This window comes from Porphyromonas sp. COT-108 OH1349 (assembly GCF_000768755.1).
GTDB classification, from domain to species: Bacteria; Bacteroidota; Bacteroidia; order Bacteroidales; family Porphyromonadaceae; genus Porphyromonas_A; species Porphyromonas_A canoris.
Genome location: NZ_JRAH01000034.1, coordinates 57,672 through 173,014 on the forward strand (window position 1 = coordinate 57,672; position 115,343 = coordinate 173,014).

94 protein-coding genes, 3 pseudogenes and 1 CRISPR repeat array (2 of these 98 cut by a window edge) are annotated in these 115,343 nt (G+C 43.0%); of the genes and pseudogenes, 61 read left to right on the forward strand and 36 right to left on the reverse strand.

Translation table 11 applies throughout. The features are described 5' to 3' along the window. Both JT26_RS08085 and hemE read right to left on the reverse strand, forming a co-directional pair. Window positions 1–441, reverse strand: partial view of a ferritin gene (locus JT26_RS08085; RefSeq protein WP_036788711.1) — the 5' portion only. The gene continues 45 nt to the left of window position 1, outside the view; 441 of the gene's 486 nt are visible here — the first part of the coding sequence; it begins with the start codon at window positions 439–441; the stop codon falls past the left edge of the window. Between the two features lie 51 nt (window positions 442–492). Next, window positions 493–1,563 carry a uroporphyrinogen decarboxylase gene (hemE, locus tag JT26_RS08090; RefSeq protein WP_036848681.1) on the reverse strand — a complete coding sequence of 357 codons (1,071 nt, stop codon included), beginning with the start codon at window positions 1,561–1,563 and terminating at the stop codon, window positions 493–495. A 173-nt stretch (window positions 1,564–1,736) separates the two neighbouring features. On the opposite strand from hemE, the gene JT26_RS08095 reads away from it, so the two are divergent. The 4 genes from JT26_RS08095 (at window position 1,737) to JT26_RS08110 (ending at window position 5,420) form a co-directional block, all read left to right on the forward strand. Next, the gene (locus JT26_RS08095) at window positions 1,737–2,327 is read left to right on the forward strand and encodes an L-threonylcarbamoyladenylate synthase (RefSeq protein ID WP_036788715.1); all 591 of its coding nucleotides are present in this window, start codon (window positions 1,737–1,739) and stop codon (window positions 2,325–2,327) included. Then, on the forward strand, window positions 2,328–4,121 hold the full coding sequence (locus tag JT26_RS08100) for a chloride channel protein (RefSeq protein WP_036848685.1): 1,794 nt from the start codon (window positions 2,328–2,330) through the stop codon (window positions 4,119–4,121). Between the two features lie 4 nt (window positions 4,122–4,125). Next, complete coding sequence (gene fmt, locus JT26_RS08105) at window positions 4,126–5,106, forward strand: methionyl-tRNA formyltransferase (RefSeq protein WP_036848688.1); 981 nt, start codon at window positions 4,126–4,128, stop codon at window positions 5,104–5,106. Between the two features lie 128 nt (window positions 5,107–5,234). Beyond that, on the forward strand, window positions 5,235–5,420 hold the full coding sequence (locus JT26_RS08110) for a hypothetical protein (protein WP_036788723.1): 186 nt from the start codon (window positions 5,235–5,237) through the stop codon (window positions 5,418–5,420). A gap of 115 nt (window positions 5,421–5,535) precedes the next feature. Here the strand turns inward: JT26_RS08110 and JT26_RS08115 are convergent, their stop codons facing one another. From JT26_RS08115 to JT26_RS08135, 5 genes are all read right to left on the reverse strand, one after another. Next, on the reverse strand, window positions 5,536–6,234 hold the full coding sequence (locus JT26_RS08115; protein ID WP_052110472.1) for a metal ABC transporter ATP-binding protein: 699 nt from the start codon (window positions 6,232–6,234) through the stop codon (window positions 5,536–5,538). After that, window positions 6,234–7,130 carry a metal ABC transporter solute-binding protein, Zn/Mn family gene (locus JT26_RS08120; RefSeq protein ID WP_036848691.1) on the reverse strand — a complete coding sequence of 299 codons (897 nt, stop codon included), beginning with the start codon at window positions 7,128–7,130 and terminating at the stop codon, window positions 6,234–6,236. Before JT26_RS08120 ends, JT26_RS08115 begins: the two co-directional genes overlap by 1 nt. Continuing rightward, window positions 7,108–7,980, reverse strand: a complete 873-nt coding sequence (locus tag JT26_RS08125) for a hypothetical protein (protein WP_036848694.1) — start codon at window positions 7,978–7,980, stop codon at window positions 7,108–7,110. Before JT26_RS08125 ends, JT26_RS08120 begins: the two co-directional genes overlap by 23 nt. 9 nt (window positions 7,981–7,989) lie before the next feature. Next, window positions 7,990–8,781: a GIN domain-containing protein gene (locus JT26_RS08130; protein ID WP_036848697.1), complete on the reverse strand. Its 792-nt coding sequence runs from the start codon at window positions 8,779–8,781 to the stop codon at window positions 7,990–7,992. 193 nt (window positions 8,782–8,974) lie between these two features. Continuing rightward, window positions 8,975–9,196 carry a DUF2795 domain-containing protein gene (locus JT26_RS08135; RefSeq protein WP_036788734.1) on the reverse strand — a complete coding sequence of 74 codons (222 nt, stop codon included), beginning with the start codon at window positions 9,194–9,196 and terminating at the stop codon, window positions 8,975–8,977. A gap of 305 nt (window positions 9,197–9,501) precedes the next feature. Here JT26_RS08135 and leuS point away from each other — a divergent pair, with 305 nt between their 5' ends. Genes leuS through JT26_RS08155 form a run of 4 tightly spaced genes read left to right on the forward strand, consistent with a single transcriptional unit; the run spans window position 9,502 to window position 14,480 of the window. After that, window positions 9,502–12,264, forward strand: a complete 2,763-nt coding sequence (gene leuS / locus JT26_RS08140; protein ID WP_036848701.1) for a leucine--tRNA ligase — start codon at window positions 9,502–9,504, stop codon at window positions 12,262–12,264. Window positions 12,265–12,302: 38 nt separating this feature from the next. Continuing rightward, window positions 12,303–13,193: a YitT family protein gene (locus JT26_RS08145; RefSeq protein WP_036788739.1), complete on the forward strand. Its 891-nt coding sequence runs from the start codon at window positions 12,303–12,305 to the stop codon at window positions 13,191–13,193. A gap of 38 nt (window positions 13,194–13,231) precedes the next feature. Then, window positions 13,232–13,843 carry an RdgB/HAM1 family non-canonical purine NTP pyrophosphatase gene (rdgB, locus tag JT26_RS08150; protein WP_036848704.1) on the forward strand — a complete coding sequence of 204 codons (612 nt, stop codon included), beginning with the start codon at window positions 13,232–13,234 and terminating at the stop codon, window positions 13,841–13,843. Further along, complete coding sequence (locus JT26_RS08155) at window positions 13,830–14,480, forward strand: DsbA family protein (protein WP_036848707.1); 651 nt, start codon at window positions 13,830–13,832, stop codon at window positions 14,478–14,480. The genes rdgB and JT26_RS08155 overlap by 14 nt, the downstream gene beginning before the upstream one ends. A gap of 197 nt (window positions 14,481–14,677) precedes the next feature. Here the strand turns inward: JT26_RS08155 and JT26_RS08160 are convergent, their stop codons facing one another. From JT26_RS08160 to JT26_RS08170, 3 genes are all read right to left on the reverse strand, one after another. Further along, window positions 14,678–16,522, reverse strand: a complete 1,845-nt coding sequence (locus tag JT26_RS08160; RefSeq protein ID WP_160217648.1) for a U32 family peptidase — start codon at window positions 16,520–16,522, stop codon at window positions 14,678–14,680. Then, window positions 16,509–17,177: a uracil phosphoribosyltransferase gene (gene upp, locus JT26_RS08165; RefSeq protein WP_036788748.1), complete on the reverse strand. Its 669-nt coding sequence runs from the start codon at window positions 17,175–17,177 to the stop codon at window positions 16,509–16,511. The genes JT26_RS08160 and upp overlap by 14 nt, the downstream gene beginning before the upstream one ends. 69 nt (window positions 17,178–17,246) lie before the next feature. Further along, window positions 17,247–18,713, reverse strand: a complete 1,467-nt coding sequence (locus JT26_RS08170; RefSeq protein WP_052110474.1) for a transglycosylase SLT domain-containing protein — start codon at window positions 18,711–18,713, stop codon at window positions 17,247–17,249. 996 nt (window positions 18,714–19,709) lie between these two features. Between JT26_RS08170 and glmS the strand changes: the two genes are divergently transcribed. The 8 genes from glmS (at window position 19,710) to JT26_RS08210 (ending at window position 28,513) form a co-directional block, all read left to right on the forward strand. Further along, entirely contained in the window at window positions 19,710–20,126 is a 417-nt protein-coding gene (glmS, locus tag JT26_RS08175) for a methylaspartate mutase subunit S (RefSeq protein WP_036788752.1), read from the forward strand. A gap of 4 nt (window positions 20,127–20,130) precedes the next feature. Beyond that, window positions 20,131–21,513 carry a methylaspartate mutase accessory protein GlmL gene (gene glmL, locus JT26_RS08180; RefSeq protein ID WP_036848711.1) on the forward strand — a complete coding sequence of 461 codons (1,383 nt, stop codon included), beginning with the start codon at window positions 20,131–20,133 and terminating at the stop codon, window positions 21,511–21,513. Between the two features lie 125 nt (window positions 21,514–21,638). Continuing rightward, window positions 21,639–23,093, forward strand: a complete 1,455-nt coding sequence (locus tag JT26_RS08185) for a methylaspartate mutase subunit E (RefSeq protein WP_036848714.1) — start codon at window positions 21,639–21,641, stop codon at window positions 23,091–23,093. 88 nt (window positions 23,094–23,181) lie between these two features. Further along, window positions 23,182–24,426, forward strand: coding sequence for a methylaspartate ammonia-lyase (locus JT26_RS08190; protein WP_036788755.1), 1,245 nt, complete (start codon window positions 23,182–23,184; stop codon window positions 24,424–24,426). 17 nt (window positions 24,427–24,443) lie between these two features. Beyond that, entirely contained in the window at window positions 24,444–25,823 is a 1,380-nt protein-coding gene (locus JT26_RS08195) for an acyclic terpene utilization AtuA family protein (RefSeq protein ID WP_036848717.1), read from the forward strand. Between the two features lie 3 nt (window positions 25,824–25,826). After that, the gene (locus tag JT26_RS08200) at window positions 25,827–26,147 is read left to right on the forward strand and encodes a DUF4387 domain-containing protein (protein ID WP_036788759.1); all 321 of its coding nucleotides are present in this window, start codon (window positions 25,827–25,829) and stop codon (window positions 26,145–26,147) included. 557 nt (window positions 26,148–26,704) lie between these two features. Beyond that, the gene (locus JT26_RS08205; protein ID WP_036788761.1) at window positions 26,705–27,655 is read left to right on the forward strand and encodes a hypothetical protein; all 951 of its coding nucleotides are present in this window, start codon (window positions 26,705–26,707) and stop codon (window positions 27,653–27,655) included. Between the two features lie 15 nt (window positions 27,656–27,670). Continuing rightward, on the forward strand, window positions 27,671–28,513 hold the full coding sequence (locus JT26_RS08210) for a fumarate hydratase (RefSeq protein WP_036848720.1): 843 nt from the start codon (window positions 27,671–27,673) through the stop codon (window positions 28,511–28,513). Window positions 28,514–28,757: 244 nt separating this feature from the next. Here JT26_RS08210 and JT26_RS08215 read toward each other — a convergent pair whose 3' ends face one another. The 8 genes from JT26_RS08215 to typA form a co-directional block, all read right to left on the reverse strand. Then, window positions 28,758–29,276, reverse strand: a complete 519-nt coding sequence (locus JT26_RS08215) for a hypothetical protein (RefSeq protein WP_152565463.1) — start codon at window positions 29,274–29,276, stop codon at window positions 28,758–28,760. Window positions 29,277–29,295: 19 nt separating this feature from the next. Further along, entirely contained in the window at window positions 29,296–29,682 is a 387-nt protein-coding gene (locus JT26_RS10270; protein WP_052110475.1) for a hypothetical protein, read from the reverse strand. A gap of 65 nt (window positions 29,683–29,747) precedes the next feature. Beyond that, complete coding sequence (locus JT26_RS08225; RefSeq protein WP_036848726.1) at window positions 29,748–30,320, reverse strand: RNA polymerase sigma factor; 573 nt, start codon at window positions 30,318–30,320, stop codon at window positions 29,748–29,750. Beyond that, window positions 30,307–32,361 carry an HD family phosphohydrolase gene (locus tag JT26_RS08230; RefSeq protein ID WP_036848729.1) on the reverse strand — a complete coding sequence of 685 codons (2,055 nt, stop codon included), beginning with the start codon at window positions 32,359–32,361 and terminating at the stop codon, window positions 30,307–30,309. The genes JT26_RS08225 and JT26_RS08230 overlap by 14 nt, the downstream gene beginning before the upstream one ends. Window positions 32,362–32,487: 126 nt before the next feature. After that, complete coding sequence (folD, locus tag JT26_RS08235) at window positions 32,488–33,396, reverse strand: bifunctional methylenetetrahydrofolate dehydrogenase/methenyltetrahydrofolate cyclohydrolase FolD (protein WP_036848731.1); 909 nt, start codon at window positions 33,394–33,396, stop codon at window positions 32,488–32,490. 57 nt (window positions 33,397–33,453) lie between these two features. Beyond that, window positions 33,454–34,791, reverse strand: coding sequence for a signal recognition particle protein (gene ffh / locus JT26_RS08240; protein ID WP_036848734.1), 1,338 nt, complete (start codon window positions 34,789–34,791; stop codon window positions 33,454–33,456). Window positions 34,792–34,841: 50 nt separating this feature from the next. Next, window positions 34,842–36,671, reverse strand: a complete 1,830-nt coding sequence (locus JT26_RS10485) for a glycosyltransferase (RefSeq protein ID WP_160217649.1) — start codon at window positions 36,669–36,671, stop codon at window positions 34,842–34,844. Then, a complete protein-coding gene (gene typA / locus JT26_RS08250; protein ID WP_036848737.1) occupies window positions 36,658–38,466 on the reverse strand; it encodes a translational GTPase TypA in 1,809 nt (602 codons plus the stop codon). Before typA ends, JT26_RS10485 begins: the two co-directional genes overlap by 14 nt. 409 nt (window positions 38,467–38,875) lie before the next feature. Between typA and glgP the strand changes: the two genes are divergently transcribed. From glgP to JT26_RS10490, 18 genes and pseudogenes are all read left to right on the forward strand, one after another. Then, window positions 38,876–41,458: an alpha-glucan family phosphorylase gene (gene glgP, locus JT26_RS08255; protein WP_036848740.1), complete on the forward strand. Its 2,583-nt coding sequence runs from the start codon at window positions 38,876–38,878 to the stop codon at window positions 41,456–41,458. A gap of 37 nt (window positions 41,459–41,495) precedes the next feature. Continuing rightward, window positions 41,496–43,484, forward strand: a complete 1,989-nt coding sequence (locus JT26_RS08260; protein ID WP_036848744.1) for a glucosamine-6-phosphate deaminase — start codon at window positions 41,496–41,498, stop codon at window positions 43,482–43,484. A 221-nt stretch (window positions 43,485–43,705) separates the two neighbouring features. Then, entirely contained in the window at window positions 43,706–45,040 is a 1,335-nt protein-coding gene (gene gdhA, locus JT26_RS08265) for an NADP-specific glutamate dehydrogenase (RefSeq protein ID WP_036788781.1), read from the forward strand. 523 nt (window positions 45,041–45,563) lie between these two features. Further along, complete coding sequence (locus JT26_RS10275; RefSeq protein ID WP_160217650.1) at window positions 45,564–47,075, forward strand: Ig-like domain-containing protein; 1,512 nt, start codon at window positions 45,564–45,566, stop codon at window positions 47,073–47,075. Between the two features lie 22 nt (window positions 47,076–47,097). Then, window positions 47,098–47,283 (forward strand): hypothetical protein, encoded by a 186-nt coding sequence (locus tag JT26_RS08275; RefSeq protein ID WP_036788783.1) that lies wholly within the window; start codon window positions 47,098–47,100, stop codon window positions 47,281–47,283. Window positions 47,284–48,453: 1,170 nt separating this feature from the next. After that, complete coding sequence (locus JT26_RS08290; protein ID WP_036848753.1) at window positions 48,454–49,350, forward strand: bile acid:sodium symporter family protein; 897 nt, start codon at window positions 48,454–48,456, stop codon at window positions 49,348–49,350. A gap of 78 nt (window positions 49,351–49,428) precedes the next feature. Then, window positions 49,429–50,448, forward strand: coding sequence for a phenylalanine--tRNA ligase subunit alpha (gene pheS, locus JT26_RS08295; protein ID WP_036791990.1), 1,020 nt, complete (start codon window positions 49,429–49,431; stop codon window positions 50,446–50,448). Between the two features lie 6 nt (window positions 50,449–50,454). Then, window positions 50,455–51,120: an endonuclease III gene (gene nth, locus JT26_RS08300; RefSeq protein ID WP_036791993.1), complete on the forward strand. Its 666-nt coding sequence runs from the start codon at window positions 50,455–50,457 to the stop codon at window positions 51,118–51,120. A 31-nt stretch (window positions 51,121–51,151) separates the two neighbouring features. Continuing rightward, on the forward strand, window positions 51,152–52,402 hold the full coding sequence (gene hemA, locus JT26_RS08305) for a glutamyl-tRNA reductase (RefSeq protein ID WP_036848756.1): 1,251 nt from the start codon (window positions 51,152–51,154) through the stop codon (window positions 52,400–52,402). Beyond that, complete coding sequence (hemC, locus tag JT26_RS08310; RefSeq protein ID WP_052110477.1) at window positions 52,399–53,307, forward strand: hydroxymethylbilane synthase; 909 nt, start codon at window positions 52,399–52,401, stop codon at window positions 53,305–53,307. Before hemA ends, hemC begins: the two co-directional genes overlap by 4 nt. Then, window positions 53,304–54,029: a uroporphyrinogen-III synthase gene (locus tag JT26_RS08315; protein WP_036848759.1), complete on the forward strand. Its 726-nt coding sequence runs from the start codon at window positions 53,304–53,306 to the stop codon at window positions 54,027–54,029. The genes hemC and JT26_RS08315 overlap by 4 nt, the downstream gene beginning before the upstream one ends. A gap of 14 nt (window positions 54,030–54,043) precedes the next feature. Further along, on the forward strand, window positions 54,044–55,021 hold the full coding sequence (gene hemB, locus JT26_RS08320) for a porphobilinogen synthase (protein WP_036792003.1): 978 nt from the start codon (window positions 54,044–54,046) through the stop codon (window positions 55,019–55,021). A gap of 12 nt (window positions 55,022–55,033) precedes the next feature. Beyond that, window positions 55,034–56,323, forward strand: coding sequence for a glutamate-1-semialdehyde 2,1-aminomutase (gene hemL, locus JT26_RS08325; RefSeq protein ID WP_036848762.1), 1,290 nt, complete (start codon window positions 55,034–55,036; stop codon window positions 56,321–56,323). 8 nt (window positions 56,324–56,331) lie between these two features. Continuing rightward, window positions 56,332–58,026: an energy-dependent translational throttle protein EttA gene (gene ettA / locus JT26_RS08330; protein WP_036848764.1), complete on the forward strand. Its 1,695-nt coding sequence runs from the start codon at window positions 56,332–56,334 to the stop codon at window positions 58,024–58,026. A 404-nt stretch (window positions 58,027–58,430) separates the two neighbouring features. Continuing rightward, window positions 58,431–58,682: a type B 50S ribosomal protein L31 gene (locus tag JT26_RS08335; protein ID WP_036792009.1), complete on the forward strand. Its 252-nt coding sequence runs from the start codon at window positions 58,431–58,433 to the stop codon at window positions 58,680–58,682. Between the two features lie 115 nt (window positions 58,683–58,797). Beyond that, window positions 58,798–60,204 (forward strand): tRNA uridine-5-carboxymethylaminomethyl(34) synthesis GTPase MnmE, encoded by a 1,407-nt coding sequence (mnmE, locus tag JT26_RS08340; RefSeq protein WP_036848767.1) that lies wholly within the window; start codon window positions 58,798–58,800, stop codon window positions 60,202–60,204. Window positions 60,205–60,449: 245 nt separating this feature from the next. Continuing rightward, window positions 60,450–61,353 (forward strand): annotated as a pseudogene (locus tag JT26_RS08345) (helix-turn-helix domain-containing protein). Window positions 61,354–61,441: 88 nt separating this feature from the next. Next, window positions 61,442–62,179, forward strand: a pseudogene (locus tag JT26_RS10490) (phage integrase SAM-like domain-containing protein); the annotation flags it as partial. On the opposite strand, the gene JT26_RS08355 reads toward JT26_RS10490, so the two are convergent. Then, window positions 62,132–62,605 carry an HU family DNA-binding protein gene (locus tag JT26_RS08355; protein ID WP_052110478.1) on the reverse strand — a complete coding sequence of 158 codons (474 nt, stop codon included), beginning with the start codon at window positions 62,603–62,605 and terminating at the stop codon, window positions 62,132–62,134. The pseudogene JT26_RS10490 and the gene JT26_RS08355 overlap by 48 nt on opposite strands. Window positions 62,606–62,877: 272 nt before the next feature. On the opposite strand from JT26_RS08355, the gene JT26_RS11030 reads away from it, so the two are divergent. The 5 genes from JT26_RS11030 to JT26_RS08370 all read left to right on the forward strand — a co-directional run bounded on the left by JT26_RS11030 (window position 62,878) and on the right by JT26_RS08370 (window position 64,889). Then, window positions 62,878–63,333: a DUF6371 domain-containing protein gene (locus JT26_RS11030; protein WP_235300055.1), complete on the forward strand. Its 456-nt coding sequence runs from the start codon at window positions 62,878–62,880 to the stop codon at window positions 63,331–63,333. Window positions 63,334–63,395: 62 nt separating this feature from the next. After that, window positions 63,396–63,647 (forward strand): hypothetical protein, encoded by a 252-nt coding sequence (locus JT26_RS11035; protein WP_235300056.1) that lies wholly within the window; start codon window positions 63,396–63,398, stop codon window positions 63,645–63,647. A gap of 135 nt (window positions 63,648–63,782) precedes the next feature. Beyond that, window positions 63,783–63,905: a plasmid mobilization relaxosome protein MobC gene (gene mobC / locus JT26_RS08365; RefSeq protein WP_235300065.1), complete on the forward strand. Its 123-nt coding sequence runs from the start codon at window positions 63,783–63,785 to the stop codon at window positions 63,903–63,905. Continuing rightward, the gene (locus JT26_RS10850; protein WP_160217651.1) at window positions 63,902–64,066 is read left to right on the forward strand and encodes a hypothetical protein; all 165 of its coding nucleotides are present in this window, start codon (window positions 63,902–63,904) and stop codon (window positions 64,064–64,066) included. Before mobC ends, JT26_RS10850 begins: the two co-directional genes overlap by 4 nt. A 127-nt stretch (window positions 64,067–64,193) precedes the next feature. Further along, on the forward strand, window positions 64,194–64,889 hold the full coding sequence (locus JT26_RS08370; RefSeq protein WP_036848773.1) for a hypothetical protein: 696 nt from the start codon (window positions 64,194–64,196) through the stop codon (window positions 64,887–64,889). A 327-nt stretch (window positions 64,890–65,216) separates the two neighbouring features. Here JT26_RS08370 and JT26_RS08375 read toward each other — a convergent pair whose 3' ends face one another. Both JT26_RS08375 and xerC read right to left on the reverse strand, forming a co-directional pair. After that, window positions 65,217–66,050 (reverse strand): hypothetical protein, encoded by an 834-nt coding sequence (locus tag JT26_RS08375; protein ID WP_036848776.1) that lies wholly within the window; start codon window positions 66,048–66,050, stop codon window positions 65,217–65,219. 85 nt (window positions 66,051–66,135) lie between these two features. Beyond that, window positions 66,136–67,068 (reverse strand): tyrosine recombinase XerC, encoded by a 933-nt coding sequence (gene xerC / locus JT26_RS08380; protein WP_036848779.1) that lies wholly within the window; start codon window positions 67,066–67,068, stop codon window positions 66,136–66,138. A 101-nt stretch (window positions 67,069–67,169) separates the two neighbouring features. Between xerC and JT26_RS10495 the strand changes: the two genes are divergently transcribed. Together JT26_RS10495 and JT26_RS11040 are read left to right on the forward strand one after the other, a co-directional pair. Next, window positions 67,170–68,309 carry a restriction endonuclease subunit S gene (locus tag JT26_RS10495; protein ID WP_081966424.1) on the forward strand — a complete coding sequence of 380 codons (1,140 nt, stop codon included), beginning with the start codon at window positions 67,170–67,172 and terminating at the stop codon, window positions 68,307–68,309. A 44-nt stretch (window positions 68,310–68,353) separates the two neighbouring features. Next, window positions 68,354–68,770: a DUF6078 family protein gene (locus JT26_RS11040; protein ID WP_235300066.1), complete on the forward strand. Its 417-nt coding sequence runs from the start codon at window positions 68,354–68,356 to the stop codon at window positions 68,768–68,770. Between the two features lie 145 nt (window positions 68,771–68,915). On the opposite strand, the gene JT26_RS08395 is transcribed toward JT26_RS11040, so the two are convergent. From JT26_RS08395 to JT26_RS08450, 11 genes and pseudogenes are all read right to left on the reverse strand, one after another. Beyond that, a complete protein-coding gene (locus JT26_RS08395) occupies window positions 68,916–70,124 on the reverse strand; it encodes a restriction endonuclease subunit S (RefSeq protein ID WP_036848785.1) in 1,209 nt (402 codons plus the stop codon). A 3-nt stretch (window positions 70,125–70,127) separates the two neighbouring features. Beyond that, complete coding sequence (fic, locus tag JT26_RS08400) at window positions 70,128–70,679, reverse strand: protein adenylyltransferase Fic (protein ID WP_036848788.1); 552 nt, start codon at window positions 70,677–70,679, stop codon at window positions 70,128–70,130. A 6-nt stretch (window positions 70,680–70,685) separates the two neighbouring features. After that, on the reverse strand, window positions 70,686–72,233 hold the full coding sequence (locus tag JT26_RS08405) for a type I restriction-modification system subunit M (RefSeq protein ID WP_036792041.1): 1,548 nt from the start codon (window positions 72,231–72,233) through the stop codon (window positions 70,686–70,688). Between the two features lie 15 nt (window positions 72,234–72,248). Then, window positions 72,249–75,020, reverse strand: coding sequence for a type I restriction endonuclease subunit R (locus JT26_RS08410; protein WP_036848790.1), 2,772 nt, complete (start codon window positions 75,018–75,020; stop codon window positions 72,249–72,251). Between the two features lie 79 nt (window positions 75,021–75,099). Continuing rightward, window positions 75,100–76,038, reverse strand: a complete 939-nt coding sequence (locus JT26_RS08415) for a HipA domain-containing protein (protein WP_036848791.1) — start codon at window positions 76,036–76,038, stop codon at window positions 75,100–75,102. Continuing rightward, entirely contained in the window at window positions 76,028–76,363 is a 336-nt protein-coding gene (locus tag JT26_RS08420; RefSeq protein WP_036848792.1) for a HipA N-terminal domain-containing protein, read from the reverse strand. Before JT26_RS08420 ends, JT26_RS08415 begins: the two co-directional genes overlap by 11 nt. Then, the gene (locus tag JT26_RS08425) at window positions 76,360–76,584 is read right to left on the reverse strand and encodes a helix-turn-helix transcriptional regulator (RefSeq protein WP_036792834.1); all 225 of its coding nucleotides are present in this window, start codon (window positions 76,582–76,584) and stop codon (window positions 76,360–76,362) included. Before JT26_RS08425 ends, JT26_RS08420 begins: the two co-directional genes overlap by 4 nt. A gap of 150 nt (window positions 76,585–76,734) precedes the next feature. Next, window positions 76,735–77,895, reverse strand: coding sequence for a Fic family protein (locus tag JT26_RS08430; RefSeq protein WP_036848794.1), 1,161 nt, complete (start codon window positions 77,893–77,895; stop codon window positions 76,735–76,737). Window positions 77,896–78,343: 448 nt separating this feature from the next. Then, complete coding sequence (locus JT26_RS08435; protein ID WP_152567015.1) at window positions 78,344–78,865, reverse strand: hypothetical protein; 522 nt, start codon at window positions 78,863–78,865, stop codon at window positions 78,344–78,346. Window positions 78,866–78,969: 104 nt separating this feature from the next. Further along, window positions 78,970–79,533, reverse strand: a pseudogene (locus JT26_RS11110) (ADP-ribosylglycohydrolase family protein). A gap of 335 nt (window positions 79,534–79,868) precedes the next feature. Continuing rightward, a complete protein-coding gene (locus JT26_RS08450; protein WP_036848802.1) occupies window positions 79,869–82,070 on the reverse strand; it encodes a P-loop NTPase fold protein in 2,202 nt (733 codons plus the stop codon). A 225-nt stretch (window positions 82,071–82,295) separates the two neighbouring features. Here JT26_RS08450 and JT26_RS08455 point away from each other — a divergent pair, with 225 nt between their 5' ends. From JT26_RS08455 to JT26_RS10855, 20 genes are all read left to right on the forward strand, one after another. Next, entirely contained in the window at window positions 82,296–83,408 is a 1,113-nt protein-coding gene (locus JT26_RS08455) for a TlpA disulfide reductase family protein (protein ID WP_036848805.1), read from the forward strand. Between the two features lie 1,134 nt (window positions 83,409–84,542). After that, the gene (locus tag JT26_RS08460) at window positions 84,543–87,299 is read left to right on the forward strand and encodes a carboxypeptidase-like regulatory domain-containing protein (RefSeq protein ID WP_081966425.1); all 2,757 of its coding nucleotides are present in this window, start codon (window positions 84,543–84,545) and stop codon (window positions 87,297–87,299) included. Between the two features lie 43 nt (window positions 87,300–87,342). Then, window positions 87,343–88,791 carry a DUF4876 domain-containing protein gene (locus tag JT26_RS08465; RefSeq protein WP_036848811.1) on the forward strand — a complete coding sequence of 483 codons (1,449 nt, stop codon included), beginning with the start codon at window positions 87,343–87,345 and terminating at the stop codon, window positions 88,789–88,791. An 88-nt stretch (window positions 88,792–88,879) separates the two neighbouring features. Further along, window positions 88,880–90,469, forward strand: a complete 1,590-nt coding sequence (locus tag JT26_RS08470) for a DUF6850 family outer membrane beta-barrel protein (RefSeq protein ID WP_036848814.1) — start codon at window positions 88,880–88,882, stop codon at window positions 90,467–90,469. Between the two features lie 69 nt (window positions 90,470–90,538). Continuing rightward, window positions 90,539–91,429: an ABC transporter ATP-binding protein gene (locus JT26_RS08475; protein ID WP_036848817.1), complete on the forward strand. Its 891-nt coding sequence runs from the start codon at window positions 90,539–90,541 to the stop codon at window positions 91,427–91,429. Between the two features lie 11 nt (window positions 91,430–91,440). Next, window positions 91,441–92,121, forward strand: coding sequence for a hypothetical protein (locus JT26_RS08480; protein WP_036848820.1), 681 nt, complete (start codon window positions 91,441–91,443; stop codon window positions 92,119–92,121). Between the two features lie 36 nt (window positions 92,122–92,157). After that, window positions 92,158–93,384, forward strand: a complete 1,227-nt coding sequence (locus tag JT26_RS08485; RefSeq protein WP_036848823.1) for a DUF4857 domain-containing protein — start codon at window positions 92,158–92,160, stop codon at window positions 93,382–93,384. A 795-nt stretch (window positions 93,385–94,179) separates the two neighbouring features. Beyond that, a complete protein-coding gene (locus JT26_RS08490; protein WP_036848826.1) occupies window positions 94,180–95,520 on the forward strand; it encodes a hypothetical protein in 1,341 nt (446 codons plus the stop codon). Next, on the forward strand, window positions 95,510–96,055 hold the full coding sequence (locus JT26_RS08495) for a hypothetical protein (protein WP_036848829.1): 546 nt from the start codon (window positions 95,510–95,512) through the stop codon (window positions 96,053–96,055). Before JT26_RS08490 ends, JT26_RS08495 begins: the two co-directional genes overlap by 11 nt. An 8-nt stretch (window positions 96,056–96,063) precedes the next feature. Next, window positions 96,064–97,194 (forward strand): hypothetical protein, encoded by a 1,131-nt coding sequence (locus tag JT26_RS08500; protein ID WP_036848832.1) that lies wholly within the window; start codon window positions 96,064–96,066, stop codon window positions 97,192–97,194. After that, window positions 97,191–98,663, forward strand: a complete 1,473-nt coding sequence (gene cas10 / locus JT26_RS08505) for a type III-B CRISPR-associated protein Cas10/Cmr2 (RefSeq protein ID WP_036848835.1) — start codon at window positions 97,191–97,193, stop codon at window positions 98,661–98,663. The genes JT26_RS08500 and cas10 overlap by 4 nt, the downstream gene beginning before the upstream one ends. A gap of 1 nt (window position 98,664) precedes the next feature. Continuing rightward, complete coding sequence (gene cmr3 / locus JT26_RS08510; protein ID WP_036848838.1) at window positions 98,665–99,780, forward strand: type III-B CRISPR module-associated protein Cmr3; 1,116 nt, start codon at window positions 98,665–98,667, stop codon at window positions 99,778–99,780. 16 nt (window positions 99,781–99,796) lie between these two features. Next, a complete protein-coding gene (locus tag JT26_RS08515; protein WP_036848841.1) occupies window positions 99,797–100,489 on the forward strand; it encodes an RAMP superfamily CRISPR-associated protein in 693 nt (230 codons plus the stop codon). Then, window positions 100,476–100,931, forward strand: coding sequence for a type III-B CRISPR module-associated protein Cmr5 (cmr5, locus tag JT26_RS08520; RefSeq protein ID WP_036848844.1), 456 nt, complete (start codon window positions 100,476–100,478; stop codon window positions 100,929–100,931). Before JT26_RS08515 ends, cmr5 begins: the two co-directional genes overlap by 14 nt. After that, complete coding sequence (gene cmr6 / locus JT26_RS08525) at window positions 100,928–101,719, forward strand: type III-B CRISPR module RAMP protein Cmr6 (RefSeq protein ID WP_235300059.1); 792 nt, start codon at window positions 100,928–100,930, stop codon at window positions 101,717–101,719. The genes cmr5 and cmr6 overlap by 4 nt, the downstream gene beginning before the upstream one ends. Beyond that, window positions 101,697–102,917 (forward strand): CRISPR system precrRNA processing endoribonuclease RAMP protein Cas6, encoded by a 1,221-nt coding sequence (gene cas6 / locus JT26_RS08530; RefSeq protein ID WP_052110479.1) that lies wholly within the window; start codon window positions 101,697–101,699, stop codon window positions 102,915–102,917. Before cmr6 ends, cas6 begins: the two co-directional genes overlap by 23 nt. 173 nt (window positions 102,918–103,090) lie before the next feature. Next, window positions 103,091–104,451: direct repeats of the CRISPR family, unit length 37 nt; unit sequence GTATCTATACATATTCAGTCAGTAAGACTATCAAGAC. Window positions 104,452–104,836: 385 nt separating this feature from the next. After that, complete coding sequence (hisS, locus tag JT26_RS08535; protein ID WP_036792093.1) at window positions 104,837–106,195, forward strand: histidine--tRNA ligase; 1,359 nt, start codon at window positions 104,837–104,839, stop codon at window positions 106,193–106,195. Window positions 106,196–106,314: 119 nt separating this feature from the next. Further along, window positions 106,315–106,881: an alkyl hydroperoxide reductase subunit C gene (gene ahpC, locus JT26_RS08540; protein WP_036792096.1), complete on the forward strand. Its 567-nt coding sequence runs from the start codon at window positions 106,315–106,317 to the stop codon at window positions 106,879–106,881. Between the two features lie 130 nt (window positions 106,882–107,011). Then, a complete protein-coding gene (ahpF, locus tag JT26_RS08545) occupies window positions 107,012–108,562 on the forward strand; it encodes an alkyl hydroperoxide reductase subunit F (RefSeq protein WP_036848848.1) in 1,551 nt (516 codons plus the stop codon). 611 nt (window positions 108,563–109,173) lie between these two features. After that, window positions 109,174–109,335 (forward strand): hypothetical protein, encoded by a 162-nt coding sequence (locus JT26_RS10855; RefSeq protein ID WP_160217652.1) that lies wholly within the window; start codon window positions 109,174–109,176, stop codon window positions 109,333–109,335. A gap of 249 nt (window positions 109,336–109,584) precedes the next feature. On the opposite strand, the gene JT26_RS08550 is transcribed toward JT26_RS10855, so the two are convergent. From JT26_RS08550 to ftsH, 4 genes are all read right to left on the reverse strand, one after another. Next, window positions 109,585–111,450 (reverse strand): biotin/lipoyl-binding protein, encoded by a 1,866-nt coding sequence (locus JT26_RS08550; RefSeq protein WP_036792102.1) that lies wholly within the window; start codon window positions 111,448–111,450, stop codon window positions 109,585–109,587. An 87-nt stretch (window positions 111,451–111,537) separates the two neighbouring features. Next, a complete protein-coding gene (locus JT26_RS08555) occupies window positions 111,538–112,872 on the reverse strand; it encodes a PhoH family protein (RefSeq protein WP_036848851.1) in 1,335 nt (444 codons plus the stop codon). 135 nt (window positions 112,873–113,007) lie between these two features. After that, the gene (gene guaA, locus JT26_RS08560) at window positions 113,008–114,528 is read right to left on the reverse strand and encodes a glutamine-hydrolyzing GMP synthase (RefSeq protein ID WP_036848854.1); all 1,521 of its coding nucleotides are present in this window, start codon (window positions 114,526–114,528) and stop codon (window positions 113,008–113,010) included. Window positions 114,529–114,586: 58 nt separating this feature from the next. Next, window positions 114,587–115,343 carry the 3' end of an ATP-dependent zinc metalloprotease FtsH gene (ftsH, locus tag JT26_RS08565; protein WP_052110480.1) on the reverse strand. 1,289 nt of this gene lie beyond the right edge of the window, so 757 of the gene's 2,046 nt are visible here — the last part of the coding sequence; its start codon lies off the right edge, out of view; its stop codon occupies window positions 114,587–114,589.

Sequence of the window (115,343 nt, forward strand, 5' to 3'; positions counted from 1 at the left end):
ATTCTTATCTATCAGCTTGAGCTTGTTTATAATATCCGCAACAGTCTCTTCCTCCTCTACTTGTTCGTCCACAAACGTGCGGAAGAAGTTTTCTGTGGCATAGTCCGTCTCCTTGATGGCAATGGTTACGATGTTGTTGATCGCTTTGGAAACGTTACATTCGTGCTCGTAGCTCTTCTCAAATGTGTGTAGGACGGACTTGAAGTCGGACTCCGGAGCTTCCACTCCTGCAAGGATGGGCATCTCTCCGCGCGAAAGGACGTATCTGATCATCGTAATGGCGTGCTGATACTCTTCATCGGCTTGCTTTGCAAACCATTTTGCAAAACCGGACCATCCCTCATTGGAAAGGTAGATGGACATGGAAAGATAGATATGGGAAGCATTAAGCTCCAGCTTGATCTGTTCGTCAATAGCTTGTTTAAGTGTCTTTGGAATCATAGTGTAACGATTTGTTTTAGTGTGAAAAACTATATAGTGATAAATACAAAATTATTGCTGTTTCTTTCCAGAAGAGTAGCGGCGAACTTCATCCACTAATGTCGCCACGTGTTCTACCGGCGTCTCTCGGTCTATGCCGTGCCCTAAGTTGAAGATGTGAGGCGTATCGGCAGGAACCTGATCCAATATCTCTCGCGCTCTCGCCCTTATGGCTTCCGGATCACCAAGCAAAAGGAATGGATCCGAATTGCCCTGCAATGGCATCCGAGGCAAAGCCTCCGCAACGGAAGAGAGCTCGTGGCGCCAATCCACTCCTATAACGGATGCACCCGACTCCTTATAGAGCTTATACCACGCAAGAGGAGCATCTTTCGTGAAGCAGATAATGGGGGGAGCGGACTCTCCCAATGCTTTTCGGACTCCTTCCATGACCTCCTGTGTGTATGCCAGGCTGAAAGTCTTGAACGACGGAGTGGAAAGTATCCCTCCCCATGTGTCGAAGATCTGTACAACATTTGCTCCGGCACGCACCTGCCCAACAAGATAGGAGATAAGGGCTTGAGAGAGTACGCTCAATAGTCTGTGCAAAAGATCCAGACGGCTGTACATCATCCGTCTGGTCTGTATGAACCGTTTGCTTCCACTGCCCTCTATCATGTAGCAAGCAAGCGTAAAAGGACTGCCGCAAAAGCCTATCAGCGGTACTGCACCCTCGAGCCTTTTCTTTGTCTCCTTGATAGCTTCCATGACATAGGACAACTTCTCCATGGACAATGGACTATCAAACTCCAGCTGTTTGATATCTCTTTCCGTTCGGATAGGATGCTTGAACAGAGGACCTTGATTCTCCTCGAAGTAGAGACCGAGTCCCATGGCATCGGGAACGGTAAGAATATCGGAAAAGATAATAACGGCATCCAACGGAAAACGCCTTAACGGCTGAAGAGTAATCTCCGCAGCAATGTCGGGGCGTGTACACATGCCCATGAAAGAGCCTACTTCCTCCCGTATCTTCATGTACTCCGGAAGATAGCGTCCGGCTTGTCTCATCATCCATATCGGTGTATGAGTGATGGGGCAGCCCTGAATAGCATCTATGAGCGTATTATTGTGTGCTTTCATCTTTTGTGTTATAGTTTTGGAGAGTCTTTCTTTTATAGATTTTTACCGTGAAAGAAATCTTTCCGTGTCTTAAACACAAAGATAGGAAAATATTTTAACGAGTCAGACCATGCAATTGCTTGGAAATACCTATATTCGCTATCCATAATTAAAGAATAATAAAAATGTAATCAATGGACAGATCTGTAGAACAACGTTATGACGCCCAAGATCTGGAAAAAGCTGTAAAGACGGTACTCGAAGGAGGTTTGATCCTCTATCCGACAGATACAATTTGGGGAATAGGCTGTGATGCGACAAATGATATAGCGGTATCTAAGGTTTTTGAACTAAAGAGGCGAGCAGACTCTAAGGCGCTCATTACACTTATGGAACACAGCGGATGGCTTGAAAGATATATGCTAGAGGTGCCCGAAATAGCGTATGATCTGGTAGAATTGGCGACAGAACCTCTTACCATTATCTATCCGAATGTTACGGGAGTAAGTGCTCTCTTGAAGGCTGAGGATGGAAGTGCCGGCATACGTATCCCTGATGATGCTTTCTGCAAAGCATTGTGCAACAAAATTAAACGCCCTCTTGTGTCTACTTCTGCAAATATCAGCGGAGAGAGTGCTCCTCGAAACTTTGAGGAGATAAGCGAGGAAATAAAGTCCGGAGTGGATTACGTGGTTAGCTTCAGGCAACAAGATCGCAATCCTGCTATGGCTTCCAAGATAATTAAACTTGATGTCGAAGGTTCTATAAAGATCATAAGAGGATAGATGAAACTGATAAAAGATATAGATTCGTTCTTTCTGAAGGTCTTACTTTGGCGGGAAAAGTATATCAAAGAAGGGCTGTTTATTCTTATTGTAGCATTCTTGATAGGTATTTGCAGCTCATTTGCTGCAGGTCTTCTTAAGACTATCATTCACGAGATTCAGGATTTTGTCATTTATACTACCGCCACTCAACGGCTCAACTTTTCTTATCTCATCTTTCCCGTTCTGGGAATATTGCTTTCCGGAATTTTTGTAAGGTACATTCTGAAGGATGATATAAGCCATGGCGTTACCAAGATTCTCTACGCTTTGAGTCAGAAGAAAAGTAGGATAAAACCGCACAATATGTGGTCTTCTCTTGTTGCTTCAAGTATGACAATTGGATTTGGAGGATCTGTCGGAGCCGAATCTCCAATCGTTCTGACAGGAGCCGCGATCGGTAGTAATATTGGTAGAGCTTTCCGGTTGGAGCAGCGAAATCTGATGTTGCTCGTCGGTTGTGGTGTTGCCGGAGCTGTTGCGGGTATTTTTAAGGCTCCTATCACCGGTTTGGTATTTGTGATAGAGGTTCTCATGTTGGATCTTACACTATCATCCGTACTGCCATTGCTTATCTCCTCTGTTACTGCAGCAACGCTCTCTTACGTAGCCTTCGGAACAGAACCTATGTTTGGGTTTTCTCACTCGGAGATGTTTACACTTGAGCGTATTCCGTTTGTGATATGTTTGGGGGTGATGTGTGGTTTGGTCTCTCTTTACTTTACGAAGATTTCTTTTTCTCTTGAGACACGTTTAAAAAAGATACCAAGCTATTGGGTACGCTATGCTTTGTGTGCTTCCATATTGAGTGCTCTTATCTTTCTTATACCAACACTGTATGGAGAAGGATACCTCACTATCAATGCTCTTATTAATGGTCATCCGAATTCTATATTGAAGAATACCATCTTTGCTAATATGGATAATCTCTTTTGGGTGTTACCGATATTTGTTGTTCTGAGTATTTTGATGAAAGTATTCGCAACTGTAACTACCAATTCCGGAGGTGGGTGTGGGGGAGTATTTGCACCAAGTCTTTTCTTAGGATGCTTGACAGGATTCCTTTTTGCATACTTACTCAACTACGCTCCATTTGCTCCATATCTTCCGACAAAAAACTTTGCTCTTATGGGCATGGCAGGGGTGATGGCTGGTATAATGCATGCACCTCTGACAGGAGTATTCCTTATTGCCGAACTTACCGGCGGGTATGATCTGTTTCTACCTCTGATGGTGGTCTCTATAAGTTCGTATGCTACCAATAAGATATTCCTTCCACATAATATCTACTCTCTTCGTTTAGCAGAGAAAGGTAAACTACTGACTCACAGGAAAGATCAAGCTATCCTTACACTTCTACATGTGGAGAACGTAATAGAAACGGATTTTAGTGAGCTTAGGCCGGATATGACCTTAGGCGAGATGGTACAAGTCTTTGGAGAGAGTAAAAGAAACCTTTTTCCGGTACTTACAGAGGACAGAAAGTTGGTTGGGATAGTATTGCTGGATAATATTAGGAACATCATGTTTCGCCCAGAACTATACGACAGATTTCTGGTGCAGAAGTTTATGGTATCACCTCCGGCGAGGGTAAATGTTAGCTTGACTATGGAAGAGGTGATGCACCAATTTGATGACACAGGGGCTTGGAACTTGCCTGTATTGGATGAAAAAGATTGTTATTTGGGATTTGTCTCCAAGTCTAAAATATTTAATAGTTACAGAGATCTTCTAATAACCAATTTTGACGGATAATAAAATGTCTGAAAACAATAAACAAAGATTGATAGTATTCTTTGGAACACCGGAGTTTGCTGCTCATATTTTAGACTATCTTGTATCTGAGAAATACAACATAGCCGGAGTGGTAACTGTTCCTGATAGACCTGCCGGAAGAGGACACAAGATGCAACCATCAGCTGTGAAAGTTGTGGCAGAGTCTAATAATCTCCCCCTGTTGCAACCGGAAAGCCTTAAAGATTTGAAGTTTGTATCTTCTTTGCAGGCATGGAGAGCAGAGATATTTGTCGTAGTAGCATTCAGGATGCTTCCTAAGATTGTTTGGAATATGCCAGCCCTGGGGACTTTTAATCTTCATGCAAGCTTATTACCTGCGTACAGAGGAGCAGCACCGATCAATAGAGCTATCCAGAATGGAGAAACACGTACCGGAATTACCACATTTTTATTAGATGAAGAAATAGATACCGGACGAATATTGTTGCAAGAAGAGGTGAATATAGAGCCTGTAGATAATGCAGGTTCTCTACACGACAAACTGATGAATAGGGGGAAATTTTTGGTAGCAAAAACCATAGATGGGCTATTTGATGGTACCATTTCAGATGGTATTCCACAAGATCCGATAGCTGCAGCACAAGCTCCATCCGCTCCGAAGATTTTTAAGGAAGATCAGCTCCTCTCGTTTACACAATCTAATGCAGAATCCCTCTTGCTTACTATAAGGGCCATGTCTCCCTATCCTGCTGCTTTAGCTGAGTGTGAAGATGAAGAAGGGAACTCTTTACAGTTTAAGGTGTATGATGCGAAAATTGGAGATCATGTCTCTAATTCTGCTCCAGGAATATGTGAGACAGATGGAAAGAGTTTTTTGAGAGTAATTGCTGCGGACGGAAAGTCTGTGGAACTTCTTGAACTTCAACCTCCAAGTAAGAAAAGAATGACGATTCAAGCGTTTTTGAATGGGTCAAGAAAGAATCTTCTTTTGAAATTTAGATAATGGCATTTTTCCCTTAATCTTTTTTGTAGAATCAATAAAAATGGCTTTATTTGCAGTGATATCGCCTTTATAGAGCGAGACGAATTTAGAGAAAGAATAATAAACATACTATATAAAGTAACAGCATTATGGGCATACTGAAATACTTAGGCATCATTATTGAACTTATCGGTGCCGCAATTTTGATCTTTGTTGGTCTTAGAGGAAATATCCAAAGCAATACTCTTTTGGTTGTGGGGTTAATTGCTGTGGTAGGTGGGTTCCTTTTCCACATCATTGCTAATAAGTATCTTGTTCCAATGAGAGAAAAATAAGAGACTTTGTACCTTCTTGTTATAAAAAGAATAGAAGCTGTCCAGATGATCATTTGGACAGTTTTTCTTTTATAGAACAATCCCAACGGATAATAACCTTGAAAAAGAACAGATATTATACAATAGTATGGTCCGTCGGATTGCTTGCTAAGGATTGAACATCGTGGTGGATATGAAGATCTCTATCCACACAGAAAATCGTTCGCACTAATTTTTGAACACTTCCAACATCGTGAGAGATCACTATAATGGCGGTCTCTTTGTTTATTTCGGGAAGAAGAGAGTAGAGATGACCCTCAAAACGTTTATCTACATACGTATTAGGTTCATCTAATATAAGCAGAGCTGGAGAAGACACCAATGCGCGAGCGAGAAGTATGCGTTGGAGTTGTCCTCCGGATAGTTTCCCTATGTGAGCATCTTTGTAGTCAATCATGTGTACTCTTTTGAGCATATCTTCCACTTTCTGCCGAATATTATAGATGTCTTTTATACCTTTTTTCCAGCTTTTTACCAATCCACTACTCACTACATCATAAACAGATATGGGAAACTGTTTGTCTATGCTACTTTGTTGCGGAAGATAACCAATTCCAAATGTCGGAAATAGGGAGCCCTCTTCTCCATAAAGAACTTTTCCGGAGAAAGGCTTTATCATTCCTAATAGTACTTTTATCAAAGTTGTCTTTCCCCCACCATTGGGGCCAATAATACCTATAAAATCGTTAGAAGAGATTTCAAACGATACTCTTGGAAGAATGATATCCCCATCATATCCGGCTACAATATCTATAGCTTTTATTAATAAAGGCATTAGTTGAATATCGCTTTTGCTGTAGCTAATAGCTCCTTATCCCATTCTTCGGATAGCGGATTTATGGTGTGAGTAGGAAGAGATAAAGACTTGGCAATAGCTTCCACGGAGCTGCTTGAAAACTCTTTTTGAAGCAATACAACTCTTGCATCTTGGTCTTTTGCCTCCTTTAATATCTTCTCTATATGCTTGGGAGTCGGCTCTTTGCCTTCGTGTTCCACTGCTATTTGAGAGAGTCCCCATTCTCCCGAAAAGAAAGAGAGAGAGGGGTGAAAGATTACAAATGAGCGAGTTGAAGAGTTCGATTTTAGTAGTTCTATCTCTTTTTCCAATAAATCCATTTCATGGATAAGCTGATCATAGTTCTTTTCCAATAAATCTTTATGCTTAGGAAAAATAGCTTGGAATGTCTCAAACATCCCTTTTGCTATCGCACGTCCTCCAAGAATAGAAGACCAATAATGAGGATCTCCCATGCTTGAGTGGACATGCCCCGGATGAGAACAAATATGATCTGACCCATATGCTTCCATAATTTCTTTAGGAACATAGTTTGAAAGATCTACACTCTTTATTCCATTCTCATTGATGGTATTGACCAAAGTTTTCTCCATAAGCAAACTTCCCATGTAAAAGAATACCTTACATGATGATAAGGAGAGAAGGGTATTGGGTGTAGGATCAAAGGACTCAGGGTTTGCTCCAGGAGGAACCAATACTCTTACGTTGGCGACGTCTCCTAACAGTTTTTCTGCAAAGAATCTCTGTGGAGAAATACTTACCACAATTTCTGGCTTAGAATCTGTCTTATCATTAGATGTACAAGAGAGACAAGATAAGATCAGAATGACCCCAATAGTGTGCTGAAAGATCTTAGAGACGATAAGTTTTTGCATTAACATCTACGGAGTCTGTCCTTGTAGGAGTTTTGGAACTTTTATTTTCTTCCGGAGAAGAGATAATAAGTTTTGAAGAATTGTCTATGTCGTTCTTATTAACCTTATCAGAGCTTAATAATGCTTCGGATGAGTTTAGCAGCTTTAGGTCTATGCTGTCTGTTTTAAACGTACCTGCAAGTAGTTCGGAGGCTCTTAGTACTGACGCTTTAAGATATTTGGAACTCCCTTCTAAGGTTGCCTCAGATGCATCTGCCAATTTAAGATGGAAAATATTTACATCTCCTGAAAAGAGCAGAGTTGATGCATCTTGAGTTACTACTGTAAGGGTATCAATATTACCCTGCAATGAGAAACTTCCGGCTTTATTGATTTCTGCATTAAGTTTGGAAAGCCACTTTTCACCAATTGAAAATTTTGCCGATGCAGCTTTGTCTAAACTAATGTCCGTGAAGTTCATCTTTCGGGATTTTATTTTTATATAGATTTGTTCATTGTCAGAATCATGTCTATAGTCCACAATCCTTAAAACTTTTCTGTTGTCTTGTTTAGAGATCTTGAATAAAATATCTTCTTCCGAGAGGTCTTGATCTACTATTTCATATATGGTGTGCTTAACCTCCTTATCATAGATAAAGTCTAATAGAATATTTCCTTCAATTTCTACTGCATCAAAGTCCTCTAATTCTCCTTCCTCTGGAATCTCTTTTTTGTTCCTGTCCTCCGAAGTATGTACAACAATCCTGTCATTGTAAGATGCACTACGCTTAAACGTGCATTTGGCAATCATTAATGCTACGGCACAGCACAGAAGTGCCAATATCGTTGTCAATCTCTTGCTTTCTCGCATATTCGGAAATTATTTCTGATTAAACTTTGAAAATCCACTTGTTTCTCCACGTCGAATTTCCGGAACTTTTTCACTTGCATTAGTTAACAAAGAACTACCATAGACACCATAATAGAGTTCGGTGTTGACATTGGTTGTGGCTGAGCTTGCTCCTGAAACTTCAACCTTACCTACTTTAGTAAGCAGTTTTTTTAAGTTTGCAGACGAAGCTCCTGATATTTCTAGATCTAACAAGCGTGTGTGCCCGGACATATCAATATTAGAAGCTCCGGATAGTTCACAGTCAACTTTGTCAAAGTTCCCGGATATCCTTGCTGTTGATGCCCCAGAAAGCTCAACGTCCAATTCCCGAATGTCCGCAGAACAACCAAAAGATGATGCTCCGGAAAGTTCTATTGCAAGTTTGTCTATGTTTGTGGATTGACTTGAATTGACAAGGATTGTAGATGCTCCTTGTAGAGAAAAGCCTCGTAGAACAGATAGGTCTGTTACATGTAGTATAAATTCTATTCTGCTATTCTTTGTAAAAGGAATTTTCTTAGGCCCAACAACTTTTACTTTCCCATTATCTACTTGTATTTCCGTGCCTTTTGCGTATTTGGAATCGGAAATAAGTTCTAAATAGTTTCTATTGGACTGCTTAACAGTTATCTTAACGACTCTTTCTGCTTCTACAAATTTAGGAGATTCAGGTAGGTCATATTGTCTATTTTCATTCTTGTTGAAGTCTTGTGCATAGGCGAATCCGGCCAAGAGAGTCGCAAGTATTACTACAAAAGAAAAGAAGCTTTTACTGTTCATTATGCTAAGATATTTTATGGTTTGTATTTTGTTCGTTCAAATGTAATTTGAGGACAGCCATATACAGGTGCTAATTTAGCAATTTCTATTGTAATGGAAGTCGTTCAGACGAATCATCTGTCATAAAACAAAAGCAATATCGCTATGGTTGAGCGGTATTGCTTTTGTTTTCTTTCGCTGTCCGGACAGAAGATCAATACTCTTCCTCGTTAAAGAAAAAATCTTCTTTACTGGGATAGTCTGCCCAAATATCTTCAATAGAGTCATATATCTCACCTTCTTCTTCTATTTCTTGTAAGTTTTCTATGACTTCCATAGGTGCTCCGGATCGCTGAGCATAGTCTATAAGTTCATCCTTGCTTGCAGGCCATGGCGCATCTTCCAATTTTGATGCAAGTTCTAGTGTCCAGTACATAGTGATTTAGTTGTCGTTATAGGTTCTTTTAATTATTCTTTCTCCGAAGAAAACACAATCCGTCTTCCGGAGTACAAACTTGGCGCAAAGTAAAACATTTTTTCTCAAAAACCAATTCTTGTGTGTGTTTTCTTCTGTTTTGTATAGGGAAAGGCTTCTTTTGATTCTTTTCTTGCGCTTTCAAAGGAGTTTAATAATTCACTTCAGAGTGTCTGATTTTATCGTAAAATAGAAGCTGTTAGCTGATTTATCTCTACATCGTTTTTGTTATCTTTGCACAATATTTAAGTAGTAAAAATCAGAGTATGGAATATAACTTTTCGACCATAGAAAAAAAGTGGCAAGACTACTGGTCAAAAAACTCAACGTATAAGATTGTTGAAGACACATCTCGTCCGAAATTTTACATATTGGATATGTTTCCATATCCCTCCGGAGCCGGGTTACATGTGGGGCACCCATTAGGATATATTGCATCAGATATATATGCAAGATACAAGACACATAAAGGATTTAATGTTTTGCATCCTATGGGCTTCGATGCGTATGGCTTACCGGCAGAGCAGTATGCCATTCAAACAGGCCAGCACCCTGAAGTAACGACCTATAAAAATATTGATCGATACAAAGAACAGCTTGCCAAGATCGGTTTCGGTTATGATTGGGATAGAGAGATTCGCACTTCTGAGCCGGGTTATTATAAGTGGACTCAATGGGCATTTTTAAGGATGTTTGGCTCTTATTACGACAACATACAGAATAAAGCTCTTCCCATAGAACAACTAGTGTCTCACTTTGAGCATAAAGGAACAGAGGGACTTGATGTTGCTTGCTCCGATGAAATTTATTTTACCGCAGAGGAATGGAAGGGGAAAAGTGAGAAAGAGCAGCAAGAGATCTTGATGAACTATCGGATAGCATACCTTGGAGAAACAATGGTAAACTGGTGTGCTGCTTTAGGTACGGTTCTTGCCAACGATGAAGTCAGCGAAGGTCTCTCTGTTCGCGGAGGACATCCGGTAGAACAACGCAAGATGAAGCAGTGGTGCCTGCGTATTTCTGCTTATGCAGACAGGCTTTTAAGCGGCTTGGAAGGTTTGAACTGGACAGAATCGCTTAAAGAAACACAGCGCAACTGGATTGGTAAAAGTGAAGGGGCAGAGATAAAGTTTCATATAGCAGATTCCGATGCTGTTATCACTGTGTTTACCACAAGAGCAGATACTTTGTTTGGAGTCTCCTTCATGGTACTGGCTCCCGAAAGCGAATATGTGAGTGTCATCACTTCCTCCGAGTATAGGGAAGAAGTGAAAGCTTATCTGGATGCGACGAAAAAGAAAACTGAGCGTGAGCGTATTTCTGATCGTCGAGTGACCGGTGTATTTACGGGAGGTTATGCCATCCATCCTATTACAAAGCAGCCAATTCCCATCTGGATTAGCGATTATGTCCTTTCCGGATATGGAACCGGTGCAATCATGGCTGTTCCTGCTCATGATAGTAGAGACTTTGCCTTTGCTCACCACTTTGGCTTGCCTATACTTCCGGTTGTAAAACCTCTGGACGGAGAACTTTTGCCGGTAGAGGAGTGGAAAGATAGCTTGGACAGTAAAGAGGGAGTCATGATAAACTCTGATTTTCTTAATGGACTGTCGGTAAGAGATGCTATTGCCGAGATGAAGAATTATATCCACGACCATGACTTGGGACGAGTTAAAACCAATTTCCGTCTTCGTGATGCCATATTCAGTCGTCAGAGATATTGGGGAGAGCCTTTTCCTATCTATTACAAAGAGGGAATGCCTTATCCTCTACCGGAAGAGCAACTTCCACTTGAATTGCCGGAGGTAGATAAGTTTCTTCCAACAGAATCAGGAGAGCCTCCTCTCGGTCGAGCAAAGGACTGGAAGACCCAAGACGGCTATCCCTTAGAGCTCTCAACGATGCCCGGATTTGCCGGATCTTCTGCGTACTATTTGAGGTATATGGATCCTCATAATCCGGAGGCTTTGGTTGACAAGCAAAAGAACGAATATTGGAAGAATGTAGATCTCTATATCGGAGGGACGGAACATGCCACCGGACACCTTATATATAGTCGTTTTTGGAATAAGTTCTTGTTTGATTTAGGCATCATTTGTGAAGATGAACCCTTCAAGAAACTTATTAACCAAGGAATGATACAAGGACGATCCAATTTTGTTTATAGAATCAAGGAGACCAATACGTTTGTCTCTCTTGGTTTGAAAGATCAGTATGATACTACTGCAATACATGTCGATGTAAATATTGTTCATAACGATCGTTTAGACTTGGATGCATTCAAAAGATGGATGCCGGAGTTTGCAACAGCAGAGTTTATCCTCGAAGATGGAGAGTATATCTGTGGTTACGCAGTAGAAAAGATGAGTAAGAGTCTCTTCAATGTAGTCAATCCTGATGATATTGTTGCACAATATGGAGCGGATACGCTCAGACTATACGAAATGTTTTTAGGTCCGTTGGAGCAATCTAAGCCTTGGGATACTAAGGGTATAGATGGTGTTCATCGTTTCTTGAGAAAGTTCGTCGGACTATACGATAATATCACGGATGAAAAACCTTCTTCGGAAGAGTATAAAATCTTGCACACTCTTATCAAGAAGTTAGGGCAGGGAATCGAGTCTTTCTCTTTTAATACCTGCGTCAGTGCCTTTATGATCTGCGTTAATGAGTTGCAAGCCGGTCGTTGCAGTAAGAGACAGATTTTAGAGCCTCTTACGATTTTACTTTCTCCTTTTGCCCCACACTTGGCAGAAGAGTTGTGGCAGTATCTCGGACATGAAAAGACTATTACTCAAGAGCCTTTCCCGGCGTTGGAAGAGCAATACCTGGTTGAAGCCGAGATAAATTATCCTGTGTCTTTCAATGGCAAGGTGCGTTTCCAACTCCCTCTCCCAGCAGATATGGGTAAGAATGAAGTGGAGAAAGTTGCTTTATCACATCCGGACACAGCCAAATGGCTTGTGGGAGCCACACCTAAAAAAGTGATAGTTGTTCCCGGAAAGATTATAAACATAGTACATTAAATACAAAAACATAACCATTCTCTAATAGTTTAGAAATCATGGGAAAGATCTCAAAAAAACTCTACGCAATCTCCGACTATGTTGTCATTTTCATCGGGCTTTTAGTTTACTCTTTTGGTTGGACGGCATTCATCCTCTCGCATGACATCACATCCGGAGGTCTTGCGGGTATTGCAACGCTTATAGGGCGTACATTGGATATCGCTGTAGCTTGGCCATATAATATTATCAACGGTATTCTTATAGTAATAGCTCTTGTTGTTTTAGGATGGCAGTTTTCTCTAAAGACACTCTTTAGTGTTGTTGCATTGTTCTTTATAATCCCTCCTTTTGAAAGCTTTTTCAAAACACCGCTACTTGCCGATCAGCCTTTTATGGCAGTGGTTATAGGATCTATTCTTTGCGGTATCGGTTTGGGAATAGTGTTCACCGTAAATGGCTCTACCGGAGGTACAGACATTATAGCAGCAATCATCAATAAATATAAGCCAATGTCCATCGGAACCGGACTTATGATCATTGACGTATTTATTATTGGTGCTTCTTATTTTGTCTTCAGAAACCCCGACCTCTTAGTGTTCTCTGTTGTAGAAGTGATGTTGGTCAACTTTACTTTGGACTTCGTGCTGAATGGTTACAGACAGAGCATGCAGTTTTTCATTTTCTCCGAGAAGACCAAAGAGATTAGTGAAGCCATCATGGAGGAGACCGGACGCGGAGGAACATATCTTTATGGCGAAGGAGCTTATTCCGGTAACGAAGCAAGGGTTTTGATGGTTGTGGCAAGACGTAGCGAAAGTTCCACAATCTTTAGGATTGTAAAGGAGCGAGACCAGAAAGCGTTTATCACTCAAAGCCTTGTCAAGGGTGTTTACGGAGAGGGATTTGATCCGATCAAAACTTCTTCCAAGAAAAAAAAAATGGCATAAAGTCGTAGAAAACCTTATTTTCTGGGGATAATAACCTTATGGAGGCAATATTTGCAACGCATAATAACCACAAGCTTCATGAAGTGGCTCAGATGTTACCATCTTGGCTTCATCTCCACAGCTTGAATGACATCGGGCTTACTGAAGAGATCATCGAAGATGGTAACAGTCTGGAAGAAAATGCTCTTATCAAAGCCCGTTATGTCTTTTCAAAGAATCCTTCTGCTGATATGGCATTCGCGGACGATACCGGATTGGAAGTGGATGCTCTCAACGGGGCGCCTGGCATATATAGTGCGAGATATGCGGGAGAGCACTGCTCTTTCAAGGATAATGTAGACAAACTTCTCCGCGAACTTCAAGACTTTCAAGATCCGGAGCTGAGACGAGCCAGATTTCGCACCGTCATTGCGCTTATCTTGAACGGAGGAGAGGAGCACCTTTTCAGTGGAGTAGTAGAAGGTGTTATTACTGCCGATCCAAGAGGCATAGACGGCTTTGGTTATGATCCCATATTTATTCCGGATGGTTTCGGTGAGAGCTTTTCAGAGATGCCATTGGCATTGAAGAACAGCATCAGCCACAGAGGAAAGGCATTTCGCAATATGAAACAATTCTTAGAAACTCGTACAGAAGATGAGAAACGATAAGATCAAGATAGAATTTTGGGGAGATTTTAACTGCCCTTTCTGCTACATCGGAGATGTTGTTCTGAAGCGTACAATCGAAGCTATGGGATATATGGATAGGGTTGAAGTGGCTTATCGGGCTTGTCGTTTATATCCTCACTTTACTCCTGAAGAGCAGTATCATTTCCGTTCCCAACTTGATGAATCTGACGAAACATCAAAAGAACATATCGACAAGAAAATCGGAGTTCTAAAGCATTTGGCAGGCAAGTATGGCTTAAAGTATGGGATGGATGATGCTATTGTCTCCAATACGTCCGAAGCTCTTGCTTTGCTTCTGTGGGTATCGAGTCGTTTCAGCGGAGACATTCAGACTCTTTTTGCCTTGAAAGAGGCTCTTGGCAGAGCATTCTTTTCGGAAGGTAAAGTATTATCCGATAGGGTAGTGCTTCTTTCTGCAGCTGAAGAAGCCGGGCTGGATAGAGTCGAAGCGAAGCAGATTTTGGACAACGGTGTCTATCTTGAGACCTTGGAGAGAGACCAAAAAGAGTCTGAGACCAAATGCCCTCGTTTCATACCGACCATATACATTGGAGATACAAGATTGGAAGGTGTGCTGAAAGCCGAACAGATCGAAAGGGCGCTATTAGAACAATAGCCTATTGACGACATTACTTATAAGAGACGGAAATGGATGATTCTATTTCCGTCTCTTTCTTATTGTGCATATTTAGGGGGATGCCTTGTCGTTTGAATAGGGACGAAAAGGGGATTTCACCTTTGTATTGTATCTCCCTTGTCTTTAGAGATGATAAATTTGGCAGACAGATTCGACAAAGGAATCAAGAAAGATGCTTAGCATTTAGGCTTGGCATTGTAGAGGTACATCTTGCATGCCTTGCAGTCGGTGCGGATTCGCATTCGGACGGTCCCATCGGTGCTTTCGAGGTAGAGAGGTTCGGAGAGAGTGGAGGAGGGAGATTGGCGGATAGGACATTTACCAAGACTGTACTTGATGCAGTGTCGTGTCTCCATGAGAGGAGCTTCGGGGGCTGGTGAACTCTCGAATGCTTCAGCCTCTACGGCTACGTGGTGGTCGGAGTAGAATGTTTTGGCTTGGGCATTAAAGACATTGGCACGGAAGTCCACTTTCTCTTCGGGATAAGCTAAGAGCGTCTCCCGCTTTATCGTGCGGTGTGGTTTCTTGTAAGATCTTTTTATTTCCCGAAGAAGATGTTGGGAGAGATCATTTTTGAGATTTTGGAGTAGAGAACGAGGTACAAATATACCTTTAAGACCGTCTGTGTCAATGTCTGACGGAGTAAAGATGGTTTCGCCCCATCTTGAAAGGATATCTATCTGACCTGCAGAGTCATCACGCTTTGCCGGTTCCGGTTTGAATGGTATGCTGTCCCTTACTCTCTTCTCTCCACAGATAGCCTCTATGGAAAGTTCACCATCTTGAGCAGTGGCGCAGATGGATATGGGGAGCTTTCTTTCCGCCGTCTTCTGTTGCAACTCTTTCTGATAGCGGACATCGAGACTGCGGTAAATCTCCATTCCGAGAGAGAGTTTTTTCAGATCGGACGGTGTGGATGGAAATATCTTAAAGCCTTCCACTTTATTTGCCCGTATTCCGGAGGTGCCTCCATCGGGGAGAAAGAATGTGAGTCCGTCTCCATTGTTCAGAGCAGTAGTACCGGTGATGGAGAACCATTGCGGTGTAATCTTCTCTACTTTGCCGATGAGCGCCCCGATAGACTTAGGCGTTGCAAAAGATGATAGCTCGTCTTCTCCTCGCCCTCTTGCCATATAGGTGGTGAATCTTCTGTTGAACGACTTTGAAAGATCCGGAGTAAAGAAGCGCGTAACCTCCCCCTCCGAACTCCTGCACAGATCCTCCCTACAAGAGATAATCCGCTCCAACTCCTGGTGATAGTACGCAGTTACACTCTTGAGATAGGTGAGATCTTTCAGTCTGCCCTCTATCTTGAATGACGAGATACCTGCATCTATCATCTGTTCCAGCAGAGAACTTCTGTTGAGGTCTTTGATGGAGAGAAGATGACGGTTGGACACAATCGTGCGTCCATTGGCATCTATCAGATTGAATGGCATCCGGCACACTTGCGAACACTCTCCTCTGTTTGCACTTCTCCCATGAAAGGCTTGAGCGGCATAGCATACTCCGCTGTAAGAGACGCACAAAGCTCCGTGGACGAATGCTTCGAGGCGAACATCGGGAGCGGTCTTTGCGATTGTGGCAATATCGGAAAGATTCAGTTCACGAGGTATCACGATCTGCTCCATGCCGAGATCTGCATAAAATCTCACTTTCTCAGGCGTGCGCAGATCCATCTGTGTGCTCGCATGGAGCGGAATGGGCGGAAGGTCCAAAGCCAGCAATCCGACATCCTGAATAATGATGGCATCGACGTCCGACTCGTATAACTTCCGGATGAGATCCACGGCGAGGGGCAGCTCTTTATCCGTCAGAATCGTATTGAGAGCGACATACACTTTCGCTCCATACAGGTGTGCAAAAGCTGCAAGTTCTGCAATATCCTCTATGCTATTGCCTGCCGATGCTCTAGCTCCAAACGCCGGAGCTCCTATGTAAACGGCATCCGCACCATGCAGTATCGCTTCCTGTCCGTAGGTTTTATTCTTTGCAGGAGCAAGAAGTTCAATGCTTCGCACCGTGATCGAGCTTGTGTCCGTATGCAAGGTCTCCGGCATCACCAAGTCCCGGCACGATATAAGAGTGGCTGTTGATGGTGTCGTCAAGAGCCGCAACCCATACACTCACCTCTTCCGGCAGATGTTCTTCCAGATATTTCAGTGCCGGCTTGCTCGCTATAACGGATGCGATGTGTACGCTTTTCGGCTTGCCAAAACGCTGGAGAGCCTCATAAGCAATCTCCATAGAGCTTCCGGTGGCAAGCATCGGGTCTATGATGACGAGTGTTTTATCCGTAAGATCGGGAGTGGTAAGGTAACCCATGTGGATGTCGAAATGCTCTTCATCAATGTATTTTCTGTATGCCGATACAAAAGCATTCTCGGCTCTGTCGAAATAGTTCAAGAATCCGTGGTGCATCGGAAGCCCTGCACGAAGGATGGTAGCAAGTACCACTTTATCCTCTTCCAGTTCGGTAGGAGCGATGCCCAGCGGTGTCTGTATATCTTTTACCTTGTAGTCCAACGTCTTGCTTATCTCATACGCCATGATCTCACCTATCCGCTCTATGTTGCGACGGAATCTCATCGAGTCGTTTTGTATGTTCACATTTCGGAGTTCAGCCACAAAGCGGTGTAGCAGCGAGTTCTCTTCTGCCAGATTAAAAGTTTTCATCTTATATATATGTATTCTGTTTTTATGACTCTTTTAGGAAGCAATCTTTTGTCGGAAGAGTAGAGGTTGTCATTGATAATTGCGTCTGAACAGCTCGTACTTCTCTACAACGTTTGTCACATAGTTTGCTGTCTCACGTCCTCTAAGGTATCCGTTCTTGCAGACAGGGTCGTTGTAGTATTCCGGGTTCGACTTCAAAAGGATATATTTCCTCACTCCACTATCCCAAGAGTGTTTATCTTCATTGTATTTTTCTGCCAACCTTTGGGCATCGACCACGTGTCCGTGTCCTGCATTATACGCTGCCAGAACGATTTTGACGCGCTCTGCCGGATCTTCTATATTTCGAAATATTTTGTCTAAAGCCAGAAGCAGAGAGACGGCAATGCGTACCGAAACATGAGGATCCGTAAGTTCGCCAACGGATGCACCATAGGCTCTTCCTGTTCTTGGCATAATTCCCATAAGACCGGTAGCACCCGACCATGCTTTTACTTCCGGACGGAATCTGGACTCATGGAATGCTATCGCAGCAAGATACTGCCAATCCCAACCGAGTCTTTTCGCTTCTTCCTTAAATATATCATCAAAAGGGGAGAGGTTGCCCGGCTTTGTGATGTATGTTGTACCGGTTTTGCTCTCATCCTCTGCCAGCCATCTGTTTTCCTCGAAATATCTGTAAACCATTTGTCGCTCTTTGGAGACGAACTCATGTTCCGTTACGAAAAGATTGATACTGTCTTGGAGAGCTTTATTGCCCTTGGCTGTGTACCACGATGTTGGGATTGGAAAGCTGAGACGAGTAGAGGTATTCAACCCTCGTATATAGGTTTTGTTGAGACCGGCAGTGCGTTCGTCCGTTGCCGTGAAGCGTATGGAGTCTTTGGCGACGAGCATCATCAGCTCCTCTATCTGTATGGAGTCTCCCTGTACAGGCACTATCTCTACTCCTCCACCTATCTCTCTGTTCATGTTGTGCAGACGAAGCTCTTCGGGTGTGTGCGGTAGGATGTGTATGGTTTCTCCTGCAAGCTCATACGGTTGCTTGATAAGGCTGTCTGTCTGCTTTTGTACCAGAACGATGCTATAACTCTCTTTCTCTCCGCAAAAGTCCACACGTTCTCTCGCTTTTGCCGTCATACCGTAAGGAGCAATGGACAGATCTATCTCTTCTCTCTCTATCCAAGTGAAAAGGGAGTCTGAAGAGGGAGCAAGATGCAGCTCTATGTTCAGATCGTGCTTGGTGGCAAAGGCTACGATTTTCTCATATTCCGGTCCCAACTCTTCTCCTTTGTAGAGAAAGTAAACCAGCGGAGACGATATGGCTCCAACCCTTATGGTATCGGAACTTTTGATCTCATCCCAAGAGCGATAGAGTGGAGGCTCTTCTTTGGAAAGGTTACAGGATTGAATGAATGGCAATAGAGACAGAGCTGCAAAAAAAAAGAGCTTCTTCCCACAATATTCCAGACTTGTGGCAAGTGCTCTCAGCTGATCCGAAACGTCTCTATACTGGTTCTTCCGAAATATATTCATCCGATTCGTTTTTGCTCCATTGGTACAAAGGTAGTAATGTTTTTTGAGTTATGTCTTATTGTACTTCTCTTTTCTTAAAGTTTGACCCCATTTTTGGGGAGGTTGTTTTTATATATTCCATCCCCAAAAATGTTCACTTTTTTCGGTCTCTCTATTTTGATCGGAGGGGGCGTTTTCAGAGCACGACCGAACTGTTAAATTTGGGCTGTTTTATTAACACAAATTCCGATACTCGTTAAGCAAAAACGCTAAACGAGCATATTCTTTTGGCTTAACGTGTTTAATTTTTCAATGAACACGTTTACCGATTTCATTAAACACGTTTACCGGATTCNCTAAACGAGCATATTCTTTTGGCTTAACGTGTTTAATTTTTCAATGAACACGTTTACCGATTTCATTAAACACGTTTACCGGATTCGATTAACGTGTTTAGCCGAAAGTGTCAAAACCCTAAATATCAACTGATTACCTGTTTTCGCCCTAAAATGCTCCTAAAAAGGCAGATTTCTTTATTAGGAAACGTTTACAGGAATGGGTGTTAAAATTTACACCAATTAACGCGAAAACAGCCCATGAAATCGTCCAAGGAGAAAAAGATTCTCAAATTTGAGAAAATTTGTATGCTATTGTAGGTGAGTGTTTTGGTTGCTATTTAGAGAAAAATAGAGTTATAAGAGAGCCGGAGAGTGTCGAAACAGACGAGCCGGTAGGGGCTTCCGTTTTTATATAAAACATACCGCCTAAAGCCCCATTTTATTCCCCGAAAAGGATGAGAAAAAAGAGCTTCTGAAGGGTGGCGAAAAAGCTGTCAAGGAGATGTGATAACGTTAAATTCGGGTTCGGTTGTCCAGATTATAAATCTTTGTTTAACTTTGTGTCCATAATCGCGCACAGGACACGAGAAACCACTGAAAAACGTGTCTTGATGTGTGAAGGACGAAGAAGTATATAAGAAGCTAAGCTTCATTTTTAGCACATAGGTAGAAAAATATTATGAATGGAAAGACAGTGGTCACCGGTGTTATCGGTGCGGATGCCCATGCAGTAGGGAATAAGATTATTGCATTTGCTTTAGAGCAAGCGGGCTACAAGGTTGTTAACCTCGGTGTTATGGTCTCACAGGAAGAGTATATAGAAGCTGCCATAGAAACGGCAGCCGATGCTATTATCGTCTCTTCTCTTTATGGTCATGGTGAAATAGACTGTAATGGTCTTCGTGAAAAGTGTGATGAAGCCGGGTTAAAAGGTATTCCTCTCCTTGCCGGTGGCAATCTTGTGGTAGGTAAACAGGAGTTCGCAGACGTTAAAGAGCGTTTTGAGAAAATGGGCTTCAACTGTGTTTATCCTCCCGGAACTCCAATAGAAACTACAATAGCAGATCTTGATAAAATATTGGGAGTAACTCGTTAAAGTAATGAGGTACCTTACTGCGGACTTTGGAAGTACCTACACCAAACTTACCGCAATAGATGGTAATTCCCGTAAAATTGTAGGTACGGCTGCTGCATTTACAACAATTGAAACTCATATCGGAGATGGCTTTCGGGATGCGCTTCTTGCGCTTGAACAGAACATAGGAGAGCCATGGGTGTATGACGAATTGGTTTGTTGCAGTTCTGCCGCGGGTGGACTCAAGATGGTAGCTCTTGGTTTAGTGCCGGAGCTGACATCGAAAGCTGCACGCATGGCTGCTTCAAGCGCAGGAGCAAAGGTGGTTAAGACCTATGCTTACGAGATTTCAAAGGCAGAACAGCATGAGATAGCAACCATCGCTCCGGATCTGATCCTGCTCTGTGGCGGAACAGACGGAGGGAACAAGGAGGTTATACTCGCCAATGCTCGTCGTTTGATAGAGATTCCCGGAGACTTCTCTATTATAGTGGCAGGAAACAAGACAGCATCTTACGAACTGGAAGAGATTCTCTCTGCCGGGAATAAGTCGTTTATCATCACAGAAAATGTGATGCCGGAGTTCAACAGACTCAATATAGAGCCTGCAAAGCGTTGTATAATGGAGCTTTTTATTTCTAAGATCATAGAGGCTAAGGGGCTTACATCCATACAAGAGATGTCTCGCTTCAAGATCGTGCCTACGCCTTATGCTGTATTGAATGCCTGTAATCTATTGAGTTTGGGTACGAAACAGACGCCGGGAATAGGGGATTTGATGGCGATAGATCTCGGCGGAGCCACTACCGATGTTTACTCGATAGCAAAGGGAGAGCCTACAATGGAGAGCATCATGCTGAAAGGCATTCCCGAACCTTACAGCAAACGTTCCGTGGAGGGAGATTTGGGGATGAGATATAGCTTGATTCCGCTCTTGGAGCAAGCAGACTCCTACAAACTTGCTTTGGAAGCAGAAGTGGAGGAGACAGAGCTGGTGCATTGGGTAAAAAGCTGTACGGACACACCGGATACTCTTGCCTCAAACGAGAGAGAAGTACGGATGGAAGAGGCATTGGCAAGAGCTGCCGTGAGGATTGCCATGGAGCGTCATTGCGGAACACTTGCAAAGGTTTATACGCCTATGGGTGAGCTTTTTACGCTTAATGGTAAAGACCTTACTCAAGTCCCGTTTGTGCTGGGTATCGGAGGGGCTATCCTCAATAGTCCGAACCCTAAAGAGGTGCTGAAAGGAGCATTGTACGACCCGATGAGATACGAGAGTGCCAAGCCGAAAAAGCCTGCATTCCTTTTGGATAAGAGGTACATCATGGCTTCTATGGGGCTTCTGAGCAGTGCAGATCCCGAATTGGCTCTCGAACTGATGAAGAAAGAGGTAGTAACCTTATGATATAATAGAAGACCTTATTCCTGTACGACTGCTTAGAGGAATGAGGTCTTTGTGCCTTGGTATGGTAGGCATATTGGGAAGTAGATAAGAAGATTAAACTAAAGAATAGAATCCATTTTTAGACTATGGAAGTAAAGAATGTAAGAATTCCCGAAGACGTGTTCATGAAAGAACGCGAAGAGGTCTTGAAACAATGGCCTACGGGAGCAGGTGTAAACTTTGATGAAGCTGTGGAGTATCAGAAGCGCATCGCGCCTGAAAAGCGTTTCGACTCAAAGCTGCAACAGGCAGAGAAAGAGGGAGTAACTCTTATTCAACCTCGTGCCGGTGTGGCTCTTTACGATGAACACATCAAGCTGCTTCAGTTTTTGGAAACAGAGGGAGAAGCGGATCTTCTGCCTTCAACGGTAGACAGCTATACCCGTCTCAACAGATACAAAGAGGCAGAGAATGGTATAGAGAAGAGTAAGGAGACCGGACGCTCTATGCTTAATGGTTTCCCTATCGTAAACTATGGTGTGGATATTTGTAGGTCGGTAACTTCTGCGCTTAAAAATCCGGTTCAGGTGCGTCACGGAACTCCTGATGCACGCCTCTTGACGGAGATCTCTATCGCAGGAGGATTTACATCATACGAGGGTGGTGGTATCTCTTATAACATTCCGTATTCTAAAAACTACTCTTTGGAGAAGACCATTGCCTATTGGCAGTACACAGACCGTCTTTGCGGTATGTATGCGGAAGCCGGTATCAATATCAACCGTGAACCATTCGGTCCTCTTACAGGTACGTTGATCCCTCCGTGTATCTCCAACTCTGTTGCCGTGCTTGAAAGCTTACTTGCCGCAGAGCAGGGTGTTAAGGATATTACCGTAGGCTATGGTCAGTGCGGTAACCTCATCCAGGACGTGGCAGCAGTGAGATCTTTGAAGAAGATGACGGAAGAGTATCTTGAGAGATATGGCTATAAAGGATGTACGGTTACGACCGTATTCCACCAATGGATGGGCGGATTCCCTCAAGATGAAGCCAAAGCATTCGGTGTAATATCCTGGGGAGCAGCTGCGGCTGCATTGGCAAAAGCGACAAAGGTTATTGTGAAGACTCCGCACGAAGCTATGGGGGTACCTACCAAGGAGGCTAACGCGGCAGGTCTTAGAGCCACAAAACAGGTGATCTCCATGTTGAGAGACCAAGACTTCCGTGAAATCCCGGCAGTTTTGGCAGAGAGCGAAATCATAGAAGCAGAGATGAGATGTATCTTGGATAAGGTAGAGGAGCTTGGCAAGGGCGACTATGCCAAGGGTACCATTGCGGCATTTGAAGCAGGTGTACTGGATATTCCTTTTGCTCCATCGAAGTACAATGCCGGAAAGGTAATGCCTGCTCGCGACAACTTCGGTGCTGTGAGAATTTTGGAGTTGGGAAACATTCCATTCAGCGAAGAGCTTAAAGCGTTCCACAGAGCGAAACTCGAAGAGCGAGGAAGAGCAGAAGGCAGAACCGTGAGCTTCCAAATGGTGATAGATGATGTCTATGCCATCGGTAAAGGATTCCTTGTAGGTAGAAATACAAACTGAAAATAGAAAGAGTATGCAGGCTAAAGGTCTGCATACTTTCTATTACAACCTAATACTAAACATAAACTCGTTAAAAACTACATACGCGATGAAGATTAAGAAAGTAGTATGTGCAGCCGGAAAGACCGGTTTCTACTTTGATGACCAAAGAGCCATCAAAAAAGGTGCGGAAAGCGATGGTGCTTTCTATAAAGGTGAAACAGTTACGGAGGGTTTCTCTTCTGTTCGTCAGGCAGGTGAGGCTATTTCGGTACTGTTTATATTGGAAAACGGAGCCATTGCTCATGGAGACTGTGCGGCTGTGCAGTATTCGGGAGCAGGGGGTAGAGATCCTCTGTTTTTGGCAGAGAACTTCATTCCTGTTATCGAAAAGGAGATAGCCCCGATGTACGAAGGAAAAGAGATCACCACATTCCGTGAGATGGCAGACTTGGTAGATAAATTTGTCTGTCCGAAAACGGGAAAACAATACCACACGGCTATTCGCTACGGCGTTACTCAAGCTTGCTTGGATGCCGTTGCCAAGAGCAAAGGAAAGCTTATGGCTCAAGTCATAGCGGAAGAGTACGGCACAAAGGTTTCGGATAAGATGATCCCGATCTTCACTCAGAGTGGAGACAACCGTTATGAAAACGCAGATAAGATGATCATGAAAGGTGCAGAGGTGCTTCCTCATGCTCTGTTCAACCACGTTGAACAAAAGGTCGGTCTCAAGGGCGAGAAGATGAAAGCGTATGTGGAATGGTTGAGAAACCGCATTCTCGAATACAGAACATCGGACTCTTACAATCCTATTCTGCACATTGACGTATATGGTACGCTCGGTATCGTATTCAATAATGACTTTGAAAAGATCGCGGACTACGTTATGGAGCTGGAAGAGATAGCCAAGCCGTTCAAGCTGCGTGTAGAAGGTCCGGTGGATGTCGAGGAGAAGTGGGCACAGATAGATGCTTTGGCAGCTATTCGCAAGCACATGGATGCCAAAGGCTCTACCGCCGAAATCGTGGCAGACGAATGGTGCAATACTTTTGAAGATATTGTAGACTTCTCGAAAGCCAAAGCCGGACACATGGCACAGATTAAGACTCCTGACCTCGGCGGTATCAACAACTCGATAGAAGCCGTTCTCTACTGTAAAGAGCATGGAATGGGGGCTTACTTGGGAGGAACATGCAACGAGACAAGCCGTTCTGCCGAGATCTGCGCCAACATTGCCATGGCTACACGGCCGGCTCAAACTCTTGCCAAGCCCGGTATGGGAGTGGACGAGGGCTACATGATAGTCTTCAACGAGATGAGCAGAATACTTTCACTAAAGGATAAACTCTAATTACAACACATTATATTATGGAAGAGATAAGAGTACTCTCTCCTACGGCTATTTTGGGATACGGCTTTCCGGAAGAGTCTTTCTTGGAGGGCATGAAGCGTAATCCCGATGTTATAGCCGTGGATGCCGGAAGTACGGATCCGGGTCCGTATTACTTGGGAGCCGGCAAGTCTTTTACGGACAGAAACTCCGTCAAGCGAGATCTTGAATACATGATCCCTGCGGGGGTGGAAAGAAATATCCCTGTGATCATTGGTTCTGCCGGTGGTGCGGGTGGTCATCCTCATGTGGAGTTTGTGCTTGATATTGTCAGAGAGATTGCGAAGGAGAAGCAGCTCTCTTTCAAGATGGCGGTCATCGAGTCCGAGTTTAAGAAGGATTTTATTCTTTCGGAGCTTCGCAAGGGCAACATCACACCTCTGAAGCCGGCGAAGGAGCTTACCGAGAAGGATGTCGAGGAGAGCGTTCGCATAGTGGCACAGATGGGAGAAGAGCCTATCATCGAGGCATTGAAGAACGGAGCGAATGTGATAGTGGCGGGGCGTGCGTACGATCCGAGTGTTTTCTCTGCGCTGGCCATCAGCCGGGGTTATGAGAAAGGCTTGGCGATCCACATGGGAAAGATTTTGGAGTGCGCAGCCATTGCGGCACTTCCGGGCAGCGGTTCGGACTGTATGTTCGGCTATCTCCGCAGGGATCACTTCGAGCTGGAGACGCTCTCTCCGCTTCGCAAGTGTACCACTCTTTCGGTGGCGGCTCATACGCTGTACGAGAAGAGCAACCCTTACATCCTGCCGGGTCCGGGCGGAGCCATCAATCTGCACGAGACCAAGTTCGAGCAGGTGGAAGAGAACCGCGTCCGGGTATCGGGCAGCAGGTTCGAGCCTACGGAGGAGTATTTCGTCAAGCTCGAAGGCGTGCGCAAGGTCGGATACCGGACCATCTCCTGCGCGGCGGTAAAGGATCCCATCCTCATCTCGAAGATAGACGAGGTGAAAGAGAAGGTCAAGGAGCGTGTGGTGAACAACTTCGATGCTTACGGCATTCGCGATTTCTTCCTGGATTTCAAGGTCTACGGCAAGAACGGTACGATGGCTATCTTCGAGGATAGGGCGGACGAGTATCAGCCTCGCGAACTTCTCATCATCATCGAAGCCGTGGCGGCGACTCAGGAGCAGGCGGATACGATCTGCGGTTTTGCGAGAAGCACGATGCTGCACTACGGTTACGAGGGACGCATCTCCACGGCGGGGAATCTTGCTTTCCCGTTCTCGCCTTCGGACTGTCATGTGGGCGAGGTGTTCGAGTTCAATGTGTATCACCTGCTGAAAGTGGCGGATGCAACGTCTCTTTTCCCTGCGAGGTACGAAGTGTTTAACCAAGGAATAAGCAAATAAATCATGGCAAGATATACTTTGAGAGAGCTTGCTTCCGTTATCAGGAGCAAGAACTCCGGACCTTACGAGCTGACATTCGACGTGATTTTCAAGGACTTCGACGGCTATCACATGGTGAGAGACGCCGGCATTTTCACCAAAGAGATGTTTGCGCGGCTGTACAACATTTCGGAGGACGACATCATGAATATCGTTCATTTCGATCCTGCCAAGGCGATCAAGGTAACCATCGTTCGTCCCATTCCGTCCGGAGCATTGGGCGAGACCGATGTGTACGGCGCACAACAGCATGCCCCTCTCGTAACTTTCGGGTTCGAGATCTGAGGAAACGGTGCCGCATTTGTCGGATAAAAAGACAGAGACAGACGGCAGACGGATTAGTGGCGGAATCGGTTCCGGTCATTTACGGAGCCGGTTCCGCTCATTGATGGAAAATTGCCTCTTTTCGGAAGGAGCAAAATTTCTGCACGCACGCAAATTTATTTCTTCATGCACGTAAATTTACTTCTGCACGTACGGAAAATTTTCTCCGCACGCACGCAAATTTATTTCTGCACGCACGGAAAATTTTCTCCGCACGCACGGAAAATTTTCTCTGCACGCACGGAAAATTTTCTCTGCACGCACGGAAAATTTTCTCTGCACGTACGGAAAATTTTTTTTGCACGTACGAAAAATTTTTTTTGTACGTACGAAAATTTTTTTTTGTACGTACGAAAATTTTTTTTGTACGTACGAAATTTTCACCCCTTCCGAAGGAAATTTGTTTTTCGCTATAAACAGCTGATTATCATGCTTCTAAAAAGACTTTTGGAAATGCCGTCGGAAGACGCTCCGAAAGCAACAAAAAGATCACTCTACACATACCCCCGATAACGCCAATGAACCCCCTGAATCTGTACAGAGAATACTCGGTTTCGTCCCAGTATTTTGCCCCGCGAGGGAGAGAGCGACTGATGTTCCTCGGAGAGCAGATCGCACAAAAACATTTGAGTTATAGAGATCGGCTCGTGGGCATTGTCGGAGATGCCGGTTCGGGAAAATCGTCCCTGATCAAAGGGATGTTTCCGGGCTTGGAGCTCTCCAACGATGACGATGTCATCAATCCGAGAAAGATCCTCCAGGTGAGGGACACATTCGACATGGCGGAGCGAGAAAGCTCCACCTACCATCTGGATATGCGGTTTCAGCTCGGATTCACACAGATGTACGAGATCGTGGACTTTGTCAAGAACATGCTCGAAAAAGGGCGCAGGCTGGTCATAGAACACTTCAACCTGCTCCAACCCGCCCTCGGACGCAACGCCGACATCATCGTGGGGATCGGGGAGGAGATTATCGTTACTCATCCCACCATCTTCGGACCGCAGGCAGACCGCATCTACGACATGGTGCACAGCTCGCTGAGGTATCGCAAGATGGCACACTCGGCAGAGGAGCTGACGCTGCTTTCCCTCATGGACGAGTGGGGGATAGGGATGGAAAGCCTCACCGTGAGCGATATACGGAACGGTTTTGTGCTCTGCTCCGAGTCGCCGCTGCCAATCAATTTCGACCGCCTGGCAGAGCTGATCCGGGAGAAGATAGACCAAAATCTCACCATCTCCTACAAGGACGAAAACCATATCATGGTCGCAGACAGAGAAGTGCCCTGCACCGGTCCGCGACTGCACGTACCGAGAACATCCGAAATCAAGAACTTTTATCTGGTCCGCCACTGGGTACACGACCCCAAGCAGAAGGTCTACTGTATGGTCGGGCTGCTCGACGTCCAAACTGATAAGGATCTCGAAAACCAGAATACCAACTACTTTCTAACCCGAAAAGAATAACACTCTACCCCTCTCATGAAAACAATTCATACCTCTCAGGTAACAGACCTCGTCGAACGCCTCTGCATGGATGCCAACTATAAGCTCGCCCCCGACATCGAGAACGCAATGAAGAGATACAAAACACAGGAAAAATCTCCTCTCGGACGAGAGATACTGGGCACGATCCTCGAAAATGCCCGCATCGCTCGTACCGAAGAAGTGCCGATGTGTCAGGACACCGGCATGACCGTCGTCTATCTTACCATCGGACAGGAGGTGCACATCGAAGGAGGCAGCCTCAAAGACGCAGTGAACGAGGGCGTCAGAAGAGGATACCGGAACGGATACCTGAGAAAATCCGTGGTGAAAGATCCGTTCGACCGAACCAACACCGGAGACAATACCCCCGCAGTCATACATTATAATATAGTAGAAGGAGAAGAGCTCCACATCCTCGTGGCACCAAAAGGCTTCGGCAGCGAAAACAAAAGCCGGCTAATAATGCTTACCCCTTCGCAGGGCGTGCAAGGCGTAAAAGACTTCGTGATCAAAGTGGTCAGGGACGCAGGCCCCAACCCCTGCCCTCCGATAGTGGTAGGAGTAGGTGTCGGCGGAACGATGGAGCGTTGCGCCTGTCTCTCCAAGCTCGCTCTGATGAGATCGGTGGGCTCTCACAGCGACAACGAGTTTGTGGCAAGTCTGGAAAAAGAGCTACTGGAAGAAATAAACCGACTGGGCATAGGCCCCGCCGGATTCGGAGGCTCCACAACGGCTCTGGCTGTGAACATCCTGACCGAAGCCACCCACATAGCAGGGCTTCCCGTCGCAGTCAATATCGGCTGCCACGCCACAAGACATGCAGAGGGATCCTTATAGATAAACACTTACACTTATCGTTTATCTTTTGAAAGAGCAGCCGTCTTTGCAATGTGCTGCTCTTTCTTTTTCTTCCGGAAGGCAAGCCTCCCGCTTCCCGATCTCATGATTTTCCGAATCTTTAAGCATCGCGCAGACTCTCCAACGCAAACGTCAAAATCTACGACCGGGCACAAAAAAAGTGATGGGAGACTCTCGTCTGCCATCACCCACACTAATCTAATCTTTAAAGTTCTTACCCAAATTATTTCTTTGTCGTTTCCTTCGGGTGTTGTTCGCCTTTAGATTTCCTTGCAAAGTAACGCTTCGTGTAGACGTTCTCCGCATGTATGATCTGAAATGCCTTTGTATTTGATAGCTTGGAACGAAGAGACGTAATCAACTCTTGAGTAATCTCTGCTTGAATCTTCATATTCTCTACGGTTTTGTCTAAGGCTTCTCCATATTCGACTTCGGATATGACAACATCTTCTCTCGCTGTATGCTTGATCAGTCTGTTCATCTCCATCCATAGCTTTTGCTTCTTTGCATCATACTTCTGAAGCTCCTGTTCCACGAAAGTCCGCTCTGCAACGGTCAGCTTTGCCTTTTCCGTAATATACGCATTCCGCCCTTCGGTAAACTCTCGCATTCTTTGAGATCGCTTTTCGACTTTATCATGGTTTTGACCGCTTATCGTACCAACGCACGCTACTGCGACAAAGATAAATAATAAAATCTTTTGAATAGCAATGTTTACGCTATTTTTTGTATGTAAATACATGGCTTTTTATTTTTATATGTTATTCGGATATGTATGAGACCATATAAGCTTCGGCTGCCTGATCCTCCAAGTAGGAGGTGTAAGTAGCATCATCCCACTCAATCGAGTATCCTTCATCGGTTTTGTAATCCACTACCGCCGTAATATTAGCATTCTCCATAGAAGTGCCTCTCGGAGTCGGTAGAATCACTTTTATGAGAAGAGCCAAGCCAATAAACATCGCAGCCAAATAGATGTATGGCTGCAGCCTGGACCAAACGGAGAGCTTTATCTCCTCCTTTTGAGCCTTTTCTGTCTGCTCTCTTTCTTTGAAAGTAGAGACCAAATCCTTTTCCAAGTTCTTGAAATAGTTTTCAGGAGTTCGGAATCCCAAAGGTCTCTTTTTTATTTCATCTATCTCATTCATAATAATGTCGTGTCTGTATTGTATGACCTACCTATATCCCTTAGATAGGGTTTAGGGATAAAGGTTTAATCCGATTCTATCTCAATGTGTTGTTTTACTTTCTTTTGTGCATGGTGAAAGTCCGCTTTAAGAGCTCCGACCGATGTATCCGTCAGTTGAGAAATCTCATTATAGGAGAGCTCATCAAAGTAGCGGTATTGAAAAACCAGCTTTTGCTTTTCCGGGAGAGTAGCTATTGCTGCATGAAGAAGAGCTTCCGCATTGTCTCCGTCAAAGTATGGATCGTTCATAAGTATCTCAGCCAGATCATACTCCGATGTGGATAGCGGAACTTTTCGTTCATATTTTTCAGATCTGAGATGAGATAGAGCTTCATTTGTTGCTATCGTATGCATCCACGTGTAGAGCCTGGAATTGCCCTTGAATAAAGCAATATTCTTCCAGATCTTATACAGCGACTCCTGCAGAACATCGTTGGCATCTTCATGGAAGAGCACGATGCGACGGATCACCGCGTACAGTCTGGGGCTATATCTTTTTAAAAGAACAGAGAAAGCCTGTTCTTTGGTCTCTTCTTGTTGAAGCAGTCGCAGAAGCTCCTCTTCCGATATGCGAGATAAGTCTTTACTCGAAAGCATTTGTTCTTGTTTTGAGTTCAGGATAGGAGATGCGAGAATGGAACATGGTTTTGAGTTTCTCAAAGAATACTTCCTTAATGATCTCTACATCTTTGAATGTCAAAGGGCTGTTCTTCAGAAGTCCTTCTTCTATTGTTCCATCAATGATTTTGTTGATGTGAGCCATCATACTATCTTCGGTAAAGTCTTTAAGACTCCTTGATGAGGCTTCCACAACATCGGCAAGCATAAGTATTGCCATCTCTTTGGTGTACGGATTGGGACCGGGATAGGTGAATATACTTTCATCTATGATCGCATCAGGATTGGCATTTTTGTATGAGTAATAGAAGTATTTTACCTTACTCAATCCGTGGTGTGTGCGGATAAAGTCTATTACCTGCTTGGGAAGTCTTGCTTTTTCTGCCAGTTCTATACCATCGGTGATATGCTTAATGATGATCTTTGCACTCTCATCAAATGGGAGTTTGTCATGCGGATTGTTGTTTCCCTGATTCTCCGTGAAGTATCCGGGATTTTTCATCTTCCCAATGTCATGATACAAAGCTCCGGTACGGATCAACTGAACATCTGCTCCGAGACGTGCAGCCGCAGAAGTAGCTAATATGGATACCTGCAAAGAGTGTTGAAATGTTCCCGGAGCCATTTCCGATAATTGACGAAGCATAGGAGTATTGACATCCGAAAGCTCTATCAAAGATATGTTGGAAACATAGCCGAAAACCCGTTCTAACACATATACCATCACATAGGTAAACATTAGGAAGACAAAGCTTATGAGGAAATATACGATGATTCTCCATGAGATATTTTGCAGATCGCCTTCTTGAAACATGGTCAGACTGACATAGGTAACAATGCAGGTGAGCAATACATAGAATGAGCTTCGGATAAGGTCCGAGCGTTGGGATAAACGTACAAGAGTCAGTATTGACATGGCTCCGGACAGGAATTGTATAATAATGAACTCTAAGGCATAAGGAGCTATAAGAGAGCAGGTAAGTACATTTATGATATGTGCATAGAGTGCCGTGCGAGAGTCGAAGAAGGTTCGCACAAGAATGGGAAGGGTAGCATAGGCCAGTATGTAGATATTAAAGATCTCATGTGAAACGGCTATCTCCGTAAGAATGACGAATAGCAATATAATGGAGAGAAAGAAAAACGAGTTCTTTATATCTGAAATGATTTTTGGTCGGAAAGAGACCAAGTAACCCCAAAATGAGAGGAGGATAATGAGGTTCAGTATAAAGTGTCCCAACAAAATAAGAATAGAGCTGGAGCCGGTGGAGGACTGACTCTCATAAATCCTTTTCAGCGAACTCAGCTGCATATATATATCGGGAGTGATAACGTCTCCAGTTCCCACAATACGTTCTCCGGCTTGTACACGCCCCTGTTCTGCTACGATATCTTCAAGCTTGGCTTGCTCTACTTTATCCGTTACTTCTGCATTAAAGACCAGATTTGAGCGGAGATATTTGTTTATTCCAATGGTACGCAGACCTTCACTTGAGACAGATGCAGGAGCATCTTTCAACACCTTTTCATACGCTTGTTTCAGAGTATAGACATCGTCCAAAGTTCGCTTTTTGGCTATGTTATCCTCCGTAATGATGTTAAAACTCTTCTCCTTCAACTGGTAGAGGTCATCGTATAAACTTTGACTTAATATTCCTTGCTTGTAGATGATCTCAAGTTCATGAACAAGATAGTTGATGTATTCGTTTCCAAGAGTCTTGTGATGTTCTCTGTTATAGTCGGCAATAAGTTCGTTCTTTACGGATTTATATACCTGCTCTTCCAATGTATAGTAGAGCATAACAGATCGAAGAACACTATCTTTTTCGTATTGTATCTGTGCGGATGTTTTTATTACAGGGAAGTCGAAGGGAGCAGTAAGCAACTCATACTTCCAAGGTCTTCCCTCTGTGAATTGGTATTTGAACTTTGTTCTTCGAGGATAAAACATAACGATGATGGCAGCTGTAAGGATAAACAGTGCCAAAGATCGGTATTGAACTATTCTGTTTCGTGTCATGAAGTTTCAGAAGTATTTATTACTACCATAAAAGACTCACTCCTCTCCAGTCTTAATTGAGAAATTAAGAGTAGGGAGGAGTGACGTCTTATAAATCGGCTTAAGAGCCAATATCTATAATAGGACCTATTTCTTTCTTTGTTTTGCAGCTTTTAAGGTATTCTGCATAAGAGAGCATATTGTCATCGGACCTACTCCTCCCGGTACCGGAGTAATATAAGAGGCTTTTGGGGCAACCTCATCAAACTTGACATCTCCGGATAGTCTGAAACCGCTTTTTTTGCTGCTGTCCGGGACTCTTGTAGTACCGACATCTATAACAATGACTCCATCTTTTACCATGTCACCTTTGATGTATTCCGGAATACCTACTGCCGCAATAAGGATATCTGCTTGTCTGGTGATCTCTGCGATATTGGGGGTTCTACTGTGACATATGGTAACAGTGGCATCTCCTTGTTCTCCTTTGTATAGTAGTAAGTTAGCCATCGGTTTCCCTACGATATTGCTGCGACCTACAACCACACAATGCTTCCCTCTGGTAGAGATATTGTAGTACTTCAGAAGAGAAATGATACCAAGAGGAGTGGCTGAGACAAATGTCTCTAAACCTATACTCATCTTTCCCACGTTTTCAGGATGAAATCCATCCACGTCCTTTCTTGGATCTACCGCTTCTATTACTTTTTGTTCATCTATATGTTTAGGAAGAGGCATCTGAACGATAAAGCCATCAAGCTCATCATCTTCATTCAGAGACTGTATCGCTTTTAAGAGCTCTTCCTCGGTGATGTCTTCTTCATATCTGATTAAGGAGGATTTGAATCCTACCTCCTCACAGGTCTTCATCTTAGAGGCCACATAGGTCTCACTGCCACCATCATGTCCCACTAGTATGGCAGCCAAGCGTGGTGCTCTTTCTCCTTGGGTAACGAAGGCTTCAACCTCTTTTCTTATTTCATCTTTGAAGTGAGTCGATGCTTCTTTGCCGCTCAGAATTTGGTATTTGTTTGTATCAAGATTGGTACTTTCCATTGTTTGTTTTGTAGTCAATAGTTGGTGTTGATAATTTCAAAAAGTTTGTCCTCAAGCCTAACGTTTGGAGCGTAAACCTCCTGCTAATTTCGCTAGTTGTCCGGCTCCTGAATTGGTCATCATGTGCATGACTTTACGAGTTTGCTCAAACTGTTTCAAAAGATTATTTATCTCTTGTATAGAGCGACCCGAGCCCGCAGCAATACGTTTCCGTCTTGATCCATTGATGATATTGGGATTGGACCTCTCTTCAGGAGTCATAGAATATATAATGGATTCCACTCCTTTGAAAGCATCATCGTCAATATCCAGATCCTTGATAGCCTTACCCATACCTGGAATCATGCCAATCAAGTCTTTTAGATTTCCCATCTTTTTAATTTGGGCAATCTGTTCGAGGAAATCATTAAAGTCAAACTGGTTCTTCGCTAGCTTTTTATGAAGCTTTTTTGCCTGCTCTTCGTCAAACTGTTCCTGAGCACGCTCAACCAAAGAGATAACGTCTCCCATGCCCAAGATACGGTCTGCCATACGGCTTGGGTGGAACACATCTATGGCTTCAGGCTTTTCTCCCGTACCGATAAATTTGATGGGCTTAGTAACAACGCTTCGAATGGATATCGCAGCTCCACCTCGAGTATCACCATCGAGTTTTGTGAGCACAACGCCGTTGAAGTCAAGTCTGTCGTTAAACTCTTTTGCAGTATTAACGGCATCTTGTCCTGTCATTGCATCTACAACGAAGAGAATTTCATCCGGACGAATCGCCTCTTTAATGGATGCTATCTCATTCATCATAACCTCGTCTACAGCCAATCGTCCTGCTGTGTCTATGATGACGATATCACAGCCTTCTTCCTTAGCCTTTTGTATAGCATTCTTCGCAATAGCGATAGGATTTTTGTTCTCCTTTTCACTATAAACAGGGATATTCAGTTGTTCACCCAATACATGAAGTTGTTCTATCGCAGCAGGTCTGTAAACGTCACATGCCGCAAGCAGAGGTTTCTTGTGCTGCTTGACCTTCAGATAGTTACCCAACTTCCCGGTAAATGTTGTCTTACCGGAACCCTGCAAGCCGGACATCAATATCACAGAAGGATTTCCACTTAGGTTTATATCCTCAGCAGATCCCCCCATAAGCTCTGCCAACTCATCATGGACAATCTTTACCATGAGCTGACCGGGCTTGATAGAGGTTAGCACATTTTGTCCAAGGGCTTTCTCCTTTACTTTATTGGTAAAGTCTTTCGCAACCTTAAAGTTAACGTCTGCTTCTAAAAGAGCTCGTCTCACGTCTTTCAACGTTTCGGCTACATTGAGTTCCGTTATTTTGCCTTCCCCTTTAAGTATTTTGAACGACCTTTCGAGTCTATCTGAAAGATTATTAAACATCTTGCTGTATAGTTATTTGCGTATTTGTATTATCTGCTGAAGTTTTATGCTCACAAAATTAGCGAAAACTTTCGTATCCTCCGCCACGTTTTTGCAGGTATAGAGTTGGTTTTACGATAGTAGCGCTCCAATTTTTTACGGAATATCGGATTCTCTTTTACTTCTTGTGGAGGAGTCTCTGCATACAGAGGGTAAGGAACAAGAGTGCTACCATATAGGGAGTCTTGTCCGCAATGAGTTCCGGAACCATCAAAACCAATATTGTTCACAAGAGATCTCCCTGCTGTAAGTGATAGTTTATTTTGTAAAAACAGAGAGGCATTCCAGCGTATGGCCCAAGAGTTATTTTCTCCCGCTACCTGTCTTTTTAGCATTCGAGTATAGGGATAGGAATTATTAAAGTCGAACCTCCTTTTAAGACCACGTTTCTTAATCTCATGAAGAAGTTTTTCCCCATTCCACTCGGCATATTTCTTCCAAGCTCTTTGCCAAGTTCCCCATCCCCAAGACCCCACAAAGCACAGGAAGTCTCCGTTGGGATTGCCGCCTTTCGTTTGGAAATAGTTGCATCCATAGATATGAGCTACTTCTTCTACGGAAGAATACCTATCCAAAGCATCGTTCATCCATCTTAAAAAGTAGGGAGACAATATTAAGTCATCTTCCAACACTATGACAGCTGTATATGATTGAAGCGTCTGTGTAACTCCAGCGATGATACTCTTTGCCAATCCAATGTTTTCGGATTGTTTATATATGGTTTTACTCTTAAATCCGTCAATATTCTCTACTATATTCCAAATCTCTTCTACTTTGGTCTTGTCCTGTTCGTTTTTTGCACCATCACAAAAGATGATAAGGTCGGTATATGGTGCTTCTGCTTGGGCAAGTAAAGAGCTGATAACCTGTTTGGTGTGTTCCGGTCTGTTATAGACAAAAAGTAAAACAGGAGCAAGAAAGCTTTTCTCGTTTGGTAGAGTCCTGCAAATAGAATCAATATTTATGGCAGGCCTTTCTTTCCAAAGAGCTATTTCATGTCGTTTTTTCCATAGATTATTAACCTCTGTAAGAGAAAGTCCATGTTTTCTTAAAAGGGCTTTTATAAATAAATTTATTGGTCCTTTTCTTAGAGACTTGAAAGAAGAGTCGCCGGGATTCATCCACTCTGTGAGATGATAAGTGCATTCCAACGTTCGTCTTTTTTCCATTGGTATATCCTCTTGTTGAGGTCGGAGATGATAGCCTTTGGCAGAAGAAAGATAGCCGATTTTTAGTCCGGCATATCTCACTCTGTTGCAATAATCTTTGTCCTCCCCATACATAAAAAATAGGGGAGAGAATCCTCCTACTTTCACAAGAGTTTGATACGGCATATACCAAAGAGCAGCATTGATAAAGGGAACTTCTATTATCTCACTTTCAGAAGGAGTGTTCGAGCAATGACGAATATAGTTGGAGAAGCCTCTATCCAAGTTCTTTTCGTCTGCATAGTGCATTGGCGAGATGATACCCCAAGTAGAGTCTTTTTCTCCTGCTTCAATGAGTTTTCTTGCTTCGGATGGTGCGATACAGGCATCCTGATTGATTAGTAAAACTCCTTTGTAGCCGTGAGCTATGGCATACTCTATACCTCGGTTGTTTGCCATTCCAAATCCGATATTGATTTTAGAGAATACGCGCTTTTGTATGTTTGGAGTCTTTTGCAGCCACACAGGAGTATCATCCGTACTTGCGTTATCTATTATAAATAGATCTATATCCGGTTGATCAAGGAGGGTATTGAACGACAAATCGTGCCACATACTTGCGTTATGTAACACGATTATCGCCAAAACTTTATTTTTATTTTCGTCGGAAAAGTCCATGTCAGACCAGAGCATTTTTACCCGCTCGCTTTCGATCATTTTCGGATAAAAGTATTTTTCTTAGACGCATACTTTTCGGAGTGATCTCCACATACTCGTCTGCTTTGATGTATTCAAGAGCATCTTCCAGGCTGAACACTATCGGTGGAGCAAGCGAGACTTTTTCATCACTTCCTGAAGCTCGCATATTGGTCAGCTTTTTTGTCTTACAAACATTCACTACAAGGTCTCCCTCCTTGGTGTGTTCTCCAACTACTTGGCCTTCATATATCTCTTCTTGTGGAGAGATAAAGAAGTTTCCTCTACTCTGAAGATTGTTAAGAGCATAAGCAAAAGCCGTTCCACTTTCAAGGGCAATAATTGAGCCATTATTACGTCTTTCAATCGGTCCTCTCCAAGGCTCAAAAGAGACAAAGCGATGTGCCATAATAGCCTCTCCTCCTGATGCTGTAAGAACACTGTTGTTGAGTCCGATGATTCCTCTTGATGGGATGGAGAACTGCAAGAATATCCTGTCGTTTTTGTTCTCCATCGAAAGCATCTCTCCCTTTCGTTTTGTTACTATATCTATGATTTTGCTGGCATGCTCTTCCGGGAGATTGATCGTAAGTTCTTCTATGGGTTCACATTTTTCTCCATCTATCTCTTTGATGATAACTTGAGGCTGTCCTACCTGAAGCTCGTATCCCTCTCTGCGCATTGTTTCTATAAGGACAGATAGGTGCAATACACCTCTACCATAAACAAGCCAAGAGTCTGCGCTTTCCGTTGGCTCTACTCTTAGTGCCAGGTTTTTGTCCAACTCTTTCATGAGTCGGTCATGTATGTGCCGAGAGGTAACGTATTTACCCTCCTTCCCGAAGAAGGGAGAGGTGTTTATTGTAAATAGCATACTCATTGTAGGCTCATCAATGGCGATAGTAGGTAAGGGTTCCGGTTCAATAAAATCGGCAATAGTATCTCCAATCTCAAATCCTGTGATACCAATTACGGCACATATATCTCCGCTGGAAACTTCTTCCACTTTTTTTCGTCCAAGACCTTCAAATACGTTAAGTTCCTTTATTTTGCTTTTTACCATGCTGCCATCTCTCTTGCACAGCGTTATGTCTTGTCCTTCCTTGAGAGAGCCTCGGTGTACACGTCCTATGGCTATTCGACCTACATACTTGGAGTAGTCCAAAGAGGTAATAAGCATTTGAGTTGTCCCATCCAGTTGCACCGGTTCAGGAATATGCTCTATGATAGCTTCTAGAAGAGGCTCAATGGAAGCAGTTGGTTGTCTCCAATCATAAGACATCCAGCCTTCTTTCGCAGAACCGAATAGTGTCGTAAAGTCAAGCTGTTCTTCCGAAGCATTCAGTGAAAACATAAGATCGAATACCATATCTTGTACTTCATCCGGTCTGCAGTTGAGTTTGTCCACTTTATTTACCACGACTATTGGAACCAGCCCCATGTCTATCGCTTTTGAAAGCACAAATCGAGTCTGAGGCATAGGACCTTCAAAAGCATCAACCAACAGCAAACAACCATCTGCCATGTTGAGTACACGTTCCACTTCACCTCCAAAGTCCGCGTGCCCCGGAGTGTCTATGATATTTATTTTGTAGCCTTTGTAAGAGATAGAGACATTTTTGGATAATATGGTGATGCCTCTTTCTCGTTCCAAGTCATTATTATCCAACAGCTGATCCAGCTCTTTATTCTCTTCTCTAAATAGATTGCCCGCAAGAAGTAAACGATCCACCAAGGAAGTTTTACCATGGTCGACGTGGGCAATTATTGCGATATTTCTTATTTTTTGCATCTTCTGCCTATTAAATTATGGGAGGCTCCTTTCAGTGTTTAATAAGATACAAAATTACGACTAAATGGTGAGTTGTGAAAATCTAAGAAGAGCAGAAGCACATTATAAATGTATTTGGCTAAAGAGAATAATTACTCTCATCAGAGTATTTATCCGTGATATTTTCTTGTTACAAAGCGAGAATTGTTGTTAGATTCTTTCTTTGAGACGACTTGAACACAACCTCCCCAAAAAGATATGAGGAGCCGGTTTAGGATTGAATATTTTTGTGTACACCGATATAAATTTGTAAGTTTGCGCTGTTGTAAACACATAAGATGAGAGGTTTTAAGATAGAATTATTCATGTCTTGGGATCTGTGCTGATATAGACGCAACTATTGTAAATAAAATATCCGATAAAAATAAGTATGATAATTAACAAAAGATGTAATGCTCCTGCGTGGAAAGACTTGTTTACAAGCTCTAAAATGCCGGAGTCTCTTTCTAAGTTAGACGAAATTGCTCACAATCTGTGGTGGGTTTGGAATCCTGAAGCGAAAGCTCTTTTCAAGAGTCTCAATCCATCTGTTTGGCATGAAAACTTTGGTAATCCTGTAAAGCTTTTACAATCTTTATCTCAGTCTAAAATAGAGGAGATGATGGAGGACTCTGCTCTACAAGCTCGTATAGCAGATATTTATGCGAAGTTTAGAGCATACATTGACGAAAAGCCCGATAATACCAAACCATCTGTGGCTTATTTCAGCATGGAGTATGGTCTTACTAACATACTTAAGATATATAGCGGAGGTTTGGGTGTTTTAGCCGGAGACTATCTCAAAGAGGCAAGTGATACCAATATAGATCTGGTTGCAGTCGGATTCTTATATCGTTTTGGCTATTTCGATCAAACCATAACATCAGATGGTCAGCAGGTCGCAGTGTACAAACCACAAGATTTCGATACACTTCCGATAACACAACTATTTGATGATAATGGCAGACAAGTTCAGATCGCCATCCCATTCTTAGATCACACATTGATGGCTAATGTTTGGTCTGTATCGGTAGGTCGTATTACACTCTATCTTTTGGATACAGACATTCAAGAAAATAATGAGTGGGATAGAACAATCACTCACCAGCTTTATGGTGGCGATTGGGAAAATCGTATGCGTCAGGAGTATCTGCTTGGTATAGGTGGTATAGAACTTCTCAACCGTTTAGGTATAAAGAAGGATATTTATCACTGTAATGAAGGACACGCTGCTTTTATAAATGCAGAACGTTTAGCCAACTATATAGAAAAAGAGGGTCTTACATTCCTTCAAGCATTAGAGCTTGTACGAGCATCTTCTCTTTATACGGTACATACCCCGGTACCTGCCGGACACGATTATTTTGACGAGTCTCTCTTTGGTAAATATATGGGGCGTTTTGCCGATAGGCTTGGCATATCATTCCATGAACTTGTGGATATGGGACGAGAAAATCCCGGTTCGGGAGAGAAGTTCTCCATGAGTGTCTTTGCTCTCAACACTTGTCAAGAAGCCAATGGAGTGAGCTTCCTTCACGGAAAAGTCTCTCAAGAGATGTTCGCTCCTGTTTGGAAAGGATTTTTTGCAAAAGAACTTCATGTGGGATATGTTACCAATGGTGTTCACCTCCCAACATGGACACAACCGGAATGGAAGACATTTATAGAAGAAAAAATCTCATCTGACATCTGTCATACACAAGAGCAAGAAAGTGTTTGGAATAAGATTCAAGATGTCGATAATGAAGAGATTTGGAAAGTACGAAGAGAGCTAAAGCAAAAGTTCATCCGTTATATTCAAAAACATTACGGAGACAACTGGGTGCGCAATAATGGAGATCCATCAAAGGCTGTGGATCTTATAAACAGCATCAATCCCAAAGCTCTATTGATCGGTTTTGGTAGAAGATTTGCAACATACAAGAGAGCTCATCTGCTCTTTACAGACTTGGATAGGCTTTCAAAGATTGTCAATAACAGTGATCAGCCTGTACAATTTATATATACGGGAAAAGCTCACCCTGCAGATGGAGGAGGACAAGGGTTGATAAAGCATATCGTTGATATTTCCAAGAGACCGGAATTTTCCGGTAAGATTTTGTTTTTGGAAAACTATGATATGCAGGTCGCTTCTATGCTGATTGCCGGAGTGGATGTCTGGCTGAATACTCCTACAAGACCATTGGAAGCTTCCGGTACATCGGGGATGAAAGCTCTTATGAATGGCGTACTGAACTTCTCTGTCCTTGACGGCTGGTGGTTTGAAGGCTACCGAGAAAAGGCGGGTTGGGCTTTGACCGATAAGAAGACATTCCAAAATCAGCACCATCAGGATCAGTTGGATGCCGCTACCATATATCACATTCTTGAGGAAGAGCTCATACCTCTCTATTACAACAGAGCAGAGGGAAAAGAGTACTCGGATGAGTGGATACAGTGGATTAAGAACAGCATGAACTACGTCTTGCCTCACTATACGATGAGACGTATGTTACAAGATTATATTGAGCGTTTCTATAATCCTCTTGCAAAGCGGTTCAAGCTTATTTCTGCCGACTCCGGTAAGATTGCAAAAGAGTTGGTAGAGTGGAAGATAGACGTTGCTGAAAAATGGGATCAGGTAGAAGTTGAGGATTGTAGTATGATCATCCATGATCGTACCGGAGATCATTCTCTAACCGTGGGAGAAATGCTTGAAGTAAATCTCTACATTGATAAAAGAGATATTGCCGGAGATCTTCTTGCTGAGCTGATAGAAGTAAAAGCGGATAAGGAAGATGCGAATAAACTTCTATTGGAAGAGGTTACACCACTGGAGATCGTCGAGCAGAATGGAAGTAAAGTACACTATAGAATCAGAAAAGAAGCCGAAAATCCCGGACATCACAAACTGGCGGTTCGACTACTTCCCACACATCCTGCCCTTCCTCATAAGATGGACTTTTCTTTGGTTCGGTGGGTCAATATAGATTAACAACAAAGGTCGTAATATAAAAACATCGAGTAAAGATATGAGGAATAATTTAAGCTCCAAGATTGCATTAACGCATATTCCGGAGAGATACTACAAACCAACCAATGCCTACGAGCAGTCTCTGCTCACACGATACGAAAAGATTCCGACACAGATTTTCCCTGCAGCCGGTGATGCAGCGGAGGTTATCGCAAAGGCTATCGTAAAAGAGTTGAAGCAGGCACAATCGAAGTCCAAGTCGTACGTGCTTGCAGTTTCGGGAGGAGATACTCCATCCAATGTCTTTGAACTTCTTGTCAAATACCACAAGGAAGAGGGCATAAGTTTGTCCAACCTGCATATTTTCCCCCTTTACGAATTTTATCCTCTTACGGATGTTCATCAAGGAGTTTCGGCAAGAATAAGAGAAGAGTTTGTTGCCCATGTCGATATGCCTAATGGCAATCTGCACGCAATAGACACATTCTCTGTTTCCGAGAGCACAGAGAAAGAGAGCCGCAGATACGAACAGGAGATAGCAGACCTCGGAGGTATAGACCTTGTAATATTGGGTATCGGCAGAGAAGGTACTATTGCCCTGAATATGCCCGGAGCGATGAGTACATCCATTACAAGGCTTGTAACTTTGGATAAGACTTCACGAGAAGAGGCAATGACAACATTCAATGCTCTTGATGCAGTTCCTCAAACCGCTATCACAGCAGGATTGTCTGTTATTTTTAAGGCTAAGAAGATATACCTTTTGGCTCTTGGAGAAGATAAGGCGAAGATGATAAAAGAGACCGTAGAGGGAGATTGCAGTGTCCTTCTGCCGGCATCTCAGCTTCAAATGATACCTCAAGCGAAAGTTTTGGTAGATCTTCAAGCTGCTTCTCAACTTACACGAATCAGCCACCCATGGTTGGTTACTTCTTGTGATTGGGACGACAAACTTATTCGTCGTGCTATCGTATGGCTCTGTGATCTTACCGGTAAACCGATCTTGAAGCTGACCAACAAGGACTATGCAGAACATGGGCTCAATGAACTTATAACCAAGTTCGGCTCGGCATACAATGTCAATATCAAGATATTCAACGATATTCAGCATACCATAACCGGTTGGCCCGGTGGTAAACCTAATGCCGATGACTCTAACAGACCTGAGCGTGCGACACCATATCCTAAGCGAGTGATTGTATTTAGTCCTCACCCCGACGATGATGTTATTTCCATGGGAGGAACATTCCGCCGATTGGTTGTGCAGGGACACGATGTTCACGTTGCTTATCAGACATCCGGTAATATTGCTGTGGGGGATGAAGAAGTTATAAGGTATGTATCCTACCTAAGAAATGTTTGCGAACATTTGGGACAGGAAGACTCTCCTGTAATGAAAAGAGCATTGGATATTCGCAACTATCTCTTGAATGAAAAGAAAGAAGGCTCCATAGAGACTCCGGAGGTCCGTTTCATGAAGGGAACCATTCGTAGAGAAGAAGCAAGAACAGCGTGTCGTTTTGTCGGAATTGAGCAGGATGATCATGTACACTTTTTGGATCTGCCATTCTATGAAACAGGAGCTATCAAAAAAGGAGACTTGACACAAGCCGATGTCGATATTATAAAAGAGCTGATCTGCAAAGTGAAACCTCATCAGATGTTTGTGGCAGGAGACTTGGCGGATCCTCATGGCACGCATAAAGTCTGCTTGGATGCCATCCTGGCTGCAATAGATCAGGTGAAACATGAAGAGTGGTATCAGGAATGTAAGGTCTGGATGTACAGAGGAGCATGGGCAGAGTGGGAGATAGACCATATCGAGATGGCTGTCCCGATGAGCCCCGAAGAAGTCCGTTTCAAGAGAAACTCTATTCTAAAGCATCAGTCTCAAATGGAGAGTGCTCCCTTCTTAGGTAATGACGAGAGACTTTTCTGGCAACGTGCAGAAGAGCGCAACCGTGCAACGGCAGATCTTTACTCTCGTTTGGGCTTGGCTTCTTATGAGGCTATCGAAGCCTTTGTGGAGTATCACCCCGTAGATTAAAGGTAGAGTTTTAGAGCTATATATCTGATCTTTCAGATAAGATAAAAAGGGATTGACACAGGTTTTTCATTCGGTGTCGATCCCTTTTTCATATAAAAGCTATTTTTTTCTTCGATTTCGTTTGTTTTGAAAGTATTAAGTACTAAATTTGCGGAGTAAGATAATTAAGGTTATTACCTAATTAAGTGTTTATATTTTCACTTTATTAAAATTACATTGTAATGAAAATCCACGAAGTCCTCGAAAGACTCGAGAAAAGACATCCCGGAGAAAAAGAGTTTCTTCAGGCAGTAAAAGAAGTGCTACAATCTATCGAAGAGGTGTACAACCAACATCCTGAGTTTGAAAAGCACAACATTATCGACCGCATTGTAGAACCCGACAGAGTTTACACTTTCAGAGTGCCCTGGGTAGATGATGAAGGTAAGGTACATGTGAACATCGGTTATCGTGTACAGTTCAACAACGCAATCGGCCCTTATAAGGGAGGTATCCGTTTCCATCCATCTGTGAACTTGTCCATCCTTAAGTTCCTCGGTTTCGAGCAAACATTTAAGAATGCTCTTACTACCCTTCCTATGGGTGGTGGTAAAGGTGGTGCCGACTTCTCTCCAAAAGGTCGTTCTGATGCGGAAATTATGCGTTTCTGCCAGTCTTTCATGACAGAACTTTGGAGAAACATCGGTCCTGATGAAGATGTTCCTGCAGGTGATATCGGCGTTGGTGGTCGTGAAGTAGGCTATATGTACGGAATGTACAAGAAGCTTTCTCACCAACATCACGGTACATTCACCGGTAAGGGGCTTACATTCGGCGGATCTAACCTCAGACCGGAGTCCACAGGTTTCGGTGCAATCTATTTCCTTAACCAAGTTTTGGAAACACATGGCCACAAGTTGGCTGGTAAGACTGTTGCCCTTTCAGGTTTTGGTAACGTAGCTTGGGGTGCTGCCAAGAAGTTGGACGAGCTCGGTGCTAAGGTTGTTACAATCTCCGGTCCTGACGGATATGTTTACGATCCAAACGGAATCTCCGGTGAAAAGATCGAATACATGTTGGATCTTCGCAACAGTGGTAACGACATCGTAGAACCATACGCTAAGAAGTTTGGTGTAGAGTTCTTCAAGGGTCAAAAGCCTTGGGGACAAAAGGTGGATATCGCTCTTCCTTGTGCTACACAAAACGAGCTTAACCTTGAAGATGCTCAACAGTTGATCGCAAACAACACTCTTTGTGTATGTGAAGTATCTAACATGGGTTGTACAGCAGAAGCGGCAGAACTATTTGTGGAAAAGAAGATTCTCTTTGGTCCTGGTAAGGCTGTTAACGCAGGTGGTGTTTCTACTTCCGGTCTTGAAATGACTCAAAACGCAATGCACTTGTCTTGGTCTAACGAAGAGGTTGATGTAAGACTAAAAGCAATCATGAACGACATCCATGAGCAATGTGTGAAGTATGGTACCGAAAAAGATGGTTATATCAACTATGTTAAGGGTGCCAACATCGCAGGTTTCATGAAGGTTGCAGAAGCAATGATTCAACAAGGTGTGATCTAATCCGGAACACATTCATTTTGAGAAATAATACAACGATTGTTTATTGAGGAACAGACTTTCCCGTAAAGATCGTTTCTGACAAATAGAGAGTTTCCGAGCGAAAGTTCGGAGACTCTCTTCTTTTTATCTTATACCATCGACATTGCCCTGCCGAATTGTTGGTTTGAGCCTGTATAAAAGATGTGATAAACACTTTCTTAGATTGAGCTTATTAGGTTTAGAGGTATAAACCAAGCCGTAATTGGTGCAGATCGAAGCGTGATTTAAGACAATCAAGCCATGACTTGCAGCATTCTGCGCTTGATATGAGAAACTAAAAGTATTTATTGAGAGTTTTATGAACTATCATCTCTTTTTGTTTTAGCATTTATCCCAAAAATGGAACTCTTTCTTTGAATATTTGTATTTTTGCGGTATATAGGGAATAAATGAGAACCATGCCCCGGATATAGGTTGGATTATTCTTGGGTATTATGCGTTTTTAGAGTTGACTATCAAATCAAGAACAATAAAAATTATGATTATGAAAAGAGTACTATTTCTTTTATTAGTTGTATCCCTGTCTGTTGTGGGATGTAAGAAAGAACAGAAAGAGCCGGCAAAAGCACCTACAGTTTCTACCGGAGCGGTTTCGGCTGTTACCACAACAAGTTTCGACTGCGAGGGAAATGTTACCGCAGATGGAGGAGCGGCAGTTACGGATCGCGGTGTCTGTTATGCCATGAGTTCTGCTCCTACTGTTTCCAATGATAAAGTCTCCGGAGGTCAGGGTACCGGGAGCTTCAAGGTGAGCGTCAGCAACCTTACTCCGGGTAAAATCTACTATGCTCGTGCGTATGCAACGAACTCCGTTGGTACTACTTATGGTCAGGAGGTAAAAGTAACACTGATTAAGGTGGTGGAAGGCATTACCGTTTCTCCTACCGAAAAGAGTGTGGAGGCAGGGGAGAAATTCAAACTCCAAGTTACGTTTACCCCTGCAGATGTGCCGAATAAGGCTGTAACGTTTAGTTCAAACAAGTCGGACGTTGCTTCCGTTAATGACAAAGGGGAAGTAACCACTCACAAAGAGGGCATTGCGATCATCACAGCCACATCTGTGGATGGCGGCAAGACAGCCACTTGTAAGGTAACCGTTCGCCGCAAGCCTGTTCTTGTAACAGGCATTACCGTTTCTCCGACAGCGAAGAGTGTAAAAGAGGGGGAAACGTTTGTCATCACAGCCACCGTGCTTCCTGCCGATGCGGACAACAAGGCGGTTACTTGGAGCAGCTCGGCTTCCGACATCGCTTCCGTAAATGATCAAGGACGCGTAACCACACATAAACCGGGCAGTGCCACTATTACAGCCACTACGGTGGAAGGAGGCAAGACAGCTACTTGTCAGGTTACCGTTAATAAGAAAGAGGTAAAAGTAACCGGCATTACGGTCAATCCGACCAAGAAGACCATCATCGAGGGCGAGAGCTTCATTATTTTTGCCACCGTGCTTCCTGCTGATGCTGATAATAAAACAGTAATCTGGAGCAGCTCGGCTTCCGACATCGCTTCCGTAAACGATCAAGGTCGCGTAACCACACATAAACCGGGTAAAGTAGTCATCACCGCCACTACGGAAGATGGTGGCAAAACTGCTACTTGCGAGGTTACGGTCAAGAGCAAGATCACCGATGAGTACAAAGAACTTAGAGATAAGGCGAAACAGATTGAGCAAAATATCGAATCGGCAAGGACGGAATTTGACAGCATCAAGAAGTCCGATAAAACCGTAAATGAAAAACTCAAGCTGCTCACACCGCTTTTGGAGAAGATAGGAAACTTGCAAAATGAGATCAGCACCCTCTCTCAAGCAATTGAAGCAAAGAAAGATACTCTTTACGAACATGAATATAAGGAGTTGAAGAAACTTGCAGAGAAGCTTTTGTGGGACTGTACGGAGCTTCAGGCAGAAGTGGAAATTTATAAAGCAAAACTGGAGAAAGCAGCCAGAGAGGGAAAAGGAAATATTTCAGATCTTGAAATAGTGGATCTGTGATAAAATAAAAGAACCGAGGAATATGAGAAGCGTATATCCAAAGGCTCTCTTCCCGGCCTTCATGCCACAGGATGGCATCGCAACGCGCATCGCTTTGGAGCAAGACGGAGATAAGAACATCCTCTATGGCAATCCGGGCACAGACACGTGCCACAAGAAGATAGCCGAGAACAAGGGGTGGAAGGTACACCTCGAATCCGGTGATTGATAATAGCTCATCCCGAAGGGACGGAGTATAAAACATCTCAGACAAAAGCAGGCAGTGCCGGTACGATAAGTGCCGGCACTGCTTTTTTTGTGTTGCCAAAACGGGAACCTGAGAGTGGCACGAAAAAAAATTCTGTGCGCACGAAAAAAAATTCTGTGCGCACGAAAAAAAATTTCCGTGCGCATGAAAAAAAATTTACGTGCGCACGAAAAAAAATTTCCGTGCGCATGAAAAAAAATTTCCGTGCGCACGAAAAAAAATTTTCGTGCGAATGAAAAAAATTTTCTGTGCGCATGAAAAAAATTTCTGTGCGCATGAAAAAAAATTTCCGTGCGCACGAAAAAAAATTTCTGTGCGCACGAAAAAAAATTTCTGTGCGCATGAAAAAAAATTTCTGTGCGCACGAAAAAAAATTTCCGTGCGCATGAAAAAAAATTTACGTGCGCATGAAAAAAAATTTCTGTGCGCATAAAAAAAAATTTCCGTGCGCACGAAAAAAAAATTTCGTGCGCATGAAAAAAAATTTACGTGCGCACGAAAAAAAATTTACGTGCGCATGAAAAAAAATTTCCGTGCGCACGAAAAAAAATTTTCGTAGGTAAGAAAAAAAATTTTCGTAGGTAAGAAAAAAAATTTTCGTAGGTAAGAAAAAAATTTTTCGTAGGTAAGGAAAAATATTTTCGTAGGTAAGGAAAAATATTTTCGTAGGTAAGGAAAAATATTTTCGTAGGTAAGGAAAAATATTTTCGTAGGTAAGAAAAGTATTTTCTTTGGCATAAAAGATTTATTTTTATAGGAATAAAAAATCTTTTTCGCGGGTGTTAAAATAAATTTTTGTTGCTACTGTGTCAGTTTTTTATGCGGACGAACATAAGTTTTCATCCGAACGAAAAAATTTTTTTCATCCGAACAAAAAAATGCTGTGTCCGAAATCTTTAGAGTTTTTTCGCGAAAAACGTTGTCGTTTCCTAAGGAGGATTCCGACGTGGTGCAGGGACTTTTATGCTTGATTCTCTGTGCTTTGACCTTTTCTCCTTGCCGGAGAAGAGAATTTTTGTGCAAATCGTGCCGGGGCCTGATGATCAACTTTTTGGCAAGAGCTTCTTTTCCCGATTTTTCGTGAAGGAAATGGCTATCTTTGCAGGGCGTATATTTAAGATGTGAGGACGTATGAGTTGGTCTCCCGAAATTGTTGATGTTCTGATCTCCGGTGCCGTGGCTTTGGTGATGTATGGTCTTGGGCTCTCTCTGAGCCGGCAGGACTATCTTTCGCTTGTCGCAAAACCGAAGCCGGTACTGGTGGGACTTTTCGGGCAGATGTTGGCTCTGCCCCTGATGATGATCGGGCTGATGCTGCTGCTTCCGATCTCGCCGGAGTATAAAATCGGCTTCGTGATACTGGCGGCTTGTCCCGGAGGATCCACGTCCGGGCTTATCACTTTTCTTCTTGGAGGAGAGGTGGCGATGTCGCTCTCTTTGACCGTCGCCAACAGCTTGCTGGCACTGGCTACGATCCCTTTCCTGGTGAATCTGGCTTTCCTCGTTTTCGGACATCAGGAGGTCTACATCGAGATGCCTCTTGCCCACAGCATGGCTCATATCTTTTTGGTAACCATCGTGCCGGTTTTTCTCGGAGGAGTTACCAGAAAACTGATCAAACAGGGGCGGGAGAAGCTCCAAAGACCTCTGAAGATCGCAATGATAATCATCCTTTCCGTCGTGTTTACCATTAAGTTTTTCGCCGGAGAACATAGTGGCGGAGCAGGCATTCTGAAGGATGAACTGTTGCTGCTGCTGCCGCTCTCTTTCGGAGTCAATACTCTGGCGTTTCTTATAGGGCTGGCGGTGGCTCGTCTCGGCAATCTCAACAGAAAACGTTCCATGACGGCAGCCATCGAGATCGCCGTGCAGAACAGCTCGCTCGCAATGCTGATCACCGGAACGCTTTTACAAAATCAGGAGATGCTGAAGCCGGCTCTGGTCTATGCGATAATCTCTTTTTGGACTACCTTTATATTTGCCTTCCTTTATAAGAGTAGGAGTGCCTCCGGGTTCGATTTGAGGTGAGCCAAAAGCACTCTTCGGTTGGTCGCTTCGCAAAAGTTTTAGTAATTTTACCGTCTCAAAACGAAGTATAATAGCCTAATGAAACAGAAGATACAGAAATTGCTGGACGAGCTGTCCGGTCTATCCATTCAGACGCATGAGGAGTTGGAAAACTTCAGGTTGCGCTTCATGAGCAAAAAAGGTCTTATATCCTCTCTTTTCTCTGAGTTTAAGAGCGTTCCGGCAGAGGAGAAGAAAGATGTCGGAGCTGCTATGAATGTCTTGAAAAACAGAGTGGCAGAGCTTTATGAGTCGGTAAAAAGATCTTTGGAGCAAAGCGAAGGAGATACTTCCGGAGAAGATCTTACACGTACCGCTTATCCCATTCCGATGGGAACGCGTCATCCTCTAAGTCTTGTCCGGGAAGAGATTTGCAGGATATTCAACCGTCTCGGCTTTTCCATTGCCTTGGGTCCTGAAATCGAGGACGACTGGCATGTGTTCGAGAGCTTGAACTTTGCGGACGATCATCCTGCCCGTGATATGCAGGACACATTCTTTGTCTCTACATCTCCGGAGCTGCTTCTGCGGACACATACATCCTCTGTACAGACACGCGTGATGACTTCACAGAAGCCTCCCATCCGGATCATCTGCCCGGGCAGAGTGTATCGGAATGAGGCGATATCCGCCAGAGCACACTGCTTCTTCCATCAGGTGGAGGCTCTTTATATAGATGAGAATGTAACGTTTGCAGACTTGAGACAGACACTGCTCTTCTTTGCTCAAGAGATGTTTGATGCCAATACCCGCATCCGTCTTCGTCCATCGTATTTCCCATTCACGGAACCATCTGCGGAGATGGATATCTCTTGCAACATCTGTGGAGGAGAGGGCTGTTCGTTCTGTAAGCACACAGGATGGGTGGAGATACTGGGATGTGGTATGGTGGATCCCAATGTCCTTGAAAACTGTGGCATAGACAGCAAGAAGTATTCGGGCTTTGCTCTTGGTATGGGCGTTGAACGCATCACAAATCTGAAGTATAGGGTGAGCGACTTGAGACTGTTCTCGGAGAATGACAAGAGATTCTTGAAACAGTTTGAAAGTGCCAAGTAGGGGATAATGACAAGAAAAGAGAGATACGACAATATATTAAGGTGGTTTAAGGAGAATAATCCCAATCCGGAAACAGAACTAAACTATACGGATGCTTATCAGCTTATAGTGGCGGTGATTCTTTCTGCCCAGTGTACAGATAAGCGTGTCAATCTGGTTACACCTGCTCTCTTCGATGTGTTTCCTACCGTGGAAGCACTCGCAGCCTCTACTCCGGATGATATATTTCAGTACATCAAGAGCGTAAGCTATCCTAACAACAAGGCAAAGCACTTGCATGGTATGGCAAATGCTGTGGTATCCGACTTTAATGGTTGTGTCCCGGAGAAACAAGAAGAATTGGTAAAGCTTCCCGGTGTGGGGCGAAAGACGGCAAATGTTGTTGCTTCCGTCTTTTTCGACGTTCCCGCCATAGCCGTAGATACACACGTCTTTAGAGTTTCCAGACGAATAGGTCTTGTTCCACAAACTTCCAATACTCCGGAGAAAGTGGAGAGCGGACTTACAAAGTATATTCCCAAAGAGCTGTGGAGCAAAGCACATCACTGGCTCATTCTTCACGGCAGGTATGTCTGTTTGGCAAGATCTCCTCTGTGTGCACAGTGTGGAATCTCGGAGTATTGTCTGCATTACTCTCGTAGTAAGAAGCAGTTGGAGGCTTTGGAAGTATAGACTGTTTGGCTCTTTTAGCCCTTATTATTTTATGATTACCGTAGTAGGCATCAACTATAAAACAGCTTCTGTGGAGATAAGAGAAGCATTCTCTTTCACTCCTGCAGAAGTTGCCGACTTTTTAAGAAAACTTCAAGCTAAAAAGCTGATACAGGGAGGTTTTCTTCTCTCTACCTGCAATCGGATGGAGATTGTCTGTATTCCATCGGAAGTGGGAGATAATACAATACACAGGATAATATCGGAGGTGTTGGAGTACAAACAGCAACCTCCGGAAATGAGCCGCTATTTCTTCTATCTCGTGGAAGAGAGGGCTATGTTGCATGTCTTCTCTATGGCTTCCGGACTAAAGTCTATGGTTCGGGGAGAAACACAGATCTTAGGGCAGCTCAAGGATGCTGTCAGCATCTCTCGTTCCGGAAATCTGCTCCCATCCGTACTGCTCCGTTTGGTGGATAAAACCTTAGAGGTTGCCAAGCGGATAAGATCGACCTATACCATATCTCATGCACAATCTTCTGCCGGAGCAGCGGCCGTGAATATGATCAATGGCAAGTACGGATCTGACATTACTGTTGGAAAGACACTCGTATTGGGGGCGGGACAGATGGCGGATACTGTTGTTAAAGCCTTGAAACTGCTGGGCGTGAATGATATCAGGATCTACAACAGAACTATAGAGCGAGCTTCTCGGTTTGCCAATAAGCATCACATAGACCATTATTATCATAGCGACCAACTCTCTTCGGCTCTTCAGGAAGTGAAGTGGCTTTGGGTCGCGACAGCTGCGTCTTCTCCGATAGTGGATGCAGCACTTCTGAAGGAAACGCATGCAGAAGAAGAGCCCATAGTAATATTTGATCTTGCCGTGCCGAGAAATGTGGAGATTGATGTCTTAGGCCTTCCCAATGTCCGACTATATGGCATAGATGATCTGCGAGAAGGCTCTCCGGAAGAAGTGGACGAGAGATTCCCGTCCAATGTTGCCGTTAAGGAACTGCTTACGGAAGCGGTGGAAGAGTTTAAGCTTTGGAGAGACGGTCTGGCTCTTAGAGATGTGTATGGACAGATTCGCTCGGAAATAGAGATATATCTGGAAGGGGAATTGAAATATTTGGCTAATATAGACAGCCCCGAAGTGAGGAGTCTCATTGAAAAGCATTTGACTCATCTCTCTACCACTATATCTTCATCCATTATTTCCAAAGTACGACGAATAAGTGAAGAGACAGAAGATACAAGATATGCAGAAGCACTTCTGAAAATACTCCAAACGCCATGATGCAGACAGAAAGACCTTTAATAATAGGGACTCGAGGTAGTGCCTTGGCTCTCTATCAGGCTCATTTGGTAAGGGATATTATCATATCGGAGTTTCAGATACCGGTAGAGATAGAGATTATAGAGACATCCGGAGACAAGCACCTTAATATCTCCCTTCAAAGCAATACACTGTCCAAGGGGCTTTTTACCAAAGAGATCGAAGAGAGACTTCAAGATGGCAGTATAGACTTTGCGGTACACAGCTTGAAAGATCTTCCGGTCTGCCTGGAAGAGGGATTCCTTCTTGGAGCTGTTCTGGATAGAGTTGCTGTGGAAGATGTACTTGTTTCCGATAAACCTATAACACACTTAGACGAATGCAAAGGCTGGAAAATAGGAACCTCCAGTCCAAGAAGAGTGGCACAGCTTAAAGCAAACTTTCCTCACTTGGAGTGGTCTTTTGAACCGATTCGCGGGAATGTACAAACTCGTATTGGCAAAATGAAAAGCGGACAATACGATGCGATCATTATGGCTAAGGCAGGAATAGAAAGGCTCGGACTGCAGGATTATGTTGTCTATACCTTCCCTGTTCATCAGTTGTTGCCCGCACCGGGTCAGGCTGCCCTTGCCATAGAAATACATGAGAGTAATGATGTAGCAAAAAGAGTGGCTTTGATGCTCAATAATGTTGAAGACAGACTTTGTACAGATACGGAAAGAGCGTTGCTGCAACACTTAGGCGGAGGGTGTGCTCTACCTTTTGGTTGCTATTGCGAGTTGCAAGATGGAGAGGTAAAAGGGCAAGCTTTCTATGCTCAAGGAGATCTGCATTCCGGTTGTTCCTTTACTCTTCCTACAAACTATTCGTCCGGCGAACTCAAATCTTTAGCAAATCACCTTAAAGAAACCCTTCATCCATGAAAGCAGAAAAGCACCTTACTTTTACCGGTATTCTTTTAAGGGAAAAAGAGATGGCTCTTCCTTTGTTGAATCTTATAGATCAGCACGGTTATCCTGAGCCTTTGTGTCTTCCTGCGATCTCTACTGTGGATATTCCGGCAGAGCTTCCGCCTCATTTCGATTGGGTGTTGTTCACATCTCCCCGTGCGGTTATTCACTTCCACAAACTATATCCTTCTTTTTCAAAAGATATTAGAGTCGGTTCTATTGGAGAGGCTACTTCTGACAAAATAAGACAGCTATACGGCATTATTCCTGAGTTTCAAAGCAAGACCGAAAATGCAGAGGGGATGGCTGAGGAGTGGTTGCATTTATATGCAAATGAATCTGCCGATAAATTTATCCTGCAACCTACTTCGGATATAGCCGGACACTCTTTGGAAGCAGCTATCTCTCCTCATGTCAGGGAGTACATTATTCTCCCCATCTACAAGACAGTCCCACATCCTGAAATGCCGGCTACTATTGCAAGACTTTCACTATCTTTAGACTTTGTGGTCTTTTATAGTCCGTCCGGAGTAGAGGCATGGTTGGATTCCGGTGGTGAAAACAAAGGATTTCGAGCCATAAGCATAGGCCCCGTAACTACAAAGAAACTCCTCTCCGAAGGTTTTAAGGATGTTATCCAGAGTCCCGAACCACATCCGGAGAAAATATTTGAGACAATATATAAACAGAAATAATACCTACTATTACTATGTATCCGACTATTAGAATGAGAAGACTTCGCTCTTCAGCGAACATGAGAGCTTTGGTGCAAGAGACTTATCTTCACCCATCAGATTTGATTCATCCTCTTTTTGTCGTTCATGGAAAAGGAATAAAAGAAGAGATCTCTTCTCTTCCCGGGCAGTACCATTTCTCTGTGGACACCTTGGTAGAGGAGTGCAAGGAACTGTATAGCTTGGGCATTCGTAGCGTTATGCTTTTCGGAATACCTGCCCATAAGGATGGTATCGGAAGTGAAGCCTTTTCGGACGAAGGCATAGTACAGCAGGCACTTAAAGCTCTTCACAAAGAACTTCCGGAGCTCATCACCATTGCAGACATCTGCATGTGTGAGTACACGGATCACGGACATTGCGGCGTGCTTCATGGAGAAGAGGTGGACAACGATGCTACCGTTAGTTTTCTTTGCCGTCAAGCAGTATCCATGGCTCGCTGTGGAGCAAAGATGGTAGCTCCATCGGATATGATGGATGGTCGTATTGCTGCCATGAGAGAAGCACTGGATGAGGCAGGCTTTGAAAATATCCCTATCATGAGCTATGCTGCAAAGTTTTGCTCCGGATTCTATGGACCTTTCCGTATAGCTGCAGACTCTGCTCCATCTTTCGGAGATCGCCGTGGCTACCAAATGGATCCTGCAAATGCCAAAGAAGCGCTCAGAGAGATTGAGTTGGATATACAGGAGGGAGCGGATATTGTAATGGTAAAGCCGGCTCTTCCTTATTTGGACATTGTGGCTAAAGCGGCAGAGCGTTTTGAGATGCCTATTGCAGCTTATCACGTATCGGGAGAATACGCTATGTTGAAAGCAGCGGCAGAGAAAGGTTGGATAGATCACGACCGAGTGATGATGGAGAGTCTGCTCTCCATTCGCCGTGCAGGGGCAAAGATTATCCTCACCTATTTTGCAAAAGAAGCAGCCATCTGGCTCAAGAATAACGCATAAAACTCTACGGCTATGCAGTGGAACAAATCTATAGAACTATTTCGAGAAGCGGTAAAACATATACCCGGAGGGGTAAATAGCCCGGTAAGAGCTTTCAAGTCTGTCGGGATGGATCCTATCTATATAGAGTCCGGAACGAAGGGGCATATATTTGATGTCGATGGCAACGAGTATATAGACTTTATCTCTTCGTGGGGACCACATATTTTGGGGCACGCTCATCCTGCCATTGTTGAAGCCATTCAAAAGACAGCCACAAAGGGCACAAGCTTTGGGGCATGCATACCTTTGGAAGTGGAGATGAGCAAGCTTGTAAAGTCGTTCTTCCCTTCCATGGAAAAGGTAAGGATGGTAAACTCCGGTACGGAAGCTACAATGAGTGCTGTCCGTCTGGCAAGAGGATACACGAAGAGAACGCTCATTGTGAAGTTCGATGGTTGTTATCACGGACACTCCGACGGATTTCTTGTACAAGCCGGTTCCGGTGTTGCAACCTTCTCATCCGTACAGAATAATGGCGTTACCACTTCCACAGTGAGCGAAACTCTCGTTGCAGAGTTTAACAACATAGCTTCTTTGGAAGATCTTTTCAAGAAACATGGTTCCCAAATAGCGGCTGTGATCATAGAGCCCATTATGGGTAATATGGGTATAATAAAGCCGGAAGAAAACTTCTTGAAAGAGGTAAGGCGTGTAACATCCGAGTATGGCTCTCTTCTGATATTTGACGAAGTGATCACCGGATTTCGTCTCTCTGCCGGAGGAGCACAGAAACTTTACGGTGTTATCCCCGATCTTACCTGTCTTGGAAAGATAATAGGCGGAGGTCTCCCTGTGGGTGCTTTTGGAGGTAGAGCAGAGATAATGGATGCGCTTTCTCCCGATGGGGCAGTGTATCAAGCCGGAACACTTTCCGGAAATCCCCTTGCTCTTGCGGCTGGTATAGCTATGCTGAAAGAGTTGCAAAAGCCGGAAACTTATCCAGCATTGCAGGCTAAGGGGAAAGCTTTTTCCGATGGAGTGGGGCGGTTGATCGAGCCTTATGCCGACCATCTGTACTATGCGGTTTTCGGGACACTCTCTACCATATTTTTCAGAGGTGAGCCTGTACGTAATGCCGAAGATGCACGAGCTTGCGATACAGAGTTATTTGCAAAGTTTTTCCGCCTGATGATCGCACAAGGTATATACCTTCCACCATCTCAGTTTGAAGCAATCTTCATATCCGGTGCTCATACGGAAGAAGATTTTGCTCGTACATTTGGAGCAATAGAAAAGAGTTTGAAACAACTATATAAATAGGACACAGCATGTCAGACGATAAGAAAGTCATATTTTCGATGGTGGGAGTAAGCAAAACGTTTCCACCCAACAAAACGGTTCTAAAGAATATATACCTCTCATTTTTTTACGGAGCAAAGATCGGTATCATCGGTCTCAACGGTTCGGGTAAGTCTACTCTGCTCAAGATTATAGCAGGAATAGAGAAGGAGTACGACGGACACGTTGTTTATGCTTCCCCCGAATACAGAGTGGGATATTTGGAGCAAGATCCTCAACTTCCTCAAGGAAAGACCGTGAAAGAGGTGGTTATGGAAGGAGCCGGAGAAGCTACTGCACTGCTTCAAGAGTTTGAAGAGGTGAATCTGAAATTTGCAGATCCGGACGTGTTGGACGATCCGGACCTGATGGATAAGCTTATCCAGCGTCAGGCAGAGCTGCAAGACCGTATCGATGCCATTGATGCTTGGAACATAGATACCCGTATAAGCAAAGCGATGGAGGCATTGCAGTGTCCTCCTGCAGACCGGCTCGTGGATCATCTTTCAGGTGGTGAGCGCCGCCGTATAGCGTTGTGTCGTTTGCTCTTAAGCCAACCCGAAATTTTGTTGCTCGACGAACCTACCAACCACCTCGATGCTGAGAGTATAGACTGGTTGGAAGAACACCTTCAGCGTTATCCGGGCACCGTTATCTGTATCACGCACGACCGTTACTTCCTTGACCATGTGGCAGGTTGGATTTTAGAGTTGGATAGGGGAGAGGGTATCCCTTGGGAGGGGAACTATTCCTCTTGGCTTGATCAGAAATCCAAGCGTCTTGCAATGGAAGAGAAGAGTCAGGGCAAACGTGCCAAGGCTCTGGCAAGAGAGTTGGAGTGGATCAACCTTGCTCCCAAAGCTCGCCACTCTAAAGGAAAGGCTCGTCTGAATGCTTACGAAAAACTTCTCAACGAAGAGCAGAAAGAGAAAGAAGAGAAGCTCGAAATCTATATCCCGAACGGGCCTCGCCTTGGTAACAAGGTGATTGAGGCTACCAATGTCTCAAAGTCTTTCGGAGATAAAGTCCTCTTTAAGGATCTCAACTTCATGCTTCCTCCCAATGGCATTGTGGGAGTGATAGGTCCGAACGGTGCAGGTAAGACCACCATGTTCCGGATGATCCTTGGAGAAGAGACCGTGGATAGCGGTACTTTTGAAGTGGGAGAGACTGTAACCATCGGATATGCGGACCAAACGCACAAGGATATAGACCCTGCAAAGAGCGTCTATCAGGTTGTTTCCGGCGGACAGGAACTGATAAAGGTCGGGAACAAGGAGGTAAATGCAAGAGCATATCTCTCTCGTTTCAACTTTAATGGGGCAGATCAGGAGAAGTTGTGCGGTGTCCTTTCCGGAGGAGAGAAGAATCGTCTTCACCTGGCACTGACTCTGCGTTCCGGTGCCAATGTCCTTCTTCTGGACGAACCTACCAATGATATCGACATCAATACCCTTCGAGCCCTTGAAGAAGGTATCGAAAACTTTGCCGGTTGTGCCGTAATCATATCTCACGACCGCTGGTTCTTGGACAGAATCTGTACGCACATTCTCGCCTTTGAAGGGGATGGCAACACCTATTTCTATCAGGGAACTTACACCGAGTACGAGGAAGACAAGATTCGTCGCCTGGGTGAAGATGCCGTCAAGAAGACGAAATACCGTAAGCTCGGAGAGCATCTCTAACAGACTTGGAGCAAAGACGGAACATACTCTTCCCGACAAAAGGCTCTTTCGGCACGATAAACAATCTCCGCTAAACGCTTTCAAAAGAAGATTTTAACGGGAACAAAAAGTCTGCTGATACCGAAAAAAAGAAGAAACCAAGACTTGATTTACAGAAATCACGGCTCGATTCTTTAGAATCAACGCTTGCAAACTGCAAATCAGGTCTTGGTTTCTTCTTTTTATCACGTTCGGCAAAAATTCCTAACACTATAAACCGATCTTCTAAACCCTATTATTCCGATTTTTTACCACTGTGAACTGTTCACAGAGATGTTTGCATATTAGAAAGAAAATTGATAACTTTGCGGTCGCATCCGGTTACCATCCAATAGACTGAATAATAATAACAAAAGCATATAGCGATGAAAAAAGAGATCCATCCAGAAAACTACCGCTTGGTAGCGTTCAAAGATATGTCTAACGAGGAGGTATTTATCACTCGTTCAACAGTAGCAACAAAGGAGACTATCGAGATTGACGGAGTAGAATATCCTCTACTTAAGATAGAAATCTCCAGCTCTTCTCACCCATTCTACACAGGTAAAGCTAAGCTTGTGGACACTGCGGGTAGAGTAGATAAGTTCATGAGCCGTTACGGTAAGAGAGGCAAATAAGCCCGATAGAAAAGCCGTAAAGAGACTATCAACAAAGAAATAAAAGTCTCGGTAAGAGGATGTTTTCTGTCATCCCCTTGCCGAGATTTCTTTTTATCCCATCACATTTATCCCTATGAATACGATTTGTGCACTTGCCACACCGATGGGCGTCTCCGCCATAGGCGTTGTCAAAATGTCGGGAACGGAGGCTTTGGAGATTGCAGACAGGTGCTTCACCCCTGCCAAAGGTGTATCTAAAGCTACCGAAACAGAAGGATACAGACTGCTCTACGGCTGGTGGAAGCATCCGAAAACGGGCGAGACCATAGATGATGTGGTACTCTCCGTATTTCGTGCGCCTCACTCTTACACGGGGGACGATGTAGTGGAGATAGCCTGCCACGGCTCCACATTCATATTGCAGGAGGTCATCCAATCGCTACTCGTGGCAGGCTGTCGCATGGCAGCTCCCGGAGAGTTTACGCAGAGGGCTTTTGCAGCAGGGAAAATGGACTTGAGTCAGGCAGAAGCAGTGGCAGATCTCATCTCTTCACGTACACGCTCTTCCGCCCGCATGGCTTTGACGCAGATGCGGGGCGGATTTCGTAAGAAGATAGAGGCAACGAGGGAAACTCTTCTTCACTTCTGTGCTTTGATGGAGTTGGAGCTCGACTTCCCCGAAGAAGATGTGGAGTTTGCAGACAGATCCGAATTGATAGCTCTTTGTTCACAACAGCGTGCCGACCTTCAATGGCTTGCAGACAGCTTTTCTCGTGGTGCGGTACTGAAGAGTGGTATCCCGGTAGCCATCGTAGGCTCTACAAATGCCGGGAAATCTTCTCTTCTCAATCTGATTTTGGGCGAAGACAAAGCGATAGTTACCGATATTCACGGCACTACAAGAGATACCATAGAAGATACGGTAATACTGGACGGAAAAGAGTTTCGCCTGATAGACACTGCCGGTATAAGGGAAACAACGGATACGGTAGAAGAGATCGGTATCCAACGATCTTTTGCTGCCATGCAACGGGCAGAACTGATACTTTGGGTGATAGATGGGACTAAAGATAACGGCACAATAGAGGAGGAGTATGCCCAACTCTCCGAACATTGGCAGGATAAGCGTGTGATAGCCTTGCTGAACAAGTGCGATCTCTTCACAGAAGCCGAAGGAGGCGCCAAACGCTCCTTGCTAAACGCTCTCTCCGATGGCTCTCTTTCTGTCCTTACCATATCTGCACGTCATTTTACGCATGCAGACGACATCACCTTTCTCCTTGTATCTTCTTATAATGAAATGTATGGTGAGGCAGAAAGTGAGGATCTCATCGTCTACAATGCCCGTCATTTCGAGGCTCTATCCAATGCCGTCTCTGCTCTGGATCGTGTCCTGCTCGGCTTGGAGTCCGGAATATCGGGCGAACTCGTCAGCATGGACCTCCGAGATGCTCTCCGATACTTGGCTGAGATTACCGGAGAAATCTCCTCTTCCGATATCCTCCATCATGTCTTTAAGAACTTTTGCATTGGCAAGTAATTTCTGATTACAATCGATAATCATATATCACCAAATATCGAAAAGGCGTTCATTATGAGTGCCTTTCTTTTTGCCCTATCTGTTCGTTAGGCATCATTCGGAGCCTTTCTTTCGCTCATTCTTGTACCTTATTTGTACCGCACGCCGCTCGCTAACCCTCCAGCCCCTCGCGTATATACCGAGATACTGGACAAATGAGACACGGTGCAACACCAATAGACAGTACAAAACAAAAATATGGCGAAATGACAGCGAGCAAAATTCCAATAAAAAAAGTGTGTGAGCATTGCAAACAGGAGTTTATAGCTTTGAAGACGACTACCAAGTATTGCTCACATAGATGTAATAGCAGAGCCTACAAAGCTCAAAAAAGAGAAGAGAGGGTACGCAGAACAGAACTTTCTGAACAAGAGAAAAAGGTCGGTGATATTATAGACAAACCTTATCTCTCCATCTCAGAAGCTGGGCGATTACTTGGTATTAGTAGGCATACAATATATAGATAATATCTACTCAGGGAACTTAAAGGCTTATAATTTGAGTTCTCAACGCTCAATCGTCAAGCGTGAAGACATTGAACGGATGTTGGCAGAGCGACCTTATGAGAAACGACAGCCCAGAGATGCAATCGTAATTACGGAACTATATACGACAGACGAGGTGTGCGATATCCACAACATATCTCGATCTTCCCTCTTTGCAATAGCCAAGCGAGAGAATATTCCCCGAACTTATAACAGAGGCAAGACCTATTGGAGCAAACGGCATATAGATGCCTATTTTGCTAAACAGGCTCCTGCTCCTCATATCGAAGAATGGTGTACAGCCGTAGAGATACAAGAAAGGTTCGATATGACGCTCACAGCCGTTTACAACTTCATCTCTGATCACAACATCCCCAGAAAGAAAGTCAAGGGTAAAAGCTACTATTCCACCAAACATGTCGAAGCAGCTAAAGGAGTGCTTGATAAGGCAGCTCCAAGCTACTATACCGTTCGGGAGGCTATGGAAAAGTTCGGTCTTACTCGTGACCAGCTCTATCAATATACCAAACGTTATAATGTCCCTAAACTAAAGCAAGGTCGGAACGTCCTCATTTCTCAGCAAGAATTGGATGAAGTCCTCAAACCTCCCAGCATCACTCGATAAGTTATTTGTCGGTGGTATGGGACACCCTCTTATCACCTTATTCTTTTGCAACTGAATCAATAAATATAACCCTCTAATCAACAATTCTATGAGACATACTTGTCCCAAAGTAACGCTCCGACAGAGAGCTATCAGAAACGGGCGTATATCGCTCTATCTCGATTATTATCCAGCCGCGCGCAATCCCGAAACCATGCAAATGAGCCGTCGGGAGTATCTCGGCATCTACATCTACGCCCATCCTAAGAATGAGATGGAGCGAGAGTTTAACATGGATATGTTGAACAAGGCGGAAGCTATTCGATGTATCCGTGTACAGTCGCTTATCAATGAAGAGTTTGGTTTTCTCGATCGAACCAAAATGAAAACCGACTTCCTTGCATACTTCTTGAAAATGTGCCGAAAGAAAGATCAGAAGTGGCGCATCGTCTATCAACATTTCTATAACTACGTGCAGGAACATTGCACCTTTGGAGACATAACGATAGAGCTATGCCAAGGATTTCGAGAGTATCTATTGAATGCCAAGCAACTCAAACGAAAAGGGAAAGTCTCCACAAACTCTGCATCTGGCTACTATTCCACTTTTAGGGGGCTACTGAAGATTGCGTACCGAGATAAGTGGCTAAGGGAGAATATCAATGACTTTTTAGATAAGATAGAGGCTAAGGAGGTCAAGAAAGAGCATTTGACACTTGATGAAGTGAAGATACTTGCTCAGACACCCTGTGAGCATGATGTTCTGAAAAGAGCTTCTCTCTTCTCTTGCCTTACGGGGCTACGCATCAGCGATATTCTTAATCTCCGTTGGGAGGATTTCACTCTTTTTTTTGCCCGAAGGTTTGTAGACGACATCAAGCACGCGCTCGGCACGCTCCATGCGAACGCCCTTAAGAGCAGTCTTTACCTTCACACGAGGCGTATAGATGACTTTCGCCTTGTCCACGAGTTCGATGCCTACTTTCTCGGCACTATCAACACCCGAACCTCTCTTCGCCGTGATGCTGGGGCGGAATGTCCCCATGTCGCCACAATCGACGCTCTTGCCATCTTGGAGCAGGCGAATGAGCACCTTTGAAGCACGGTCAAACACCGCCTTAATGTCAGCCGAAGAGATGGTCGTCTCGTCCGCCATCAGCTCGATGAACTCCTCAAACTTTACATCCGAATGCATGTGGATTGCAGGATACCAAAGCGTCTTGTTGGTCTTGCCGAAGCCTGCTTTTCTTTCGATTGCTTTAATCTTAATCATAATGATCTCAATTAGCTGTTAACTAGTGATTTTCTGTTTTGATTTGAATGCGTTCTTGTCGCTCTCCGAAGGTAGCCATATTTTTGTATATACAAAAAAAAATTTCTGCATATGCAAAAATTTTTTTTCGCATATGCAGAAATAAATTTTCTTATATACGAAAATTTATCGCTGTATATAGGATCTAAAAAAGCGCTCTCATAGAGGAGAACTTTTCAAAGGAAAATACTCCGGTAATTGCTCCGGATCCGTCCTCTTTTATTGATAGAGAAATGATGGAGAAGACCCTAAAGGGGTACGAACTCAATAATCTTTATCTCTTTTTCTGTGGACGTCTCGGAACGGAAAACGCATTACAACTTATGCGACATTACCATGTCGGCACTTCCGGGCATTGGGCAGGAGCAACGGTCTTTTGGCAAATAGACACCCAAGGACAAGTGAGAGCTGGTAAGATTATGCTTTACGATCCCGAAATAGGTAAGAGGATAAAGAAGCCGTTCAATCATATTACGTGGGTACATAGTCTGCTCAATCGCCCGAACTACAACCTGCGTCAATGTCTTTTCGGGGAGCATCTTTTGTCGCAAGAGACTCAAAAACCGGTGGCTTTGGTCGAGAGTGAGAAGACGGCTCTCATTGCCTCGCACTACCTACCCCAATATCTTTGGCCGGCTACCGGAGGAAAACATGGATGTTTCAAAAGTAGCAGCCCACTCCTCTCTTAGGCAGGAACGTTATTCTTTTCCCGGATCTCGGTGCGACTGCATACCGGCAAGAAAAAATGTTGATGATGCAATCCATGGGAACAGAGGTTCAACTCTTCGATTATTTGGAGAGGCATGCTCCTTCCAAAGACCAACATGAAGGGTACGATATAGCCGATTATCTCCTTCAGATCAAAACCAAAGAATCGGTGCTGATCGAGTTGATCCAGCACAATCCGGCCCTCAAACTTTTGGTAGAGAAACTTGAACTTCGAGTGGTCAAAGAGACCAGCTCAACCAAGCCTCCCCTCCGAAAGAGAGGACTTCGTAGATAATGGAAGCAAGTTTGTGTTTTGGGTTACCCCAAACCTCCCCAACGCCCACCTCTCAGGGCGAAACAATCCCGATGGTCTCATCAATAAAACAAAAGAACGGTACAGCAAATGAAGGAAATCCGCCTCCTCTCAGGCATGGCGAATAACATCAACCAGATTGCTCATCGCCTAAATACGTTCGGGGCATCCACTGTACCGACTGAACTAAGAATGTTGAAACTCTTGGTCGATGAACAACTCAAAAACTTGAAAAGATGATAGCCAAGATAATCAAAGGGACATCCTTCTCTGGAGTACTCGCCTATATCCTTGGTAAGCAAGAAGGTAAAGCCCGAATCCTTTATGCCGAGGGCGTGAGAGCCAATGCTCAATTTCTCTGCCTGCGCTACCAAAAGAGGATGGTTTTATCGAAGAATTGAGCGAAGCCATAGAAAAGCTTGGAGAGAACCTATTCGACAGCAATGCGCCTGCCGTAGATGTTGCCGAACTCGTATTCCAACGTAAACTCAGAAATCAAGCTAATAAGAAACTAAAACGTAGAAGATTATGAACGACCAAATCAATGTCCTCCTCGAAGTATTGGAGGAAATCAAGCAACAGAACAGAGAACTCAAAGCGAGTATCTCCAATTTACCACAACCAACAGAGTCGCAAGGCGAAGTCGAGAATAGGAAAAATCTCGCGGGAATCGCCAAGATTTTAGAGGAGCAACTGGAGTTTCATCGTCAATTCAGAGAGGAACTTTGTCAAGTGATTGCTAAACTTGGAGAGCGCATCCACGAAATGAAGTCAGGCATTGCCGAGGTACAGATAAGTCAAGACGAAGCGACCGACAAACTCTTGACAGAACTTCAAATCAAACAAACCACACCTGAAATAAAGCTCTCCAAATACTACCTTTTCGATGTCAAACGCTGGGCAGAATGGCTCATATGGGGAGTGATGGTTGCTGTCCTTGCCTGCGTCATCGGTTGGGCAGCACATCTCTACGGTGTCAATCAAGCCCTTGATAGTCATGCTCTCCGTTATCGTATCCTACGAATGGAGCTCGGCTATACACAGCCAAACATCGCCAGCCTTGATAGCCTTTTCTCCTCCGAAGACTCAGACGACTCTATTCGCAAGCTTCGCTCTCGTGTCACGAACTACGAACTCGCAGTCGAACGCCAAGCCGAACTACACCTCCAGCAGCAACGTCTCTCCCAAGAGCAAGAAGCCCTCACTCAACAACTGAAACACTAAAACAATAAACCGCCTAATAGCATCACAAATGCCATTAGGCGATTACCTTATTTTCATATTTATTGGCGAATGGTTCTAACGACAGTGTCCCCCCGTGTCACAAATGACCAGCTCACCATCAAATGCCAAACCAAGCTGTATCTCCAGCAGCAATATCTCGCCCAAGAGCAAAAAACATCTCACAAATCAAAGATGGTAAAGAATAACCCTACTCATCGGAGCTGGGAGCCATGAGATAAGGATATAAGAGTGTGTCAAAATCATCAATTTGACACACCCTTATAATATCACCTTGGTAATGAAGCGTTCAAGTATTACTTTTTATCCTCATTCTCCATTGGCGTCATCAAGACTTTCAAGGTCTTTGAAGTCGTCGAATACAACCTCAACAAAGTCATCTTCGGATAATAAGAGTTCTTTAGAAGTCCCCGAAAAGTATTCAGAAAACTGTATCTGTTTACCGTGGTTAATCCAGTCCTCTTTATCCTTTTCATCGTCCCACGTTACTTCATCTATGTATCTGCGTGACTTTGTGTATGCAACTAACTCATCTGCACTTTTATTCATTAGTTCACACATCAGCTCTGTAGGTCCCTGATCCGAACAGATAACAACTTCATTGCAACCAAACAGCTTAGCCCGATCGTATATTCTCTTACGGTAATTCCATAACCAATTATCTTCGAGAACCTTTTCACGAATTTTGGTTATCCATGTCCACCATCTTTCAATGACGCATATATCAAGATTTATACATTCTCGAAAGAACTGCATATAGTTACCATCGTCATCATAGTCTAGCTCATATAATGCAAAAGGCCTTTCTAATTCACAAATCAAGAATTCTGCATCCTCATCTGCAAATTGTATGTTTTTAAGATTGTCTACCCCAATTTGATCCAGTATCTGATTTGCTTGGTAATTAAGGACTGTCAATCTGAAAAACTTATCGAAATCATTTACTTTGAAAGTTCCCAGCTCTATACAATCCCAACTATGTGTAGAATAGACAAGATTCTTTTCTGTATCAAATCTATAATCATCTCTGGCAACAAGCCGTATGTTTTGCTTCATTCTTGTTGCAATTTCTTTGGCAGTTGCCATTGGATCATCAATAGGCAGATTGTGCCTTAGGCCTATTTGAACGACATCCCATCCCATAGTTATATTATAGAAAAATGAGTAAAATATTTTCAAGGTGATACAGCAAATGTACGAAATATAAGTAAGGTTATCTTTAAACCTGTTAACCGAGACTTTTAGTCATCTGCTCGATGCAACGCCGTTTTTGGTCAAGGTTGGGATGAACATATAGGTTGAGCGTTGTGCTGATATTGGCATGACCAAGCAAAGCACTCACCGTCTTGTAGTCGCAGCCGCTCTCTATACAGCGAGTGGCGAAGCTATGCCTTAGCCCGTGAAACTTGAGCTGTGGCATATCCAGCTCTTGCATTAAGGCTCTATAATACATTCTATAGGTGCGTGGCTCTGTGGGTTTGCCCTCGTTCGTTAGGACATAATAGTCGGTATTGACGATTTTGCTTAGGGGCTTAATGATGGCTTTGAGATCTCGGCTCAGAGGTATCTCGCGCATTGAGTTGCTTGTTTTGGGGGTACTCTCTACGATCTCGGTGTATCGTGTACCATCGGGGCGTAGCATATAGATACGCTGGAGCGAACGGCTTACTCGAATCACCCCTTCTATCAAATCAATATCCGACCATTTGAGGGCACAAATCTCCCCGATGCGCATTCCTGTGCTGAGACATATCAGAATGCCCAGATTACGAAAAGTAAAATGTTCACGCACATATTGCATAATCTTACGTTGATGTACACGAGGCAAGACTTCAATACGAGGAGCAATACACGCCGTAGGATATTTCAGTTCCATTTCTACATACTGCCAACCATAGTACTTGATGGCATGGCGGAGTATCATTTTGAGAAGGATAATCAAATCTTTCGTTGTCTTAAGGCTTAGTCCCTGTTGTAGCTTTTCTAAGATGAATCCCTGTACCTGCTCTTCTGTCACGGCTCGATGTTCACGAAACATGGGCAGTAGATGTTTCTCGATTTGCAATGCATAGATAGAGTATGTACCTCGCTTTACAAACTGTTCTTTATTCGCCAACCACTCACGAGCCACTTCGGCGAATGTGCTTGCTTTCTGATTCATAATGTCATTTTAAGGATTAATGAAACAAACAATGCCTCAAAATAACCCTTATATATCTAAATCCCTTAGGATTTAATGAATAACAAACAAATTGTCCCCCTTTGCGCTTCCCCCAGTTTAGTGACGATTGGCAAATCGTTCCTTTGAAAGGAATGTGTGAATTATATTCTGGGAACACCCCAGATCGCACGAATGAAGCCTATTTTAATGGAGATATAAACTGGTTCTCTAGTGGAGAATTAAAAGATAGGTATCTCCATATGAGTAATGAAAAAATCTCTCAACAAGCAGTTGAAAGTGTTGGATTAAAGATTTTACCTCCTAATACACTTGTAATCGCTATATATGGGCTAGAGGCTAGCGGTGTTAGAGGTAATTGTGCGATAATAGGAACATCAGGAACAATCAGCCAAGCTTGCATGGCATTTATTCCTAAGGTAGGAGTAATGAATGAATATCTATATTCATGGTATCAGAGGTTTGGGAATTACATTGGGCTTAAGTATGCACAAGGCACTAAACAACAAAATTTAAGTTCAGATATAATCGGCAATCTAAGTGTAGCACATCCTACACTCAAAGAGCAATCTAAGATTGTGTGTTTTTTTCGCTTGATTGACGAACACATAGCCAACCTTAGCGAAACAATTAAGGAGCTTAAGACTCAGAAAGCGGGTCTACTGAATCAGCTATTCAGCCAAAAGCTCCGATTTCCCGACTTCACAGACGAATGGACGCAGACAACACTCGGCGAGATACTTGACTATGAACAACCAACGTTCTATATAGTCAATAATACAGACTACTCAAATGATAGCAGTCTTATTCCCGTCTTAACAGCTAACAAGTCTTTTGTGCTTGGTTATGTAAACGAAGAAAATATATATGATAAAGGAGAATGTATTATCCTCGATGATTTTACTTTAGATATAAAGTTCGTTGATTTCCCATTTAAGATAAAATCATCAGCAATTAAGATATTAACGGCAAAGAAAGGTGTTAATATCAAGATTATATATAACTATCTGTTATTTATGAATCTTAGAGGACAGGAGAAGGATCATAAGCGACATTATATCTCAGAGGTTCAGCCATTATCTATTTCTCTACCCACTCTAGAGGAGCAGAAGAAGATAGCGGACTTTCTGAGTTTGATTGACGAGCGAATAGAGGTAGAAGAGCAACTACTTAAGAAGTACGAAGAGCAAAAGAAGTATTTGCTCCGACAAATGTTCGTCTAGTCAAACACTTAAACACCATGGTTATAGATTTTCGCCCCGAACTAATGCGCAGAAGCGTTTCTTATTGTCTTCGTAGTGATTGCCCAATCGCATCGACTTGCCTCCGTTATCTAGCTTATGCGCACTCTGAGCCTTTTCAGACACACAGCTTTGTAGACCCTCGCACACAGCCCACCGAACAAGGTTGCGCCCAGTATGTAAGCAATGAGATACAGCGTATGGCACGAGGGTTCAAACGTGCCATGGGCTTCGTCCAACATCGTAGCATTGGACAACTGCGAGACCGAATTTGCTACGAATTAGGCTGGGGGCGTAGTCATTTCTATCGCTATGCATCGGGCGAATATCTACTAACGAAAGGGCAACAAGAGCAGGTTATCGAGGTATTTACAGAGTTTGAAGTAGCTCCAAAGGAAGGTGTTTTTGATTCTTATGAAGAGTCTTACGAAGTTTCTTATTAGAGGTTTCTTTCGATTATCCTTACAATATTTCCGTCCCATCGGTTCGGGACTCCATTCTCATAATCGTGGGACTGCGTTCCCATAGAGACGGGAATACAGTCCCACGCCGATGGGATTATTGTTTATTAAGGTATTTGTTAGGGAACTAGACGAACATCTTACGAAGTAGATACTTCTTTTGCTCTTCATACTTCTTAAGTAGTTGCTCTTCTACCTCTATCCGCTCGTCAATCAAACTCAGAAAGTCCGCAATCTTCTTTTGCTCGGCAAGGGAGGGATATTGATTACGCATTCTTTCAAACTCTCTTTTACTTAAAATAGGAACAACTTGTGTAGCTGACAGCCTACTATAGGCTAAAGATTTATTCAAAATCGCATAGTATAGATATTCTGAATTTACTTTAGATTGATTTGGTATAATTGCATTGATTTGTTGATTAGTAGACATTTCTGTGACAGCAACACCAACTTTCCCTATGATACCGATACATGAAACTAGGACGCTACCTAAAGGTAAACTGCGTGTTAAAGAAAAGCCTTTCGAGGAAAGCATCGTCTTCGTTTTTCTTATGTATTTAGTTTGTCCCAAGTCCGAGGGAGATGCCCATAAATAATCAGAGGCATCATAATTGCAACTATCTGAAGTGGGTGGTGTAGATCCTGTAACAACTTGCCCAAAGTCTGATACAAAACATTGCGTCCAGTCGTCGTTGAAGTCGGGAAAGCGGAGCTTTTGGCTGAATAGCTGATTCAGTAGACCCGCTTTCTGAGTCTTTAGCTCCTTAATTGTTTCGCTAAGGTTGGCTATGTGTTCGTCAATCAAGCTCAGAAAGTCCGCTATCTTCTTTTGCTCGGTGAGGGAGGGAGCACAACTTTCTAATGCTCCAAAAGTGGATTTTGATATAATGGGGACTGCTTGGACTGCGACAGATGTGAGATATTGAGGGAATCTGCTATCAATCGCATAATAAACAAACTCAGGAGAATACTTCTCACACACGACAATTGAGTTTATTTGTTGATTTGTAGCCATTACCGTTTTAGACATAGCCATTTTACCAATTGTCGATCCTATACAAACTACTAAGACTGTGTAGGGCGGAAGCTTTCTCGTAGAATTGAATCCCTTTAACGATAGTGTTGTCTTAGTTGCTTCGATGAACTTGGATTCATTTATATCGGCTGGAGAAGCCCAAAGGAATCCATTCTCTTGATAATTCTCAGGGTCTGATGTTGAAGGAGTCGAGCCTGTAACTATATCTCCATAATCAGAAATACAGCACTGCGTCCAGTCGTCGTTGAAGTCGGGGAAGCGCAAAGGGGGACAATTAGGGATTTTATTAATCGTTGCCATCGTCTACTGTCTTTTATAGCCTTCGTAATAGTAGGACTGCTCAATACCTTTGAATATCATCTCTCTATCATCTACCTTATCAGTGAGTGCTGGCTGTAGGAGTACTCTCAGCTCTAAGTCATTGATTGGGCTACGCTCCATAGCTTGTAGGTAGAGATCCTTATCTACCTGAGACCAATCAACTACTCGTCCAAGTCTATGCTTGAGGATCATATCCAGCCAAATGCGTGTAGCTCGCCCATTCGCCTCCATAAAGGGATGTGCGATATTCATCTCGACATATTTGGCAATAATCTGCTCAAATGTTTGCTCGGGCATCTGCTCGATAACTGGCAGAATAGCCTCGAGGTACATACAATTAGCAAATCGAAAACCTCCTTTGGCGATATTGAGTGTACGCAGTTTGCCTGCCAAGTCGTATAGCCCAGCGAATAGAGCGTGGTGTATCTGAGAAAGTCCCCGAAAGGTACCGACCTCGATTCGCTCGATTGCTCCCGAACGGAATAGTTCAAAGGCTCGCTCAAGGCTCAGGGCATCTATTTGGTTCGTCGTCATAGTCTTTTACTGGATTAGTCCGAGTTCACGCAGATATACATTGATTTGGCTATCGAGCTCTGCACGGCGAGCCTCTAAGGTCTTAATCTCGGACATGACGGCTTGTATGTCAATCTCTTCTTCTTCCTCAAAAGTATCGACATAGCGAGGTATATTGAGGTTGTAGTCATTTGCACGGATTTCGTCCAAGGTTACAGCATGGCTATAACGCTCTATTTCAGTTCGGGTGCGGTAGGTTTCAACTATTTTGGCGATGTGTTCGGGAGCAAGTTTGTTCTGTGCCTTGACCTTGTCAAACTCTCGGCTTGCATCAATGAATAAAATAGCATCGTTCTCCTGACGACACTTGCGCATGACAAGAATGCAAGTCGGGATACCTGTTCCGTAGAAAAGGTTTGCAGGTAAGCCAATGACAGCATCAATCCAGTTTCGTGTCTCGATGAGATACTTACGAATAACGCCCTCGGCAGCACCACGGAATAGCACGCCGTGCGGAGCTACGCACGCCATAGTACCTCCATCATTGAGGTGATGGAGCATGTGTAGAATGAAGGCATAATCAGCCTTGGACGATGGTGCAAGTTTGCCAGCCTTATTAAATCGCTCGTCCTTGAGAAACAAGCTATCAGCCGACCACTTAGCCGAAAAAGGAGGATTCGCTACGATGGCATCGAACTGCTCCTCTCCAAAAAGGTCGTCCTCTAGCGTATCGCCCTGCATAATCGAGAAGCGATTAAAACGAACATTATGCAGGAGCATATTCATTCGGGCGAGGTTGTAGGTCTTGGGGTTCTTCTCTTGCCCATAGATACGCACATCACCGATACCAGCGAGCTTGGCTACCTGTAGGAGTAGTGAGCCAGAACCACAAGTAGGGTCGTAAACATGTTTGAGGTGTGGGCTATGTACAGTTACTATTTGCGCCAAGATATTCGACACCTCTTGGGGCGTGTAGAATTCGCCTGCTTTCTTCCCTGCTCCTGCGGCAAACTCGCCAATCATATACTCGTAGGCATCGCCGAGGACATCAATCTCTGCGTCCTCGATGCGGAAATCAATATCTCGAAGAGCAAGGAGAAGCTTAGAGATAAGTCTATTCTTCTCGTCTACGGTCTTTCCGAGGTTCTGCGAGGTTAGGTCTACATCATCGAAGAGATTCTGAAAGTCATCTTTGCTCTCCGCACCTAGTGTAGAGTCTTCAATATGGTCGAACGCACGGCCTAAGTCCTCAATGATAAATTCGCCCCGACCAGCTCGCTCGGCAATAGAGGAGAATAGGAATTGAGGCTCTATGAAGTAGCCAATCTGGGTAATAGCTTCTTCTTTCAATCCAGCCTTTAGATCCTCTTGGTTCGAGTTCCAAGCCTCGGCAAAAGTGATATTATCTTCTGATAGTTCGCCAGCCAAAAAGAGTTCGATACGCTCAGAGAGATATTTGTAGAAGATAAGCCCTAGAGAGTAATTCATAAACTGGGCAGCATCCATACTGCCTCTCATATCATTTGCCATTGCCCAGAGCTGAGCCTTGAGTATGCGCTTCTGTTCTTCGCTCATTGTCTTATATCGGTGTTACTTTAGGTTGAATAGGGAGATAATATCTTTTAGGCGTGAGAGAATCCTATTCTTCTTCTCCCTACGCTCCATAAATCTTACTTTTAGCTCTGCAACAGCTTGAGTAATCAACTCGTCTTGCAGTATGTCTAGATAATCATACTTCTCTATAAAAGTATCGAGTAGCTCACTACTAACAGACTCCTCCTCAGCTAAGCTATGCACAGCCTCTGTACGCTTGCGCAGAAAAAACGCATCTAAGTCCTCTCCTATCTGCGAGGGGTCGAAGTCATCAGAGGAGTCGATAGTGGAAGCAATAAACTCGTCTATAAGCTCTCGCTTGGGGCGTAGTACAGGGTCTTGCTCTACAACCTCCAAGATGGCACGACGCTTCTCTGGGTAACTGTCCTCCTGTGGTCTTAGCGTCCTCAAGAGCTCGATGATGTAATGGACATTGATCAGGTCTCGGCGTAGGAGCTCCAGCTCAAAGTCTACATCGCCAAGGACACTCGTCGGGGTATCAGTAGGCGTGTGCGGCACTATCGAATTGGCTAAATCGAGATAAACGCTCTTGCAGTCCGCTACTCGTTGAGGGCTGAGCGGAAGCTCTTCCTCCTGATGCTCATTGTAAGCCTGCATCTGAGTAAGCAAGCGGAGCAAACGGCGAAACATCATGACAAAAAGATGCTTCTCCTCTTCGTCTCGGAAGTCGCTTATAGAGCGAATATGCCCAAATCTATCGGTAAAAGCCTTAGCCTGCTCCTCAAACTCCTCTAGCAAGACCGTGTAAGGCTTCATCTTGACATACTCCAGAGCATTCTCATCGCTATACATCAGGATAGCTTCGTCGACCTCTTCCGCCAAATTGCGGAAGCAAACGATTTTGCCGAACTTCTTCTTCTCATTCAGTATTCGATTGGTACGAGAGAAGGCTTGGATTAGACCATGATACTTGAGGTTCTTATCAACATAGAGAGTGTTGAGAGTCTTGGCATCAAAGCCCGTGAGGAACATATCAGACACGATAAGTAGATCAATCTGCCGAGAGCGCACTCGCTCGGCTACATCGTCGTAGTATTCGGCAAAGGTATCGATAGCGAAGTTCGTCCCAAACATTCTGTTATAGTCCTGCATGATATGCTCCAGCTTGTCGCGCGTGGTCTCACTATCCGCAAAACCTTTATCCTGCCCAGTGTACTCGTCCTCTGTGTCGGGATTGGCAACATAGGTGAAGATGGTCGCAATCTTGAGCTTCGTCCCGAGTCGCTTGAAGGTGTCATAATACTTCAATAGTAGGGGAATGCCTCCTGTGGCAAGCATTGCGTTGAAGTCCTTGCCATAGGTGCTAGTATTGTAATTGTCTATGATGAACTGTGCATTCTTTTCTACTCTGGTATCAGACTCCAAAAGCTCACGAGTGTCTATGCGCCTTATCTCTGAGCCGTCCTCAGTCTTGCGCGTCCAAGAGCCATAATACTCCACCAAGAAGCCGAGTACATTCTCGTCTGCAATAGCATCTTTAATCATGTAGGTATGCAGACGCTTGCCGAAGATATCCGCCGTAGTGCGCTTGTCATTGGCATTCTGAGAGAAAATAGGTGTGCCCGTGAATCCGAAGTAACGCACACGAGAGAAAAAGCCCGTAATGTTGCGGTGCATGTCGCCAAACTGTGAGCGATGGCATTCGTCGAAGATGAGAATGATATTCTTGTCCTTGACACTCTCCAGCTCCTTGCGGTGCCTATCTGTACAGACTGCTTTGTTGAGCTTCTGAATGGTAGTAATGATGCGCTTATTAGTAGAGGTTGTCAGCTCTTTGACCAGCGTGCGCGTATCCTCTATATCCTTGACGCAGTCTGGACTAAAGGCATTGTACTCTTTCTTGGTCTGTGCATCCAGGTCGTGGCGGTCTACTACGAAGAGTACCTTATCTACCTCGGCAAGCTCTGCGATAAGCTCTGCCGCCTTAAATGAAGTCAGAGTCTTGCCCGAACCAGTCGTGTGCCAGATATATCCATTGTGGTTGGTATTCTCTACTTGCGAGAGAATCTCCTCTACGGCATAATATTGATAGGGGCGAAGCACCATAAGCACCTCATCACTCTGATGTAGGACTATGTATTTGGCGAGAATCTTACCTAGTACACATCGCTCTAGAAAGTGATGTGCAAAGTGATCTAATCGGTCGGTATGCACATTAGCCCTGTCCGACCATTGAAAAGTAAACTTGAAGCCCTTATTCGGATTATTCGCAAAATAGCGCGTATGCACGCCATTGCTAATAACAAAAATCTGAATGTAAGAGAAAAGCCCCGTAAAAGCAGATTTGTGATAGCGTTGAACCTGATTATAAGCCTCTTTGAGCTCTACACCTCGTCGCTTGAGCTCTATCTGTACGAGGGGCAAGCCATTGACCAAAATCGTCACATCATAGCGGCTGTGTGTCTTGCCGAGGTCGGTGATTTGGTTCGCTACTTGGAACTCATTCTTACACCAATCTCGCTTATTCAGAAATTCAATATACTTGATCGTGCCGTCCTCTCTCAGAAGCTCGTACTTGTCGCGTAGCTTCTTGGCTTTCTCAAATGTACTGCCACCCTCTAGATGGATCATGATGCGATTAAACTCTGCATCGGAGAGCTCTACATTGTTGTGCCTGGAGAGTTGCTCACGAAAATTTGTGTGCAACGCCTCTAAATCAGGAATAACTACTCTCTGATAGTTCATCTTCTCTAGGGTCTCTAAGAGCCCCTTCTCTAATGCAGTTTCGGACTGTACGAGGTTAGCCATATGTTTAAGCTTAGTAATAGGAGTTTAAATACGCACTAAGTTACTCTCATGTGCAAAAGTAATGCGATTGGGGATAATCTTAAATTTGAGTGAGCTTGAGATGAATAAGCTCGATGTATTGCCTCTGCATATCCTCAGGGAGGAAGCTCTGGCGGATGCAGGCTTTCCATTCGGGGAGGATACGTTGGAAGCGAGCGAAAATATTGTCACACACTTTATCATCCAGTCCAGAGGCTGTCATCGCTTCGAGGAAGTGTTGGCGAGTGAGTTTGCGCTTTTTGCCACAGAGGGTCAGTGCCAATTCTTCTGTATCCTCAGGAATAACAAGTGCCGTAGACAGCAGGTCATAGGCTGGAGTAAGTTGATATTCGTTCCCCTCTGGAGCATAGAGCGAGTAATTCTTGAGGTGCATATCGGCATTACCTATCAGCCACGAAAAGAGTACCCGCTCCCAGTACTTGACAAGATCAAGTTTCGGCACAGAGCTATACTTGGAGATCAGCTTGGCTATCTGCTCGTGTGAGCCTTTGTATTTATACTCCGTTAAACGCTCTGACAACTGACACATATCTTCCATTGGGAGCTTTTCCCCTTGCCCTGTTCGGTCTATGCGACGAGTGATGTAGCATAGTTCGCCATCGCTGAATCGCATCAGTCCATGAGGAACTGTCTCTATCTTGGCAATCTCAGAAAGGTGCATCGATACATCCTCCAGCTCGGGGAGATGCGGATAATGCTCTGTTTGAGGTTTAAGAATAAATCGCCCCCATAAGCCCACAATGGTAAATCGCTTGGGGAAATGGCTCATCTGATCAAAATCAAGAGATAGCTTGGGTTGTACTCCTGTAATTGTGGTTTGTGAACGAACAACCTCGTCTGCCAATGCTCGTACCTCACTACTTGTATAAGGCAATATCGGCGCTTGGTTTGTCCCAAACAATTTACGACAACACTTTGCATGGTAATCCACCTCTCCATCAACCAAAGGTTCGTAGCAGTATAGGCATTTATTCTTCATCTTCAGCCGTATTTAGAGGTTCAACACTTACCGCCCCAATGCAGTCTCGGCAACAAGCCAACAGTAAAGCCATTCGATCTCTTGCTTCTATTTTCCAATTCTTTTGGGCTATGTCTAAAAGCCATCCCTCTGGGATAAGTCCGTCAAAGAATGGATGAAGAGTATTACTTTGGAAAGGCTCTTCTCGCAAAGGCATTGTTAGGCTTATGCCTTGAGCTTCGGGCATAGTCAGATAGTCCTTGTCGTAAGCAAAGGAATAGCCCTCATCACTTTCTGTGAGAATCCCAGCCTTAAATGTCTTCCAGTAAACAATAGCCTGTTTCATACTTCATCTCCTTCTCGTTTTATCGGCACGGGGCCACACTCTGAGCCGAAGAGTTCGAATACTTTGTTGACTTTATCAAGGCGAAGTGTGGTCTTGCCTTGCTCCAGTTCACGAATGAAACGTAGTCCTACTCCTGCTTTCTCTGATAAGTCTACCTGCGTCAGTTTATATTTCTTGCGCATCTCTTTCACGTACTGCGCTATGATTGTCCTCGCTTGCATCATTTATATCAATTACTTGAAGTCCCATACTCTGAATATGTACCCAAAATGCCGTTTTCGGGTACACGTCCCAAGGATATGTACCCATTTTGCCTCTTTGGGGTACATATTTCGAAAATGTGTACCCGAAAAAGGCTTTTCAGGTACACATCATAAAGGTGATTGATTATCTGTCACCGATTCTATCGTTTCATCTTGTCGTGGTAATGCAGAACCCTGATTAAGAAACAAGCCCATAAGAGCATGATTAATGTAATAATTTTCTCTTCCAATCTTTACAACAATTAAAACTCTCTCTTCGACCATCATATTCAAATACTTAGTAGCCGTTTTACGCTGAACCATCAAGTCCCTCTGCATAAACTCGATTTTAGTATAAGGATGATAAAATAGATTGTTGAGCAACTCGTGTTTATAGTTCTTGCCAAATAGTGGACGCAGAATCTGCTTATACTCCTGCATTAGTTTAGAGATACCCTGCACCAATCGAATGGTGTCGCGAGCCGTTTGTTCGACTCCTTTAAGAATGAAAAGGATCCATTCTTCCCACTCCAACGAGTTATCTTCGCCCTTATCCCTAATAGCTTGAATCAAGGAGTAATACTGCGATTTATTTTGAGTAATATACCTGCTCAGGTAGAGAATTGGCAAGTCAAGCAAGTCATTTATCACCAAATAGAGCACGTTGATAATACGCCCCGTTCGTCCATTACCATCATAGAAGGGGTGTATACTCTCAAACTGATGATGTATAATCGCCATCTTGATTAGAGGATCGACTTCGCACATCTCAGGATTATTGATAAAAGCCTCAAGGTTTGCCATATACCTCTCTATATCATCTATATTTTGAGGTGGAGTGTAAACGGTTTCTCCCTGACTATTCTTTAGCATTGTCCCTGCTTGTGAACGAAAACCTGCTCTATTTCCCTCAAGGTGCATTTGAATATCCTTTATTCTGCTGTTGGTTAATAGAGCATCTTTTCTAACCAATTCAAATCCTCGCTGTAAAGCTTCTCGATACCTAAGGACCTCTTTGGTAGCCGCTGTTATAAGTTGCTTCTCTATATTTATCTCAGCTTTGTAGAGATCATCTTGCGTTGTGACGATATTCTCTATTTCGGAACTATCCTTTGCCTCTTGAAGGGTCAAGGTGCTAATCAGTATCGCTTCGTTAGGAATTGTTGCTGCTATCCCCTTTAATTCCGCCAAAGCTCGATTGGCCTTGTTCACCTGTCGTAATATCTCTTTGCTCTCTACATCAAAGGTGAGAGGCAATGTAGGTATGTTATAGCTTTTGCCCATATTCATTTACTTACTTGTGATTTGGCATTCGAATTCTTCTGAAAAAGTATTATATACCTTATCAGTGGCAAATATATGGAATATAAATCTATTATGCCCCTTTTCGGGGATATTATTTCAGAGAAATGAGGAATTATATCCAATGGGGAGGATTATAATATTTTCCCTGCATCATTTTGCTTTGATATGCTCCAAAATAGGTACTTTTGCAGTGAGCAAGCGTGCTGAGCACAAATGGGAGGTGTTGTAATCTATTGATTTACAGAACACAAAACCCAAAAGGAGATTGAAAGACAGAGAACTAAGCTATGCGGCACAAGTATGTAAACCCTTATAAAACAGTGAGATAAAACTGTTTTTCCATTTATTTGAGGGGTGTTTGTGCCGATTAAAAAGCTAATCGCCTAATTGACAGAGAGGTAAATATATTGCATCGGCAAGTAACGTTTTTGAGTTACCACAGAGGGAAAGTTCGTGGAAGATATTTTCCTACATCAATGGAGCATCCGGCGTAGAATCCAAATCTTGTGTATGTTGCATACAGGTTTAGGTGCTTGAGGTCTATGATCATCATCGCTCCGAAGTCGAAGTCTCTCTTTCTCTCAGAAAGATTAGTGCCATATTTTCGGAATGAGGCGTAGCCGATTAGCGGAGCAATTCGGAATCTGTCGTGTATAGGGATCTGATAACCGGCGTGAAGAAGTGTTCCTTTAGTCTTGATCTTTTCTCCTAAGCGAGAGGGGTGTTGCTCTCTGGGCAGCCCGATCATGTAACTGATCAATCCACCACAAAGATTGATGTTTAGGGCAACACCGAGATTAGGTGCCATCTCTTTTTGCATTTTCAGTGTGCCAAAGCCGATGCCAATGAAAGATTCGTGATACACGTCTTCAAAGTTGAAGAATGGGCTTGTCTGCGCCTTTAGTCGGCACGATATAGGGAGGAGGATGAGAAGGAGTATGAGCTTCGCTTTCATTGTTGTGAAGAGTTGTGAGATCTTGCTGTGAGTTCCAAGATACGAATTTTATCAACCCGATACCGTCTATATCCCTTGATATGTGCCATAGGACTTGGAAAGGTTTACTCTTGTTTTCTGCCTGAACCATATTTGGATTCAAACTCTTCTATTATCTTTTGGTGTCTTTGGGGCAGGTAGGAGAATGCTGTTACGTACAAGTCATAAGGGGTGCCATAAAGAGATTCTGCAATAGAGTCGCAAATACAGCCGATGGTATCGGAATCTCCTCCTATGGATATGGCATTTCGGATGGCATCTTCAAAGTCTTCTGCTTCAAGTGCACATATTATGGCTTGAGGTACGCTATTTTAGCGTGTGCCACCATTGCCTTTGTTGTCAATACCGTACCAAGAATAACGCTTGTTCAGTTCTGATACAGACATGAATAGGTTGTAGTTGAAGTTGGATTCTATTGCTCTTTTTATCTCATTTTTATTTCTTCCCTTACGTGCCATGTAGATAGCCAAGGCAACAGCTTGAGCACCTTTGATACCTTCCTTGTGGTTGTGTGTACATTCGACAGACAGCTTAGCAAGAGTTAATACTTCCTCTTCTGTTTCCGCCACCCATCCTACCGGACCTACACGCATGGCACTTCCATTGCCACAGCTGCCATAAGGTTTCATCTCTCCTTCTTTGGCTCTATCTACTCACTTGGCAAACATTGCTCCGTAGTTGCCCATGGGAAGAGGTTCGGTTAGAGCATATTTTAGATAGTAGTGCAATACTTCCTCCGTTCAGAAGCCAATCGGCAGTAGTAATGGTTAGGATGGAGTCGTCCGTATAAGATATTTTATTTGAGAATAGAGGAAGATCCTTTGTCCAAATATTATCAAATTCGTAGATGCTTTCTAGTATATCGCCGATTATTGAGCCTAACAAGGTTAAATCATTTTCTTTTGATTATAGTCTTCAGTCATTAAGTTAGATCAGCAGAAGATCTAAAATGTATATGCAATGCCTATGTTCTTTTAGATGTTTTTAGATTAATTCTATGATGTTTTTTGAGAAGCATTCTTAATTCTTGAAGTTCTTCGGATGTTAATAATGGATCTTTGAAGGTAATAAACTCATTTCTTGAACTTATTATTTCTAATAGTTTTTCTATTATTACATAGTAATTGGGGTGTTCGGATAAGATGTTTTTTATCTCCCTTCTCATTCCATTTTTGGTATTTCCCTGTTTAAAAATTATTTTTTCTTGAATACTCTTACCTCCATCTATGTTGCTGAAAAATATGCTACAAAATCTATATATGAGTTGATCAGTTGGATATCTTGAATACAGATACAATAATGCTCTTAGATGAAAGAACAATGTGAATCTCAATGTAAAGGCGTTTAACTCTGTTGTTTCAAAATAATTTACTACATCTTTTATGTCTTTAAGTGAAGAGGAGTTCTTTTTAAAGAGACTGTCGATTACTTCCATTACAGTTATTATGTCTCTATTTTTGATCAAGTCAATGATGTTATAAATAAAAATAGAGGGCTTTGAATGCATTTCGTAGTATTTTCTGAAGACCTTTTTACTTTTTAAAAATTTAGGACTTTCTTCATCTTCGATAGAGTTTATACTAGAATCTGGAGGGAATAATAGTTTTATAATATCGAGAAAAATCCCGTCATAATCACTTTTAATTTTGTATTCTTCATATCCTTCTATTACAATTTTTTCTGTGCGATCTCGATATATATTGCTATGTATTTCCGAATTCTTGTATTTGATTAGAGATATTAGTAAAAAATCTCTGGTGTAGATCTCTTTATCCACAAGAAAATAGTCTGTTACTAAAAGATTTACGTATCTTTTGATATCTCTCATATTGTTAAGATACTTAGAGAATAAAGAACTGTTCTGCCGTATTATCCCATTATTTTCATCCAAAGAGAGTTTGTCTATTACGAGTTTTTCTAAATGATCCATAAGGACTCTCGAAGAGATAGTAGGTATAGGATATTCAAGATCAAAAAACTTATCTGAAAAGATGGGAGAGTCTGTATGAAAAGTTTTTTTACTATGGAATAAATATTTTAAGTACTCTTTGTCATAAGCTGTTATGTATATCGTATTGGGGAAAGATGCGCTTGTGTCTAAGAGTTTGAATATTTCCAGAATCTCCTCACGGACTAATCGATCAAGATCTTCTATTACGATTACAACTCTAAAGGGTAAATCCTTAATAGTAGCGTTCAACTCTTTTCGTATCTCTTTTCTTTCTAATTCTCTAAATGCAGATAGTGATCTGGATAGCCATCCATCGGGAGATATTAGTTGTAGAGCCAACATGTATTTTTGAAATAGGGAAGAGAGTCCGGAGTGATACTGTTTGAGTTGTTCGGACAGGGTATGGAAGAAAAGTTCTTGGATAGATAGGCATTCTTTTGCATTTCGAGGATTAAAGTCTATTACGATGTAGTCTTTTGTCTTTAACTCTTTCTTTAGTAAGTTAAGATATGAGCTTTTCCCCGCTCCCCAAGGAGCTACTATCCCAATTTTGAAAGCACACTCCGATAGAGAAAGAGCATCCATCTCTTTTATGAGTTTTTGTGTATCCTCTCTCCAATAATAAACATCTTCTTCATCCTCTTTTATTGGTTCATCTATCTGCCATAAAGAGATTGTTTTATTTTCTAACTTATTGGCATGTTTTTTTGCTTGTATCCTAATTCGATTTACTAATAGAAGGCTAAAGAATAGTAGTAAAACAATAAAAATCAGATTAAAATAAGTGAGAAAACCAAGGAATATTTGTGGATTGTACTGTGTGCTTGGAGTAATATGGTATCTAAGTAGCACTACAAGGCAGAATATTAAAAGTGTCCATATTGTTGGAGTTATTTGGTAGCACTTCTTATACCATTGGTAAAAAGGCAGAGAGAGACCTAACAGCCCAAATCCAATGACCAGTTTAATGCTCCAGTGGCCCGGTAGATGTAGCCAACCTCCAATGTAGTTGTCAAATAAAGAGAGCCATTTCTCTTCAAATCCAAGCCAGATAGCAATTAAGAGAAAAAAGAAGAAAATGGTTTTGAAGTATGTATATGGACATTCACATATATCTTTTTTTAGACACTCCCATGTAAGCCTAAGACATTCCTGTGTCCTTTTAAGACATTTTCCTATGCCTTGAAGCGGAGTCTTATTCTCATGATCTGTCATAGCTTTATTTCTTATTGATATTTTGCAGGTATAGTACGTATGCAAATATATGTATTATATATTTAATATTCTTGTTGCTTGTCTTGCTATTCTTTAAGGTCGTGCCGTTTGTTAGCTATTATCCTTATATTTGCGTGATGATACGATCTGTTTATCCTCTAACAGCTAAACTTTTAGAAGCAGATTTACGTGTAAGAAATATAGACAACCTAACACATCTTTTACATGAAGAAGATTTTTTTTGCTGCAAGCATTGTTCTTGCAGTTGTATTGGGGAGTGCATGCTCTCAAAAGACAATCTCCGATAAGTATTTCATAAAGGGTACTATACCCGATGTGGCAGAAGCCAACGGGAAGTATATCTATATGTACGATACTCAAAACAGAATATTGGATAGTGCCAAGATAGAAAACAATTCGTTCAGATTTGAAGGAGAGGTAATTGACAGTATTTCCATTGTTAATATAGAACAAGATCATGGTGGCTTTTTTGCTCCAGCGATATTGGAATCAGGAGAGATCTCGTTGAATCTTGCAGATGTTTCCGGTCGAGGGACACCACTTAACGAGGCTCTTTTTGAGTATTTGTCTAATCTTGAAGAGCTTCAGATTAAGACCATGAAGTATATCGACTCTTTTGACCATGACTCTATCTTTATCGGCAAGAATATTGATAGCCTGCAAGAGGCAAGCATTGTGGCTTATCAGGATGAGGTCATGGATTACTCCGTAAAGATGTTTAAAGAGCATCCTAACGATCCTGTCGGAGCTTATATTTGGAGCCATTGTTCAAGTTTAATCATTGAAAAACCGGAACTAGCCAATAGGTTCATTCCTTTTGCCGGAGATTACGTTAAGAACTATCCGATAGTTAAGGCTCAGATAGAACTGATAGAGAATACAGAAAAAACGAAAGAAGGAAATCTGTTTACCGACTTTTCCGGAAAAGATGCAGATGGGGTATCCAAGATGTTTAGCGAATATGTAGGCAAGGGGCACTATGTTTTAGTGGATTTTTGGGCTTCATGGTGTGCGCCGTGTAGACAGGAAATGCCGAGAATGATGGGGGTCTACAAGAAGTATAAACCTCTTGGACTTGAAATCCTCGGAGTAGTTGTGTGGGACAAGGTAGAGGATCACAAGATCGCTGTAAGAGATATGGAGATCCCTTGGTCACAGATGCTTAGCGAAGAAGCTCCAACTCTTTATGGTGTTCAGGGTATTCCTTATATCATGCTTATAGATCCACAAGGCAAGATTGTAAAGCGCGGACTTCGCGGACAAGCCATTGAGGTGGCTTTGGAAGAGGCTCTGAAGGCAAACGGAGGTAAGCTGTAATAGCTCTTTGATGGTATGCTTCAAACGGATTGGACCGGATGTAGTAGTGAAAACATTGTGATGACGCCAGTCTTGGATAAGGATGAAATGATGTGATTATGACTTTCAAATAGAAGCATACTTCTTATATAAGAAAGGGCTTAAATATAATATCGCTCAAGTGAATTTATTTTCTCTTGAGCGATGTTGTTTTCAGCCCTTTTTAGAAGAGCATTTTTATATATTCCATCCCGGAAAATACTCACTTTTTTATCCTCTCTCTATTTGCTTCGGAGGGGGTGTTTTCAGAGCATGACCAAGTTGTTAAAATCTCCCCGTTTTATTGACAAAAATTCCGATACCTGTTCACTCAAAACGCTAAACGAGCATATTCTTTCGGCTTAACGTGTTTAATTTTTCAATGAACACGTTTAGCGATTTCATTAAACACGTTTACCGGATTCGATTAACGTGTTTAGAATTTTTACTTATGGTGTTGATAATTAGTGATTTGAGGTTTTCACCCTCTTTTTTGCCCATTTTAGACGCAAAAGTGTATTAGGTTTTGTTTACACATGGGCGTATTGAATTTTACACCAATTAACGCAAAAACAGCCCCTAAATCCGACCGAGAGGAGAAAAGTTCTCGAATACGATATTTTTATATATTGCTGTTTATGAGTGATTTATGGCTTATTGTTCACTTCTGATCTGTAACAAGGTGTGGAGAGATTCGCATTTTTCGGAGCTTTTTCTGACTTCATTTTTATATAAAAACTCCCTTGAAAAGTCTGCTCAATCAGCCCCCAAAAAAGGAGAATAAATACTATTAAGATTGCTATGGAGATATACTATTTTTATTCCCTATGGCAGGGATTTATCCTGTGCCTATTTATAAATCTGTTCTTTCCGTTTTTCTCTTCCTGTTTCTCTTTTCCTATCTCAGAGATATGTGCCCGCTCATCCCGGAGGAAGAAGTCTTGATCTGTTTTTGTGTTTTTGGGGAAAGACTTTTTCATTGGTAAGGGGATTTGTCTCATGCTTTTTTCTGTTGTCCGATGCGTAAAGGGGATAGTTATATGTAGGTATTTTAGGTCGGATTTTACCTATATGTTGTGATTTTTGACCATGTGAACTCTTTCTAAATTCGCCCTGATGAAAAGTATGTATCTGCTATGGGCTTTTATTCTCGCTTCTGTTGTATGGTGTGGCGTGAGTGTTGCTGCTGAACAAAAAGAGGTAGCAAAGCCTTCCCATATCTTTAAGGCGATCGTCTTGGATGCCGAAACGAAGGCAGCTTTGTCCATGGCAAGAGTGGAGGTTGAGGAGTTGGAGCTGCGTTTAAGAACGGGCTCGGACGGGCGGTTTCAGATACGTCTGTTCCAGCCAAATAAGAGATACACGCTTCGGATATCCTATTTGGGATACAAGTCTCACGAGTCTGTGGTTACGCTTGCCGGTGACAAAGAGGTTGCCTTTATGCTTCATCCCTCCTCTTATGCTCTGGAGGGCGTTCAGGTACAGGGTAGAAGATCCACCAAACAGACAGGGCATACCAAAATCAGCAAAACGGCTCTCGACTATCTGCAGCCGACCGGACTGCAAGATGCTCTCCTTCTCACTCCGGGAGGTCTCGTGCGTAATCCGGGACTTAGGGGCGTTCAGCAGATTCAGATGAGAGAGACAAGAAACTCCGTAAATAGTGCTTTGGGAACGGCTATCGTGTTGGACGATGCTCCTATATCCAATGATGCCAACCTGCAAGGGATGGGAAATCATAATCAAGCCCTGTCCGAAAAAAGTACCATGAACAGAGGGATAGACCTCCGAGAGATATCCATAGACCATATAGAGAGTATAGAAGTGATACAGGGAATCCCCTCCGTGAGGTATGGAAACCTCACCAGCGGAGTGGTTGTCCTGAATACGAAAGTAGGACGAAGCCCTTGGGAGATCAGAGCTCAAGCCGATCCCTATACCAAACTCTTCTCTTTGGGCAAAGGGTATAACCTGAACAGGGAACACAACTTCTACGGAGGAGTGGACTACGCAAACTCTTTGGGCAATATCGTCAGTCCCATATCGGGCTATCGCCGTATAACGGCACTTCTTAAACATTCATACTCCGGACGAGGAGAGTGGAAGCCTAATACCTCTTTGTCTTTTGCTTATACGGGTACATTGGATCAGAAGAAGTTTGATCCGGAGATCATGACTTCTCGTGAGATTTATCGTAACACTTACGACCGGTTCGCACTGAACGGACGCTTCTCTCTTCATCCTCAGACAGATCTTATAGAGCAGATAGAAGGTACTTTGTCTCTTTCTTATACTCACGATTTAGTAGATCAGGAGAGATACATATCGCCTCAAAGCACACTTGTACAGCCTATACTGAAAGAGACCGGAGAGGGTGAAGGGGCTTATCTTCCGCCGACATATTTCTCTGTATTCAAGACAGATGGCAGACCGTTCGAGCTTTTCTCTCAGGTAAGATCCACTCATCGTTTTATGCGTGAGCAGTGGAGTGGTACTCTGATGCTGGGTGCGGAGCTGCGTGTCGAGAAAAACTTCGGCTTGGGAGCAGTCTACGATCCTCTTTTGCCTCCTAATCCCGGTTCTTCTTTATCTTCTCGTCCCATTGCATATAGGGATATTCCTGCAAGGGTTCCCCTTGCTCTTTTTGCCGAGCAGACGCTTAGGCACTATTTCGGAAACGGGTGGAAAGGAGAGGTTCGTGCAGGATTAAGAGCCACTCAAGAGCTAGCTCTCCGGAATACAGACCGCTATCTTTCCGAACGATTTCTGATAGAGCCGAGAGCGCAGATATCCGTTACAGCTCCGGAGATTAAGATTGCAGGCTCGAGCTTTAGAAGCAGTATCTTCGGAGGATATGGGCGTCATTTGAAGATGCCAACCTTAGGATACCTCTATCCGGAAAGGGCATACATGGATTTTGTAGAGGCCAACTACTACCACAAGAAACCGGAAAACAGACTCTTATGGGTGCGTACCTATGTGGTGGATCGTGTCAACAGATCGCTTCGCCCGAATAGAGAGGATAAGTTTGAACTTGGTGTGAATATGACTTGGAAAGAGGCAGAGTTGAGCATCAATCTGTTCAGACATCTTACTACTGCCGGATTTGAAAATCGCACACAACTTGCCTATACGCCATACAACAGATACACCTATGACGGTGTAGTGGGAGAGGGAAAGCCCACACTGGATCTTTTCAACAAGGAGAGAATAGATATGACTTCCGGATATTCTACTCCCGACAACAGCATCAAAGTGCTCAAAAGGGGAGTGGAGTACCTGCTTCGTTTTCCCAGAATAGAGAGTATTAAGACCAACATCACGGTACAAGGTTCATGGTATAAGACTCTCTATGGTAATAGTCTGCCTACCGCTTACAGACCTTCGGAAATATTCAATGGAAGGAGCTACCCTTACGTAGGATTCTATGAAGGGAGAAATGATACGGATACCGAGAGACTTCATACTCTTGTACGTACAGATACTCACATCCCTTACCTTAAGATGATATTCTCTTGCAATATTCAGACGATTTGGTTTACTGCTCGACAAGATTTGCCTTATGGCGGAATGCCGGTATATTGGGTAGATGAGTATGGAAAACAACATGAGGGAAGTACGCTCGATAAAAACGCTCCGTTGCAGAAGCGACTCTTTATCCCGGTACCGAACCATCTGTTTGAACGCTGGACAGAACCTCTCTCTGCTTCTCTTAATCTGAAAATGACGAAAGAGATAGGAATGAGATTGAAGGTCTCTTTCTATGTAAACAATCTGATCACTTACGATCCGATATACGAGTCTAACCTTAAAACAACACACCAGGCATGGCGTACTCCATTCTTTGGAAGCGAGATCCGGCTACGTCTATAAATGAACTACTAATCTTTTAATCATAAACTGTAAAACAAAATTCATGAAACAGATTAAATTTCTTTTGGTTGCTATGCTGATAGCTTTAGCAACAGTGGGATGTAAGAAAGACCACGAAGAGATTATTTACAAGAATCTTCTTGTTTCTTTTACTCTTCCCGAAAATGTTGAGGGTAACCTTGACAACGTAACGCTTAAGTTTGTAAACAAGAGCACAAATCAGGAGATTGTTCTGAATAATCTCAAAAGCAACGAGAAGCAGACAGTAAAACTTCAGCTTGGCAACTATGATATCAGCGCAGAAGGAAGCAAAGATGCTAAACACAAGTATAGTGCAGCCATTGAAAACTTCGCTATTACAGAAAAGCTGACAGAACTTTCCATCGATCTTAAAAGAGAAATACCCGAAAATACCGTTGCGGTAAACTTTTCTTTCAGAATGCCTGAAGGGGATAAGAATATCTTGGATAACATCTCGCTTAAAATCCTTAACAAGGATACCGGCAAGGAGATTCTAATAACAGGTATCAAGGGAGATAAGAAGGTAGAAGAGCTAATCCCTTATGGTGTGTACGACATCACGGCAGAGGGTAGCGTTAAAACAACATACACATACACAGCTTTACTTTCCAACGTGGCTATTACTCCGAAGAGTGATAATATCGTAATGGATATGTTGCTTAGCCATACAGGTAGTACATTTGTGATAAGTGAGATATTTTACAGTGGTGCCACAAATAATGAGACAAAGAAGTCTTATAACTTTGCGCACTACCTTATTCTCCGTAACAATTCGGATGTAACTCTATACGCAGATAAGCTGGTTTTTGTAGGGACTGCTTCAAACACTAAGATCTCAAGTGATAAGTATCGTGAATATCTGCCTAATGAAGTTGTCGCAGACTTTGCATTCATGATACCGGGAGATGGGACAAAGTATCCTGTGGAACCGGGTAAGGAGATTGTGATCTGTATGGAGGCTAAGAATCATAATGAGATTGCAAGCAATGCTCCGAACTTGTCGAAGAAAGCAAACTTCGAGTGGTTTGAGCCTAATGATCTTTATCAGTTAACAGACAATCCTGATGTTCCTAACATGGAGATCATTTTCAAAACGAGTAGAACTATTACAGCTTTGCACTCAAGAGGCTTTACATCTTACTTTATCTTCAAGTTGAACATGAGCAAGGAGGAGTTGTTTGAGAAGCATGCAAAGATGTTCCCATTCCCTAATCCTACTATTCCTCCCATTAAGAGACCTGTAATTCCTACTTCTTGGATATTGGATGGTGTGGAACTTTTCAACGCTGAAAACGGTATAACAAAAGCATTGCCATCGTCTGTGGATAAGTCTCATACTTTCTGTTCCGAGACAGGTAAAGGATTCACCATACAGCGTAAGACAACAAACAAGGACAATCGCGTTGTATGCGTAGATACCAACGACTCTAAGAATGACTTTCAAAGAGATAAACCATCTTCTCTTCTGTAAGTCGGGATAATCTATTTAACTAACTCATCGAGCTGCCACCTCTTTCCAAATAAAGGGAAGAGGTGGACTTGGCTTAAATAAAAAAGATATGGTATTGCCGAGACTCGTTCATCCAAACAGAAGAATAATATTTCTACTGCTGTCAGTCTTACTGGGAGTTTCATCTGTATCTCAGGTTTCAGGTCAGCAGAGGAGTTCTGCCTCTCTTCCGTCTACTCTTGATTGGACTTGGAGAAGCGATTCTCTGCATTATCTTGTGGGTGAGCAGCTCCGGCTGCCCTCTCTTCTTGTTTTTGCTCCTAAGGGAAAACCATCCGATGTAGGAGTCTCTTATATCTCAAAAAGCTCTTATCCGAGCATCTTATCTTCTATTCCAAAGAGGGAAGATTCTTATCTTCTTTTTGCTCAAGGAGCAAAAGATAGCAGGCTGTTCTCCTTGAGAGGAATGGCACAATTCAGAAAAAAGAGAGAGCAAGAGCTATCGCACAATTTGAGCAATCACTCGGATCGTTTCTATCCATTCATTATAGCGGATACCGTAAGGCAGAATGCAAACTCCGAGATCTATACTCTCTCTTTTGATGCAGGATATAAACTGAATCGTCTTTTTTCTATCGGTCTTTCTGCCGGATACGAAGGAGAGATTCGGTATAGCAGGAAAGATCCGCGAGTTCAAAATCTATCTTCCACCGTTGATGGCGCATCTTCTGTAAGTTTGAATCTTAATCGTTTCGGCATCTTAACGGCAGGAACGGTAATACAAAAGGAGATACAGCAACTCAGTTATAGTGTTCTGGTGCCGCATTCATCCCAGCTCATTTATATCATGAGACCTCTTGGAGAGTACAACTTCAGGTATTCAGGGAAAAATGATAACGGAGCTTACCGCCACAAATACACGGCTCTTTCCGGACGGGGAGCATGGATATTGCCTTCCCGAAATGCTTTGCTCGGGTTCTCTTACCTCCGAACATCTTCCCGTTTAGAGACGAGAGACGCCGGTGTTTATCTCAGTGAACTTAGAGGGCGAAGCATCAGTACCGATTTTCAGGCAGATATTTGGTCTTGGAGCAGATCCCGTCTATCCCTGCACGGAACATACACAACACAAACCAAAGAGGGAGAAGAGAGAATCTACAAGAGGGTTCAGATAGACGAATACAGCTCTTTGACTAAACCGGTATTAGTCGCTTCTCAGCAGAGTTATGCCGAGTCTCAGTATGATCTAACTGCCGGAATCAAGTGGCTGCAACATTTTCAAAACAGCATCTTTTCCACATCACTGGACTACGAGAAACAGCACTTTAATGCTCGTCATCTTAGTGAACCTCTTTTTTCATCCTTTGATAAAAGCAGCCTTTCTCCGGTATTGAGTCTGCGCTGGAAGAACCGGAACCAGACACTGTACAGCCATACAATGTTCAGAAGCAGGCATCTTATCTCCGGACAACATGAACAGAAGCTCAATAAAGAGCAGCCCACATATATAATAGAGCGAGATCGTCTGCTCTTTAGGCGTGGAGCGGATGATGCTTATGCTCTTCAACAAGAGTTTCGGCTACCGGTCGGAGCGAAAAAACAAAATGCTGTGGTCTTGGGAGGAACAGTGCAGATTTTGCATTGGAGAGGATTAGGACAGACTCTCGAAGGAACGTGCAACATTGCATATTCATTCTAACTGCCCGAAGACTCCCAACACATTTTTGTATTCAAAGTTCATCACTTATCGTGTATTTCAATCACTTTTATGTCTAATGTTATTGAGTGTAAGCAGCTATCCCATGCTTACGGCAAGCGTATCATCTACGAAAATCTCAACTTCTCTGTTCCTCAGGGACGAATCATGGGATTATTGGGAAAGAATGGAACGGGAAAGACGACAACCATAAACATTCTGAATGGTTACCTGAAGCCTCTTTCCGGATCGTGTACCATTTTTGGAGAAGAGTGTCACAGACTTACTCCTGCTACTAAAGCCCGTATAGGACTTTTGATAGAGGGACACGTTCAGTACAACTTTATGCGTATGGAGCAGTTGGAGCGTTTTTACAGCGCATTCTATCCGGCTTGGAGTAGTGAGATATACCATACACTCACTTCCAGACTAAAGGTCAATCCTCGCCAGACCATAGGCTCAATGAGTAACGGTCAGCGTTCTCAAGTGGCCCTTGGTGTAGTATTGGCTCAAGAGCCGGACCTGCTTATCCTTGACGACTTTTCGCTCGGATTGGATCCCGGTTACCGCAGACTCTTTACCGATATACTGAAAGAGTACACCGCAGGAACACAGAAAACCATCTTTCTGACCTCCCATATCATACAGGATATGGAGAGACTCATAGACGATTGTATCGTAATGGGATATGGAGGTATCATTGTACAGAAGAGTGTCGGCGAGCTTATGGAGAGATTCAGACGCTATACCTTTGAGTGGCATCATGACGATCTGCCACAGCATGAAGCGTTTTATCAGCCGTCGAGGCTGTTAAGTAAGCGGGTCGAACTCTTTAGTTTCTTACCCTCTCAAGAGATAGAGCCGCTTCTTACTACCCTTTCCGGAGGAGAGAGGGTCATAGTAGAAGAAGAGCGTAACCTCTCATTGGAAGATATCTTCATAGGTCTTACCGGTAAATATTAACACAAAACAAGATGAATTTATTTCGTTCCTTACTCTATAAAGAGTGGATTAAAACCAGGGTAACCACTGTGGTTCTTTTCCTTGCCGCTCTTCTTTTTCTTCTCTATACACTGTACAATTTTCATAGAGCACTGCGCATACAGGATGTTGCTCACTTATGGGGCGTGATGTTGGAGAGGGATGCCATTTTTGTGGATCGCCTCAGATATATTCCGATGATTCTTGGATTTGTTCTTGCCACTGCTCAAATGATTCCGGAAGTACTGCAAAAGAGACTCAAGCTGACACTTCACCTGCCTCTTTCAGACATAAGAAGCACTTACTATATGTTGGCTTATGGAGCAAGTTTTATCCTGTTCTTTGTTCTATTATTGTTTTTGGGATCTGCTGTTTCTTACGGAATGTATCTTCCCTCAGAGCTTTTAGGGCGCATTCTCTATTCTCTTATCCCCTGGTGTATGGGTGGTTTTTCTTCCTATTTTCTCACCTCTTGGATCATTCTCGAAGGTAATATGCGTATGAGAGCTATAGCTCTTCTTATTTCTGTGGGGCTTCAGAGTCTCTTCTTTTTGGATACCGCGCCCGAAGCCTACACAATTGGAATGTTGGTTGTGCTTTCATCTATTCTCCTGTTTACGGCTCTTTTGCCTCTCTATGCAGTGTATCGTTTCAGGAGAGGATATGTCTATTAGTGTTCCTGTATCTTTCAAAAAAGACTTAGTATCATCATGAAATATATAAGATTCATACTCATACCTGTTGCCATATTGCTGATGAGCTATTTTTTGCCACTGCTCTATGGTTATCTTTTTACTCGGTCGGATAAAGTCCCATTCGTTCTGTACAGTGAAGTGGAACAGACTTTCGTAAAGACCGAAGTGCAGGACGATAAACTTCTCAGAAGTACCATAGACGGGGCAAAAGAGTACACGGAGGCAGAGTTCGACAGCATCCTCCCCACTTTTTATGCAAGACAGCTGGTCGCGGATAATCGCTTTCCGGACACACTGCTGGGTAGAAAGATCAACTTCCAGGCTGTCCGAGCCACCAACTTTATTCACAGATTTTCGCCTAAAGATATAAATAGGACACCTCCAAAAGCCTATCAGCTGATCGAAAGTGCCTCCGGACGTGTCAATCTTAATCCGGCAGAAGATATTTTTGTATTTAGGAACAACAAAATTTGTTTCATCAATGGCAAAACAAATGCCCTTGATGAAGAAAAGAACGAACGCTTCAACTCCGTTTTTCTGAACTCCAATATCTCATTTCCCATATACAAAACAGCCGGTGACGGAAACGCTCGAAAGGAGTATGACGAAGGTTATCTCCTGCTCGACTCCAAAGGTTCTCTCTTTCACTTCAAGCAGGTAGAGGGAAAACCCTATTTGGAGCAAATTGCCACAGAGAACCTTTCTGCTCCGATTCTATATATGGAGCTGTGCGGATTTACAGACCGTTCCAAGCTCGCCTACATCTATACCGAAGATGGAGCACTCTACTTCTTGAAGCATCAGCCATACTCGTTTCAGAAGGTGGATCTACCCAAACTCAAACACACCCAAGAAGGCTGGATGGCAATAGGGAATATGTTCTACACTACTTATCGTATTCAGCAAAACGATGGCGTCTCCTTTATTGCCATAGAGACCGAAAGTGGCAATCAGGTGGCGAGTCATACGATCAAGTTTGAGACGGACAGGGTAGAGCAGATCGGCAAAATCCTTTTTCCTTTTCGTCTTACTTTCTCTTCGGGAGAGAGTACACACATCTATCCGAGGGGCGAATTCGGCAATCTTTACACCCTTGCACTCTCTCTTCTCCTGGCTCTGATATATTTCATCCGGTGTAGAAAGCGAGTTACCTTACCACTCTTAGCCCTATCTTCCGCCCTGATTCTATTATCCGGAATTTATGGCTTCATGGCATTGATATTATTGGGAAAGAGATCTTAAATTTTCTTTGTCGGATTGCTCTTTAGTGGTTCACAAGGAACTCTCAAAAAGGAGTGTTTCCGGAAAGTCATCGGTCAAGAAAAATTATTCTTTCTTGACCGATGACTTTTTTATTAGAAGAGAATAATGAAAAAGGAAAACATCGTCTCTCAACGAGCATATTCTTTCGGCTTAACGTGTTTAATTTTTCAATGAACACGTTTAGTGATTTCATTAAACACGTTTACCGGATTCGATTAACGTGTTTAGAAATTTTATTGATGCTATTGATTATTAGAGAGTTAGCGTTTTTCTCTACAAAAAGAGCATTTTTGTCTTAGATTTTGGATTAGTTTTTATTTACATTTGAATGGCTTTAATTTTTGCTTTGTTAACTCAGGAGAGAGCGATCAGACGCCCAAAGAAAAAATTTTTCTCAAGTTTTGAAAATTCTATATTGTTCTTATTATGAGTTTATTAAGCTTTCAGAGCTTTTTTCCTCCTGTTCAAATTGAGATAAGGATAATCTATCTAAGAAAATTCTAAAGTCTAATTTTTATATATTTCATACTATGAGAGCTCTCCTTTTAATCTTCTCTTTATTTGAAATTTATTGCTATTGCTTTGGGTTTGTAGGAGAGAACATATATAAGAGAAAAGTTTGAATTGGAATAACGTCGTTATGTGATTAATAATAGATAGTATTTTGGGATATTTGAAAAATATTTAATTTTGTCTGTGGCATGCTTAAACATTCAGAGAAGCTAAAAGTGTCACAGAACATTGAATTGGCAAAAGATTTTTATACCGTAATCTATGAGAACTAATAGAGCTTTTAAGTGGGCAAGAAATATAGAAGATGCAAGAAAATACTTATTTGAAAAGGCCAAAAAAAACTTAGAGTGTGGGGATTCTTTGGCTAAAATCTCTTTGATTTTTATCATTCTGTCTTCTGTGTTTGATTTTTGTGTTTTTAGAACAGATAAGCTGTTGTTTGATTTTTGTACTGAATCACAAAAAATTTCTTTAGGCTTTAGTCTGTTATCTATAGGTACTCTTCTGTTGTCATGGCTTTGCTTTCTTCGATTTAATAAGTTTTATCGTAAAGCTAAAGAGATTGGAAACTTTGAACTTATTTATAATGTATCTAACAGAAGAAAAATTGGAGAGATTGTTTATGAGTACTTACCAGAATTCGTAAGAGATGCCGATATTGATATCTCGTCTTTTTATGAGAATAAATATTTTGATTCTCCCAAAGAATTAAATGCCTATCAAAATATTTCTTATAGAATGTTGGAGAACTGTGTCTTTAACAAATATCTGTACGGAGAGATGTATCGAGTACGAAAGAAGAGATTGATTTTCTTTTTATTCATTGTATTCATTCTCCTTTTCTACATTCTCATGTTCTTCAAATCAGTAGATTGTTCTATGCTATTTATTTATGTAGTAGGACTTATAGTGGTTTCTTCATTTTCTTTCAAATTTTTAGAAACATTTTTTTTACTTAGGCATATTGTTCATTCAATGGATATTTTAATCAAAGAATTGCTTTCTGGTAGAATTGATACGAGTGAAAAATTTTTGTATATCTACGGTCTCTATTCTGAGATTAACTTAAAAGCCCCTATTATCAAAAAAAATCTTTACGATAAGAATAGGGAAAAGTTGAATAAGACTTGGCGGGATATGAAAGAAAATCTTTCACTAACAAATACTTCTTTTGCATTAAAAGAGGTATTACCTATTATTAAGAGATTACTTGATGATAATGGAGTAAAATGGGCAATAACAGGATCAGCTTCAAAGTTTTTAAAAGGACAATATAACTATTGTAGCGATATAGATATTTTGTTATCAGACTATAAAGACTGTCCCAAAGTGAACGAGTTGTTAAAACCTTTTTTGGTGGAAGAGATTTGTTTTAGTGAATCCAAGGATATTCGATCTTACTATGGGAAATTTAATATAGGAGGGATAAATGTGGATGTAATGAGTGAAGTACAGAATCTCACAAAAAAACGAGGATGGGTCTCTCATCCTCATGTAGAAACCCATAAGGAGCATTTTTATGGTTATTCTTATAGGGTTACTTCTTGTCGTTTTGAGAAAGAGGTTGATGAAATAATTAATATGAAAGATTATGGGAAATAAAATTTTTCTTTGCAGGATTCAAGAGTATAAAAGGGATTTCGAAATTTACTCCTATTCCTGTTTTAATGCCTTTAATAGGTTGAAAAAGATTGAAGAAAAGAGAAGTAATAGGATCAAAGCTATGAATGTCATCTCTTTGATTTTATCCATTCTGGGCATAAGTGCATTTATAACACAAGTTATAGATGGTTTGAGTAGAGAGTGGAGTCTTTTTATGGCAACGATGTTAGGACTAATATCAATAATCTTGAATTTGCTTTCCTTGTTACATCAGTATCAAGAGCAGTCTAAAGAATATTTTTTGCGAGCAGAATGGGTAAATGTCCTTTGGAAAAAAGCTCGGAATATTGAATTTCTTATACAGTCCGAGAAAATTAGCGAGGAAGATATAATGAAGAGCATTGAATATTTTCAGGGAGAAGCGGAAAAATACGCTCTTAAACCTCTTTATATTACGGCAGAGGATTATCAGATGGCAAGAGAACAATTGGATAAAGGACAAAAATCTTATACAAGAGAAGAACTGATAAATTAATTGTAGAGATGAAAAGAATAACATTTGAACTCATTCAACATACCCCTATCATTCATTTTCAAGCGGATGATAGCGGGGCAACGCTTCGTGCATCGGAGGTGAAGCCAAAGTTGGATAAATACTTGATGCGTAAGTTTCAGAAAGAAGGGCTTGATAGGAGTCTGATTGATAAGTGGAGTATTCCCGGGCAAGAAGCATTCAACTATAAACTTAGTTTTAGGCTAAAAGAAGGATCTTCTATGGAATATTATTTGCCTGTAAGTAACATGAGCAAAAAGAACATAGAGGAACTTCAAAAAAGAAAAGAGCTGAAAGATATCAAGATATTATCTCCATCTCCTTTTTTTGCTAATGAAGAGAAGTTGAAAAAAGGGCAGGAAAAGTTTTTGGAGTTGAAATTGGCAATACTATCCAAAGAAAATATAGAAGGAGATATATTTTCTAAGCATGAGGATCTGTGTGATATAATTAAATTGCACTTGGAAGAGTTCTTTTTGCTACATAACTTCGGGATGAGACAAACGAAAGGTTTTGGGAGCTATACCATATCTTCAATACCCGGTATGAGGATTGCTAAATCTCAGAAAGATATTGCCCAAAGGATGAAAGATATTGGCGTGGTAGATTGTTTAGAAAGCAAAAGCAATGATGTCAGGTATCAATTTGGACAGATTGCAAAATTTCATAACAAGATTAAAACTGGAGCAAGGGGGACAATCTCGGAACTCAGATACTTTTTCCATGAAAAAAAAATAGAGTGGGAAAAAATATTGGAGTTAGAGATGCTCAATCGTCCTCAGGAAAGTAATAGCCGAATATTTCCTGTACGTTATATTCGCGCATTGTTAGGACTTCATGAGCATTTCGAGTTTCCCGATGGAAGAAATAATAAAAAGGTAATTAGGGTATCTCATGATAAAATAAATCGTTTTGCCTCTCCAATAACTTATAAGCCTGTTGGAGGAATTATTTACATAATATTGGGAGAGATCCCCAGTGAAATGCTTGGTGCAGAGTTTATATTTTCGACCAATTCTGTTTATGATCAAAGCATACTTACCCCTGAGGCTTTTGATCTCGCTGATTTTCTAAGTTTTATTCAAGATGATAATTTAGTAGATGTAAAAGAACTATTATGATATACACAGCAATAACAATAGGTCCGATATGTAAGACTTTGTCAAAGGCTCGTAATACGAAGTCTTTTTGGAGTGCCAGTTTTATGTTCTCTTGGATTATGCGAGAGTTGCTTGAGAGAGTACCAAAACAAGAAGGCATTGAAATCCGTTCTCCTTATTATTCAAGCGATATCAATACCCCGAAAGGTGTTGGCTTATTTCCGGATAGAGCATTTATCGAGGGGGAAGTCAAAGGTTTCGATAATATTAAAAATGAAGTTTTAGAAGAATTGGCTAAAAAGTTTCAGGGAGCAGAAGATATTGTGCCTTACCTTCAAGAGTATATTTCTATCTCTCACATTCAGGTAGATTGTCAAGATCAGGCAGGAATTTTTCTTGAACTCAATCAATATTTGGATACCCAAGAGTTAAGACAAAAAGCCGTAACTTCTTCTTTGGATTGTATTTCCGATTTCTTGAAAGGAAACAATTGTTTTATCCGAGATGAGTTTGAAGGGAGACCATTCGCATCAATATCTGAAATAGCAGTATCCGGTTGGTTAACCCACGATGAAGTTCTTAAATACCTAAATGGGGAACAAGAGGTAGATTATCAGAGAATATCAAAGGAAAGAGATGACTTCCTGAACTGCTATAAGTACATGGCTATCGTAAAAGCAGACGGAGATAATTTTGGTTCCTTTATTAAGGGGCTATCTTCTAAAGACATGGAGAAGTTCTCTAGAAGTTTTTTTGAATTCTCAACCAATGTTACTCAAAAAATAGAAGCAGCAAAAGCCGTTCCTATTTATATTGGAGGCGATGATCTTTTCTTCTTTGCTCCAATTCTTGAAAATGGAGAAAAGGATGTTTTTGACCTTATAAATACGATAGATGGATGTTTCAAAAAGTTCTGGGAGAGCCTTAAAACTGAGGAAAATCTTTCCATGTCTTATGGGGTAAGTATTTTTTACTACAAGAGTCCAATGTCCGAAGCTATGGATGTTGCTACAGAGATGCTATTTGGAAGAGCTAAGAAATACGAAGAGAAAGATCGTGTGGCAGTATCTATTCAAAAGCATAGTGGAAGAACCATAGAGTTTCTTTTGCCTCACAAGGGTACGACTAACGGTGATTCTGACTTGTATAAACAAGCTTGTACTCTAATGAAAGAGTTTAAAGAAGACGAGGCTATGATTGATGGCTTTGTTCATTGGCTCGATGAGATGTATGATTCTGTAATTGAACCTATCTTGATGGAAGAGAAAGATGAAGACTTAAGAAAGAAACGTTTAGAGGCTCTTCGCAAAAACTTCTTCAATGAGGATATTCATAAGGAGAAGGAAACATTCTTAAAAAAGATATTTGACTTTATCCATCAAACCTCTCTTTCAAATGATGTCGTCTTTTTAGAGAAAGAAGAGCGAAAGAAGATGCTTTATGGTATCCTCAGATACTGCCAATTTATAACCGATAAAGAAGAAAGATGATATGTACACTTATTTAGTCAAACTGACCCCTATGGAAAAGTTCTTCTTTGGGCAGAAGAATACATTTGAGGAGGATAATGTCAATTACTTTGTCCGTTCATCTCATTTCCCACAACAAACATCGTTATTGGGATTATTGCGTTATCAGCTTCTTTTGGATGCGGGATCTGATATATTTTCAGATAACAAGATTGTAAAAGCAACTGAAGCAGTCAAGCTAATAGGCAAACAAAGTTTTTCTCCTTTCTCTAAGGGAGAGGGCTTTGGAGTTATAAAAGGGCTATCTCCAATTTTTCTTATTGATAGCGAGGAGAGTTACTTCCCGGCAGGAAAAAGGTATCAGAAAAAGGGCAAAGATAAGCCATATGAGGTTTTATCTCTGTTTTGTGAGAGTAAGCATCCTTTCTTCAAAGATTATTCTTCTAAAGCAGGGCTACCCGATATGTGGATAAACTCTAAGGGAGAATTGCTGGATGAAGATACCCTTTTTGTAGAAGATAGCCGTGTAGGTATTCGTAAGAATTATGAAGGTAACACGGATGACAACTCTTTCTTTTATGAAACATTCTATCGTTTTAATAACGAAAACGGCAAGCGCAGTCTCTGTTTTGCTTTTTATTGTGAGCTTGAAACGGAAAAGGAGTTTTCTAATCGAATAGTTCACTTGGGAGGAGAGAGACAGCCATTCTTCATGGAAGTTATAAAAGTGAATGCCGCAGAAGGATATAGTTCTAAGACAGGGGCAATAAAGTATGAGAAAGACGAAAACTATTATACTGTCATGCTTCTTTCGGATGCTTATATCGAGTCGAAAATTGTGGATGAAGCATATTTTGCAGTTACAGAGATAACCGAATTTGCTTGTCTTTTGACTACGACTGAACACACAAAAAGATTTTATAATAGGAATAATGAGAGGAAATTGTCTCACATGGAGGACAGAGGTAGTTCTGTCAGTAACAATATCTCTGTCAGTAAAGAGATAGAGTTATATGCCAGAGGTTCTCTCTTTTATTTTGAAAATAAAGATGCAGCAGAAGATTTTAAGAGAGAAGTAGAGTCTTCTCATTTTCGTACCATAGGATACAACCACACAATTATAATCCCCAACAAATAAATAACAGAGATACAATATGAAAACAGCAGTATACAAGATACAGTGCCTTACTAATCTTCATGTTGGTACAGGCGGAGCAAACTATAACGCAGTGGATAATGTAGTACAGCGAGATGTTACTACCCATAGACCGTGCATATACTCTTCCAGTTTGAAAGGAGCATTGAGGCAGTTCTTTGATTCTCTAAAGGCTCAAGATGTAGATATAGATATAGATTACATCTTTGGTCCCGATAATACCAGAACAAACAACAAGGGAGGAGAAAATAAGATAGGGAACTTCAATTTTTTTCAAGCCAACTTAGTAGCCTACCCGGTTCGAGATGATCAGGAGAAGGGATATAAGCTTTGTTCTTGTGGAGAGTGGCAGGAGAGTATAAGAGCGCTTGGAAAAAACTTAAATACAGAAATATCCTTTCCGTCATACGAAAGAGACAACATTCCCAATGATACTCTTGACAATCTTCCCATTATTGCCAGAAATAAATTGGAAAATGGCGAGAGCAAGAATCTTTGGTACGAAGAAGTGGTACCGGCAATGTCTGAGTTTGTTTTCTTTGTTACCTATCCGGGAACAGAAGAAAAAAATTTTGACAAATTCAATGAACTGCTTACTGCGGAGGGTTCTCTTGTTCAGATAGGAGCCAATGCCTCTATTGGTTATGGTTTTTGTAAAATCGAAAATATCACCGGTCATGATAACAAATAAAAAAGAGATACAGGATCTTATCCCTATGGCGATGGTGGCGATAGAGAAAGTGGGCATAGCTAATGAAGATAGAGAGATAGAGGATGTATATGAAGGGTATATCAATGCCCTTGGTCCAAGTATCTTGCAGTCCGGACTTCTGCCCACACTTGTTTTCTACAATAAAGGCAAAGGTGGAAATAGTGAAGGAGAACTATGTTTGTGGCTAAAGGCTCTCTATTATATGGATCTTTCGGAAGAAGAAAGAAGAAATATCCGGGATTGGCAACATGTAGAACCCACAGAAATCATCAGGAAAGTAATAAATGGTAAAGGGGGAGAGATAAAATCCATTTCTGTAGCAAGAGAGTGGGAGAAAAAGATCTTGCAGTATGTGATAGCACTAAAGCTTGCCACTCGCACCTTTATCATTAAGGAGAAGAAAGAAAGGAGGTCGGAATGAAAGATTTCATAAACTTTGGCAAGTGGTACTATCGTAACTACTTTGATACATTGAAATTGGATAATGACGGAAAATTATTAGACACAAGCCGGTTTAATAAGGGTACGGATGAACTTTTAGGGCGCAAGCAATTCCCAAAGTTTGAAGAAAATATCACAGATGTCTCTTCTTTCGATCTTACCACATCTTATCCCGGACTACTTTGTGGCATTGGGTATCATCACGAAATCAATAAACCTAAAGAAAATAAAGGAGCCGGGAGGAGTCGCCGTAATGAAGGTCAAAAAAAAGAATCGGGCGACTTCTATCAGTTGGGTATGTATTTCGATTACACTTCCGGTCTGCCCGTTATACCCGGATCTTCCATAAAAGGAGCGTTAAGGTCTGCCATCGAAGAGTGGGACTTTTTTGAATATAAGGAAGGAGACGAACAAAAAGTGTGGAGCGGTTGGGAAAAAGAAGAGTTTATAAAAGAGATCTTTGAAGGTGAAGGGAAGTCTATCTACGATAGGGATATTTTTCTGGATGCTTACCCTGTCTCCGTAAGTGGTGATTCTTCTCTCTTTGGAGACGATTATATCACGCATCACGAAAATCCATTAAAAGATCCCAATCCGGTACGTTTCCTCAGAGTAAATCCCGGTGTTACTTACCGGTTCCGCTTCCTATTCAGGAACAATGGCACTTTTACGGTGGAAGCTAAGGAAAAACTGTTCCGGGAGATCATACTGACGTTCGGACTCGGAGCAAAAACCAACGTAGGATATGGACAGTTTACAGATAAATAGTCCTGATACCGGTATTACAGCAGAAGAACTTCCTATATTTCTTCGGGAGTTCTCTGCTTACCATTTTCGGGTAAGGTTTGTAGCACAAAAGGATGTGGAGTTTAAGGGTAAATGGTACTTCCTGCCTCGCTTTGCTTTGGGCAATGCTCTCAAAAACAGCAAAACCTTTTCGCATCTCTACTCCGATCTTTTCAAGCCGGAGAGTACAAAAGGAGAAGAAGAGAAGGCATCCACTATCTCTTCCCGGATCGTTATCCGTGCCGACAAGCCCAATCGGCATCGCATAGCTCGTAGAGAGCCGTTGGATCTCTATATCACCATAGTGGCAAAAGATGCCGCACCGGTGGATGAGTTCCTTCGTTTTCTTCCCGAATGGCAGAAGTACAACTTCTTTCACGAGAATCGGTTCTCTTACCACTCCTATCAGCTGCTCGACCCGACCACGGACAAGTATCAGACCGATCTGAAAGCAGAGAATGCTCGGCTCGATATCCGTTTCTTCTTGAAGCATGCACCGAAATGGGAAGATATCCTTACCATTCGCTTCCTTTCGCCCACGACGCTCAAGATAGACCATATCCTTACCGATCTCATTCCATATTCTCGTCTCATGAACCGGGTATCTCGGAGACTTCACGACCTCTACCGGCACTATCTCCTTACCGATGAGCGCATGCAGATAGAGCCATACATCTTTCCGGACAGGGACGATCTGCTACTCTCCCAAGTAAGCATGCCGCGTAAGTCTACCATAAAGGAGAACAGACACTACGATATGTCCGGTATTTTGGGACAGCTTCACTACCGCACTCCCTATCATCCTGTTGCCGCTGCCATGCTGGCTGTGGCTCATTGGGTGCATATCGGCACTCACACCGTATCGGGTAACGGACAGATCGTAGCAGAGCAAGGAGATTCCCTTAAAGAGATGTCGGTTTCTTCTTTCCGGGAACGGAAAAGAAGCCCTCACTCCTTTGCTCTTGTTGTTATAGAGGAAGAGGGTTCTGCTATCGGCATAAGCAGGGATACTATACTGATTCGCAAGGATAAACGGATAGTGAGAGAGCTGCCGGCTCCGAAAGTAAGGGAGATCTCTATAGAGGCAGAAGGTGTTACTCTAAGCGGTAACATGATAAAGTACTGCTCCAAGAACAATATCCTCATTCTTCGGAACGGAGAGCCTTTACTTCTTGAATAGGAATTTTAGATAGCCGGTGGGATATCTTTGTTATTCAAGAGAGTATAATCTTTCTATGAGATATATTGACGACATATGCGCAGTTATATATCGGTATTTTCGAAATTATTTTGCTTGTTTATAATCAGAGAGTTGCGAATTTACTTTTTTTGTATATCGTTGATAATCAGATTGTATCTATACATATTCAGTCAGTAAGACTATCAAGACCAAATTCAACCTTTACATTCACAGCCTCAGATAGACTGTATCTATACATATTCAGTCAGTAAGACTATCAAGACACCGCTAGCGATACGAAACAATCTACTACTTGAATTGTATCTATACATATTCAGTCAGTAAGACTATCAAGACAATTCAGCAGATACGGTAACATTACTCTCTGGCATCTGTATCTATACATATTCAGTCAGTAAGACTATCAAGACGTTCGGGGTCTGGAATCTTCTCAAATTGAGCACTGATTGGTATCTATACATATTCAGTCAGTAAGACTATCAAGACGCAGTTACAGTTACATCACTTGATGGCATCACAAAACTGTATCTATACATATTCAGTCAGTAAGACTATCAAGACGCGCTTTTTGCAGAAGTGTTATATGGTCGAAGGGTATCTATACATATTCAGTCAGTAAGACTATCAAGACAGAAAGGAATGAGTGGCTTCAAATGGAATTTTCAGCCTTGTATCTATACATATTCAGTCAGTAAGACTATCAAGACGCAAGATCCTTCTTCTTGATAATCAACTCAAACTGCTGTATCTATACATATTCAGTCAGTAAGACTATCAAGACTTCTCAGTCCACTTCACGAATCTCCAGCCTTGAGAAGGTATCTATACATATTCAGTCAGTAAGACTATCAAGACTCAACTTTTACCGTTTCATCTTTTGAAAGAGAATTTGTATCTATACATATTCAGTCAGTAAGACTATCAAGACTCAGAAGAGAGGTTAAGACCTTCCGGTAGATTTCCGTATCTATACATATTCAGTCAGTAAGACTATCAAGACGTTGAAATCACGGGGGCAAGATCCTTCTTCTTGGTATCTATACATATTCAGTCAGTAAGACTATCAAGACAACGATAGCCCAAGTTATCGGAGCTGTTCCCTCAGCTTTGTATCTATACATATTCAGTCAGTAAGACTATCAAGACAGAGAATCTCTACTCACACTCTGCGCAAAACCCTTTCGTATCTATACATATTCAGTCAGTAAGACTATCAAGACCAAACTCAGCCGATACTCTCACATTGCTTGATGGCATCTGTATCTATACATATTCAGTCAGTAAGACTATCAAGACTGAGAAGGGGATGCGTTAACCGTTACCTGAGAAGTATCTATACATATTCAGTCAGTAAGACTATCAAGACGTTCCCTCAGCTGAAAGTTGGAAGGAGTAGTTTTCGTATCTATACATATTCAGTCAGTAAGACTATCAAGACAGAAGCATCAGATTTATCTCTGATGGTTAATACGACAAGTATCTATACACATTCAGTCATTAAGCCTATTTACATCAAATTGATAAGTCATAAAGTTGAGATAAAAGGGTTCAGAAGAATGATTGAAAGGGGATAAAAGATGGGGTGAACGTGTAAAGAGAGGGAGATGAGGGCTTGAATGGGAGAAAGCAAGGCTTGAATGGTACAGATCGCGGTTTGATTTTTAGAAATCAAGCCGCGATTTCTTTTTCTTAATCCGTTCAATCAAAGATTTAGACGTGATCAGAGAAAGTTTTTAAGCCGTATATTGTGTTTCGGGAAAGGGGAGAGAGGGTGTCGGAGGGCGCTCTGTCGGTTAGGGGATGAGGCATGGGAGACAGGGAGAGCATTTTGATTTTTGCTTCCGGAAGTCGGTTTTTAGTCGTATTTTTGTGGTAGAATCAAAAAAACAGAGAGAAAGATGCAAAAACCATCCATACCCAAAGGAACAAGGGACTTTCTTCCTCACGAAATGGAGCGGAGAAACTATATATTCGAGACCATAAAGAGCGTGTTTCACAGCTTCGGTTTCCGTCAGATAGAGACGCCTGCAATGGAAAACCTCTCCACTCTCACCGGAAAATATGGAGACGAGGGGGATAAGCTGCTGTTTCGTATCTTAAATTCGGGAGACTGTCTGGCGAAGTTTACGGACGAGGAGCTTTTGGCTAAGAACTCTGCCTCTTTTGCCGCCAAAGCGTGCGACAGAGGGTTGCGCTACGACCTTACCGTGCCGTTTGCCCGCTTTGTGGTGCAGCACCGCAATGAGATAACGCTGCCTTTCAGACGCTATCAGATTCAGCCCGTATGGCGTGCCGACCGCCCTCAAAAGGGGAGGTATCGGGAGTTTTTCCAGTGCGATGCGGACATGATCGGCTCCGACTCTCTGCTCAATGAGGTGGAGCTGACGCAGATTATAGACACGGTCTTCACGAAGCTCGGCTTCCCGGTGCGCATCTTGCTGAACAACCGAAAGATTCTTACCGGTATTGCGGAGTACATCGGGCATGCGGACAAGATCATAGACATTACCGTGGCGATGGACAAGACGGATAAGATCGGATTGGACAAAGTGGTGGAGGAGCTGAAAGAGCGTGAAATCTCCGATGCCGCAATAGAGAAACTGATGCCGATACTGCGCCTTAGCGGTGGCAACAGAGAGAAGATTGCGGTGCTTCGGGAGGTACTTGCAGAGTCGTCCACAGCTATTCGGGGCTTGGACGAAGTGGAGTTCATCCTCGACAAACTTGCCCTTACGCCGTTGAAGAATGAGCTTGAGCTGAATCTGACACTGGCTCGCGGGCTGGACTACTATACGGGTGCGATATTCGAGGTAAAGGCTGTGGGTGTGGAGATGGGCTCCATCACCGGTGGCGGAAGATACGATAACCTTACCGGGGTGTTCGGTCTGGACAATATCTCCGGCGTGGGTATCTCTTTCGGGGCAGACCGTATATACGATGTGCTGAATATGCTGGATCTCTATCCGAAAGAGAGTGCAAGAGGCACGCAGCTGCTATTCATCAACTTTGGCGAAAAGGAGGTGGATGCCGTGCTGCCTGTATTGAACATGCTGCGTATGCAGGGTGTGCGGACAGAGCTATACCCGGATGCCGCCAAGATGAAGAAGCAGATGAGCTATGCCGATGACCTTAACATCCCGTTCGTGGCGTTTGTGGGGACAAAAGAGCTGGAGAACGGCGTGGTGAACATCAAGGATATGAAGAGCGGAGAGCAAAAAGACTATCCGATGGATGAGCTTGTAAAGCTTTTCTTATAGATCGCATCTATAACCCTATATATATTATCTGTTGAACGGGTTGATGAGTATATCTAACTTTGTTTTGCAATAATACAGATGTCAGTAAAATTATAAACCATAAAACAATCCAACTTATTATGACACCAATTTTGAACACAACATTTCCTGAGTTTAAGCTGAACGCATACCAAAACGGCGAATTCAAAGTGATTACCAATGAAGATCTTAAAGGTAAATGGTCTTTGGTGGTTTTCTATCCGGGCGACTTCACATTCGTATGTCCTACCGAGCTTGAAGACCTTGCGAACAAGTATGAAGAGTTTAAGCAACTGGGTGTTGAGGTTTACTCTTGCAGCTGCGATACTCACTTCGTACACAAGGCTTGGGCGGACGCTTCTGCTGCCATCAAGAAAGTGCAATACCCTATGTTGGCAGACCCTACGGGAGCTTTGACACGTGCGTTGGGTATCCTTATCGAAGAGGATCAGATGGCATACCGTGGCTCTTTCGTTGTGAATCCGGAAGGGGTCATCAAGATCGTAGAGCTTAACGACAACAGCGTGGGTCGTGATGCGGAAGAGATCTTACGTAAGATCAAGGCTGCACAGTATGTGGCTTCTCACGACGGTCAAGTGTGTCCTGCAAAGTGGCGCGAAGGTCAGCAGACACTGAAGCCAAGCATCGACCTTGTAGGTAAGATCTGATTCCGGAGCTTTTATGCTGTAGCCCGGTGGGCTGAGAGATGAGTCAAATACGCCCTCGACTACTATTTATTAGTCCGTCGGGGGCTATTTTTTTAGTCTGAAACAAGAAAAACAAAGAATATTTATACCCATGTTTGATAAAGATACACTTGTGCAGGTGGGCAGCTACTTTGCGCCACTCAAGAGGGAATATACGCTTTTGCTGAAAGCACAATCCTCTCATCCTTCGTACAACGATGCCAAGGAGATGATCGAAGAGCTTGCTTCCACATCGGAGAAGCTGTCGGCTGCGTATGAGGAGAGCGAAAACTTCCGGATAGATCTTTTGGTGGACGGAACACCTTCGGGCATCAGCTTCCGAGGCATACCGGGCGGACACGAGTTCACATCGCTTCTTCTCTCCATTCTTAACCACGACGGCATCGGAAAGAATCTTCCCGACGAAGGTGTCTGCCGCCGCATCAAGAGCCTTAATGGCCCGATAGAGCTGCGCACTTATGTCTCTCTTTCGTGCACGAACTGCCCCGACGTGGTTCAGACTCTTAATCTTCTTGCCATCTTCAACCCCGGCATCTCTCACACGATGGTGGACGGATCTTTCTTTCCGGACGAAGTGGAGAGTCTCGGCATAGCATCTGTTCCGACCGTGATGGCGGGCGACAAGGTGATTCATGTCGGCAGAGGAGACATGGCGACACTGCTGAACAAGCTGGAAGAGAGCTATGGCAGCACACCGCAAGAGTCTGTCGGAGAGCGGGAGGAGCGATCTTTCGACGTGATTGTCGTGGGTGGAGGTCCTGCCGGAGCCGCATCTGCGATCTACTCGGCACGTAAAGGGCTCAAAGTGGCAATCGTCGCGGAGCGTGTCGGCGGGCAGGTGAACGAGACCGTAGGTATTGAGAACCTCATCTCCGTGCCTTACACCACCGGCGGAGAGCTTGCGGGCAATCTTCGCAACCATATTGATGCGAACGACATATCGCTCTTCGAGGCTCGCACCGTGAAGAACATCACTCAGGACGGAGGCATATCGAGAGTGGAAACAACATCGGGCGAACTCTTCACAGCACCTGCTCTTATCATGGCGACCGGTGCTTCCTGGCGCAAGCTGGGCGTTCCGGGCGAGAAGGAATACACCGGCAACGGCGTGGCTTACTGCGCTCACTGCGACGGTCCGTTCTTCAAGAACAAGCGTGTTGCCGTGATCGGGGGCGGAAACTCCGGCATGGAAGCTGCCATTGACCTTGCAGGGATCTGCACGGAGGTTACCGTAGTGGAGTTTCTTGACGTGTTGAAAGCGGACGAAGTGTTGCAGAAGAAAGCGCAGGAAATGGGTAACATCAAGATCATCCTCAGCACTGCCACAAAGGAGATCCGCGGAACGAACGGCAAGGTAACAAGCATCGTTCTCTCCGATCGTGCCACCGGCAAGGAGACGGAGATCGCTTTGGAGGGTGTCTTTGTTCAGATCGGTCTTGCTGCCAATACTGCACTTGTGAAGGATTTGGTCGAGACCAATCCTCGCGGAGAGATTCTGATAGATCCTTCATGTCGCACCAATACTCCCGGCATCTACGCAGCGGGAGACTGCACCACCGTTCCCTATAAGCAGATTGTTGTGGCAATGGGCGAGGGAGCAAAGGCTGCACTCTCTGCTTTTGAAGATCGCATCAGGAGCTGATCCCTCTATCTCTCCGGGGAGAGTTTGAGATATTATTACAAAAAGCACCAAAGCTTTCGGCAGGAAGCTTTGGTGCTTTTTCGTAAAAGCCGTGTAATAAAAACTGTTTTGGTAATTATCGTTTTCTGTTTTGGTAATTATCGTTTTCTGTTTTGATAATTATCGTTTTATATTTTGGTAATTATCGTTTTATATTTTGGTAATTACCGTTTTCTATTTTGATAATTACCGTTTTCTATTTTGATAATTATCGTTTTATATTTTGGTAATTACCATTTTCTGTTTTAATAATTACCGTTTTCCGTTTTGATAATTACCGTTTTCCGTTTTGATAATTACCATTTTCTGTTTTAATAATTACTATTTTCTGTCTTAATAATTACTGATGTCTATTTTGGTAATTACCGTTTTCTGTTTTAGTAATCTGTTTTGGTAATTATCGTTTTCTGTTTTGGTAATTATCGTTTTCTGTTTTGGTAATTATCGTTTTCTGTTTTGGTAATTATCGTTTTCTGTTTTAATAATTATCGATGTCTGTCTTGATAATGAGTGATAGCTGCCTTATTAATGAATAATACTTCTTTTAATAATGAATAAAAGATAGATTTCTAATGAGTAAAAGTCATATTACTAATAAGTATTTCTATATTTCTCGCCGTGAAATATTGGTTTCTCGCCGTGAAATATTGGTTTCTCGCCGTGAAATATTAGTTTCTCGCCGTGAAATATTAGTTTCTCGCCGTGAAATATTAGTTTCTCGCCGTGAAATATAGAAAAGGTTATTGGGAAATCAATTTTAGATAAGTAAGTTTTTGATTTTTAGTCAATAGGAATTAAACTTTTTTTAGTCGGTTTTCAGAGCAAAACCGGTGAGATTTTGGACGAAAGGAAGATAGCTCTCCGAACAGAGCGGATGTTTTGCGGCTTTTGTCTGAATGTGGAGATATAAAGAAGCAGAGCCACGGACCGGAAAGATCCGCAGCTCTGCTTGGTGTTTCTATTTTTATCCCGAAAGAAGCGTGTTACTTCTTCTTCTCTGCTTTTGGTTTGGATTCAAACTTTTTCTTTTCTACTCTGTCCACTGCCGCTTGTGAGTTTTCAACGGGTGGAAGCTGAGATTCGTCCGTGATCTCTTCAAAGTAGGCAATGACGTCGCCTTTCTTCACCACCTGACCTTGCTTTACGGCTACTTCGCGGATGCGTCCGGAGATGTTCACCTTGACGTCTTCAGGATAGCCCATAGGTGTCATGACGAAGCAAAGCTTGGAACCTGCGCGGTAAGCGGTGCCTTCGGATGGAGGTGTAGAGCCGTCTTGGAAGTCCACTTCCCAGAAGACTTGCCCCGTTGCAGTGGCAGGTACGGCGATGTATTTGGCTCTCTTGATGGCAAGGATGTCTTCGGCGGAGAAGCCTTGTTTGGTCATCTCTGCGTTGCGAGCCTTTTCTACTTCTTCATTGAAGCGTTGTTTTGCCACACCGCTCTTGTAGTCTCTGTACTGACGGTCGTGCATCGCAAGCTCGAACAGTTCTTCATCGTCTTGACCAAAATCCCAACCATTCTCTTTCATCTCTTGACGATAGGTGTCCAAAGCATCGGGATAGTTGGATTGAGGATCGGCATCGGAGAATTCAAGACCTTTCTCTTTTGCAAGCGCCACGATCTCCGGATCCAATGCTCCCGGAAGTCTTCCGGCTTTTCCAAGAATCATATCCCAGGTATTGGCATCAATTGCCTGCCATCTGCCTTCTCCTCGCTCCATGTTGTAGACATTCATCAGAGCGACATTCTTGACGTACTGAGAGAACGGCGTTACCAGAGGAGGATAGCCGAGCTTTGGCCATACATACTCCACTTCGTTGAAGAGCTTCACCAACAAGTCGTCTATCGTAAGCTCCTCTTTGCCTTCGTTTCGGAGATACATGTTGATGCCGGAGTGTACCCCTTTCAAGTCTGCCATCATAGATCCCATCATACCTCCCGGAAGTCCGCATCCGACAAGAAGTGATGAGGTGTATTTATTGGTCGGATCCATGAAGTATCCCAAGAAGTCGTCCATAAACTCTTGTGTCAGGCTGCGTGCCTTCATGTATGCATTCATGTTGATTTCCGGAACATCATATCCCGCATCTTTCAACATGGCTTGGATGGTGATCACGTCCGGGTGAACCTTTCCCCAGGATAGCGGCTCCATTGCCACGTCGATAATATCTGCTCCGTTCTCGCACACTTCAAGCATGGAGGCAACCGAGAAGCCCGGCCCGGAGTGTCCATGATATTGAACAATCACTTCAGGATGCTTGGTTTTGATGGACTTCACTAAACGTCCGAGCATCTTCGGACGACCGATTCCCGCCATATCTTTCAGACAGATTTCCGGTGCGCCTGCTTCGATGAGTTTGTCCGCAATATTCGAGTAATACTCCACAGTATGTACCGGAGAGTGTGTGATACAGAGTGTGGCTTGAGGTATCATGCCCGCTTCCAATGCGTACTTGATGGATGGGATGATGTTTCTGACGTCGTTGAGTCCGCAGAAAATACGCGTGATGTCCACTCCTTGTGCTTTTTTCACTCTATACATGAGACGTCTTACGTCTGCAGGTACAGGGTACATCCGCAGTCCGTTCAATCCACGGTCCAACATGTGAGTCTGGATACCTGCTTCATTGAATGGCTTTGTGAAAGTACGGACAGCCTTGTTGGGGTTTTCACCATAAAGAAGATTCACTTGCTCGAATGCACCTCCATTGGTCTCTATTCTTGAAAAACAGCCCATATCGACGATTACGGGTGCTATTCTTGCTAACTGGTCTAATCTTGGCTGATACTTACCGGACGATTGGAACATGTCGCGGTAAACTAAACTAAATTTGATTTGTCGTTTCATATATATACACTGATGTTATACTACTGATTGTAAAGATACAAAGTTAGATAGACACGGCAAGTATATTAAGAGAATTTTTTCTGTTATCTATAACAATTTGGCTGCTTTTTCGCTGAGAAGACTGCGTTCTCCTTTTTCCAAATGTACGTGCGCAAAAAAATCTTGTCCTGCCATGCGGTCTATCATATAAGATAGACCGTTGCTTTTGACATCCAAGTAAGGGGAGTCGATCTGATAAATGTCTCCGGAGAAAATTATCTTCGTACCTTCTCCGGCGCGGGTGATGATTGTCTTTATCTCCAAAGGAGTGAGGTTTTGAGCTTCATCGATAATACAGATGACGTTGCTGAGACTTCTACCTCTGATATATGCCAATGCTTCCACAGAGATAAAACGAGTCCTTAAAAGTTCATCTATCTCAGAGTTTGAACCATGTCGCTGTCCGGTAACATCCTTTATGACGTTGATATTGTCAAAGATCGGCTGCATGTAAGGCTCTACTTTCGCTTCATAACCGCCGGGAAGAAATCCCAAATCTTTATTTGAAAGAGAAACAATAGGACGAGCGATAAGGATCTGCTTGAACTTTCTTTTCTGCTCGATGGCAGATGCAATGGCAAGCAAGGTCTTACCTGTTCCGGAAGTACCTGTTATGGCAACAAGAGAGAGAGCATCGTCATTGAGAAGATCGAATGCAAACTGTTGCTCAATGTTTCTTGGCTTTATACCGGCATTGACGCTGAACTCTACCGGTTTAAGGATCTGACTGTCTCCATGCGTTCTGCATAGTAGGGGAGTATCTCCACGTTTTTCGCGTAGCTCGAAGCAGGAGTTCGGGAGGATTTTCTTGCCTCTTGTGGACATAACCTCCTTTATGGTTACCTCTTCTTTCTGCGCCACTCTTGCCAAAACATCCGGTTTGGTGAGAACTCTCCAGATATGTTGCTGCTCCATGTGATGGATATTCTCTACTCGCCCACTTTTATAGTCTTCCGCCTGTACCCCGAATGCAAGTGCTTTGAGACGGAGATTGGCATCCTTGCTGACCAGAATTGTTTTTGTTTCCGGTTCGCTTCTTGCCACGGCGATGGCTATTGAGATAATACGATGATCCGGTGTATTTTGTACAAGAGCGTTATGTACTTTGGGGTCCAAGTTGGTATCTACAACGACATAGAGTCTTCCCATATCTTCTCCCAAAGACACACCTTTGGTTATATCCTCTTTTGAAGCAAAGCGATCAAGTGTGCGTATAAACTGTCTGGCATTATAGTTGAGCTGTTCATTCCCTTTCTTAAAGCCGTCAAGTTCTTCTACAACGGTGATAGGAATGTAAATATCATTCTCTTGAAACTTTTTTAGACATTCGGAGTCGTGCAGGATAACATTGGTATCCAAGATGAAGTTTTTTCTGGTACTCATTTGCATAATAGTTTTATCGCTTGCGCGATGTTTATGGTTGGTTACTAGCTTGAACAAATATACAAAATATTCTAGTCTACTTTATTCAAAAAAGAAAGCCTCTGAGCACACAAGAGTACTCAGAGGCTTCTGCTTTTATTCCCATTCGATGGTTGCCGGTGGTTTTGAACTTATGTCATACACCACTCTGTTGACACCTCTGACTTTATTGATAATTTCGTTTGAAACTTTTGCCAGAAACTCATAAGGCAGATGTGCCCAATCTGCTGTCATGGCATCCGTAGAAGTTACGGCTCTTAAAGCTACTGTATTTTCATACGTGCGTTCATCTCCCATTACTCCAACAGACTTGATCGGAAGAAGGATCACTCCAGCTTGCCACACCTTATCATATAGCCCATACTCTCTAAGCATACTGATGTAAATATCATCTGCATCCTGGAGTATTCTTACTCTCTCCGCATCTATTGCTCCAATAATACGGATACCCAAGCCGGGACCGGGGAATGGATGGCGATGAATAAGATGAGGTCTCATACCCAATTCAAGTCCGACCCTACGTACTTCGTCCTTGAACAAAGTTCTAAGAGGTTCCACAAGTTTAAGTTTCATCTTTTCAGGAAGCCCCCCCACGTTGTGGTGGCTCTTTATGACCGTTCCGGTAATGGAAAGAGACTCTATGACATCAGGATAGATTGTTCCTTGTCCCAGCCACTTTACATCATCTATTTTATGCGCCTCACGGTCAAAAACATCTATAAATCCTTTACCAATGATTTTGCGTTTGGTCTCAGGGTCTGTAACATCTTTCAGTTGTTCATAGAAATAGTCTTTTGCATCAATTCCCTTGACATTCAGACCAAGATGCTCATAGTCTTTTAGAACATTTTCAAACTCATTCTTTCTGAGTAACCCATGATCTACAAAGATGCAAGTGAGTCTGTCTCCTATCGCTCTATTCAATAGAACGGCACAAACAGAAGAGTCGACGCCACCGGAAAGTGCAAGGATAACCTTATCATTGCCCAACTCCTGTTTGAGTTGAGCCACGGTTGTTTCGATGAATGATGCAGGTGTCCAGTTTCTTTCACAGCCACAAATATCCAAGAAGTTGCTAAGCAGATCCAACCCGCATTCAGAGTGATACACTTCCGGATGGAACTGAACACCCCAAGTCTTTTCTCCTTCTACGCGGAAAGCTGCATTTTTTACATTTTCTGTTGATGCTACCACCGAAAAATTTTCAGGAAGGAAGGTTATCGTATCTCCATGAGACATCCAAACCTGACTGTTCGGAGCAATTCCTTTCATCAAAGGATCGGAAGAAGATATCTCTACAAGGTTTGCTCTTCCAAACTCACGAGTGTTAGATGACTCTACCTTTCCGCCCAAAGAGTGTGAGATATACTGTGCACCATAACAGATTCCTAATAGAGGAAACTTTCCTCGAATCTTTTGCAGATCTATCTTGAAAGCCTCTTCTTGATAAACAGAAAAAGGACTGCCCGACAGGATAACACCTTTTATATTAGTGGTGTCTTCCGGAAATTGGTTATAGGGGACTATTTCGCAGTAAGTATTCAACTCTCTCACTCTTCTTCCAATGAGCTGAGTCGTTTGAGAGCCAAAGTCTAAGATCAGTATCTTTTCAAGCATATTTTTTCTGTTTCTTGGATCTAAAAGTCAATATATTGTGAACAAAGTTAAGAAAAAACTACCTATCAATGAGGTATTTCTTCTGTTCGGAGATTTCCTCTTCCTTGGGTTCTACTTTATCTTCAGGAATATCGTGCGATAGAAGCTCTTCAGTCCTGCTTTTCCATGGGCGTTCTCCCAAGATACGAGCCACGTCATCCGTATAGATCACTTCATTGGTCAGTAGAAGTTGAGCTATTTCGGCATGACCATCTTTATGATCTCTCAGTATTTGTTTAGCTCTGTCGTACTGCTCATTGATCAGTTCAAGGATCTCTTCATCTATCTTTCGTGCAGTCTCTTCGCTGAAAGGCTTGGTAAATCCATACTCATTTTGAGAATCTTGGAAGTTGATGTTAGGCATCGTCTTACTCATCCCAAAGTAGGTAATCATTGCTTGTGCCATTTTTGTTACCCTTTGCAAGTCGTTGGATGCACCTGTGGATATACGACCAAGAACAACTTCTTCGGCTGCTCGTCCTCCCAAGAGAGCACACATTTCGTCCAACAACTGTTCAGTAGTGGTAATCTGTCTCTCTTCCGGTAAGTACCAAGCTGCTCCAAGTGCTCTACCGCGAGGTACAATAGTAACCTTAATAAGAGGATTGGCATGCTCCAACAGCCAAGAGATTGTTGCGTGACCGGCTTCGTGAATGGCTATCGAGCGTTTCTCTTCTGAAGTGGTTATCTTGGATTTCCTTTCGAGGCCTCCCACTATTCTGTCCACAGCGTTCATGAAATCTACACGCTGTATTACATCCTTACCATTACGAGCT

What these genes read in the sequence shown, in the direction of transcription:
- glmS (WP_036788752.1), top strand. Translation starts at nt 19,710, where the DNA reads ATGAATGGAAAGACAGTGGTCACCGGTGTTATCGGTGCGGATGCCCAT.
- hemB (WP_036792003.1), top strand. Translation starts at nt 54,044, where the DNA reads ATGTATCCGACTATTAGAATGAGAAGACTTCGCTCTTCAGCGAACATG.
- JT26_RS08485 (WP_036848823.1), top strand. Translation starts at nt 92,158, where the DNA reads ATGAAATATATAAGATTCATACTCATACCTGTTGCCATATTGCTGATG.
- JT26_RS08335 (WP_036792009.1), top strand. Translation starts at nt 58,431, where the DNA reads ATGAAAAAAGAGATCCATCCAGAAAACTACCGCTTGGTAGCGTTCAAA.
- JT26_RS08210 (WP_036848720.1), top strand. Translation starts at nt 27,671, where the DNA reads ATGAAAACAATTCATACCTCTCAGGTAACAGACCTCGTCGAACGCCTC.
- JT26_RS08460 (WP_081966425.1), top strand. Translation starts at nt 84,543, where the DNA reads ATGAAAAGTATGTATCTGCTATGGGCTTTTATTCTCGCTTCTGTTGTA.
- JT26_RS08095 (WP_036788715.1), top strand. Translation starts at nt 1,737, where the DNA reads ATGGACAGATCTGTAGAACAACGTTATGACGCCCAAGATCTGGAAAAA.
- rdgB (WP_036848704.1), top strand. Translation starts at nt 13,232, where the DNA reads ATGGAGGCAATATTTGCAACGCATAATAACCACAAGCTTCATGAAGTG.
- JT26_RS10485 (WP_160217649.1), bottom strand. Translation starts at nt 36,671, where the DNA reads ATGCTCTGGTCTGACATGGACTTTTCCGACGAAAATAAAAATAAAGTT.
- JT26_RS08135 (WP_036788734.1), bottom strand. Translation starts at nt 9,196, where the DNA reads ATGTACTGGACACTAGAACTTGCATCAAAATTGGAAGATGCGCCATGG.
- JT26_RS08125 (WP_036848694.1), bottom strand. Translation starts at nt 7,980, where the DNA reads ATGCGAGAAAGCAAGAGATTGACAACGATATTGGCACTTCTGTGCTGT.
- upp (WP_036788748.1), bottom strand. Translation starts at nt 17,177, where the DNA reads ATGAAAACTTTTAATCTGGCAGAAGAGAACTCGCTGCTACACCGCTTT.
- mnmE (WP_036848767.1), top strand. Translation starts at nt 58,798, where the DNA reads ATGAATACGATTTGTGCACTTGCCACACCGATGGGCGTCTCCGCCATA.
- cmr3 (WP_036848838.1), top strand. Translation starts at nt 98,665, where the DNA reads ATGTACACTTATTTAGTCAAACTGACCCCTATGGAAAAGTTCTTCTTT.
- mobC (WP_235300065.1), top strand. Translation starts at nt 63,783, where the DNA reads ATGGCGAATAACATCAACCAGATTGCTCATCGCCTAAATACGTTCGGG.
- JT26_RS08110 (WP_036788723.1), top strand. Translation starts at nt 5,235, where the DNA reads ATGGGCATACTGAAATACTTAGGCATCATTATTGAACTTATCGGTGCC.
- JT26_RS08190 (WP_036788755.1), top strand. Translation starts at nt 23,182, where the DNA reads ATGAAGATTAAGAAAGTAGTATGTGCAGCCGGAAAGACCGGTTTCTAC.
- ahpF (WP_036848848.1), top strand. Translation starts at nt 107,012, where the DNA reads ATGTTTGATAAAGATACACTTGTGCAGGTGGGCAGCTACTTTGCGCCA.
- JT26_RS08115 (WP_052110472.1), bottom strand. Translation starts at nt 6,234, where the DNA reads ATGCCTTTATTAATAAAAGCTATAGATATTGTAGCCGGATATGATGGG.
- JT26_RS08145 (WP_036788739.1), top strand. Translation starts at nt 12,303, where the DNA reads ATGGGAAAGATCTCAAAAAAACTCTACGCAATCTCCGACTATGTTGTC.
- JT26_RS08275 (WP_036788783.1), top strand. Translation starts at nt 47,098, where the DNA reads ATGAGAAGCGTATATCCAAAGGCTCTCTTCCCGGCCTTCATGCCACAG.
- JT26_RS08185 (WP_036848714.1), top strand. Translation starts at nt 21,639, where the DNA reads ATGGAAGTAAAGAATGTAAGAATTCCCGAAGACGTGTTCATGAAAGAA.
- ffh (WP_036848734.1), bottom strand. Translation starts at nt 34,791, where the DNA reads ATGTTTAATAATCTTTCAGATAGACTCGAAAGGTCGTTCAAAATACTT.
- fmt (WP_036848688.1), top strand. Translation starts at nt 4,126, where the DNA reads ATGTCTGAAAACAATAAACAAAGATTGATAGTATTCTTTGGAACACCG.
- JT26_RS10855 (WP_160217652.1), top strand. Translation starts at nt 109,174, where the DNA reads ATGAGTAAAAGTCATATTACTAATAAGTATTTCTATATTTCTCGCCGT.
- JT26_RS08430 (WP_036848794.1), bottom strand. Translation starts at nt 77,895, where the DNA reads ATGAATATGGGCAAAAGCTATAACATACCTACATTGCCTCTCACCTTT.
- folD (WP_036848731.1), bottom strand. Translation starts at nt 33,396, where the DNA reads ATGGAAAGTACCAATCTTGATACAAACAAATACCAAATTCTGAGCGGC.
- JT26_RS08515 (WP_036848841.1), top strand. Translation starts at nt 99,797, where the DNA reads ATGAAAACAGCAGTATACAAGATACAGTGCCTTACTAATCTTCATGTT.
- JT26_RS08405 (WP_036792041.1), bottom strand. Translation starts at nt 72,233, where the DNA reads ATGAGCGAAGAACAGAAGCGCATACTCAAGGCTCAGCTCTGGGCAATG.
- JT26_RS08415 (WP_036848791.1), bottom strand. Translation starts at nt 76,038, where the DNA reads ATGAAGAATAAATGCCTATACTGCTACGAACCTTTGGTTGATGGAGAG.
- xerC (WP_036848779.1), bottom strand. Translation starts at nt 67,068, where the DNA reads ATGAATCAGAAAGCAAGCACATTCGCCGAAGTGGCTCGTGAGTGGTTG.
- glmL (WP_036848711.1), top strand. Translation starts at nt 20,131, where the DNA reads ATGAGGTACCTTACTGCGGACTTTGGAAGTACCTACACCAAACTTACC.
- typA (WP_036848737.1), bottom strand. Translation starts at nt 38,466, where the DNA reads ATGCAAAAAATAAGAAATATCGCAATAATTGCCCACGTCGACCATGGT.
- gdhA (WP_036788781.1), top strand. Translation starts at nt 43,706, where the DNA reads ATGAAAATCCACGAAGTCCTCGAAAGACTCGAGAAAAGACATCCCGGA.
- JT26_RS11040 (WP_235300066.1), top strand. Translation starts at nt 68,354, where the DNA reads ATGCGCAGAAGCGTTTCTTATTGTCTTCGTAGTGATTGCCCAATCGCA.
- hemC (WP_052110477.1), top strand. Translation starts at nt 52,399, where the DNA reads ATGATGCAGACAGAAAGACCTTTAATAATAGGGACTCGAGGTAGTGCC.
- JT26_RS08230 (WP_036848729.1), bottom strand. Translation starts at nt 32,361, where the DNA reads ATGACACGAAACAGAATAGTTCAATACCGATCTTTGGCACTGTTTATC.
- JT26_RS08395 (WP_036848785.1), bottom strand. Translation starts at nt 70,124, where the DNA reads ATGGCAACGATTAATAAAATCCCTAATTGTCCCCCTTTGCGCTTCCCC.
- JT26_RS08370 (WP_036848773.1), top strand. Translation starts at nt 64,194, where the DNA reads ATGAACGACCAAATCAATGTCCTCCTCGAAGTATTGGAGGAAATCAAG.
- guaA (WP_036848854.1), bottom strand. Translation starts at nt 114,528, where the DNA reads ATGCTTGAAAAGATACTGATCTTAGACTTTGGCTCTCAAACGACTCAG.
- JT26_RS08555 (WP_036848851.1), bottom strand. Translation starts at nt 112,872, where the DNA reads ATGAGTACCAGAAAAAACTTCATCTTGGATACCAATGTTATCCTGCAC.
- JT26_RS08355 (WP_052110478.1), bottom strand. Translation starts at nt 62,605, where the DNA reads ATGATTAAGATTAAAGCAATCGAAAGAAAAGCAGGCTTCGGCAAGACC.
- hisS (WP_036792093.1), top strand. Translation starts at nt 104,837, where the DNA reads ATGCAAAAACCATCCATACCCAAAGGAACAAGGGACTTTCTTCCTCAC.
- JT26_RS08290 (WP_036848753.1), top strand. Translation starts at nt 48,454, where the DNA reads ATGAGTTGGTCTCCCGAAATTGTTGATGTTCTGATCTCCGGTGCCGTG.
- JT26_RS08410 (WP_036848790.1), bottom strand. Translation starts at nt 75,020, where the DNA reads ATGGCTAACCTCGTACAGTCCGAAACTGCATTAGAGAAGGGGCTCTTA.
- hemE (WP_036848681.1), bottom strand. Translation starts at nt 1,563, where the DNA reads ATGAAAGCACACAATAATACGCTCATAGATGCTATTCAGGGCTGCCCC.
- JT26_RS08215 (WP_152565463.1), bottom strand. Translation starts at nt 29,276, where the DNA reads ATGTATTTACATACAAAAAATAGCGTAAACATTGCTATTCAAAAGATT.
- JT26_RS08500 (WP_036848832.1), top strand. Translation starts at nt 96,064, where the DNA reads ATGAAAAGAATAACATTTGAACTCATTCAACATACCCCTATCATTCAT.
- JT26_RS08475 (WP_036848817.1), top strand. Translation starts at nt 90,539, where the DNA reads ATGTCTAATGTTATTGAGTGTAAGCAGCTATCCCATGCTTACGGCAAG.
- JT26_RS10270 (WP_052110475.1), bottom strand. Translation starts at nt 29,682, where the DNA reads ATGAATGAGATAGATGAAATAAAAAAGAGACCTTTGGGATTCCGAACT.
- hemL (WP_036848762.1), top strand. Translation starts at nt 55,034, where the DNA reads ATGCAGTGGAACAAATCTATAGAACTATTTCGAGAAGCGGTAAAACAT.
- JT26_RS08435 (WP_152567015.1), bottom strand. Translation starts at nt 78,865, where the DNA reads ATGAAAGCGAAGCTCATACTCCTTCTCATCCTCCTCCCTATATCGTGC.
- glgP (WP_036848740.1), top strand. Translation starts at nt 38,876, where the DNA reads ATGATAATTAACAAAAGATGTAATGCTCCTGCGTGGAAAGACTTGTTT.
- JT26_RS08100 (WP_036848685.1), top strand. Translation starts at nt 2,328, where the DNA reads ATGAAACTGATAAAAGATATAGATTCGTTCTTTCTGAAGGTCTTACTT.
- JT26_RS08455 (WP_036848805.1), top strand. Translation starts at nt 82,296, where the DNA reads ATGAAGAAGATTTTTTTTGCTGCAAGCATTGTTCTTGCAGTTGTATTG.
- JT26_RS08425 (WP_036792834.1), bottom strand. Translation starts at nt 76,584, where the DNA reads ATGCAAGCGAGGACAATCATAGCGCAGTACGTGAAAGAGATGCGCAAG.
- JT26_RS08170 (WP_052110474.1), bottom strand. Translation starts at nt 18,713, where the DNA reads ATGAATATATTTCGGAAGAACCAGTATAGAGACGTTTCGGATCAGCTG.
- JT26_RS08195 (WP_036848717.1), top strand. Translation starts at nt 24,444, where the DNA reads ATGGAAGAGATAAGAGTACTCTCTCCTACGGCTATTTTGGGATACGGC.
- JT26_RS08130 (WP_036848697.1), bottom strand. Translation starts at nt 8,781, where the DNA reads ATGAACAGTAAAAGCTTCTTTTCTTTTGTAGTAATACTTGCGACTCTC.
- cmr5 (WP_036848844.1), top strand. Translation starts at nt 100,476, where the DNA reads ATGATAACAAATAAAAAAGAGATACAGGATCTTATCCCTATGGCGATG.
- cmr6 (WP_235300059.1), top strand. Translation starts at nt 100,928, where the DNA reads ATGAAAGATTTCATAAACTTTGGCAAGTGGTACTATCGTAACTACTTT.
- JT26_RS08375 (WP_036848776.1), bottom strand. Translation starts at nt 66,050, where the DNA reads ATGGGATGGGATGTCGTTCAAATAGGCCTAAGGCACAATCTGCCTATT.
- fic (WP_036848788.1), bottom strand. Translation starts at nt 70,679, where the DNA reads ATGACGACGAACCAAATAGATGCCCTGAGCCTTGAGCGAGCCTTTGAA.
- cas10 (WP_036848835.1), top strand. Translation starts at nt 97,191, where the DNA reads ATGATATACACAGCAATAACAATAGGTCCGATATGTAAGACTTTGTCA.
- JT26_RS08420 (WP_036848792.1), bottom strand. Translation starts at nt 76,363, where the DNA reads ATGAAACAGGCTATTGTTTACTGGAAGACATTTAAGGCTGGGATTCTC.
- JT26_RS08260 (WP_036848744.1), top strand. Translation starts at nt 41,496, where the DNA reads ATGAGGAATAATTTAAGCTCCAAGATTGCATTAACGCATATTCCGGAG.
- JT26_RS08200 (WP_036788759.1), top strand. Translation starts at nt 25,827, where the DNA reads ATGGCAAGATATACTTTGAGAGAGCTTGCTTCCGTTATCAGGAGCAAG.
- cas6 (WP_052110479.1), top strand. Translation starts at nt 101,697, where the DNA reads ATGGACAGTTTACAGATAAATAGTCCTGATACCGGTATTACAGCAGAA.
- JT26_RS11035 (WP_235300056.1), top strand. Translation starts at nt 63,396, where the DNA reads ATGATGCAATCCATGGGAACAGAGGTTCAACTCTTCGATTATTTGGAG.
- JT26_RS08490 (WP_036848826.1), top strand. Translation starts at nt 94,180, where the DNA reads ATGAGAACTAATAGAGCTTTTAAGTGGGCAAGAAATATAGAAGATGCA.
- JT26_RS08315 (WP_036848759.1), top strand. Translation starts at nt 53,304, where the DNA reads ATGAAAGCAGAAAAGCACCTTACTTTTACCGGTATTCTTTTAAGGGAA.
- JT26_RS08205 (WP_036788761.1), top strand. Translation starts at nt 26,705, where the DNA reads ATGAACCCCCTGAATCTGTACAGAGAATACTCGGTTTCGTCCCAGTAT.
- JT26_RS10850 (WP_160217651.1), top strand. Translation starts at nt 63,902, where the DNA reads ATGATAGCCAAGATAATCAAAGGGACATCCTTCTCTGGAGTACTCGCC.
- JT26_RS08225 (WP_036848726.1), bottom strand. Translation starts at nt 30,320, where the DNA reads ATGCTTTCGAGTAAAGACTTATCTCGCATATCGGAAGAGGAGCTTCTG.
- pheS (WP_036791990.1), top strand. Translation starts at nt 49,429, where the DNA reads ATGAAACAGAAGATACAGAAATTGCTGGACGAGCTGTCCGGTCTATCC.
- leuS (WP_036848701.1), top strand. Translation starts at nt 9,502, where the DNA reads ATGGAATATAACTTTTCGACCATAGAAAAAAAGTGGCAAGACTACTGG.
- hemA (WP_036848756.1), top strand. Translation starts at nt 51,152, where the DNA reads ATGATTACCGTAGTAGGCATCAACTATAAAACAGCTTCTGTGGAGATA.
- JT26_RS08470 (WP_036848814.1), top strand. Translation starts at nt 88,880, where the DNA reads ATGGTATTGCCGAGACTCGTTCATCCAAACAGAAGAATAATATTTCTA.
- JT26_RS08480 (WP_036848820.1), top strand. Translation starts at nt 91,441, where the DNA reads ATGAATTTATTTCGTTCCTTACTCTATAAAGAGTGGATTAAAACCAGG.
- JT26_RS08120 (WP_036848691.1), bottom strand. Translation starts at nt 7,130, where the DNA reads ATGCAAAAACTTATCGTCTCTAAGATCTTTCAGCACACTATTGGGGTC.
- JT26_RS08465 (WP_036848811.1), top strand. Translation starts at nt 87,343, where the DNA reads ATGAAACAGATTAAATTTCTTTTGGTTGCTATGCTGATAGCTTTAGCA.
- nth (WP_036791993.1), top strand. Translation starts at nt 50,455, where the DNA reads ATGACAAGAAAAGAGAGATACGACAATATATTAAGGTGGTTTAAGGAG.
- JT26_RS08450 (WP_036848802.1), bottom strand. Translation starts at nt 82,070, where the DNA reads ATGACAGATCATGAGAATAAGACTCCGCTTCAAGGCATAGGAAAATGT.
- JT26_RS08550 (WP_036792102.1), bottom strand. Translation starts at nt 111,450, where the DNA reads ATGAAACGACAAATCAAATTTAGTTTAGTTTACCGCGACATGTTCCAA.
- JT26_RS10275 (WP_160217650.1), top strand. Translation starts at nt 45,564, where the DNA reads ATGAAAAGAGTACTATTTCTTTTATTAGTTGTATCCCTGTCTGTTGTG.
- ahpC (WP_036792096.1), top strand. Translation starts at nt 106,315, where the DNA reads ATGACACCAATTTTGAACACAACATTTCCTGAGTTTAAGCTGAACGCA.
- JT26_RS11030 (WP_235300055.1), top strand. Translation starts at nt 62,878, where the DNA reads ATGATGGAGAAGACCCTAAAGGGGTACGAACTCAATAATCTTTATCTC.
- JT26_RS08495 (WP_036848829.1), top strand. Translation starts at nt 95,510, where the DNA reads ATGGGAAATAAAATTTTTCTTTGCAGGATTCAAGAGTATAAAAGGGAT.
- JT26_RS08155 (WP_036848707.1), top strand. Translation starts at nt 13,830, where the DNA reads ATGAGAAACGATAAGATCAAGATAGAATTTTGGGGAGATTTTAACTGC.
- ettA (WP_036848764.1), top strand. Translation starts at nt 56,332, where the DNA reads ATGTCAGACGATAAGAAAGTCATATTTTCGATGGTGGGAGTAAGCAAA.